Annotated in this window: 120 protein-coding genes and 2 tRNA genes (2 of these 122 only partly in view); 58 read left to right on the top strand and 64 right to left on the bottom strand. The window is 65.5% G+C overall.

What is annotated here, in order from left to right; all coding sequences use genetic code 11:
- Positions 1 to 454, top strand: the final stretch of a protein-coding gene (hisD, locus tag MU553_RS13670; RefSeq protein ID WP_247378562.1) for a histidinol dehydrogenase. 821 nt of this gene lie to the left of the window's left edge; 454 of the gene's 1,275 nt are visible here — the last part of the coding sequence; the start codon falls outside the window, past its left edge; its stop codon occupies positions 452 to 454.
- On the opposite strand, the gene MU553_RS13665 is transcribed toward hisD, so the two are convergent.
- Complete coding sequence (locus tag MU553_RS13665; RefSeq protein WP_247378561.1) at positions 455 to 1,642, bottom strand: DUF7344 domain-containing protein; 1,188 nt, start codon at positions 1,640 to 1,642, stop codon at positions 455 to 457.
- Between the two features lie 223 nt (positions 1,643 to 1,865).
- Between MU553_RS13665 and MU553_RS13660 the strand changes: the two genes are divergently transcribed.
- Positions 1,866 to 2,231, top strand: coding sequence for a HesB/IscA family protein (locus MU553_RS13660; RefSeq protein WP_247378560.1), 366 nt, complete (start codon positions 1,866 to 1,868; stop codon positions 2,229 to 2,231).
- A 13-nt stretch (positions 2,232 to 2,244) separates the two neighbouring features.
- Here the strand turns inward: MU553_RS13660 and MU553_RS13655 are convergent, their stop codons facing one another.
- The 4 genes from MU553_RS13655 to MU553_RS13640 are packed head-to-tail and all read right to left on the bottom strand — an operon-like array spanning position 2,245 to position 4,860.
- The gene (locus MU553_RS13655; protein WP_247378559.1) at positions 2,245 to 2,445 is read right to left on the bottom strand and encodes a dodecin; all 201 of its coding nucleotides are present in this window, start codon (positions 2,443 to 2,445) and stop codon (positions 2,245 to 2,247) included.
- 56 nt (positions 2,446 to 2,501) lie between these two features.
- A complete protein-coding gene (locus tag MU553_RS13650) occupies positions 2,502 to 3,170 on the bottom strand; it encodes a DUF2238 domain-containing protein (protein ID WP_247378558.1) in 669 nt (222 codons plus the stop codon).
- Positions 3,167 to 3,763: a hypothetical protein gene (locus MU553_RS13645; RefSeq protein WP_247378557.1), complete on the bottom strand. Its 597-nt coding sequence runs from the start codon at positions 3,761 to 3,763 to the stop codon at positions 3,167 to 3,169. The genes MU553_RS13650 and MU553_RS13645 overlap by 4 nt, the downstream gene beginning before the upstream one ends.
- A gap of 47 nt (positions 3,764 to 3,810) precedes the next feature.
- The gene (locus MU553_RS13640; protein WP_247378556.1) at positions 3,811 to 4,860 is read right to left on the bottom strand and encodes a metal-dependent hydrolase; all 1,050 of its coding nucleotides are present in this window, start codon (positions 4,858 to 4,860) and stop codon (positions 3,811 to 3,813) included.
- A gap of 112 nt (positions 4,861 to 4,972) precedes the next feature.
- Here MU553_RS13640 and MU553_RS13635 point away from each other — a divergent pair, with 112 nt between their 5' ends.
- Positions 4,973 to 6,157 carry a pyridoxal-phosphate-dependent aminotransferase family protein gene (locus MU553_RS13635; RefSeq protein ID WP_247378555.1) on the top strand — a complete coding sequence of 395 codons (1,185 nt, stop codon included), beginning with the start codon at positions 4,973 to 4,975 and terminating at the stop codon, positions 6,155 to 6,157.
- Here the strand turns inward: MU553_RS13635 and MU553_RS13630 are convergent.
- Both MU553_RS13630 and MU553_RS13625 read right to left on the bottom strand, forming a co-directional pair.
- Complete coding sequence (locus MU553_RS13630; RefSeq protein WP_247378554.1) at positions 6,146 to 6,460, bottom strand: DUF7116 family protein; 315 nt, start codon at positions 6,458 to 6,460, stop codon at positions 6,146 to 6,148. The genes MU553_RS13635 and MU553_RS13630 overlap by 12 nt on opposite strands.
- A gap of 83 nt (positions 6,461 to 6,543) precedes the next feature.
- Entirely contained in the window at positions 6,544 to 6,783 is a 240-nt protein-coding gene (locus MU553_RS13625; RefSeq protein WP_247378553.1) for a DUF5816 domain-containing protein, read from the bottom strand.
- A 119-nt stretch (positions 6,784 to 6,902) separates the two neighbouring features.
- Between MU553_RS13625 and MU553_RS13620 the strand changes: the two genes are divergently transcribed.
- Together MU553_RS13620 and MU553_RS13615 are read left to right on the top strand one after the other, a co-directional pair.
- Positions 6,903 to 8,288, top strand: a complete 1,386-nt coding sequence (locus MU553_RS13620) for a bifunctional metallophosphatase/5'-nucleotidase (RefSeq protein WP_247378552.1) — start codon at positions 6,903 to 6,905, stop codon at positions 8,286 to 8,288.
- 94 nt (positions 8,289 to 8,382) lie between these two features.
- Positions 8,383 to 8,787 carry a universal stress protein gene (locus tag MU553_RS13615; protein WP_247378551.1) on the top strand — a complete coding sequence of 135 codons (405 nt, stop codon included), beginning with the start codon at positions 8,383 to 8,385 and terminating at the stop codon, positions 8,785 to 8,787.
- Positions 8,788 to 8,805: 18 nt separating this feature from the next.
- Here MU553_RS13615 and MU553_RS13610 read toward each other — a convergent pair whose 3' ends face one another.
- Positions 8,806 to 9,840 (bottom strand): mechanosensitive ion channel family protein, encoded by a 1,035-nt coding sequence (locus MU553_RS13610; RefSeq protein ID WP_247378550.1) that lies wholly within the window; start codon positions 9,838 to 9,840, stop codon positions 8,806 to 8,808.
- A gap of 300 nt (positions 9,841 to 10,140) precedes the next feature.
- Here MU553_RS13610 and MU553_RS13605 point away from each other — a divergent pair, with 300 nt between their 5' ends.
- A complete protein-coding gene (locus tag MU553_RS13605; protein WP_247378549.1) occupies positions 10,141 to 10,497 on the top strand; it encodes a DUF8106 domain-containing protein in 357 nt (118 codons plus the stop codon).
- A gap of 13 nt (positions 10,498 to 10,510) precedes the next feature.
- On the opposite strand, the gene MU553_RS13600 is transcribed toward MU553_RS13605, so the two are convergent.
- Entirely contained in the window at positions 10,511 to 11,362 is an 852-nt protein-coding gene (locus tag MU553_RS13600; RefSeq protein WP_247378548.1) for an eIF2B alpha/beta/delta subunit family protein, read from the bottom strand.
- Between the two features lie 130 nt (positions 11,363 to 11,492).
- Here MU553_RS13600 and MU553_RS13595 point away from each other — a divergent pair, with 130 nt between their 5' ends.
- Positions 11,493 to 11,834 carry a DUF7969 family protein gene (locus tag MU553_RS13595; protein ID WP_247378547.1) on the top strand — a complete coding sequence of 114 codons (342 nt, stop codon included), beginning with the start codon at positions 11,493 to 11,495 and terminating at the stop codon, positions 11,832 to 11,834.
- Positions 11,835 to 11,910: 76 nt separating this feature from the next.
- On the opposite strand, the gene MU553_RS13590 is transcribed toward MU553_RS13595, so the two are convergent.
- Both MU553_RS13590 and MU553_RS13585 read right to left on the bottom strand, forming a co-directional pair.
- Positions 11,911 to 12,285 (bottom strand): hypothetical protein, encoded by a 375-nt coding sequence (locus MU553_RS13590; protein ID WP_247378546.1) that lies wholly within the window; start codon positions 12,283 to 12,285, stop codon positions 11,911 to 11,913.
- Between the two features lie 99 nt (positions 12,286 to 12,384).
- Positions 12,385 to 12,828 (bottom strand): hypothetical protein, encoded by a 444-nt coding sequence (locus tag MU553_RS13585; RefSeq protein ID WP_247378545.1) that lies wholly within the window; start codon positions 12,826 to 12,828, stop codon positions 12,385 to 12,387.
- Between the two features lie 224 nt (positions 12,829 to 13,052).
- Here MU553_RS13585 and MU553_RS13580 point away from each other — a divergent pair, with 224 nt between their 5' ends.
- Positions 13,053 to 13,205 carry a DUF1328 family protein gene (locus MU553_RS13580; RefSeq protein ID WP_345893379.1) on the top strand — a complete coding sequence of 51 codons (153 nt, stop codon included), beginning with the start codon at positions 13,053 to 13,055 and terminating at the stop codon, positions 13,203 to 13,205.
- A gap of 12 nt (positions 13,206 to 13,217) precedes the next feature.
- Here the strand turns inward: MU553_RS13580 and MU553_RS13575 are convergent, their stop codons facing one another.
- From MU553_RS13575 to MU553_RS13555, 5 genes are all read right to left on the bottom strand, one after another.
- Entirely contained in the window at positions 13,218 to 13,400 is a 183-nt protein-coding gene (locus tag MU553_RS13575; RefSeq protein ID WP_247378543.1) for a hypothetical protein, read from the bottom strand.
- Between the two features lie 104 nt (positions 13,401 to 13,504).
- The gene (locus MU553_RS13570) at positions 13,505 to 15,445 is read right to left on the bottom strand and encodes a PAS domain S-box protein (protein ID WP_247378542.1); all 1,941 of its coding nucleotides are present in this window, start codon (positions 15,443 to 15,445) and stop codon (positions 13,505 to 13,507) included.
- Between the two features lie 156 nt (positions 15,446 to 15,601).
- Entirely contained in the window at positions 15,602 to 17,065 is a 1,464-nt protein-coding gene (locus MU553_RS13565; RefSeq protein WP_247378541.1) for an RtcB family protein, read from the bottom strand.
- Positions 17,066 to 17,136: 71 nt separating this feature from the next.
- Entirely contained in the window at positions 17,137 to 17,547 is a 411-nt protein-coding gene (locus MU553_RS13560) for an archease (protein ID WP_247378540.1), read from the bottom strand.
- Positions 17,544 to 18,293 (bottom strand): DUF502 domain-containing protein, encoded by a 750-nt coding sequence (locus MU553_RS13555; protein WP_247378539.1) that lies wholly within the window; start codon positions 18,291 to 18,293, stop codon positions 17,544 to 17,546. Before MU553_RS13555 ends, MU553_RS13560 begins: the two co-directional genes overlap by 4 nt.
- A gap of 126 nt (positions 18,294 to 18,419) precedes the next feature.
- Between MU553_RS13555 and MU553_RS13550 the strand changes: the two genes are divergently transcribed.
- Together MU553_RS13550 and MU553_RS13545 are read left to right on the top strand one after the other, a co-directional pair.
- The gene (locus MU553_RS13550) at positions 18,420 to 18,908 is read left to right on the top strand and encodes a GNAT family N-acetyltransferase (RefSeq protein ID WP_247378538.1); all 489 of its coding nucleotides are present in this window, start codon (positions 18,420 to 18,422) and stop codon (positions 18,906 to 18,908) included.
- A 67-nt stretch (positions 18,909 to 18,975) separates the two neighbouring features.
- Complete coding sequence (locus MU553_RS13545; RefSeq protein WP_247378537.1) at positions 18,976 to 19,413, top strand: universal stress protein; 438 nt, start codon at positions 18,976 to 18,978, stop codon at positions 19,411 to 19,413.
- A gap of 15 nt (positions 19,414 to 19,428) precedes the next feature.
- On the opposite strand, the gene MU553_RS13540 is transcribed toward MU553_RS13545, so the two are convergent.
- Positions 19,429 to 21,075 (bottom strand): potassium channel family protein, encoded by a 1,647-nt coding sequence (locus MU553_RS13540; RefSeq protein ID WP_247378536.1) that lies wholly within the window; start codon positions 21,073 to 21,075, stop codon positions 19,429 to 19,431.
- Positions 21,076 to 21,222: 147 nt separating this feature from the next.
- On the opposite strand from MU553_RS13540, the gene MU553_RS13535 reads away from it, so the two are divergent.
- Positions 21,223 to 21,846 carry a universal stress protein gene (locus MU553_RS13535; protein WP_247378535.1) on the top strand — a complete coding sequence of 208 codons (624 nt, stop codon included), beginning with the start codon at positions 21,223 to 21,225 and terminating at the stop codon, positions 21,844 to 21,846.
- A gap of 163 nt (positions 21,847 to 22,009) precedes the next feature.
- Positions 22,010 to 22,540 (top strand): DoxX family membrane protein, encoded by a 531-nt coding sequence (locus MU553_RS13530; RefSeq protein ID WP_247378534.1) that lies wholly within the window; start codon positions 22,010 to 22,012, stop codon positions 22,538 to 22,540.
- A 98-nt stretch (positions 22,541 to 22,638) separates the two neighbouring features.
- Here the strand turns inward: MU553_RS13530 and MU553_RS13525 are convergent, their stop codons facing one another.
- A complete protein-coding gene (locus MU553_RS13525) occupies positions 22,639 to 24,519 on the bottom strand; it encodes a bacterio-opsin activator domain-containing protein (protein WP_247378533.1) in 1,881 nt (626 codons plus the stop codon).
- 305 nt (positions 24,520 to 24,824) lie between these two features.
- Here MU553_RS13525 and MU553_RS13520 point away from each other — a divergent pair, with 305 nt between their 5' ends.
- From MU553_RS13520 to MU553_RS13470, 11 genes are all read left to right on the top strand, one after another.
- Positions 24,825 to 25,859, top strand: a complete 1,035-nt coding sequence (locus MU553_RS13520) for a 4Fe-4S dicluster domain-containing protein (protein ID WP_247378532.1) — start codon at positions 24,825 to 24,827, stop codon at positions 25,857 to 25,859.
- A gap of 5 nt (positions 25,860 to 25,864) precedes the next feature.
- A complete protein-coding gene (gene nrfD / locus MU553_RS13515; RefSeq protein WP_247378531.1) occupies positions 25,865 to 27,139 on the top strand; it encodes an NrfD/PsrC family molybdoenzyme membrane anchor subunit in 1,275 nt (424 codons plus the stop codon).
- Positions 27,136 to 30,402 carry a molybdopterin-dependent oxidoreductase gene (locus MU553_RS13510; protein WP_247378530.1) on the top strand — a complete coding sequence of 1,089 codons (3,267 nt, stop codon included), beginning with the start codon at positions 27,136 to 27,138 and terminating at the stop codon, positions 30,400 to 30,402. The genes nrfD and MU553_RS13510 overlap by 4 nt, the downstream gene beginning before the upstream one ends.
- 6 nt (positions 30,403 to 30,408) lie before the next feature.
- Positions 30,409 to 31,098, top strand: coding sequence for a TorD/DmsD family molecular chaperone (locus MU553_RS13505; protein WP_247378529.1), 690 nt, complete (start codon positions 30,409 to 30,411; stop codon positions 31,096 to 31,098).
- 106 nt (positions 31,099 to 31,204) lie between these two features.
- Positions 31,205 to 32,383 (top strand): DNA primase small subunit PriS, encoded by a 1,179-nt coding sequence (gene priS, locus MU553_RS13500; RefSeq protein ID WP_247378528.1) that lies wholly within the window; start codon positions 31,205 to 31,207, stop codon positions 32,381 to 32,383.
- 13 nt (positions 32,384 to 32,396) lie between these two features.
- Complete coding sequence (locus tag MU553_RS13495; protein WP_247378527.1) at positions 32,397 to 33,428, top strand: DNA replication complex subunit Gins51; 1,032 nt, start codon at positions 32,397 to 32,399, stop codon at positions 33,426 to 33,428.
- Between the two features lie 49 nt (positions 33,429 to 33,477).
- Positions 33,478 to 34,284: an ABC transporter ATP-binding protein gene (locus tag MU553_RS13490; protein WP_247378526.1), complete on the top strand. Its 807-nt coding sequence runs from the start codon at positions 33,478 to 33,480 to the stop codon at positions 34,282 to 34,284.
- Between the two features lie 3 nt (positions 34,285 to 34,287).
- Complete coding sequence (locus MU553_RS13485) at positions 34,288 to 35,925, top strand: hypothetical protein (RefSeq protein ID WP_247378525.1); 1,638 nt, start codon at positions 34,288 to 34,290, stop codon at positions 35,923 to 35,925.
- Positions 35,926 to 35,971: 46 nt separating this feature from the next.
- Positions 35,972 to 36,733 carry an ABC transporter ATP-binding protein gene (locus tag MU553_RS13480; protein WP_345893371.1) on the top strand — a complete coding sequence of 254 codons (762 nt, stop codon included), beginning with the start codon at positions 35,972 to 35,974 and terminating at the stop codon, positions 36,731 to 36,733.
- Positions 36,733 to 37,968 carry an ABC transporter permease gene (locus MU553_RS13475; protein ID WP_247378524.1) on the top strand — a complete coding sequence of 412 codons (1,236 nt, stop codon included), beginning with the start codon at positions 36,733 to 36,735 and terminating at the stop codon, positions 37,966 to 37,968. The genes MU553_RS13480 and MU553_RS13475 overlap by 1 nt, the downstream gene beginning before the upstream one ends.
- A gap of 335 nt (positions 37,969 to 38,303) precedes the next feature.
- Positions 38,304 to 39,134 carry a hypothetical protein gene (locus MU553_RS13470; RefSeq protein ID WP_247378523.1) on the top strand — a complete coding sequence of 277 codons (831 nt, stop codon included), beginning with the start codon at positions 38,304 to 38,306 and terminating at the stop codon, positions 39,132 to 39,134.
- Between the two features lie 312 nt (positions 39,135 to 39,446).
- Here the strand turns inward: MU553_RS13470 and MU553_RS13465 are convergent, their stop codons facing one another.
- A complete protein-coding gene (locus MU553_RS13465; protein ID WP_247378522.1) occupies positions 39,447 to 41,723 on the bottom strand; it encodes a CDC48 family AAA ATPase in 2,277 nt (758 codons plus the stop codon).
- On the bottom strand, positions 41,720 to 41,974 hold the full coding sequence (locus MU553_RS13460; protein ID WP_247378521.1) for a DUF7127 family protein: 255 nt from the start codon (positions 41,972 to 41,974) through the stop codon (positions 41,720 to 41,722). The genes MU553_RS13465 and MU553_RS13460 overlap by 4 nt, the downstream gene beginning before the upstream one ends.
- 157 nt (positions 41,975 to 42,131) lie before the next feature.
- On the opposite strand from MU553_RS13460, the gene MU553_RS13455 reads away from it, so the two are divergent.
- Positions 42,132 to 42,905 carry an alpha/beta fold hydrolase gene (locus tag MU553_RS13455; RefSeq protein WP_247378520.1) on the top strand — a complete coding sequence of 258 codons (774 nt, stop codon included), beginning with the start codon at positions 42,132 to 42,134 and terminating at the stop codon, positions 42,903 to 42,905.
- A 57-nt stretch (positions 42,906 to 42,962) separates the two neighbouring features.
- Here the strand turns inward: MU553_RS13455 and panB are convergent, their stop codons facing one another.
- Positions 42,963 to 43,775, bottom strand: a complete 813-nt coding sequence (gene panB / locus MU553_RS13450) for a 3-methyl-2-oxobutanoate hydroxymethyltransferase (protein WP_247378519.1) — start codon at positions 43,773 to 43,775, stop codon at positions 42,963 to 42,965.
- A gap of 170 nt (positions 43,776 to 43,945) precedes the next feature.
- Here panB and MU553_RS13445 point away from each other — a divergent pair, with 170 nt between their 5' ends.
- The gene (locus MU553_RS13445; RefSeq protein ID WP_247379029.1) at positions 43,946 to 44,122 is read left to right on the top strand and encodes a DUF5822 domain-containing protein; all 177 of its coding nucleotides are present in this window, start codon (positions 43,946 to 43,948) and stop codon (positions 44,120 to 44,122) included.
- On the opposite strand, the gene MU553_RS13440 is transcribed toward MU553_RS13445, so the two are convergent.
- From MU553_RS13440 to MU553_RS13430, 3 genes are all read right to left on the bottom strand, one after another.
- Positions 44,123 to 44,668 (bottom strand): HAD family hydrolase, encoded by a 546-nt coding sequence (locus MU553_RS13440; RefSeq protein WP_247378518.1) that lies wholly within the window; start codon positions 44,666 to 44,668, stop codon positions 44,123 to 44,125.
- 215 nt (positions 44,669 to 44,883) lie between these two features.
- Positions 44,884 to 46,077 (bottom strand): alanyl-tRNA editing protein, encoded by a 1,194-nt coding sequence (locus MU553_RS13435; protein ID WP_247378517.1) that lies wholly within the window; start codon positions 46,075 to 46,077, stop codon positions 44,884 to 44,886.
- Between the two features lie 33 nt (positions 46,078 to 46,110).
- Positions 46,111 to 46,623 carry a helix-turn-helix domain-containing protein gene (locus tag MU553_RS13430; RefSeq protein ID WP_247378516.1) on the bottom strand — a complete coding sequence of 171 codons (513 nt, stop codon included), beginning with the start codon at positions 46,621 to 46,623 and terminating at the stop codon, positions 46,111 to 46,113.
- Between the two features lie 121 nt (positions 46,624 to 46,744).
- Between MU553_RS13430 and MU553_RS13425 the strand changes: the two genes are divergently transcribed.
- Together MU553_RS13425 and MU553_RS13420 are read left to right on the top strand one after the other, a co-directional pair.
- Positions 46,745 to 46,829 (top strand) — tRNA-Leu (locus tag MU553_RS13425).
- A 407-nt stretch (positions 46,830 to 47,236) separates the two neighbouring features.
- A complete protein-coding gene (locus MU553_RS13420; RefSeq protein ID WP_247378515.1) occupies positions 47,237 to 48,715 on the top strand; it encodes an HTTM domain-containing protein in 1,479 nt (492 codons plus the stop codon).
- Positions 48,716 to 48,736: 21 nt separating this feature from the next.
- Here the strand turns inward: MU553_RS13420 and MU553_RS13415 are convergent, their stop codons facing one another.
- Positions 48,737 to 49,372 (bottom strand): response regulator, encoded by a 636-nt coding sequence (locus MU553_RS13415; protein ID WP_247378514.1) that lies wholly within the window; start codon positions 49,370 to 49,372, stop codon positions 48,737 to 48,739.
- Positions 49,373 to 49,787: 415 nt separating this feature from the next.
- Here MU553_RS13415 and MU553_RS13410 point away from each other — a divergent pair, with 415 nt between their 5' ends.
- Genes MU553_RS13410 through MU553_RS13400 form a run of 3 tightly spaced genes read left to right on the top strand, consistent with a single transcriptional unit; the run spans position 49,788 to position 51,716 of the window.
- Positions 49,788 to 50,879, top strand: a complete 1,092-nt coding sequence (locus MU553_RS13410) for a S1C family serine protease (protein WP_247378513.1) — start codon at positions 49,788 to 49,790, stop codon at positions 50,877 to 50,879.
- A gap of 57 nt (positions 50,880 to 50,936) precedes the next feature.
- The gene (locus tag MU553_RS13405) at positions 50,937 to 51,497 is read left to right on the top strand and encodes a DUF420 domain-containing protein (protein WP_247378512.1); all 561 of its coding nucleotides are present in this window, start codon (positions 50,937 to 50,939) and stop codon (positions 51,495 to 51,497) included.
- Positions 51,498 to 51,545: 48 nt separating this feature from the next.
- Positions 51,546 to 51,716, top strand: a complete 171-nt coding sequence (locus tag MU553_RS13400) for a hypothetical protein (protein WP_247378511.1) — start codon at positions 51,546 to 51,548, stop codon at positions 51,714 to 51,716.
- A gap of 16 nt (positions 51,717 to 51,732) precedes the next feature.
- Here MU553_RS13400 and purF read toward each other — a convergent pair whose 3' ends face one another.
- From purF to MU553_RS13380, 4 genes are all read right to left on the bottom strand, one after another.
- Entirely contained in the window at positions 51,733 to 53,178 is a 1,446-nt protein-coding gene (purF, locus tag MU553_RS13395; protein WP_247378510.1) for an amidophosphoribosyltransferase, read from the bottom strand.
- Positions 53,179 to 53,352, bottom strand: a complete 174-nt coding sequence (locus MU553_RS13390) for a 50S ribosomal protein L37e (RefSeq protein ID WP_247378509.1) — start codon at positions 53,350 to 53,352, stop codon at positions 53,179 to 53,181.
- Positions 53,349 to 53,534 (bottom strand): LSM domain-containing protein, encoded by a 186-nt coding sequence (locus tag MU553_RS13385; RefSeq protein WP_247378508.1) that lies wholly within the window; start codon positions 53,532 to 53,534, stop codon positions 53,349 to 53,351. The genes MU553_RS13390 and MU553_RS13385 overlap by 4 nt, the downstream gene beginning before the upstream one ends.
- Before the next feature lie 117 nt (positions 53,535 to 53,651).
- The gene (locus MU553_RS13380; protein WP_247378507.1) at positions 53,652 to 54,713 is read right to left on the bottom strand and encodes a zinc-binding metallopeptidase family protein; all 1,062 of its coding nucleotides are present in this window, start codon (positions 54,711 to 54,713) and stop codon (positions 53,652 to 53,654) included.
- 106 nt (positions 54,714 to 54,819) lie between these two features.
- Here MU553_RS13380 and MU553_RS13375 point away from each other — a divergent pair, with 106 nt between their 5' ends.
- Both MU553_RS13375 and MU553_RS13370 read left to right on the top strand, forming a co-directional pair.
- On the top strand, positions 54,820 to 55,077 hold the full coding sequence (locus MU553_RS13375; protein WP_247378506.1) for a hypothetical protein: 258 nt from the start codon (positions 54,820 to 54,822) through the stop codon (positions 55,075 to 55,077).
- Positions 55,078 to 55,130: 53 nt separating this feature from the next.
- Complete coding sequence (locus tag MU553_RS13370) at positions 55,131 to 56,078, top strand: zinc-dependent metalloprotease (RefSeq protein ID WP_247378505.1); 948 nt, start codon at positions 55,131 to 55,133, stop codon at positions 56,076 to 56,078.
- 9 nt (positions 56,079 to 56,087) lie between these two features.
- On the opposite strand, the gene MU553_RS13365 is transcribed toward MU553_RS13370, so the two are convergent.
- The 8 genes from MU553_RS13365 to MU553_RS13330 form a co-directional block, all read right to left on the bottom strand.
- Positions 56,088 to 56,315: a hypothetical protein gene (locus MU553_RS13365; protein WP_247378504.1), complete on the bottom strand. Its 228-nt coding sequence runs from the start codon at positions 56,313 to 56,315 to the stop codon at positions 56,088 to 56,090.
- Positions 56,315 to 56,740: a nuclear transport factor 2 family protein gene (locus MU553_RS13360; protein ID WP_247378503.1), complete on the bottom strand. Its 426-nt coding sequence runs from the start codon at positions 56,738 to 56,740 to the stop codon at positions 56,315 to 56,317. Before MU553_RS13360 ends, MU553_RS13365 begins: the two co-directional genes overlap by 1 nt.
- A 67-nt stretch (positions 56,741 to 56,807) precedes the next feature.
- A complete protein-coding gene (locus MU553_RS13355; protein WP_247378502.1) occupies positions 56,808 to 57,350 on the bottom strand; it encodes a hypothetical protein in 543 nt (180 codons plus the stop codon).
- 84 nt (positions 57,351 to 57,434) lie between these two features.
- On the bottom strand, positions 57,435 to 58,334 hold the full coding sequence (locus MU553_RS13350; protein ID WP_247378501.1) for a DUF8159 domain-containing protein: 900 nt from the start codon (positions 58,332 to 58,334) through the stop codon (positions 57,435 to 57,437).
- Between the two features lie 64 nt (positions 58,335 to 58,398).
- Positions 58,399 to 59,103, bottom strand: a complete 705-nt coding sequence (locus MU553_RS13345) for a DUF7519 family protein (protein WP_247378500.1) — start codon at positions 59,101 to 59,103, stop codon at positions 58,399 to 58,401.
- Positions 59,103 to 60,374, bottom strand: a complete 1,272-nt coding sequence (locus tag MU553_RS13340; protein ID WP_247378499.1) for a DUF58 domain-containing protein — start codon at positions 60,372 to 60,374, stop codon at positions 59,103 to 59,105. Before MU553_RS13340 ends, MU553_RS13345 begins: the two co-directional genes overlap by 1 nt.
- Positions 60,371 to 60,970, bottom strand: coding sequence for a DUF7269 family protein (locus MU553_RS13335; RefSeq protein ID WP_247378498.1), 600 nt, complete (start codon positions 60,968 to 60,970; stop codon positions 60,371 to 60,373). The genes MU553_RS13340 and MU553_RS13335 overlap by 4 nt, the downstream gene beginning before the upstream one ends.
- The gene (locus tag MU553_RS13330; protein WP_247378497.1) at positions 60,967 to 61,854 is read right to left on the bottom strand and encodes a DUF4129 domain-containing protein; all 888 of its coding nucleotides are present in this window, start codon (positions 61,852 to 61,854) and stop codon (positions 60,967 to 60,969) included. The genes MU553_RS13335 and MU553_RS13330 overlap by 4 nt, the downstream gene beginning before the upstream one ends.
- 240 nt (positions 61,855 to 62,094) lie before the next feature.
- On the opposite strand from MU553_RS13330, the gene MU553_RS13325 reads away from it, so the two are divergent.
- The 3 genes from MU553_RS13325 to MU553_RS13315 are packed head-to-tail and all read left to right on the top strand — an operon-like array spanning position 62,095 to position 66,693.
- Positions 62,095 to 64,803, top strand: coding sequence for an AAA domain-containing protein (locus MU553_RS13325; protein ID WP_247378496.1), 2,709 nt, complete (start codon positions 62,095 to 62,097; stop codon positions 64,801 to 64,803).
- 47 nt (positions 64,804 to 64,850) lie between these two features.
- Positions 64,851 to 65,435, top strand: a complete 585-nt coding sequence (locus MU553_RS13320) for a hypothetical protein (RefSeq protein ID WP_247378495.1) — start codon at positions 64,851 to 64,853, stop codon at positions 65,433 to 65,435.
- A gap of 31 nt (positions 65,436 to 65,466) precedes the next feature.
- A complete protein-coding gene (locus MU553_RS13315; protein WP_247378494.1) occupies positions 65,467 to 66,693 on the top strand; it encodes a lactate racemase domain-containing protein in 1,227 nt (408 codons plus the stop codon).
- Between the two features lie 35 nt (positions 66,694 to 66,728).
- Here MU553_RS13315 and MU553_RS23615 read toward each other — a convergent pair whose 3' ends face one another.
- The 3 genes from MU553_RS23615 to MU553_RS13305 all read right to left on the bottom strand — a co-directional run bounded on the left by MU553_RS23615 (position 66,729) and on the right by MU553_RS13305 (position 71,183).
- Positions 66,729 to 66,863, bottom strand: coding sequence for a DUF7331 family protein (locus MU553_RS23615; protein ID WP_282594303.1), 135 nt, complete (start codon positions 66,861 to 66,863; stop codon positions 66,729 to 66,731).
- Positions 66,864 to 67,041: 178 nt separating this feature from the next.
- Positions 67,042 to 68,265 carry a DUF8073 domain-containing protein gene (locus MU553_RS13310; RefSeq protein ID WP_247378493.1) on the bottom strand — a complete coding sequence of 408 codons (1,224 nt, stop codon included), beginning with the start codon at positions 68,263 to 68,265 and terminating at the stop codon, positions 67,042 to 67,044.
- A gap of 179 nt (positions 68,266 to 68,444) precedes the next feature.
- Positions 68,445 to 71,183, bottom strand: coding sequence for an ATP-dependent helicase (locus MU553_RS13305; protein WP_247378492.1), 2,739 nt, complete (start codon positions 71,181 to 71,183; stop codon positions 68,445 to 68,447).
- 124 nt (positions 71,184 to 71,307) lie between these two features.
- Here MU553_RS13305 and MU553_RS13300 point away from each other — a divergent pair, with 124 nt between their 5' ends.
- Positions 71,308 to 72,090, top strand: coding sequence for an MBL fold metallo-hydrolase (locus MU553_RS13300; RefSeq protein WP_247378491.1), 783 nt, complete (start codon positions 71,308 to 71,310; stop codon positions 72,088 to 72,090).
- A 115-nt stretch (positions 72,091 to 72,205) separates the two neighbouring features.
- Positions 72,206 to 73,753 (top strand): globin-coupled sensor protein, encoded by a 1,548-nt coding sequence (locus MU553_RS13295; protein ID WP_247378490.1) that lies wholly within the window; start codon positions 72,206 to 72,208, stop codon positions 73,751 to 73,753.
- A gap of 21 nt (positions 73,754 to 73,774) precedes the next feature.
- Here MU553_RS13295 and MU553_RS13290 read toward each other — a convergent pair whose 3' ends face one another.
- On the bottom strand, positions 73,775 to 74,929 hold the full coding sequence (locus MU553_RS13290) for a sensor histidine kinase (protein ID WP_247378489.1): 1,155 nt from the start codon (positions 74,927 to 74,929) through the stop codon (positions 73,775 to 73,777).
- A 132-nt stretch (positions 74,930 to 75,061) separates the two neighbouring features.
- Positions 75,062 to 76,126, bottom strand: coding sequence for an mRNA surveillance protein pelota (locus tag MU553_RS13285; RefSeq protein WP_247378488.1), 1,065 nt, complete (start codon positions 76,124 to 76,126; stop codon positions 75,062 to 75,064).
- Between the two features lie 176 nt (positions 76,127 to 76,302).
- Between MU553_RS13285 and MU553_RS13280 the strand changes: the two genes are divergently transcribed.
- A complete protein-coding gene (locus MU553_RS13280) occupies positions 76,303 to 76,731 on the top strand; it encodes an arsenate-mycothiol transferase ArsC (protein WP_247378487.1) in 429 nt (142 codons plus the stop codon).
- A gap of 235 nt (positions 76,732 to 76,966) precedes the next feature.
- Here MU553_RS13280 and MU553_RS13275 read toward each other — a convergent pair.
- Positions 76,967 to 77,051 (bottom strand) — tRNA-Leu (locus MU553_RS13275).
- A 132-nt stretch (positions 77,052 to 77,183) separates the two neighbouring features.
- On the opposite strand from MU553_RS13275, the gene MU553_RS13270 reads away from it, so the two are divergent.
- Complete coding sequence (locus MU553_RS13270; RefSeq protein WP_247378486.1) at positions 77,184 to 78,542, top strand: DolP-mannose mannosyltransferase; 1,359 nt, start codon at positions 77,184 to 77,186, stop codon at positions 78,540 to 78,542.
- A 15-nt stretch (positions 78,543 to 78,557) separates the two neighbouring features.
- On the opposite strand, the gene MU553_RS13265 is transcribed toward MU553_RS13270, so the two are convergent.
- A complete protein-coding gene (locus MU553_RS13265; protein WP_247378485.1) occupies positions 78,558 to 79,076 on the bottom strand; it encodes an MOSC domain-containing protein in 519 nt (172 codons plus the stop codon).
- A gap of 85 nt (positions 79,077 to 79,161) precedes the next feature.
- Here MU553_RS13265 and MU553_RS13260 point away from each other — a divergent pair, with 85 nt between their 5' ends.
- Positions 79,162 to 79,470 (top strand): transcription initiation factor IIB family protein, encoded by a 309-nt coding sequence (locus MU553_RS13260; RefSeq protein ID WP_247378484.1) that lies wholly within the window; start codon positions 79,162 to 79,164, stop codon positions 79,468 to 79,470.
- Here the strand turns inward: MU553_RS13260 and MU553_RS13255 are convergent, their stop codons facing one another.
- The 5 genes from MU553_RS13255 to MU553_RS13235 form a co-directional block, all read right to left on the bottom strand.
- Positions 79,471 to 79,965, bottom strand: coding sequence for a phosphopantetheine adenylyltransferase (locus tag MU553_RS13255; protein WP_247378483.1), 495 nt, complete (start codon positions 79,963 to 79,965; stop codon positions 79,471 to 79,473).
- A 93-nt stretch (positions 79,966 to 80,058) separates the two neighbouring features.
- Positions 80,059 to 80,595 carry a winged helix-turn-helix domain-containing protein gene (locus MU553_RS13250; RefSeq protein WP_247378482.1) on the bottom strand — a complete coding sequence of 179 codons (537 nt, stop codon included), beginning with the start codon at positions 80,593 to 80,595 and terminating at the stop codon, positions 80,059 to 80,061.
- A 49-nt stretch (positions 80,596 to 80,644) separates the two neighbouring features.
- Entirely contained in the window at positions 80,645 to 81,727 is a 1,083-nt protein-coding gene (locus MU553_RS13245; protein WP_247378481.1) for a glutamate--cysteine ligase, read from the bottom strand.
- Positions 81,728 to 81,979: 252 nt separating this feature from the next.
- Positions 81,980 to 82,609 carry a fibrillarin-like rRNA/tRNA 2'-O-methyltransferase gene (locus MU553_RS13240; RefSeq protein WP_247378480.1) on the bottom strand — a complete coding sequence of 210 codons (630 nt, stop codon included), beginning with the start codon at positions 82,607 to 82,609 and terminating at the stop codon, positions 81,980 to 81,982.
- The gene (locus MU553_RS13235) at positions 82,602 to 83,441 is read right to left on the bottom strand and encodes an NOP5/NOP56 family protein (protein WP_247378479.1); all 840 of its coding nucleotides are present in this window, start codon (positions 83,439 to 83,441) and stop codon (positions 82,602 to 82,604) included. Before MU553_RS13235 ends, MU553_RS13240 begins: the two co-directional genes overlap by 8 nt.
- A 90-nt stretch (positions 83,442 to 83,531) precedes the next feature.
- Between MU553_RS13235 and MU553_RS13230 the strand changes: the two genes are divergently transcribed.
- The 6 genes from MU553_RS13230 to MU553_RS13205 all read left to right on the top strand — a co-directional run bounded on the left by MU553_RS13230 (position 83,532) and on the right by MU553_RS13205 (position 87,116).
- Positions 83,532 to 83,894 carry a hypothetical protein gene (locus tag MU553_RS13230; RefSeq protein ID WP_247378478.1) on the top strand — a complete coding sequence of 121 codons (363 nt, stop codon included), beginning with the start codon at positions 83,532 to 83,534 and terminating at the stop codon, positions 83,892 to 83,894.
- Between the two features lie 185 nt (positions 83,895 to 84,079).
- Positions 84,080 to 84,958, top strand: coding sequence for a DUF8054 domain-containing protein (locus MU553_RS13225; RefSeq protein ID WP_247378477.1), 879 nt, complete (start codon positions 84,080 to 84,082; stop codon positions 84,956 to 84,958).
- 82 nt (positions 84,959 to 85,040) lie between these two features.
- On the top strand, positions 85,041 to 85,940 hold the full coding sequence (locus MU553_RS13220) for a 3-hydroxyacyl-CoA dehydrogenase family protein (RefSeq protein WP_247378476.1): 900 nt from the start codon (positions 85,041 to 85,043) through the stop codon (positions 85,938 to 85,940).
- Positions 85,941 to 85,943: 3 nt separating this feature from the next.
- Positions 85,944 to 86,543 (top strand): DUF2391 domain-containing protein, encoded by a 600-nt coding sequence (locus tag MU553_RS13215; protein ID WP_247378475.1) that lies wholly within the window; start codon positions 85,944 to 85,946, stop codon positions 86,541 to 86,543.
- An 83-nt stretch (positions 86,544 to 86,626) separates the two neighbouring features.
- Positions 86,627 to 86,806, top strand: a complete 180-nt coding sequence (locus MU553_RS13210) for an HVO_2753 family zinc finger protein (protein WP_247378474.1) — start codon at positions 86,627 to 86,629, stop codon at positions 86,804 to 86,806.
- 43 nt (positions 86,807 to 86,849) lie between these two features.
- Positions 86,850 to 87,116 (top strand): elongation factor 1-beta, encoded by a 267-nt coding sequence (locus MU553_RS13205; RefSeq protein ID WP_247378473.1) that lies wholly within the window; start codon positions 86,850 to 86,852, stop codon positions 87,114 to 87,116.
- A 64-nt stretch (positions 87,117 to 87,180) separates the two neighbouring features.
- Here the strand turns inward: MU553_RS13205 and MU553_RS13200 are convergent, their stop codons facing one another.
- On the bottom strand, positions 87,181 to 87,318 hold the full coding sequence (locus MU553_RS13200) for a hypothetical protein (RefSeq protein WP_247378472.1): 138 nt from the start codon (positions 87,316 to 87,318) through the stop codon (positions 87,181 to 87,183).
- 247 nt (positions 87,319 to 87,565) lie between these two features.
- On the opposite strand from MU553_RS13200, the gene MU553_RS13195 reads away from it, so the two are divergent.
- The 8 genes from MU553_RS13195 to MU553_RS13160 are packed head-to-tail and all read left to right on the top strand — an operon-like array spanning position 87,566 to position 93,597.
- Positions 87,566 to 87,856: a 50S ribosomal protein L21e gene (locus MU553_RS13195; RefSeq protein WP_247378471.1), complete on the top strand. Its 291-nt coding sequence runs from the start codon at positions 87,566 to 87,568 to the stop codon at positions 87,854 to 87,856.
- Positions 87,853 to 88,209, top strand: a complete 357-nt coding sequence (locus MU553_RS13190) for an RNA polymerase Rpb4 family protein (RefSeq protein WP_247378470.1) — start codon at positions 87,853 to 87,855, stop codon at positions 88,207 to 88,209. Before MU553_RS13195 ends, MU553_RS13190 begins: the two co-directional genes overlap by 4 nt.
- Positions 88,210 to 88,265: 56 nt before the next feature.
- On the top strand, positions 88,266 to 88,862 hold the full coding sequence (locus tag MU553_RS13185) for a DUF655 domain-containing protein (protein WP_247378469.1): 597 nt from the start codon (positions 88,266 to 88,268) through the stop codon (positions 88,860 to 88,862).
- A gap of 34 nt (positions 88,863 to 88,896) precedes the next feature.
- A complete protein-coding gene (locus MU553_RS13180) occupies positions 88,897 to 89,769 on the top strand; it encodes a 16S ribosomal RNA methyltransferase A (RefSeq protein ID WP_247378468.1) in 873 nt (290 codons plus the stop codon).
- Positions 89,766 to 90,920 (top strand): mechanosensitive ion channel family protein, encoded by a 1,155-nt coding sequence (locus MU553_RS13175; protein ID WP_247378467.1) that lies wholly within the window; start codon positions 89,766 to 89,768, stop codon positions 90,918 to 90,920. Before MU553_RS13180 ends, MU553_RS13175 begins: the two co-directional genes overlap by 4 nt.
- On the top strand, positions 90,917 to 91,504 hold the full coding sequence (locus tag MU553_RS13170; protein WP_247378466.1) for a HemK2/MTQ2 family protein methyltransferase: 588 nt from the start codon (positions 90,917 to 90,919) through the stop codon (positions 91,502 to 91,504). Before MU553_RS13175 ends, MU553_RS13170 begins: the two co-directional genes overlap by 4 nt.
- 36 nt (positions 91,505 to 91,540) lie before the next feature.
- The gene (locus MU553_RS13165; protein WP_247378465.1) at positions 91,541 to 92,536 is read left to right on the top strand and encodes a 5-methyltetrahydropteroyltriglutamate--homocysteine methyltransferase; all 996 of its coding nucleotides are present in this window, start codon (positions 91,541 to 91,543) and stop codon (positions 92,534 to 92,536) included.
- On the top strand, positions 92,533 to 93,597 hold the full coding sequence (locus tag MU553_RS13160; RefSeq protein ID WP_247378464.1) for a methionine synthase: 1,065 nt from the start codon (positions 92,533 to 92,535) through the stop codon (positions 93,595 to 93,597). The genes MU553_RS13165 and MU553_RS13160 overlap by 4 nt, the downstream gene beginning before the upstream one ends.
- A 236-nt stretch (positions 93,598 to 93,833) precedes the next feature.
- On the opposite strand, the gene MU553_RS13155 is transcribed toward MU553_RS13160, so the two are convergent.
- The 5 genes from MU553_RS13155 to MU553_RS13135 all read right to left on the bottom strand — a co-directional run bounded on the left by MU553_RS13155 (position 93,834) and on the right by MU553_RS13135 (position 98,508).
- Complete coding sequence (locus MU553_RS13155; protein WP_247378463.1) at positions 93,834 to 94,370, bottom strand: type IV pilin domain-containing protein; 537 nt, start codon at positions 94,368 to 94,370, stop codon at positions 93,834 to 93,836.
- Between the two features lie 310 nt (positions 94,371 to 94,680).
- A complete protein-coding gene (locus MU553_RS13150) occupies positions 94,681 to 95,052 on the bottom strand; it encodes a hypothetical protein (protein ID WP_247378462.1) in 372 nt (123 codons plus the stop codon).
- A gap of 204 nt (positions 95,053 to 95,256) precedes the next feature.
- Positions 95,257 to 96,357 carry an ABC transporter permease gene (locus tag MU553_RS13145; RefSeq protein WP_247378461.1) on the bottom strand — a complete coding sequence of 367 codons (1,101 nt, stop codon included), beginning with the start codon at positions 96,355 to 96,357 and terminating at the stop codon, positions 95,257 to 95,259.
- A 26-nt stretch (positions 96,358 to 96,383) separates the two neighbouring features.
- Positions 96,384 to 97,046 (bottom strand): ABC transporter ATP-binding protein, encoded by a 663-nt coding sequence (locus MU553_RS13140; protein WP_247378460.1) that lies wholly within the window; start codon positions 97,044 to 97,046, stop codon positions 96,384 to 96,386.
- Complete coding sequence (locus MU553_RS13135; RefSeq protein WP_247378459.1) at positions 97,033 to 98,508, bottom strand: CARDB domain-containing protein; 1,476 nt, start codon at positions 98,506 to 98,508, stop codon at positions 97,033 to 97,035. Before MU553_RS13135 ends, MU553_RS13140 begins: the two co-directional genes overlap by 14 nt.
- Before the next feature lie 427 nt (positions 98,509 to 98,935).
- Between MU553_RS13135 and MU553_RS13130 the strand changes: the two genes are divergently transcribed.
- A complete protein-coding gene (locus tag MU553_RS13130) occupies positions 98,936 to 99,826 on the top strand; it encodes a universal stress protein (protein WP_247378458.1) in 891 nt (296 codons plus the stop codon).
- Between the two features lie 15 nt (positions 99,827 to 99,841).
- On the opposite strand, the gene MU553_RS13125 is transcribed toward MU553_RS13130, so the two are convergent.
- On the bottom strand, positions 99,842 to 100,588 hold the full coding sequence (locus tag MU553_RS13125; RefSeq protein WP_247378457.1) for a GNAT family N-acetyltransferase: 747 nt from the start codon (positions 100,586 to 100,588) through the stop codon (positions 99,842 to 99,844).
- A 135-nt stretch (positions 100,589 to 100,723) separates the two neighbouring features.
- On the bottom strand, positions 100,724 to 100,918 hold the full coding sequence (locus MU553_RS13120) for a hypothetical protein (protein WP_247379050.1): 195 nt from the start codon (positions 100,916 to 100,918) through the stop codon (positions 100,724 to 100,726).
- 122 nt (positions 100,919 to 101,040) lie between these two features.
- Here MU553_RS13120 and MU553_RS13115 point away from each other — a divergent pair, with 122 nt between their 5' ends.
- Both MU553_RS13115 and MU553_RS13110 read left to right on the top strand, forming a co-directional pair.
- Complete coding sequence (locus MU553_RS13115; protein WP_247378456.1) at positions 101,041 to 102,003, top strand: ribose 1,5-bisphosphate isomerase; 963 nt, start codon at positions 101,041 to 101,043, stop codon at positions 102,001 to 102,003.
- A gap of 48 nt (positions 102,004 to 102,051) precedes the next feature.
- A complete protein-coding gene (locus tag MU553_RS13110) occupies positions 102,052 to 102,945 on the top strand; it encodes an ATP-dependent ribose-1-phosphate kinase (protein WP_247378455.1) in 894 nt (297 codons plus the stop codon).
- A 12-nt stretch (positions 102,946 to 102,957) separates the two neighbouring features.
- Here the strand turns inward: MU553_RS13110 and rbcL are convergent, their stop codons facing one another.
- The 7 genes from rbcL to MU553_RS13075 all read right to left on the bottom strand — a co-directional run bounded on the left by rbcL (position 102,958) and on the right by MU553_RS13075 (position 107,697).
- On the bottom strand, positions 102,958 to 104,211 hold the full coding sequence (rbcL, locus tag MU553_RS13105) for a type III ribulose-bisphosphate carboxylase (RefSeq protein ID WP_247378454.1): 1,254 nt from the start codon (positions 104,209 to 104,211) through the stop codon (positions 102,958 to 102,960).
- Between the two features lie 42 nt (positions 104,212 to 104,253).
- The gene (locus tag MU553_RS13100) at positions 104,254 to 104,658 is read right to left on the bottom strand and encodes a hypothetical protein (protein WP_247378453.1); all 405 of its coding nucleotides are present in this window, start codon (positions 104,656 to 104,658) and stop codon (positions 104,254 to 104,256) included.
- Positions 104,659 to 104,862: 204 nt separating this feature from the next.
- Entirely contained in the window at positions 104,863 to 105,333 is a 471-nt protein-coding gene (gene ndk, locus MU553_RS13095; protein WP_247378452.1) for a nucleoside-diphosphate kinase, read from the bottom strand.
- Entirely contained in the window at positions 105,330 to 105,719 is a 390-nt protein-coding gene (locus MU553_RS13090) for a 50S ribosomal protein L24e (RefSeq protein WP_247378451.1), read from the bottom strand. The genes ndk and MU553_RS13090 overlap by 4 nt, the downstream gene beginning before the upstream one ends.
- Positions 105,719 to 105,949, bottom strand: a complete 231-nt coding sequence (locus MU553_RS13085; protein ID WP_247378450.1) for a 30S ribosomal protein S28e — start codon at positions 105,947 to 105,949, stop codon at positions 105,719 to 105,721. The genes MU553_RS13090 and MU553_RS13085 overlap by 1 nt, the downstream gene beginning before the upstream one ends.
- A 9-nt stretch (positions 105,950 to 105,958) precedes the next feature.
- Positions 105,959 to 106,321 (bottom strand): 50S ribosomal protein L7Ae, encoded by a 363-nt coding sequence (gene rpl7ae / locus MU553_RS13080; protein WP_247378449.1) that lies wholly within the window; start codon positions 106,319 to 106,321, stop codon positions 105,959 to 105,961.
- A 281-nt stretch (positions 106,322 to 106,602) separates the two neighbouring features.
- Entirely contained in the window at positions 106,603 to 107,697 is a 1,095-nt protein-coding gene (locus MU553_RS13075; RefSeq protein ID WP_282594302.1) for an NAD(P)H-dependent flavin oxidoreductase, read from the bottom strand.
- A 29-nt stretch (positions 107,698 to 107,726) separates the two neighbouring features.
- On the opposite strand from MU553_RS13075, the gene tmcA reads away from it, so the two are divergent.
- Positions 107,727 to 109,506, top strand: partial view of a tRNA(Met) cytidine acetyltransferase TmcA gene (gene tmcA / locus MU553_RS13070; protein WP_247378447.1) — the 5' portion only. It continues 455 nt past the right edge of the window; the window shows 1,780 of its 2,235 coding nt (coding positions 1–1,780); it begins with the start codon at positions 107,727 to 107,729; its stop codon lies beyond the right edge, outside the window.

Genomic DNA, 109,506 nt, shown 5'->3' with positions numbered 1-109,506 from the left:
CGACGAGATCGACGCTCAGGTCGGCGACCGCGACCGCGAGGAGACGATTCGGGGCGCGCTGGACAACGATGCCAGCGGCGTGTTCCTGGCGCGGTCGATGAGCGAGGCGGTCCTCTTCACCGAGGAGTACGCCGCAGAACACCTCGCGATCGTCGCGGACGACGACGAGGACCTGCTCGATCGCATCGACAGCGCGGGGAGCGTCTTCCTCGGCCCGTACTCGCCCGTCGCGGCCGGCGACTACGCGAGCGGCCCGAACCACGTCCTGCCGACGGGCGGCGGCGCGCGACGGTACGGCGGACTCTCGGTGGACACCTTCATGCGCTCGACGACGGTCCAGCGACTCGGCCGCGACGCGCTCTCGGACCTCTCGGAGACGATCACGACGCTGGCAGAGGCCGAGGGGCTGGAAGGACACGCAGAGAGCGTCCGCAAACGGTTCGACGGCGAGTGATTACAGCGGGAGTTGCGAGAGGACGTCGTCGCTCTGGCCGTCGAGGTGGTCGAGTCGGGCCCCGAGCGCTTCCCGCATGAGGATGACGAGCGGGTTCGCGTGGCCCTCGCCGGTCAGCGCGCGTTCCGTGTAGACGCCGTCGTCTCTTCGCTCACCGAGTGTGCCGAGCATCACCGCCTCTCGATCGACCATCACCAGTCGTCCGAGCGTCTCGTGCGTCGGTGGCAGGTTCAGCCAGTTCAGTTGCGGTTCCCAGATGGTCACGCTCGGCGCTTCCTCGCGAACGAGGTCGCGAACCGCCTTCGTCTGAGACCCCAGATAGACGTCGACGCCGCGGTCCAGTGCGTCGTGAAGCTTCTCGAGACAGCCCGGTTCGAGGAGCCCGTCCGTCGTCAGCATCAGGAACAGTTCGTCCTCGGCCCGGTCGAACAGCTGCTGACCGCGGCCGACGACGTTCTCGCGGCCGCGGATGGTCCAGACGTCTGCGCTCTCGGGAACTACCGTTTTTGCAGTCTCCGTGGTCTCCGCATCGAACTCGGGGACGACGTCAAGCAGTGTGAGCGCTGTCTCGTCGTCTACCGGCAGCCCCTCGTAAGACACGCGCTCGGTAGCGCGGTCGTAGCTCACGACGCCGTGCCCGTCGAGCTTGGGCAGGTGCGTGTGCGTGAGTGCGACGACTGCGTCGGTCTCGCTCAGATCACTGTTTCTCGTGACCGTCTCGACGAGAGTCTGTACGGTCGCCACGCCGTCGGTTCGGAGCGTCTCGATGAGCGTTCGCCGAACCTCTGAAGCCAGTGCCTCGAAGGTGACGTCTTTGGCGTCGTCGTCGGCAGGCAGGTCGAGCGCGGCCGAGACGAGGGTGTTTCCGGAGAGCGCTGACGTGTCGGACGGGACGACCAGCCCCTCGTCGTCGACGTCGACCAGTTCGTTCTCTCGGAGTTTCGGGAGGTGTTTGTGATGGAGGCTCGTCAGGACTGTCCGTCGCTGTTCGGTCGTCACTTCGTGGAGCGCGGTGTCACGTTCTCGGCTGGCGACGATCGTCGCGAGGTCCTGTTTGGTGACGCCACCTGTCTGTTCACGCAGCGTAGCCAGGACTTTCCGCGTGCGTCGATTCGCGAGCAGGTCGAACGCGTCCGTCGCCGGCAGCGGCCGTCGGGCGGGACCTTGGACGGAGATCAGGTCAGTCATGTAGTGGTTACTCGGAGAGATGGCCGCATCACGGTGATGCCAAAAGGATTAGGGTCGCCTATGGAACAGCTTCCCCCGGACCGCTCGATTCGCCGGTCGCTGCGGTTGCTGCTCCTGGTTACGGCTCTCCTAGTTACGTCGCGTGGGGGACACTGTTCGCTCCTAGCCGAGTGCGACTTCGTGGCTGAAAACAGTTAACAGGCTTCGGGAGCTATGCTGTCGTATGAGCGAACGCACTGCGCCCCCGGAGACCGACACCGAGATCGAGGTCACGGAGGCTGCTGCCGAGGAGGCCATCCGCCTGCTCGACAGCGAGGACATGGACACGGACGTCGCCGGACTGCGACTGTTCGTCCAGCAAGGCGGTTGTGCCGGCCTCTCGTACGGGATGCGATTCGACTACGAACCGGAGGACGACGACACCGTCTTCGAGCATCACGGACTTCGGGTCTTCGTCGATCCCGCGAGTATGGAGTACATCGGCGGGAGCCGCCTGGACTTCGAGGACGGCCTGCAGGGCGAGGGGTTCAACGTCGAGAACCCCAACGTCGTCTCGGAGTGTGGCTGCGGCGAGAGCTTCCGAACGTAACGAAACTCCCTGCTCACTCCGCGAGCTCGAAGGCGACCTCGACCTCGGCCTGGTACTCCCGGTCGGGCGCGTTGGCGATTTCGACTCCCAGCTCGTCGACTTCGACCCAGTAGACGTTGTCGAGCGTCGACTCCGCCCTGTCGAGCGCGTCGTCCACCGCGCCGTCGAAACTGTCTCCGCTCGTCCCGATCAGCGTGATTTTCTTGAACACCATCGCGTGTGGTACTACTTGGCATAGTGTGTTAAATCCCACACCTGCATAGCCAACGGTCAGTCTCCACGTGCCGACCGCCTGGTCTCGACGTACTCGGACACTGCGCCGACGACGTCGGTGAGGTAGGCAGTTCCCCAGGTCGCCACGATCACCGCGCCGATGGTGTTGAAAATGAGATCGAGCATCGTGTCTTCGAGTCCGTGTTGCGCGAGGATCGGCGGCCCGCCGGCGAGTCTGGCGAGTTCGCCCAGCGAGAACTCGATGACCTCCCAGAAGACGCCGAAAGCGATGACGAACAGCAGGATGAACACGAACATGAACTTCGGCGGGAGCTCCACGTCCTCGTCGTGCAAGTCGAACGAGCGCGCGGTGGCGTACCCGACGGCCGCGACCACGGACGCCGAGAGGGCGTGGGTCACGTGGTCCCACCCGGGAATGGTGCGGTAGAAGCTCCCGGTGCCGGGCAGGCCGATGACCCCGAGCGCGTGGAGGAACACGGCGCTGGTGATCCACAGGGTCAGCGCCGGGTCCATCGGCACCTCGTAGTCGCGTTCGAGCACCGGCGGGAGCTGTGTGACCAGAATGCCGACCCCGGTGTTGACGATGATCCCGACGTGTAACTCGTAGAGGCCGACGAAGAAGATCCCGATCAGCGACACTTCCATCAGCCAGGTCAGGCGTTGCTGCCAGACGACCGGGACGCCGAGATAGTCGCGGACCCTCACGGGAGCCTCACCTCCTCAGGAACCCGCCGTTCCGGCTGGGCGAAGCGGCGGAAATAGAACACGAACACGACGCCCGCGAGGACGCCGGCGATCGTCGAGGCGACGAACTCCAGCATCAGCGCGCGCTCGGACGTGAGGAAGCCGGTTCCCAACACGAGGTCCGCGCCCCAGCGCACCACGGCCCAGATGCCGGCGGTCGCCATCGTCGCGATGACGACGAACAGGACGGCGAACCCGTCGCTCATCTCGACGGGCGTGAACGCGTTCAGATCGACGGCGACCAGGAGCGCGAGTGCGGCGACGGAGAGGTACGTGGCGATTCGTCCCGTCACCAGCGTGGTCGCGAACAGTCGTCCGATCGTCGGGAGCGTCGCGAGCAAGACGACTTCCCACGGGGGCATCGTCCAGACGTTGCGCACGCTCAGCGCGGGAAAGACGGCGATGAGGACGACCGCTGCCGTGAACACCGTCCACAGCAGGTCGGTCGCGAGACTGCCGACGCTGGCGACGCCGACGAGACCCACCAGTAGCCAACTGAGGATCGCGTTGTTACGGTGGTCCCTGACGATCCGTCCCAACCCGGCAGTGCCCATGCCGGTCGCTTTCGACTACGGACTTGAAATGCTATCGCATGCGGCCGTCAGAGAAGGAGGTAGGTGATCGTGTATCCCGTCACGGCCAGGGTCACGGCCGCCAGTCCGGTGACGAACGCCGTCGGAACGTCCGCGACCGCCACCGGTCGGGCGCGGGGCAAGAGCGCGACGCGATCGCGGACCCGCTGTCCGGCGGTGCCGAGGTGGCTGCTTCCCGACTCGACGACCGCGCGGTCGACGCCCACGGAGCCGACGACGCCGACGGTCAGGATGCTGAAGACGAACGGTGCGGACGCGTCGAGGGTGGGCGCGGGGAGCAACAGTGCGGCGCCCGCGTACCCGAGGCCGACTGCCGCTCTGGGCGACACGTAGTCGCGGACCCGCTCGTCGTGGAGCGTCACGTAGGCGAACGCCGCCAGCCAGAACGTCGCGAGTTCGACGACGAACGCGCCCACGAGATTGATCGTCGGATCGGGATGGAGCGCGACGCGTGCGGGAACGAGCGTCGCGTCGAGCGGGTACAGGAACGCCGGCGGCGAGCCGGTGAACAGGTCCCCGAAGGGATGACTCAAGAGCCCGACCAGTGCCACGCCGAACGCCGGCAGTGGGGCGATGTCGCGCCGTGCGGCCACAGTGGTGATCGCGAGACCGACGACTGCGAAGACGGCCATGATCGTCCCGGCGAGGCCACCGGTGACCACCGTTGCAGACCCGACGATCCCACCGAGCAGCGCGAGCGCGGCCACGCCGATCGCAACCGCCTGCCCCGACAGGCGTCGATCGACGCTACCCCCGTCTCGGTGCAGGGCAGCCGTCCAGAGGCCGAAGGCGGTCGCAGCGACGACGCCGACGACGAGCGAGTGGGTGACGACCCGGTGGACGACGTTCCCGGTCTGCCAGAACGCCTCCGCGGCCGCGAACGCGCCACTGGCACCGCCGAGCAACCCCACGGGCGCGTACACCATGTCGACGTCCGGGAGGGTCGCGAACCCGCCAGCCAGGACGGCCAGTGAGAGCGTCTGATCGCGAGTCAGTCCCCCACGACGCCCGACCAGCGCGACCAGGGCGAACGCGAGGAGGCCGTGGCCGATAAACATCAACCAGTTTTCGAGATCCGGACGCATAAGCTATTCGTGGTATCCGTTGTCGCTCGCCGTGGGGGCTGTTGTCTCGAACCACTTTTGGTGATGGCCAGCGCCAAATTGACACATGGAACGACCGAGGGTAGGGGAGTTAGCGCCGCCGGACCGGCTGTTGATGGGACCTGGTCCAAGCGAGGTGCATCCGCGCGTGCTCCGGGCAATGAGCACGCCGCTCGTCGGACACCTCGATCCGTCGTTCATCGACGTCATGGACGACGTGCAGGACCTGCTGCGATACGCGTTCCAGACCGAGAACCAGTGGACGATTCCGGTGAGCGGGACCGGATCGGCGTCGATGGAGGCTGCCATCGGCAACCTCACCGAACCTGGTGACACCGTGCTGGTGCCAGGGAACGGCTACTTCGGCGAGCGCATGGCCGCGATGGTCACGCGCGCCGGCGGGGACCCGGTGTTCGTGGAAGCTCCGTGGGGGGAGCCGCTCGACCCGGTCGCCGTCGAGGACGCGTTCACCGAGTACCGGCCGGACCTGTTCGCGTTCGTCCACGCCGAGACGAGCACGGGGGCGAAACAGCCGAACGTGCCCGAACTGACCGCGATCGCTCACGATCACGACGCACTCGTGATCGCGGACACGGTCACGTCGCTGGGCGGGGTCGAGTTGCGCGTCGACGAGTGGGGCATCGACGTGGCGTACGCTGGCCCGCAGAAGTGCCTCTCCTGTCCCCCGGGAGCCAGTCCGCTCACGCTGAACGACCGCGCGATGGCGAAGATCTGCACGCGCGACACGCCCGTCCGCTCGTGGTATCTCGACCTGTCGCTCCTCCAGGAGTACTGGGGGGACGAGCGCGCCTATCACCACACGGCCCCGATTACGAACGTCTACGCGCTCAGAGAGGCCCTCAGGCTGGTCGCCGAGGAAGGGATCGAGAACCGGTGGGAGCGCCACCGGCGCATGGCCGGCGCGCTGAAAGCCGGCGTCGAAGCCATGGGACTGGAACTCAACCCCGAGGACGACTGGTGGCTGCCGAGTCTCAACGCCGTGCGCCTGCCCGAGGGCGTGGACGACGACGCCGTCATCGCCTTCCTGCTCGAGGAGTACGGAATCGAAGTCGCCGGCGGACTCGGTGATCTCGCGGGCGACGTGCTCAGAATCGGCTGCATGGGCCACAGCGCCCGCCCGGGAAACGTCCTGACGCTGGTCGCGGCGCTGGGTGACGCGCTCGAAGCCCAAAACGCCGCCGTCGAGACGAGTGCAGGACTCGACGCGACCAGAACGCTCCTAGGCAGGTAGCGGCTGCGGGGCGTGGTACACTTCGTACTCGCCGTTTTCGTCGGTTCCGATGACCGCCCACTCGTAGCTGGGATCAGTACTGGTGAGGTGTTCGTGTACCTCGTCTGCCCGTTCGTGCCAGGTAACGAAACACCGAAGGGAGCCCGACTGTGGCGTCTCGGCCGGCCTGTCGACTGGAGTGACCTGGACGACGCGCCACTTCCGCTGTGCCCGAAGCTCTGTCCCGTCTGATTCAACCACGTATCCCAGGTCGGTAAAAATGGTCTCTGCCTTCTCGGCTAGTGACGTGGTAACGGTCGCCATCTGGGAACAGTTACCACCCCACGGGTCTTAAGCCTATCCTCCTGACAGTGAGTCTGAAAGACGGCGGAGCGGTCGCGAGAGCGTCACTCGTGGGCCGCGTCCCACTCGTCGGCTTTGCGGAGGTTTCGACAGCCGTTGCACTCGATGCGGCCCATCGCGTCCATCGCGGTGTCGAACGACTCGCAGTTGCTACAGAAGTATCCCCACTTTTCGTCGCGGCTGCTCGACGTGTAGACGACGTAGAAGGGACCTTTCGAACCGCGCTCGACCGCCTCGTGGTCGACGTAGAGCGTCTCTCCGTCCTGGGTCGTCCGTGCTTGCATGGGCACAGGTAAGAGACGGCGTCCTAAAGCCTTGGCTGTCCACGTCGGGGCCTGTGCGTGGTATTCACAGCCACGAGCGTCCGAAGGGGATTTGACTGCCGAACTCGTAGTGACCTGTCATGCCTGCCCGTCTCCTCCACTACTCTGATCTCGAAAACGGCTACGACGACCCGACGCGACTCGGGCGTCTGGCCGGTCTCGTCGCCGACCGGCGCTCCCCCGACACGGTGGTCGTCGGCACCGGCGACAACACGGCGCCCGGCGTCCTCTCTATGGTCGAAGAGGGGCGACAGGCGCTGGATTTCTTCGAAGCCGTCGACCCTGCGGCCGACACCTTCGGCAACCACGACTTCGACTACGGGCTCGACGCCATCCGCGAGATCGTCGCGGACTCCCCACAGACGTGGGTGAGCGCCAACGTCGAACTGGACGGCGACACCTTCGGCGAATCCGTCGGCGTGGTCCCCTCTACCGTCGTGAACGCCGACGGGGCTGCGGTGGGACTGGTCGGCGTCACGGAACCGAAGACGGCGTCGATGTGTCCGGGAGCGACCGACCTGACCTTCACCGACCCTGTCGCAGCAGTCTCGCGCGAAGCGGAGTCGCTCCGCGCGCAGGGGGTCGACGCCGTCGTCGTCCTCTCGCACCTCGGCGGTGACGACGACGAACTGGCGCGCGAGACCGACGTGGACGCGATCCTCGGCGGGCACGTTCACTCCGAACGCGTCGAGCGCGTCGACGACACGATCCTCACCCGCCCCGGCGCCAACGGGCACACCCTGCTGGAGATCGACCTCGAGGCCGGCACCGTGGACCGCCACGCCGTCCAGGACGGTCCAGTGGACCAGTCCGTCAGGACGGCGCTCGCAGCGCGGCGCGACGCGACGGGCCTCGACGAGGTCGTCGGCCACGTTTCGGACCCGTTGATCCGCGACCGCGACCGGAAAGGTCGCGGCGAGTGTCGCATCGGTAACTTCATCGCGGACGCCTATCGCTGGGCCGCCGACGCGGACGTGGGGCTCCAGAACTCCGGTGGCATCCGGGAGGGAGACCCGCTGCTCGGAGAGGTGACCGTCGCGGACCTGGTCAGCGTCGTCCCGTTCGACGAACCGGTGACCGTCGCCGAACTGACTGGGTCGGAACTGCGGCAACTCTGCCGACAGGCGGACGGCTGGCAGTTCTCGGCCTTGCCGGATCGCTGGCACGCGCACGTGAGCGGCCTCTCGATCCGCGAAGACGACAGCGGCCAGATCACGGCCACGATCGACGGCGGACCGATCGCCGACGACGAGACCTACACCCTCGCGACCTCGGACTACCTGTTCCACACGGACCACGAGTTTCCGGTGCTCGACGGGCACCACCGGGTCGAGTCGCTGGACACACAGTACGAGATCCTGGCGGCGTACGCCCGTCAACGAGGAATCGACCCGGAGATCGAAGGCCGGATCGTCCGTGCTGCCCACGAGACGTCCGACCAGCGAGTCGGCGAACCGATCGATTGAGCCGATCTGTTGGGCTGTCGAACTGTGGAAATCGACCGCAAGCCGCTACCTGAAGGGAAAAACTTGACACGCCCCGGCAGCGTCACCACGACCGATGACACAGGTCGTCGTGCCAGTGCGGTACCCGCTCTCTCCCCACTCGAAAGCCACGCTCTCGCGGGCGCTCGACGTCGCCGACGAGCACGCTGCCGATCTGACGGTACTGCACGTGAATCTCTTTCACAGCAGTCAACGCGTCTCTCGGACGGAGCTGAAACGCGCCGTCGAATCGGAGTTCGGCCACATTCCTCACGCCCGATACGTCGTCAGGTCGGGGCTGCTCGTCGAGGAGACGATCCTCGAAGAGGTCGCCCAGCAGCAGGCCGACATCGTCGTCATCGGCGAGAAGCAGGCGAGTCGCTGGCGCCGGATGATCCGTCGTCTCGTCGACGACCCCGACATCGAGCAGTTCCTGCAGAACGAGATCGACGCCCAGATCATCACGGCGTCGGTGTCGTGACCGACTCGCTACGTCGGATCACTGTCCGTCTCCTTTCTGCCCGCCGTTCGTTCCCAACCGGTCCGTCGGAACGGTGGCGGTTTCGTCGCCCGTCCCGTCCATCCTGACGCCCATGTGACCGCTGGTTTCGTCGAAGACGTGGTGCTGGTGCGGATACGGGATCTCGACGTCCGCGTCGTCCAGTCGTTCCCAGACGTTCGTCTGCACCGCTGACTTGATCGCGGGCAGTTTGTACGGGTCCGTCACCCAGTACATTAAGCGAAGGTGGACGCCGTGGTCGCCGAACGTATCGATGTAACACTTCGGCGCGGCCGGATACCGCGCGCTGCCGATCCGGATGTCCGGGCCGCCTTCGATGACGCCGTCCACGTCGCGCGCGGCCTTCTCCATGAGCGTCCGGGCTTCGGCGAGGTCGCCCTCGTACGTGACGCCCATCTCGAGTTCGAGCCGCATTCGGGCGTCCTCTGCCGAGTAGTTGACGACGTCTCGGGACCTGATTTCGCCGTTCGGGATGACCAGGAACGTGTTCTGGAGGGTGAATATCTTCGTGTAGCGCAGCGTGATGTCGTCCACGAAGCCTCGCTGACCTGTATCGGTGATCTCGACCATGTCGCCGATCTCGTAGGGCTGGTCTGCCAGCAGGAACACGCCGCTGATGATGCTGCCGACGATGGGTGCGAGCACGACACCGAGCACAGCCGTGAACACCGTGACGGAGAGGGCGATATTGCCGAGGTTGAGCCCGTAAATGCGCATGATCGTCAACAGCGCGAAGAGGAACACCGAGCCGCGGATTCCGCGCAGCACGGTCCGAGTGATACTCGGCCGCCTGAACCGCCGGGCGACGCGCCTGCCGACCAGTTTGATGATGAACCGCGAGACTGCCCACGCGATCACCAGCACCAGCACGGTCGCGATCAGGTCGGCGGCCCACCCCGGCAACTGGAACGGGAGCCACTGGAAATTCGAGAGCGTATCGCTCGCGTCGCTGGACGGGACGTTCCCCGCCTGCAACGGGAGCGGTGCAACTTCGCTGACCTGCGGCTCCGTCATCACTTAACAGGTTCACTCGAGGCACGTCTAAATAGGTTGTGCAACCACCGCTTCACCCTGACCATCACCACCTACCTGGCGGTAAGTATCGCTTACCAACGGAACTCCGCTCGTAAATACTCCCCGGGATATCAGGCAGGACAAATAGTTTACAAACGCCGATCTCTGCGTGAGAATGTTTGTGTATGTGGTCACGTACTGCGATTATACTGCGGCTATGGGGTGTATACCCTCCGATATGTATACAATTTAAGCAAAACGCCGACAGGTCTTTTGCGCTCGGGTTCCTCCCTTCGAACGATGACTTCCCCCGATGGCCGCCAGGTCCGGTCCCCGCGAACGAGGGACGAGCATGCACCGCCCCCGAGAACGCGTAAGGCGGTCCTGTTCTGCCCGGACTGCGAGTACGAGGACCTCGTCGACGGGAACTGGGAGGAGCGCGACGACCGTACCGATCGCGTCAGAGAACTCGTCTGTCCGCAGTGTGACGCCGTGGTGACTGGTCGGCCACTCCCCGAGGACAGGGAGGCACCGCTCGACTACGACGATCCGGGTCGGGACGAGCAGTTCGACCCCTGGCGACGGCTCTGGGCGTCGACGCTCCGGTTCTGGGTCAAATTGCCGCCGAACGCGGACAGTCTCCGCCGCGCGAACTGACTGGAGTCACCCGTCAGTACTGTTGCTTGCCTTCGTCGGTGACGACCGAGTCGAGTAGTCGCGTCGGCGTCGCGTCGTAGGCCGGGTTCTCGACGGCGAATCCCTCTGCGGGTTCGCGCATCACTTCGCTCGGCGAGCGAATCTCGTTCTCGAAAGCGAACCCGCCCTCGATGATTTTCGCGCCCGAGCCGATGACCGTCATCGGGACGCCGACGTCGTCGGCCGTCGCTGCGATCGGGTAGGTGCCGATCCGGTTGTACAGCGTGTCCTCGACGATGCAACTCATGCCGGTGACGACGCGGTCACACTCCGGGAGGAAGTGACCTGCGGCGCTGTCGACCAGGAGGTGTGCGTCGATCCGATCGATGCCAGACAGCACGCGGGCCGTCTTCCGGCCGAGATATCGCGGCCGCGCCTCGGTGACGTACACGTCCAGATGCGTTCCCGACTGGGCAGCCCGTTCCAGCGCCTCCAGCACTGTCGAGGAGTAATCGTGGGTCAGCACCGTCATCCCGTCCTCGAACAGTTCCGCGCCGTGTTCGGCTGCCCGGCTCTTCCCGCGCTCGATGGTGTCGACGACCTCCGCGATGGTGTCGGCCAGGACGTCCTGTGCTGCGTCGACGGAGTCGACGTCGGCCTCGTCCACGGTGTCGACGATCTCCAGCATGGCGTTCTGGAGTGAGGCGTGGGACGGGTTCGCCCGTCGGAGAGCGCTGGCGTTGCGCTCTAGCGTCCGCTGGAACTCCTCGACTGTCGGGTAGTCGCCGTCGGTGAACTGCCGGAGCGCGTCGGCGGCTTTGACGGCCACGACCGACGAGGAGTGGGTCTGCATCTGCTCGATCTCCTCGACCGTCTCGTCTATCATACCCCCACGGTCGGTGCCTCACGGGAAGTACCTTCTGGACGCACAGACGGCTTCCGGCGGGCGTTGCCGGGTCCTGGGATGCCACAGTCTCCCACGGTGCACTGAAGCCGCTCGCATCCCTACGGTTCGCATGGTCGAAGTGACGTATCACTGCCCGTACTGCGGGGCCGTCACCGGCGTCGAGCGCGAGGGCTATCTCGACGACAAGTGCGTGACCCGCGAACCCCTGGCTGGCTGGGAGTACGCGCCCACGACCGGCGACGTGGAAGCGGCCGACGGCATCGAGTTCGTCTGTCTCGGCAACGCCGGTTCGGGGCAGGCAGTGGGAGCGGGCGGCGCGAACGATCCGGACCCGGAGCGCGACGGCTGTGGCCGAACGTTCTATCTGAGTTTTCTGAAGTACGAGGACGGAACCCCCGTCGATCACCGGACGCCGGACGTCGATCGCCCGCGGTTCGATTTCAGCCCCTGACGCCGCCACCGGCGGAGCGGATTGCGGATCGGGCGATACGGTTGGCTGACCGTCGATCGCTCAGCAGCCGGGGCGGTTACTGGTCCCGGGGACTCTGTTGCTGAGTCCGTTGTTCCTGCTCTTGCTGGCCCACTCGATTTGCTTCCTGGTGTGGCTGTCTCGCCTGCCCCGGTTGCTGTTGACCCTGGCCTCGCTGCTGTGGCGGGACTGTCTGTCGCGTCCCCATCGGCTGCTGTTGGACTCCCTGGGTGGACTGTCGCTGCATGGCCCGCTGCCGAGACTGTTCGATCTGGCCGATGAGCTCCTCCGTGAGGACGTACTGGAACTGGTTGTGTGGGAGGTATCCGATGGTTTTCTCGCGCTCCTGATCCTCGAAGAGGACGACGCCGCTGTCTACCACTTTCAGTCCGCCGATGTCGATCTGTGTACCGTCGTTCAGGACGACTCTCATTGCGTTCGTGCCTCCACACAGAGGTCTAAAGGCGTTATTTCGAGCGGGCTACGTGTCAGTCCATAGCCGTGACGGGCCCGGGTTCCCTGCCCGATCCGGTCAGCTCGGGAGTGAGTCACCCTGGGCTCGGATCGCACGGTCTGCGTACCAGAGTATCGAGAAGTCCTGGGGACTCGGAAGGGCACAGGCGAGCCACCCGATCACGGCTGCGGTCCCGACGAGATTCCCGCTCGCAACGGGGTCCGGAAGCACTCCGGCGAGCATGAGGACGACGGGAACGGACATGCAAAGCGGCATCATCGCGGCGATACGTAGCGACCACGGCGCACTGCCCTGACGGACTCCCAGCGGCCTGACGGACGCCAGCGCCCCGAACAGTCCGTGATAGGTCTCGCCGTCGGCAGTTGCCGGCAACCAGGAGAGTTCGTACGGGACGCCGAACGCCCGGAGCGCGAGCGCGTGTGACCCCTCGTGAACGACGGTCCCGAGAGCGACTGTCACGACCAGAGTGACGCCCGCTGCGACCAGTTCGACGGAACTCATACACCACCCGACATGCTTGGAGAGTCGCTTTGCTGTGTGCGTATCAATCCTCTGGTTCCTCGGGGCCGTTCCGGAACCCTGGATATGCAGGCCGTGGACTCTCCCCCGTCCGGGGCGGAGCGTGACGTGGTCATGTCCGCCAACAGGGCCACCGCACAGCTCGTCAGACGGGTTCGTCCCACTCCCGAAACGACTCCCCAGAACGGGGTGCGATAAGCATGGCGCTGCTCGAACTCGCCATCGGTTTCTTCATCCTGGCGCTCGTCGCTGGCGTCCTCGGCGCCGGCGGCGTCGCCGGCTTGTCGATGGACATCGCGAAGTGGCTCGTCGTCGCCTTCGTCGTCCTGGCGATCCTCTCGCTGGTGTGGCCCGGCTAGCCCCCAGGGCGCCTACCTGTTCGCACCGCCCCGTTTGCGGATCGACTCGATCCGTTCCCGCGGGTACCATCGCGTCTCTCCCGACTGCTCCACTTCGACCCACCCGGGATAGATCGTCACTGACACCTGCTGGAGTTGCTCCCCGTTCGTGAACGTCACCGCGACGTTGGACTGTTTCTTGAGAGACTTGGACATCTGAATCCCCACCGTTCCGTTCGACCCGGTCGGACGTAAATCAGCGGGCGAGCAGTCGGAATTGATCTCCCATTGGGGGCTGTCGGTTAGATGACACGTATCGTTCACTCTGCTCGCTGTAACTTCACTGCGAACACCGCACCTTCGGGAGGTCCGTCGCTCGACTGGGCGTTGCTGGCAGTCGCTGACTGGTTGGTTTCGCACTCCTGGGTCGTGCGGTCTTCGACCCACACGTCCCCACCGTAGGTATCGACGAGCGTGTGAACGAGATAGAGGCCGATGCCGGTCCCATCGCTCTCCAATCCTTTCTTCCCCTTCCCGAAGATCTCTGTTTTCCGGTCGTCGGGGACGCCCGGACCGTTGTCGGCGATGCGGACGACGACGGTGTCGTCGTCCGCTGTCACACGCACGGAAATCTCGGCAGTGGGAGCGTCGTTGTGCTGGACGGCGTTTTTCAGGATGTTTCGGAACACGGAGTCGAGCATCTCCGTTGCCCGGACGCGCACGGCTGGAATCGGGTCTGCGACGGTGATCGCCACGTCGTCGTACGTCGACCGGATCGTCTCGAGTTGGGATTCGAGCGCCGGACGCAACGGAACCGGCGAGGGTTCGGTCTCGGCCTGGAGCATCACCTCGGCGAGGTCGCGCGCCGTCTTCGTCAGGCCGACTGCGTTGCGTGCGCTCTCGAGCGCCGTCTCGACGTGCGACCGTCCTTCGTCGTCGACGAGGTCCCGCAGCAGTTCCACGTACGAGAGCACTAACTGTAGGTCGTTGCGGATGTCGTGGCGCACCACCTGGTTGAGGACTTCGAGATTGTCCCGCTGCGTTTTGAGTCGCCGTTCCAACTCCTTTTGCTCGGTAACGTCGCTGTTGATCGCGACGAATCGCTCGATCTCGCCGCCCTCGTCGAAGATCGGCGCGATCGTCTGGTCGACGACGAACTGCTCGCCGTCTTTCCGCTCGTTGACGATCTCGGCGTGCCAGATCTCGCCGTTCTTGATCGTCGTCCACAACTGCTCGTAGAACGACTCGTCGTGCTCTCCGGACTTGAGAATCCGGGGATTAGTTCCCAGTGCCTCGGTCTCGGTGTAGCCGGTTATCTCCTCGAACGCCGGATTGACGTACTCGATTCGACCGTCAGTGTCGGTGATGACGATGGAGTGACCGGCGTGCTCGACCGCCTCTTTGTATCCACGGAGGTCACGCTCGCGCTGGACGCGGTCGAGCGCCGCCGTCGCGTTCGCACACAGGGCGTCGACCAAGAGCCGATCCCGATCGGTGAAGTCGTCGGGTTCGGTCGAGGAGACGAGGACGACCCCGTGGCCATCCAGCGGAACGATGAGCTCACTCCGGAACGGCGTGTCAGAATTGTAGCGGTCCGAGGTGGCCCACAAATCGCTGAACTCTTGTGTGGTGTCGTCAGTAAACACGTCCCAGGCGAGGCTATCGGAGCCTAGCGTCGGCGGTTCGCCGATGTCGGTCTCGATGTCACCGCTCCAGGCGACTGGAACGAGCGCCTGCGAACTGGCCTCGTATAAGTGCACGCCGACTCGCGACATGCCGAGTATCTGCTCGCCGGTCGTCACGACCTGCTCGGCGATCTCCGTGTCAGTCGTACTCGTCATCAACGCTCGGATGGCGTACTGTAGCGCTTCCATCCGCCGCTCGTGGGATTTGCGCTCGGAGATGTCTTTTCCCACTGCCATCGCGGCGACGATCTCGCCGTCGGGCCCAGTGACGGGTGCAGTAGAGATACTGACGTCGACCAGGCTGTCGTCTTTCCGCTGGCGTTTCGTTTCGCGTCCCGTGACCTCGTTCCCTCCGAGTACGTCCTTGATCGTCGATTCGTACGCGTCCCGCTTCACTTCCGGGACGGCGGGGTTGGGCTCACCGAGCGCTTCCTCGGCCGTCCAGCCGAAGATCTCTTCGGCAGCAGGGTTCCAGTGTGTCACGGTCAGCGACCGATCGACGACGACTATCGCATCGGGCGACGCCGTGACGACTGTCTCCCAGTTCTTGAGAGTGTCCGTCTGATGCGATTTCATGCCGATTGATCACGTTCCTCAACGCGGTTCTTGTCAGAACTGAACGTGATCATGCTACTCCTCGATAGAGTGATCCCGTTGATATATCTATCTGTTACCTACTGGTGAGGTCCTCGAAAGGGCGCGAGTATTTGCGGGACGGTCTGCCGGTCTGATTTAGCCTTTGATGTTACAGACCGGATAGGTACGAGCGACCTTGTCCCCGATACCGAGCGCGTCCGAGACGCGGACGACCTCGTCGACGTCCTTGTAGACGCCGGGCGCTTCCTCGGCGACGGTCGCGCCGGAGTTGGCCTTGACGTAGATCTGGTTCTGCGCGCGCAATTCGTCGCGGACGTCCTCGCCCCAGAACTCGTTTTTCGCCTGCGTTCGGGACATGAGCCGTCCCGCGCCGTGAGCGGTCGAGCCGAACGTCTCCGACAGGGAGTTCTCGCCGCCCCGAAGGACGTAGCTCCCAGCCCCCATGCTGCCCGGGATGATGATGGGCTGACCCACGTCGTTGTACGCTTCTGGGACCTCCTCGCGGCCGGCCGGGAACGCTCGCGTCGCGCCCTTCCGGTGGACGAACAGTTCGCGTTCCTCGCCGTTTTCGACGGTATGAACCTCCTTTTTCGCGATGTTGTGGGCCACGTCGTACAGGAGGTGCATGTCCATCTCCTCCCAGGAGCGGTCGAAGACGCGCTCGAACACCTGGCGGGTTCGGTGCATGATGAGCTGGCGGTTGACCCACGCGAAGTTGATCGCCGCGCACATCGCCTCGTAGTAGTCCTCGGCGAGCTGTGAGCCGGCGGGAGCCGCGGCCAGTTCCTTGTCCGGGAGCTGGTTCAGCAGGCCCTGGTGAGCCTGCTCGATGTCCCGGAGGTAATCCGTACAGACCTGGTGTCCCAGGCCGCGCGAGCCGCAGTGGATGAGAACGACGATCTGGTCCTCCTCGAGGCCGAACGCGTCGGCCACGTCGTCGCGGTAGACGTCGGTGACCCGCTGGACTTCCAGGAAGTGGTTGCCGCTGCCGAGACTGCCGACCTGGTTTTTCCCGCGGTCCTTGGCTTTCTTCGAGATCTTGTCGGCGTTCGCCTCCGGTCGGTACCCCTCGTCTTCGCAGTGGGCCAGGTCGTCTTCGACGGCCCAGCCTGCGTCGAGCGCCCACTTCATCCCGCGCTCCAGAATCTCCTCGACGGTGTCCATCCCCGTCTCGACGACGCCGCCGCCACCGAGACCTGACGGAATGTTTTCGAAGAGGTTGTTCACCAGTTCCTCTTCCCGGCCCTGGAGGTCGCTGTACGTCAGATTCGTCCGCATCATCCGGACGCCACAATTTATATCATATCCGACAGCTCCGGGCGAGATACAGCCGTCTTCGGCGTCGATGCCGGCGACCCCACCGACGGGGAAGCCGTAGCCCTGGTGGCCGTCGGGCATGCAGATGGCGTGCTTACGGACGCCGGGCAGGTGTGCGGAGTTTTTCAGCTGCTGGAGGGTCTTGTCTTCCTCGATCTCTTCGAGGAGCGCTTCGCTGGCGAGTACGCGCGCCGGGGCGCGCATCCCGCCCTCCTGGGGAATCTCCCAGACGTAGTCCCGTACCTTCTCGAGGGTGATTCCGTCGGCATCGTAGGTGGTCATGGCTAGACCTGCGACAGGGACGGCGGAATATATTTCGACTGCATTCGCTCCGGTGACGTGTCTCCGGCCGATCAGACGTCGAAGACGACGTACGCCCGCCACCCCGATTCGGTCTCGGAGAGGTCCATCTCGGAGTACGTGACCGCTTTGATCTCCCTGGCGACGATTTCCGACAGCGGAACGCCCCGGGCAGTCGCCTCACAGACCCATTCGTCGCCGTCCCGGCTCACCGTCGCGTCGTTTGCCACGGGCAGGACGCTCCGGACGTCGCGTTCGTAGATGAGGTCGTCGAGGTAGTCGAACAGCAGCGCCTCCCGGTTCTCGGCGGTGACGGTCAGCGAGAACCGCTCTCCGGTGTCGGGAACGTCGTCACACATCGCGGCGGCCAGACCGTCGCCGACGGCGGCGAAGACGGCGTCGAGGTCGGAACCCGTCGCCTCGACGGCGACGTCGGCAGTGTGCTCGCGCAGATCGAAGCTCATTCTGTCGGGGATTCGTCGCCGGTCCCCTTCTCTGTGTTCTTCCTGTTCGTTGCGCTCGCGAGTTCGTCCGGCACCTCCTCGCCGTTGTCTTCGATGGCGACCCCGCTGGTGACGATGGCGCGAATCCCCTCGCTGACCGTCATGTCGACGTCGGTGACGCGGTCCTCGTCGACGCTGATGACGTGACCGCCCATCACGGGATTGGGGGCGAGCGGGAGGAACAGGGTCACCATCTCGTCGTGGCCAGTGGCGTCTTCGATCGTCTCCGGCGTGTCCGCCGTCAGGAAGGCGACGGTGTAGGACCCCTCGCTGGGAAACTCGACGAGTTTGACCTCCTGAAAGCTGTCCGTGTCGCTGTCCAGCAGGAGCTGACTCATCTCGTTGAAACTCGTGTAGAGGGAGCCGATGCCGGGGATACCGGCCATCATGCGGTCGAAGTTGTCCTCGATGGACCCTTCCTGTGGTTGGCGGTCAGCGACGAGTCCGACGACCAGGATGACGACCAGCAGCACCAGGAGGACGACGCCTTTGACGGCGAGTTCGGGCACGCCGGACGTGCTGAGGGTCGATTCGACCACGGCCACCAGGGGATTGAGCGTCCCCGAGACGAAGTCGACGGCGAACCCGAGAACGATCAGCGTCACGATGAGCGGGACTGTCACGGCGAGCCCTGTGACCATCGCACTCCGCGCTCGTTCCTTGAGGGCCTCCCCGTTCGAACCCGACTTGGTAGTGGCTCCCTGCATCGGTATAACTGTGCGGACGGGTCGGGAGCGAAAAGGGATTGTGGACGCCGCAGACCGCCCGGTTTCTCGTGGGTTGCTTACCGCCGCCGGTGGAATTATAGTCTCGTATCTGCTTAGTCAGCCGTAGTGAGCGCCAGTATCGAGAGCCGCGTCGTCGAGTCGGGTGCTGACGACTACGTCGACGAGGCGTGGGGCCTCAAAGAGCAGATCAGACGGGAGGAAGGCGTCCTCCGTCAGCGACGCGGCTTCTTCAAAGACGCCTATCGCCGCTCGACGGTCTACTGTTACGTCGAGAGCGGCCCGAAGGCCCCTGAGCGCCTCGTCGGCTTCGCAGCGGTCCGTCGGGACGGCTACATCCTCTTTCTCGCCGTCAGCCCCGACCACCGCGGCGAAGGGTTCGGCGAGCAACTCATCGCTCAGGTCGCGGACAACCACTCCTCGGTGACGTGTCACGCCCGAACGACCAACGAGCCGGCCATCGGCTTCTACAGACATCTCGGCTTCGAGGTCAAGCGCACCATCGAGAACTACTACGAAGACGGCGGCGACGCCTACTATCTCAAACTCGGCGCCAGCAGCGGCATCACCGAATGCCTGTCGCGGTTGCTGAGCTGAGGCGGTCGGCTCCCACTGGTCGGGAAGAGACACAGCACCTTTTGGTCGGTCGCTCGTCCAGTCGAGTATGTACGACACCATCCTGGTCCCCACCGACGGGAGCGACCTCGCCGACCGCGCGCTCGAACACGCGATCGCCGCGGCCAAACAGGCCGACGCGACCGTCCATCTGCTGTACGTCGTCGACATGCGCGTCGCGCAGTCCGCGCCGGGACTGGCGATCGACGAGATCCGCCAGACGCTCGGGGACGAAGGCGAGAAGGTGACGAACGCCCTCGAGCGGACGGTGGCCGACGCCGACCTCGACGTCGTCACGACCGTGCGAGAGGGCGTCCCCGACGACGAGATCCTGGCCTACGCCGACGAGGCGGACGCCGACCTCATCGTCATGGGCACACACGGCAAGAGTCAGCGCGAGCGGATTCTGGTCGGCAGCGTCACCGACAGAGTCAACCACGCGGCCGAGATTCCCGTGCTGACGGTTCCCGGGAAGGACCAGTCGTAGGGTCGCGCCCACGACTTATCGGGCGCCAGACGTGAACTCCGCCTCGAACCGACTGACGTGCTCGTCGGTGCCGGCGACGATGACGCCGTCGCCCTCCACGAACGTGAACGCCGCCGGATCGAACTCGGTGATCACGTCGTCTTCGCGCTCGACTGCGACGACGGTACAGCCGGTCTGTCCCCTGACGTCGGCTTCCTGGAGCGTCCGGCCGGCCAGAGCACCGGCGGCGAAGCGGACCACCTCTATCTGTTTGTCGTAGGCGAGCACCTCCTCGTCCTCGAAGATCGTCGACGCCATCATGCGGCCGCTGATGGTCGCCAGCGACTGGACGTAGTCGGCCCCGGCGCGGTACAGCTTCTCGACGTCCGCTTGCTCGTTGGCGCGGACGACGATCTCGATGTCCGGGTTCAGGTCGCGTGCAATCAGCGTCGCGAAGATCGATTCGGTGTCGTCGCCGAGCGCCACGAGCAGCGCTGATGCGTGCTCGATCCCGGCCTCCCGGAGCACGTCCGGCTCGCGTGCGTCCCCGATCACGTCCACGTTCGATTTCGATTCCCTGTCGAGGACGGTCAGCTGCGAGTTCGTCTCGGAGAGCGCGTCGTACGCGGCCGTCCCGGACTCCCCGTAGCCGGCGATGACGACTTGCTGTGGGGAGAACTGGCGAACCGTCGAGGCGGTGGCCTCCCGAAGTTCCTCGATCCGTTCGGGTTTGCCGGCGACAAGCAGCGTCGTCTCCGCGTCGAGTTCGGCCGTGCGGTCGACCGGACTCTCGAAGGTCCCGCCGAACCAGGCGCCGATGACGTTCACCCCGTAGCGTTCGTGGATTCGCGCGTCCGCGAACTCCTCGTCGCAGAGATCGCTCCCGCGCTGGACGCTCAACTCGGCCAACTCGAAGTCGTCTCCGATTTCGATGCCTTCCTCGACGGCCGTCGTCACGGCCGTGGGGATCTGTCGCGCCAGACTCTCACCGAGGAGTTGCCGCGGCGAGAGCACGTCGTCCGCGCCGGCGACGCTGTGGTACTGCGCCAGCGATCCGTCCTCGACGAGCGTCACCACCCGGACGTCCGGGTTGGCCTCCCGCGCCGAGAGGACGATGCTGGCGGTCGTGTCGTCGGCCGCGTCCGCTACGACCGCTTTGGCCCGACCGATGCCGGCGCTGTCGAGGACGGTCGTCGATTCGGGATCGCCGTACACGACGTTGCGGTCCTGGTCGCGCAGGTCGTGTGCCGTCTCCTCGTCCGGTTCGACGAGCACGTACTCCTGGCTGCGTGAGTCCAGTTCAGCGATGAACGCCTCGGTCCGCGCCGTGGAGGTGCAGATGATGACGTGATCGGTGACGTCCGGCGCGGCTCGTGGCAAGCGCGGCGTCAGCGCCCGGCGGAGCCAGGGAACGGCGAACACGTCGACCGCAGTGAGAATCAGTCCGATGCCAGCCAACTGCATGACGATGACGAGGACGTTCATCTGGAGACTCTGCCAGGGTGCGTCCTCGCCGTAGCCGGTGGTCGTGAACGTCTGCATCACGACTTCCAGTGACCGATACACCGGCTGCGTCTGGTCTTCCCAGGTCGCCATTCCGACGTTGTACAGCGCCGTGAACACCACCGTCGTGACCGCGACCAGCCCGAGATAGAACGCCGTCCGCTGTGTCCGCCTGCGCATGTCTCACCTGGCACCCGCCACGTAGTTTAACCCGCTGTCTCCATCGCGACTCGAATCGCGCGGGTCCGTCCCGTGCGTCGCTTTTTGATTCTCACGTGTTGGGAGAGAATAAACCCCTTTTTGTATGAGCGACTTCACTCTCCGACCATGTACGAGCGAATCCTGATTCCGACCGACGGCAGCACTGGTACCGCACACGTCGCGATGCAGGCGATCGACCTCGCAGAGCAGTACGGCAGCACCCTGCACGTCCTCAACGTCGTCGACACGGACGTCGGGTCGATGCTCTCGGACATCCAGGAGACGGCAGAGGAACTCGAACAGCAGGGCCAGCGGGCGGTCGAACGCGTCGAGACGATGGCGGAGATCCACGGCGTCGACGCCGAGACGGACGTCGTCCAGGGCGACCCGGCGGATCAGATCCTGGAGTACGCCGACGAGATCGACGCCGACGCGATCGTCGCCGGGACCCACGGCCGGTCGGGCGTCAAGCGCCAACTCATCGGCAGCGTCGCCGAGCGTCTGGTCCGCCACGCTAACTGCCCGGTGATGACGATCCGCCTCCCCGAGGACGACGTCACCGTCGAGGACGACGAGCACGCGCGGAAACTGGCCCAGGAGGCCATCGAAGGCGAGAACTACGACGCCACGATCACCGGCGTCGATCATCAGGTGAGCGTCTGGGTCATCGACGCCGACACTGAAGACGGTTCGCTCGTCGTCTACCTCGACCCCGTCACCCAGCGGACCAGCATCGTCGAACGGAACTAACCGGGCTCTCGGTGGACGTTCGCCATTTTGGAATTTTTGCACAATACTGGATTGCGTTGCCTAATTCTCCACGTTAAGTTCGATTTGGTTCCAGGATTGTGGAAATGTGCGTGCTTATTTATATAGTCTTCACTCGAAGTCACACGTGTAGAGGTGACCGAACATGTCCACACGTAAATTAGAGGCCGACCTGTTAGGCCGTGAAACGAACTTCGAGTACTCCGAGCACTGGATCGGGTACGCGCTGCTGGGACTCCGGCTCGTCATGGGCTGGACGTTCTTCTACGCAGGCATCACGAAAGTGCTCGATCCGGAGTGGTCCGCCGCTGGAATGCTGCTGCACGGGATTCCAGAGGGGAACCCCTTCGTCAGCGTGTGGACCACCATGGCAAACGAGTGGCTCTGGCTGATCGACCCGCTCAACGCGTGGGGCCTGACGCTGGTCGGGCTGTGCCTGCTGCTCGGCGGACTCGTCCGGTGGGCCGCCATCTGGGGCGCCGTGATGATGGTGTTCTACTGGGCGGCGGCCCTGCCGCTCGCACACGGCATCGTCATCGACGACCACATCGTGTACGCGATGTTGCTGTTCGGCCTCGGCGCGTTCGGTGCCGGCCGGATCCTCGGTGTGGACGCGTACCTCGAAGCGACCGACCTCGTCGAGCGGTTCCCGAAGCTCCGGCTGTTCCTGGGCTGATACCCCGGAACACCGAGCATCGGTGATTCCCTTCCTCGCCGTCACCGACACCCGCAGAGCGGCGCCTCCGTCAGCGGACCGATCGGAGGCTCGGATACTCAGACCGTTGGTTCGCCCACGGTCGTCGCGTCGTTCGTCTCGAACAACCCGTCGAAGACTTTTCGCTCTGCGGTCCGGAGGTGCTGGAGGAACGTCGACTGAGAGATGTCCATCATCTCGGCGACGTCGTCGCCGCTGCTCTCCCGGGGCCAGGCGAAAAAGCCCGCGTCGTGTGCCGTCCGCAACGCCTCCTGCTGGCGGTCGGTGAGGCCATCGGGGAGCGGACCCGCCTCGTCGTCGCTCGCGGTCTGTGGCTGTTCGCGCTCACGTCTGGCGACCAGTTCGATGCCGGGACGGCCGTCCCGGAGTGCGTCGAGGAGCGTCCGCGGTTCGCCGTCGCTCGGGAGGTCGACGCAGAGTCGTCCCTCGCCCGGGGTGACCGAAAACGAGCGCACAGCCGTGCCGTACTCTGCGACCGCCGAGACGACGGCCGTCTCGTCGACGACGAAGCGGACGATACAGCCGTCGTCGTGGTCGCGAATCACCTGGGCAGTTGTCACGTGCTCGGCGGTCTCGACGTACGCCGTCACGTCGGCCGCGCTGGCACCGGTGACGCTGAAGTACTCCACCTGCTCGCCGGCGTCGGTCGTGATTCGCTTGAGTTCGAGTTCGCAGTCCAGGGCGGCTGCCAGACGAACGAGCGGATCGTCGGTTTCGGTGACGCGGAACTCCAGTTCCGTCACGTCGTCGGTGACGAGCGCGCGTTTGCTCTGGACGGCGTTGAGCGCGTAACCGATCGTCTCGCCGAGTTCGGCCAGGACCTCGCCCTCGATGGCTGCGAAGGCGTCGCGGTCCGCGGCGTGCACGACGAGCGTGCCGTAGGTGACGCCCCGGTGGGTGAGCGGGATCGCGGCGACGGCGTTCGTCCCGCACTGCCGACAGCGTTCGTGCCACCCGTCGGCCGTCTCGTCGACCGCCGCGAGGATCGCCGTCGAGTCGTGACTCGCGCGGTCGACCGGCGTCATCCCGTCGGCGTCGTTGAACGCTTCGACGACCGACTCGATCTCCGCGGAGCTGACGCCCGCCTGCGTCCGGACGCCCAGGCTCCCGTTGACCAGGTTGACCGAACTGAGCCACGCGAACGAGAACGGCGGCCGCGCGAAACACTCACAGACCGCCGCTTCGATCTCCTCGCGCGTCGTGGCTTCGACGAGCCGCTGGTTGACGTCCCTGAGGATCTCGTTCGTGTTGTTCAACAGCGTGAGCTGTTCGTTCTGCTCTTCGATGCGCAACTGCCGTTCCTTTCGCTCGGTCACGTCGGTGTCGACGGCGACGAACCGCTCGACCTCGCCCTGGTCGTCCGTGATCGGCGCGATGGTCATGTCGACCCAGCACCGATCGCCGCTTTTCCGCTCGTTGATGATCTCGCCGTCCCAGACGTTGCCCGAGGTGATCTCGCCCCACATCCGCTCGTAGAACGCCTCGTCGTGTTCGCCCGACTTCCAGAGCCGTGGATTCGCCCCGATCACTTCGTCGGGCTCGTAACCGGTCACCTGCTCGATCGCGGGATTGGCGTAGGTGATCGTGCCGTCCGGGTCGGTCAGGAAAATCGCGTGGCCGGCGTGCTCGACGGCCTTCCGAAAGCTCCGTAACTGCTCGTTAACGTCTCGGAGCGACGATTTGATTCGCGCTTCCTCGTCGATGAACTGGCTGAGATAGTACACTGTCAACAGCGCGAGGACGCTGACGACGAGTCCCGGCACTTCCGAGAGCCCGGTGCTCGTCACCGTCAGGCCCGTCCACAACTGCCGCGTGGCCATCAGCGCGAGCATGGCCGTCAGGAACAGGAATCGCCGGTCTCGACTCCGTGATAGCAACAGGACCGAGTATCCGACCCCGACGAGCCGTATCAAGACGGACAGGGCCAGCACGCCGTTCACGGCGGGACACCTCCCTGGAGTGTCGCCGCGTCGTGGAGTGTAAACGAGAGGAACATGTTCTTGTCTTGGTCGATCTCCTTTAAAAACCTGAACACGGATTCCAAGAGATTGGGAGTCCCGTGCGAGCGGTCCGATTTCCGGCGGCCAAACTATATTGGCATCGGGCCCTGGGGGATAATCCCGGCGGATTCGCGGCCCAAAGAGTATGGGTAGTACCCTCTCCGGTGAGGGGTCTGTACGTTTAGGTGTATGATGTCGAGACCGTCACCGGCACGCCACGTGTCACGAACCCCGAGGTGGTCGCGATGAGTAGCCAGGATGCGATGCCGGGCGTTCCGGACACCCCCGGCCGTGCGCAACTCGATTCCATGGTCGACGACGAGCGCGCGGACCCGCGTGCGGAACTCGACGAGACTGACTTCTCGACGGAGCTCGGCGTCGCGATGGCCGAGGACGCCAAGGCAGTCTCGCGCGGCGAGCTCTCCAGCGAGGCGTACTGGAAACGATACGACGGCCTCGCCGCCGAGGAGTTCGGCGACGACTACCGCGACACGCCGAACCCGGCCGTCGACCACGGGATGGACCAGACGATCGACGAGGGGACGGCAGAGTCTCTCGCCTGTTCGGTCGGCTCGATGAGTACCGTCGCCGAGGCGCTCGACGACACGCAGGCGTCGGCATCGTCCTCGAAGAGCGGCGATGCCGACGATCCCCGCTGGGGGATGGTCATCGACCTCCAGAAGTGCGTCGGCTGTGACTCCTGTTCGGTCGCCTGCAAGGCCGAAAACCGGACGCCGCCGGGCGTCTCGTACAACGTCGTCATGGAGGAAGAACACGGGGAGTTCCCGAACGTCCAGCGGACGAACCTGCCCCGTCCCTGCATGCAGTGTGAGAACCCGCCCTGCGTGCAGGTCTGTCCGGTCAGCGCGACGTACAAGATGGAAAACGGCGTCGTGAACATCGACTACGACCGGTGTATCGGCTGTCGATACTGCATGATCTCGTGCCCGTACGGCGCGCGGTACTTCGACTTCGGCGAGAACTACGACGACGAGGTCGACGGCTCCGGCGAGGTCACGAGTCCCGAGTACGGCGTCGACCGCGGCGAGCGCGAACGCAAGAAGTCGCCGGTCGGCAACGTCCGGAAGTGCAACTTCTGTCATCACCGGCTCAATCGCGGCGAGGAGCCGTCCTGCGTCGAGACCTGCGTCGGCGACGCCCGCAACATGGGCGACCTGAACGACCCGGACAGCGAAGTGGCAGAGATGGCGTCCTCCTCGCGCGCGATGCAGCTCAAAGAGGAGGAAGGCACCGATCCGAACGTGTACTACCTGGAGTGATCCCAATGGCAACCGAATCATCATCACGGTTCGAGTTCGACCCCGGGTTCAACGACAGTCGCCTGCGGGTCGCGTGGTACGCCCTGCTCGCCGTCCTGCTGCTGGTCGGCGCGTACGCGATGTGGCTGCGGATCAAACAGGGCATGCAGAGTACCAACCTCACGAGCATCACCCCGTGGGGCGCGTGGGTGGCCTTCTACATCTACTTCGTGGGCCTCTCGGCGGGCGCGTTCCTCGTGAGCACGCTCGCGAACGTCTTCGAGATGACCGGCATGCACAAGGTCGACCGCGACGCCCTGTTCGCCGCGATCATCAGCATGGTGGTCGCGCTCCTGTTCGTCTGGACCGACCTCGGCCGGATGGACCGGATGTGGCACCCGTTCGCCTGGCGCCAGCTCACCTCGCCGCTGATGTGGGAGGTCCACGCCTACGTCGCCTACATCACGGTCCTGTGCCTGGAGCTGTACTTCTCGATGCGGATCGACCTCGCGCGGGTCGCCAAGAACGGGTCGGGCCTGCGTGCGATGGTCTCCCGGCTGCTCTCGTTCGGTCGGCTCGACACCAGCGAGGAGTCCGCGGCCCGGGACCAGACCTGGCTCAAGCGGTTCGGGATGCTCGGCATCCCGCTGGCCATCTTCATGGTCCACGGCGGGACCGGCGTGTTGTTCGCCGTCTCGAAGGCCCGTCCCTACTGGAACAGCGGGCTGTTCCCGGTGATCTTCATCATCTCCGCGGTGGTCAGCGGGACGGCGCTCGTCATGGCGCTGTACGTCCTGCGGACCAAGCTGTTCACCGACCGGGACCTCGACCTGGACCTGCTGGAGCGGCTGGCGAAGCTGCTGGCGGCGTTCATCGTGACGGACTTCGCGCTCACGGCCATCGACGCGCTCATCGCGCTGAACAGCCTCCACCCCACGGAGGTCGAGACCTGGCTGACGGTGCTGTTCGGCCCGATGGCGTGGTCGTTCTGGGGTATCATGGTCGGCCTGGGCTGGGTGGTGCCGCTGGTGCTCGTGTCCCGCAGCGAGTGGCGGCGCACGCCCTGGCTGATGGTGCTGGCCGGACTGAGCGTCGTTCTCGGGATCATCGGCGTCCGGTTCAACATCGTCGTCCCGCCGCTGATCCTGCCCGTGATGCACCAGCTCCCGCACGGATCGTACTTCCCGAGCGCCGTGGAGTGGCTCACCAGCATCGGCATGATGGCCGTCGGACTGCTGCTCTACACGCTCGGTGCAGAACTGCTGCCGCTGACTCCCCTCGAATCAGGTGATCACCAATGAGTACTGACAACGTTGACAGCGCGACTGACGAGGCGTCCGACGAGGCGTCGGCGACCCGCCGCGAGTTCGTCAAGGCCGTCGGCGGCGTCACCGCCGTCGCCAGCGCCGGCGGTGCCGCGTCCGAACTCAGCCTGGACGCGCTCTGGCGCGACGAGCCGCACTACGTCGGCACCGACTACGGCGAGTACGACGCCAGCGACGTGATCCACACCACCTGCGGACAGTGCAACACGTTCTGTCCGATCAAGGTGCGCATCGCCGACGAGAGCACCGAGAGCGCCCAGTACAGCTCGCTCGTCCGCAAGCTCGCCGGGAACCCCTACTCGTTCCTGAACACGCAGCCGTTCGCGCAGGTGCCATACGGGAGCGATCCCGAACAGGTCGCGACGGGCGACCTGGAGGGGACCGGCGACGTGGACTCGTCGCGCTGGTCGCTCTCCGGCGGCCGGATGTGCCTGAAAGGACAGGCCGGCATTCAGACCGCCTTCGACTCCTACCGCGTCCGCAAGCCCCTCAAGCGGGCCGGCCCGCGTGGGAGCGGCCAGTGGAAGACCGTCTCCTGGGAGCAGGCCATCGACGAGATCGTCAACGGCGCCGACGACCTCGGCCACCCCGGTCTCAAGAACATGTGGGGGTACGCGCCCCAGGACCAGGTGATGAGCGACTGGGAGGCCGTCCAGAACGGGGAGATGGAGAAGGCCGCCTTCGACGACAAGTACGACGACGTCCTCATCGACACGGATCACCCAGACCTGGGACCGAAGGCGAACCAGGTCGTCGACGTGGGCGGGTTCCGGCGGAACTTCATCAGGACGCGCCTCTGGAAGCAGGGACTGGGTTCGGTCAACAGCTTCCACCACGCCGGCACCTGCGGGTTCTCCAGCGTGATGGGGAACGTCCGCTCGTACGCGGGCGGCCCGAAGAAACGCCAGTACCCCGACGTCGAGAACTGCAAGTACCTCCTCGTCTGGGGGACCAACCCGATGGTCGCCAACAAGGGGCCGACCTGGCTCGCGCCGAAACTCACCAACGCGATCCAGGACGGCATGCGGATGGACGTCGTCGACCCGCGCCTCTCGAAGACCGCCGAGAAGGCCGAGAAGTGGGTCCCGGTCGATCCCGGCTCGGACGCCGCGCTCGCGCTCGGGATGGCCCGCTGGATCATCGAGCACGAACGGTACGACCGCGAGTACCTCACTAACCCGAGCCAGTCCGCCGCCGAAACCGACGACGAACCGACGTGGAACGACGCCACGCACCTCGTGCTCGTCGACGAGGAGAAACAGCCCAAGGCCCGCGCCGGCGACCTCGGGCTGTCGGGCGACGGCTTCGTCGTCGTGGACGCGACGACCGGGCAACTGACGCCGGCCAGCGAGGCGAGCGCCGGTACTCTCAACGTCGACATGACGGTCGACGGTACGCGGGTCCGCTCGGTGTGGTCGCTCTACCGCGAGCGCGTCTTCGAGCACACCCTCGAAGAGTACGCCGACATGGCCGGCCTCGATCCCGAGGACATCGCGGACGTCGCAGACGAGTTCACCAGCCACGGCAAGCGGGCGGCCATCATGGCCTACCGCGGCCCCGCGAAACACGCGAACGGGTTCCACAACCAGCGCGCGATCGCGACGCTCCAGCACCTCATCGGGAACTACGACTGGAAGGGCGGCCAGATCACGCCCTACGCGGGCTACGATTCGATGAGCGGCCGGTACAACCTCGGGAACGTCCCCGACGGCTACAGTCCGTGGGGCATCCCGCTGCTCCGCGGCGGCGTCAACTACGAGGACACGTCGCTGTTCGAGCGCGACGACGGCTATCCCGCCAAGCGGCCGTGGTTCCCCGTCGCACCGCCCCAGGCAACTCAGGAACTGTACGGTAGCGCCGCCGACGAGTATCCCTACGGCGTGAACGCGCTGTTCATCCGTCCGTACTCGAACAACCACGTGATGGCCGTCGCCGGCGGCGACCAGATCCCGCCCATCCTCGACGACACGGACACCATTCCGCTGATCGTCGCTTCCGACACCGTCCTCGGGGAGACGAGCGAGCACGCCGACTACGTCCTGCCCGAACCCACCTACCTCGAACGATGGGAGAACTTCGGGACCTACCCGAACAAGCGGCTGGCCGACGAGAAGATCAGCCAGCCCGCGGTGAAAGTGGTCCCGAACGCCAGACCGTTCGAGGACGTCCTCATCGACATGTGGAAGGAGATGGACCTGCCCGGCGTCGGCGAGAACGCCATCGTCGACAACCAGGGCAACTCCTGGCCGCTCCACCAGGCCGAGGACTTCTACCTCAAGCTCGTGGCGAACATCGCCTACGCCCGTGATCCGGTCCAGCCGGCCGACGACGAAGAGCTGGCGGTGTTCAAGCAGGCCCACGAGAAGGGGCTGGGCAACCACTTCGACCTCGGCCGCTGGAAGCAGGCCGTCCGGAACGACGAGTGGCGCCGCGTCGTGACGGTGCTCAATCGCGGCGGACGCTTCGAGGAGCCGGTCGACGACTACGAGTCGGCCTTCGAAGAGCACGGCTACGACTACGACTACGCCGACCGCTACGGCGACCGCTCGAACGCCTACGACGGCGACCACATGCAGTACAAGTTCGGCGGTCGCACCGACTTCTACAGCGAGGTCGTCCCGAACGGCAAACACTCCTACACGGGCGAGCGGTTCGACCCGCTGCCGAAGGTCGAGGACGTGGTCCACTACAACGGCGACGTGCAGGTTCCGATCGTCAGCGACGGGTCGCCCGACCGGCCGCTCAAACTCATCAACTGGAAGCCCCGAACCCAGGGAATGCACCGGACGACGAACTCCCCGTGGCTGCGCGAGACGCGGCCGGAGAACCCGGTCTGGATCAACTCCGCGGACGCCGACGAGCGCGGCATCGAGAACGGCGACGACATCACCATCGACGCCGGCCGCAAAACCGTCGAAGCGACCGCGATGGTGACCGACGGTATCCGGCCCGGCGTCGTCGGCGCGATGTGGGGCTGGGGCCGCTCCGGCGACGGCGCGACCGACTACTCCGTCGACGGCGAGACCAAGTCGGCCGTCGAAGCCGACGGGCACACGCCTTACGAGTTCGACACGCCGATGGAGGACGAAGCGGGCCTCGCCGGCAGCCGCGACGCCGGCTTCGCCATCAACCACGTCCAGCCGCTCGACAGCGAACTTGGTGACACCGGCTTGAGCGACCCCATCGGTGGCAGCAACGCCCAGTACGACGCTTACGTCGACATCCAGAAACGGACGTGATCCATGATGGCAAACGCATCCACCGTCGAGCCGGTCGCACTGCTCCAGGCCCGCGCCCACGTCTACGACCTGCTGTCGGCGGCGTTCGACGGGGACGTGGCGGTTTTAGCGAAGGCCATGGAGGACGACGTGTTCGCCCGCCTGGCGGACACCTTGCCGACGGAGATAGACACCGACGCGCTGACGGCAGCGACGGTCGACACCGAGGCGCTCGCGTACGGCTACGACAACCTGTTCGAGGTGCCCGGGCCGAACTTCGTCCCGCCGTTCGCGTCCGCACACCGTTCCGACCCGAGCGAGCAGTTCGAGTCGGACTCCCCGTACCACGAGGAGGGCGCTGCCGGAGAACTCCTCGGCGACCCCGCCGCGGAGATCGCCGAGCTGTACGCGCGGGTCGACTTCCACCCGGAGCGCGGCGAGGGGATTCCCGATCACCTCGCCGCCGAACTCGAGTTCATGTACGCACTCGTGACTCAGGAAGCCCACCTGCGGGCAGACGGCGACGACCACGACGAGGAGGTCGCGGCGCTCCGCGATCTCCAGCGGAACGCGCTGACTCAGCTCGGGTGGCTGGACGACCTCGACGAGGCGGTCGGCGACCGCGATACGGTCGAAGGCGTGTTCGCCGCCCTCGTCCGGTTCACCCGCGTGTTCTGCGCGTGGGACGCGCGAGACGGCGTCGAATTCGACTGCTGAACGGCGGCGCCCGGTTTCCTCGCTCGCATCTCGCGAAACTTACGTATCGACTCACCGAACAGGAACGCAAGTGCTATTGTCTGGGGGTTGCCATCCCAGTGGTAGCATGGAGGAGCGAACACGGGCGTATCTTCGCGGGCGGTTCGGTGACTACTATCGCCGAACGGAGCTGACCCCGCCGCCGGACGCCAACGAGCGCGAATGGGGGTACATCCCCTGGACGCAGAGTCCGGGGACGACGATGGTCCGACACAAGTCACTGCTCGACCTGGGCGACCTGTCGTCGTTCCTCGAACGCGAGCGCCCGCGCCACGTCTACTTCTCGGCCGGCCGCTACGACGCGCCCGGCGCGAGTTCCATGAGCGAGAAGGGCTGGCGCTCCTCGGATCTGGTCTTCGACCTCGACGCCGACCACCTGCCCTCGGTCACGCTGGGCGAGGACTCCTACGGCGAGATGTTGGCCAAATGCAAGGACGCGCTGGGTCGGCTGCTCGACTTCCTCGAACGGGATTTCGGCTTCGACGACATGACAATCGTCTTCTCGGGCGGTCGCGGGTATCACGTCCACGTCCGCGACGCCGGGATCCAGCACCTCGAACGCGACGCGCGACGCGAGATCGTCGACTACGTCCGCGGGATCGGCCTGGAGTTCGACGCGCTCGTCGACGAAGAAGCGGTCGGCGGCGAGGTCGGCCGGAAGAGTCCCGCACACAACGAGTATCTCCCGACCGACGGCGGCTGGGGAGCGCGGATACACGAGCGGCTGCTCGCCGAGTTCGAGGAGATCCGCGACCTCGAGGAATCTGACGCAGTCGAGCAACTCCAGCAGTACGACGGCGTCGGCGAGAAGAAAGCGCGCGCCGCCTGGAACATCGCGCGCAATCGGTTCGTCGAGATCGAACGCGGAAACCTCTCTGCGCATCCGGTCGTCAAGAGTTTCGCCGAGCGGTACCTGTCCGACGTCATCGCCGAGGACAGCGCCCCCATCGACGAACCGGTGTCGACGGACACCAATCGTCTGATCCGGATGCCCGGCACCATCCACGGCGGGAGCGGCCTGGCGGTTCGCCGCATCGACCGCGACGCGCTGTCAGCGTTCGATCCCCTGACCGACGCCGTCCCTGAGACGTTCCAGAACCACGACATCACGGTGGAAGTGACGGAGGGCGGGGACGTCGAGCTCGGGGGCGATAGTTTTACACTTCCGGAGGGAGAGCATACCGTCCCAGAGCACGTGGGCGTGTTCCTGATGGCACGGGGCCGCGCCGAGAAGGGACAAGAGTGACACGGAGAACCGCATGAACCTGGACGAGCTGCAATCGATTCGAGACCGCGAGCGCCAGAGCGACAGCCTCCAGCAGCTGCGCGACACCTTCTACGCGGACGCGGGCGAGTTCGTCCAGCAACTGCGCGACGAGCGGGAACAGGCCGCCGCGCGCGCAGACGATCCGTTCGACGCGCCCGAGGTCAACCGCCTCACCGACGACATCAAAACGGCCGAGCAGACGGTCGAGGCGATCTACGAGCGCCGCGTCGGCAAACTCGTCAAGATGGCCTCCTTCGCCGCCGCGGACATGCCCACGGAAGACGAGGGACTCACCGCCGAAGAGCGAGAGCTGTTCGATCAGCTCGTCGCCGCGATCGAACAGAACCGCAACCAGGTGTTCGCGATCCTCGACGGTGAGGACGCCGAGTCCCAGACGGACGTCGACCCGATGGACGCGATCGGGACCGACCCGACGCCGGACGCTGGCGAGTCTGCGCCGTCCGACGGGGTCGACGCCGCAGATCTGATGAGCGGGACCGACGCTTCGCCGGCAGCGACTGAGGCCGACCCGTCGACACCGGCCTCAGACTCCCCGTCAGAACCACGGGGCAGTGACCAGCGGTCGCCGACGGCAGCCGACGCTCCGGGATCGGACGCGGGGGGTGACCGCCCGACGCCCGAGGCCGAGGCTGAGGCTGAGGCTGTGACCGACGCTGGCCAGTCGGAGTCGACGGCCGAGGCGCCGTCGCAGGTCCCGCCAGACGAGCCGCCGGGACAGCCCACCGAGCCGGAGGTCCGCGCCAATGACGCGGACGAGAGCGGGACAGCGGCCGGCACACCGGCACAGACGGATTCGAGTGCCGACGAACCGGACGCCGAGCGTCGGTCGGACGGCGGGGCACCCACGATCGATCGGACGACTGTCCGCATCACGCGAGACGTCGGCGAGATATTCGGCGTCGACGAGCGCGAGTACGACCTGTCGTCGGAGGACGTCGTGACGCTGCCGGCGACGAACGCCGAACCGCTGGTCGAGCGCGACGCCGCCGAGCGACTCGAATAACGCCCGGGAACAATTGATTGATACTGCTGGCCGCGGTTGTCGGGAGCAAATGCCCGCTGCCATCGAGACCGACTCGCTGACGAAGTCCTACGGAGACACGACCGCTCTGGCGGGGCTCGACGTCTCGATTCCGCGGGGCGAGGTCTACGGCTTCCTCGGCCCCAACGGCGCGGGCAAGACGACCACGATGCGGATTCTGACCACGCTCACCACGCCCAGCGGCGGCGACGCCTGGGTGATGGGCGAGCACGTGACCGATCGCGACGCGGTCGTCGAACACGTCGGCTACCTCCCCGAAACGCCGCCCGTCTACGACGAACTGACCGCTCGCGAACAGCTCACCTACCTCGCGGACCTTCGAGACCTCGACGCCGCCCAGCGAGACCGCATCGACCCGCTGCTGGAACGCTTCGGCCTGGCCGACGCCGCGAACGACCCCATCAGGACGTACTCGAAGGGGATGCGGCAGAAGGCGGCGCTGGCGGGGACCGTCCTGCAGGACCCGGACGTGATCTTTCTCGACGAGCCGACGAGCGGGCTGGACCCGCGGGCTGCTCGGACGGTTCGTGACCTCGTCGCCGACCTCGCCGACGAGGGTCGGACGGTCTTTCTCTCGACGCACATCCTCCCGGTCGTCGAGGAACTGGCGGACACGGTGGGGATGCTCGCGAACGGGCGTCTCGTCGCGGAGGGCGCGCCAGCGGACCTCAAACGCCGCGCCGAGGCCAGTGCGGAAGCCGGCCTGACCGGAAGCGATTCGGCTTCCGACCCCACGGAACGAACGCTCGAAGACGTCTTCCTGTCGGTCACCGAAGACCACGCCTGGCACGGAAAGTCGGCCGAATCGGAGGGCTGACGGATGGCCGGAGGGCTCGGGACCGACGTTCGGCACGCCGTCCGAATCGCCGAGGTCGAGGTCCGTCGGTCGGTCCGATCGATTCTGGCCAGTCGTCGGCAACTGCTCGGACTCACGCTCATGCTGCTGGCGTTCACACCGGCAGGCTACGTTATGCTCACCGGGAGCTACGCGGCCGGTGTGCGGTTCGCCGACGGAACGGCCCTCCCGGTCGTCACCTACGCCCGCGCCCAGGTGACGGCCTGGCTCGGGTCGATGACGCTCCTGTTCGGGCTGCGGATGCTCGAACGCGCCGGAGACGTCGATCACGCGGACTTGCTGTTGACGACGGTGCGGCCGCGGGCCGTCGTCACGGGCCTGTTCCTCGCCGAGTACGTGCGCGTCCTGGCCGTCGTCCTGACGCCGCTGCTCCTGTTCGTCACTGCCTTCGCCGTCGGGGCGGAGGCGCTGGGTCTCGTTCCCGTCGTGGCGGTCGGCATGGTGCCGATCCTGGCGGCCGCGCTCACAGGCGGATTCGCGGTGGCGTACGTCGCCAGACTCGGCTTTCGACGACTCGGCAGGGGCGACGTGTCCAAGCGTGGCCTGGGGCTGATCGTCATGGTCGGCATCGTCTTCGGTATCAACTTCTACGTGCCCGAGGACCCGTCCCGACTGCTCTCTCTGCTGGCTCCCCTGAGCGCGGTGCCGGTCGGCCCGTACGCCGACCTGTTGCTCGTCACTGCGCCGTTTTCCGTGTCGGTCGGCGTCGAATCCCTCGTCGCCGCAGTGCTCATCCTGGGGGCAACGCCGGTCTTGCTGGGGGCGACCTGGCGACTCGCACCTGTCGTCTGGTTCGGAGACGCACCGGCAACGAATCAGTCCGACGAGGGGGACGAGTCGACGAGGTTCGATCGGTCGGGCGCGCCGGCAGTGCTCGACGCTCGGCGAACCACGCGACTGGTCTGGTGGCAGTGGCTGCGGGGGCTTCGAGCCCCCTCGCAGTTCGTCCACATGCTGTATTTCCTGTTCATGGGTTTTCCGGTGTTGCAGTTGACAGTCGAACACCCGCGGTCGCCCGTGCTGCCGATGTTCGTCGCCGTCATCGGCGCGTTCCTGGCCGGCGGCTCGTTCGGACTGAACCCGCTCGGCATCGAAGGGTCGATGCTCCCGGCCATCGTCACGACGCCGTCGCCGGGACGCGCGATCGTTCGGGCGCGCATCCTTGCTGGAACGCTGGCCTGGCTCCCGGTCACGCTCCTGCTGATCGTTGGTTTCGGCGCGTTCAGTCGACTCCAGGGCATCGACGTGCTGTTCGTCGCAGCGATCGCCGTCGCGCTGACCTGGCTCAGCTGCACCCTGGCGCTGGCACTCGGTGCCGCTGCGCCGCGGTTCGAGAACGTCCGGGCGTTCGGCGGCGTCGAGGCCCCGACGCCGACGACCGTCGCACTGCTCGGGCACTCGTTTCTGACCGTCGTCTTCGCTGCGCTCGGGTTCGCAGCTGTGTTCGTCCCCGACGTGTACGACCGACCACCGTTGACGGGGACGACCGAACTGCTCGCGCAACTCGGCGGGCTCGCGTTCTGGGCGGTGAGCGCCACGCTGATCGGGGGGATCTGCTATCGCTACGCGGTCAGGCGCGTGAACACGTTCACCTACGAGTGACCGCCGGCCGCGGTACGTTGATTGGGGTCGACGGCAATGAAGGCGTATGGACGGGATGGCGGGGAGCGAATCCACGTCGGGGACCGCTGTTCAGCTGACCGACGTCAGTCGGACCTACCAGCGCGGCGAGCCGGTGCACGCGCTCGCCGACGTCTCGCTCACGCTGGCTCACGGCTCGTACGCGGCCGTGATGGGTCCGAGCGGGTCGGGGAAGAGTACCCTGCTCAACTGCATCGGCTGTCTGGACACGCCCGATACCGGGACGATCCGGATCAACGACCGCGAGGTGACGACGCTCAGCGACCGCGCTCGGGCACGCGTCCGGGGGCAGGAGGTCGGCTTCGTCTTCCAGACGTTCAACCTCATGCCGCGGCTGACCGCCCTGGAGAACGTCGCCCTCCCGCTGGTGTTCCAGGACGTCGACCGGGACTCCCGTCTCTCGCGGGCCCGTGAACTGCTCACCAGCGTCGGGTTGGCCGACCGGACCGACCACCTGCCGTCGGAACTCAGCGGTGGCCAGCGCCAGCGGGTCGCCATCGCTCGCGCACTCGCGACCGATCCGGCGATCCTGTTGGCCGACGAGCCGACGGGCAACATCGACACCGAGACGGGAGCGACGATCATGGGCATGTTCGACGACCTGCGTGACGCGGGCCACACGATCCTGTTGGTGACCCACGAGCGGGACGTCGCCGAACACGCCGAGCGGATCGTCCACCTCAGAGACGGCGGCATCGAGCGGATCGAGGAACTCGACGGACGGGAGCCATCCAACGGTGAACCAGGGGACCGAACGGAGGGTGCCTGATGGACGTCGGCGAGAGCCTCCGGATGAGCGTGCGGACGATTCGCGGCCACAAACTCCGAAGCGTGCTGACGACGCTCGGCATCGTCATCGGGATCGCTGCCGTCATCACGTTCGTCACGCTCGGCGTCAGTCTCAAGGCCGAGATCGTGGGCGAGTTCAGCGAATCGGGTGCCAACAGCATCTTCCTGCTCCCCGCGCCGAGCGGCGAGGGCGGCGGCTTCGGCTTCGGTGCGCAGGCGGTGTTCACGGAGCACGATCTCGCCCAGCTCAGGGCCGCCGAGGGCGTCCGTGCGGTGGTTCCGGTTGGCTCGATCCCCGTGTCGGCCGTCGGCCGCGATAACGAGTCCGTCGCGACGAGCGACATGACTGCCACCTCGCCGGCGCAGTTCGACGGCGCGGAGTTCGCGGCGGGCGGACCGTTCACCGAGCGCCGTCCCGGACTCGTCGTCAACCGCGAGGCCGCTCGGCAGTTCCCCGGGAACCTGTCGGTCGGCGACGAGGTGACGGTGACTCACCGGAACGGGTCGCAGTTCGACATCGCTGTCGTCGGGATTCTGGCGAACGACACGTCCGTGTCCGGGTTCGGCGGCTTCGGCTCGGGACCGTCCTTCTACCTCCCGACGGAGTACTACGATCAGGTCGTCGAGAGTCCCTCGACCGGCGAGTCACAGCGCGTGTACCCCCAGGTGACGGTCGTCGCCGAGAACCCCGGTGAGATCGCGACCGTGAAAGACCGCGTCCAGCGCTCGCTCGCGTCCTCGGACGCCGCCCAGCTCGTGCCGCAGGGCTACGAGATCAGTGCCCGGACGAACGAAGACATCGTCGAGCGCATCGGAAACGTCGTCGACCGGCTCACCCAGTTCGTCACCGGCATCGCCGTCATCTCCCTGCTTGTCGGGGCCATCGGCATCGCGAACATCATGTTGGTCTCCGTCCGCGAGCGCACCAGAGAGATCGGCATCATGAAAGCCGTCGGGGCGACCAACCGGGACGTCCTCCAGTTGTTCCTGGTCGAAGCCACGCTGCTGGGTTTACTGGGCGCGCTCGTCGGCACGCCGCTGGGCGTCCTCGGCGGGTACATCGTCACGCAGTACGCTGACCTGCCGCTGACGCTCGCCTACCAGTGGTTCGCGCTCGCGATCGGCATCGGCGTCCTCGTGGGAATCGTCGCCGGCCTCTACCCGGCCTGGAGCGCCGCCAGGGTCGACCCGATCGACGCGCTTCGCTACGAATAGTACCTTTTTTCTCGTCGGGTTTCCTCGGGCGCTCTTCGAGCACCCTGCGGGAACCACTCCTCGAAAAAATCTACGCTAAAAAAGGCTGCCGGCTCACTTCGTTCGCCGGCAGTGAACCGTGCGCCTCCGGCGCACGGATGCCTTCCGCGACCGTTGTTCAGTGTGTGCCAGTATCGTGCTGCTGATTATATCAAACGCAACACATCAACGCAGTATCGTGCTGCATACAGCGCGCTTAGTCAGCACGACGGATTCCAGCCAGAATGAAGAGAAAGGGTATAGCACAGCACGTTATGACCCAGTAAATATACGACAATCAATCTGCAATACAGATTATGGGGATAGCACACACGGACAAGACTCCCCTCTCCAAGGGCGAGATACGGAGACTTCTTATTGCTGCTGTTGGCACCCCGCTTGCCTATCTCTTGTACCAATTCATGCTCAGAAGTGTGCAGGGCTATACCCAACTCGTTACGCTCCCGCAACTCACACCGACCCTGTTTCTGGGATTTCTTGTGCTTGGTGTTACCGGGGCTCTCGCTCTGCTCACGTGGAATCTGGGCTTTCGGATTGCACCGATCGCTGCATTCGGCGCAGTGTTGAGCGTCCCATGGCTCTATTTTGGACCACCGATCAATCTGGGGTATTCCACGCTTCCGTTCGGTACATTGTCGCTGGTGATTGGTGTTGAGGGCACGATTCGTTTCCGAGAGCGAACTCCAGAGATAGTCACGGACAAGACCGGGTGGATCGCAGTCGGGGCAGGCCTGCTTCACTTTGCCCTTGGCTTCGGGCTACAGGTGGCCACACGACAGTTGTTCTGGCTCGATAATTCGTTCCCGAGTGTGCTTCTAATGGGGTTCATCTACGTCGTTTCTGGAATCGCGCTGGTTGTAGCCGGTGCGCTCCCTGTTATTCTGTGGCGTCGCTATCGATTGGTGACGCCAGCGGTGGCTACAGTAAGTTGGTTCACGTGGGGCCTCTATGGTATCTGGGTTCGTTGGAACGCCCTTCCGTTGAGTGAATTCACCGGGATCGGATGGGGAAACTTCACGCCACATCCGGATTATCTGTTGAAATGGACCGGATTGATGATTGTATTGCTGGCAGGAGTTGGTGCCGAGTTAGTGCTGCGAGAAATCAGTCGGTTTGTCCGGAATTAGACCGATCGCGAGTTTTGCCCCCACAGTGAGCGACTGATTCAGGGATCACGGACAAAACAAGCGAGTGACCAGTGCTGAACTCACCCTCTATATCCAGCATACATTACCTGACAGATATCATGTAGATGCTGGATTACTGTGGTACAGCGTCCATCTTTGACTATCACGCCAGCATCCGCGCGCCTCCGGCGCGCGGTTCACTGCCGGCGAACGAAGTGAGCCGGCAGCCTTTTTTAGCGTAGATTTTTTCGAGGAGTGGTTCCCGCAGGGTGCTCGAAGAGCGCCCGAGGAAACCCGACGAGAAAAAAGGTACTATTGGAACGTCCGGCCGATGGTCTCTTCTTCCTGCTCGACGCCAGCGCCGCGGCGGTCGAACCGTTCTTCGATCTCGTCGTAGCGTTCCCGGGTCTCTTCGGTGACGCTCGGGCCGACCTCGTCGAGCGCGTTCTCGAAGTGCTCCATGGTCACGCGGACGTTGCCCACGCTCTCGCCGACTTCCTCCGGCGAGACGCTGTTGATGAACTCACGCGATGCGGCCATGGAGGCCTCGCGGGCCAGCGCCTCGACGTCGGCGCCGACGAAGCCGTCGGTCTCGCGGGCCAGTTTGTCCAGGTCCACGTCGTCGGCCAGCGGCTTGTCACGCGTGTGGACCTCGAGGATGGCGCGGCGCGCCTCCTCGTCGGGCACCGGCACGTGGACGTGGCGGTCCAGGCGACCGGGGCGCAGCAGCGCCGAGTCGATGAGGTCCGGGCGGTTCGAGGTCGCGATGACCACGACGTCCTCCAGCGACTCGATGCCGTCGAGTTCAGTCAGCAGCTGGCTGACGACTCGCTCGCCGACGCCGGAGTCGGTTGCGTTGCGGCCGCGTTCGCCCGCGATGGAGTCGATCTCGTCGAAGAACACCACGGTGGGTGCGTTCGAGCGAGCCTTCTCGAACACCTCGCGGACGCCCTTCTCGCTTTCGCCGACGTACTTGTTCAGCAGCTCCGGCCCCTTCACGGAGATGAAGTTGCTCTGGGCCTCGTTAGCGACGGCCTTCGCGAGCAGGGTCTTCCCCGTGCCCGGCGGGCCGTACATGAGGACGCCCTTGGGCGACTCCATGTCCATGGTCTCGAACACCTCGGGGTACTCCAGGGGCCACTGGATGGTCTCCCGGAGGCGTTCCTTGGTGTCCTCGAGGCCGCCGACGTCGTTCCAGGTGATGTCGGGCACCTCGACGAACACTTCGCGGAGCGCGGAGGGTTCGATGCCCTTCAGCGCGTCCTTGAAGTCGCCCTCCGAGACCTGCAGTCGCTCCAGTACCTCGGCGTCGATCTCGTCGGATTCGAGGTCGAGTTCCGGACGGATGCGCCGGAGCGCGTTCATCGCCGACTCCTTGGCCAGCGATTCCAGGTCTGCGCCGACGAACCCGTGGGTGTTTTCGGCGTACTCTTCGAGGTCGATGTCGTCGGAGATGGGCATCCCGCGGGTGTGGACCTGCAGGATCTCCTTGCGGCCCTCCTTGTCCGGGACGCCGATCTCGATCTCGCGGTCGAAGCGGCCACCACGGCGGAGTGCCGGGTCGATGGCGTCGACGCGGTTGGTCGCCCCGATGACGACGACTTCGTTGCGCGACTCCAGGCCGTCCATCAGGCTGAGGAGTTGCGCGACGACGCGGCGTTCGACGTCGCCGGAGGTCTCACCGCGTTTTGGCGCGATGGAGTCGATCTCGTCGATGAAGACGATCGCCGGCGCGTTTTCCTCGGCCTCCTCGAACACTTCGCGGAGTTGCTCCTCGGATTCCCCGTAGTACTTCGACATGATCTCGGGACCCGAGATGTTCGTGAAGTACGCGTCGATCTCGTTGGCGACGGCCTTGGCCATCAGGGTCTTCCCCGTGCCCGGCGGGCCGTGCAGGAGGACGCCCTTCGGCGGCTCGATGCCGAGCTGCTGGAACAGCTCGGGGTGGCGCATCGGCAACTCGATCATCTCGCGAACCTGTTCGAGCTCGTCGTCGAGTCCGCCGATGTCCTCGTAGGTCACGCTCGGCGTCTCGCGCCCGCCGCCGGCACCGGCCTCGCCGGTGATCTGCTCGGCGGGTTTCTCGCTGACCTCGATGTCGGTCGAGTCGGTCACGACGACCGTCCCGCCGGGGTTTGTCTCGGCGATCTTCAGCGGAATCTGCTGGCCGGACATCGACGAGAGCGGGCCGAGCCCCAGCGAGAACGGGACGGTCTGCCCCTGCGTGACGGCCTGCCCGGAGAGCTTGTTCCGGATGTGGGGGCCGACGTTCCCGCGAACGCGGAGGTTCTGCGGGAGAGCGACGGTCACCGACTTCGCCGGCTGGACGTCGGCGTCCTCGACGGTGACGGTGTCGTCGATCCCGACGTCGGCCTCCTGGCGCAGCTGGCCGTCGATCCGGATGACGTCGCGGCCCTCGTCTTCGGGGTAGCCGGGCCAGACCCGCGCCACGGCCTTTCCCCCGTTCTTGCCGTCGATGACGATGTAATCGCCGTTCTCCAGGCCCATCTCGGACATGGCGGCCCGGTCGACGGCGGCGAGCCCGCGACCCGCGTCCTTCTGTTTGAGTGGCTTGACGGTGAGTTTCATGCCTTCACCTCGACAGTGAGCACGCCGTTTTTCATAAACACTTGCGCGCTTTCGTCGTCGTCCTCGCTCACGGGGAGCTCGAACTCGTACTGCTCGTCGTCGTCGGTCACGATGATGACCGTGTCACCGACCACGTCGACGCTGGCCTCGCGACCGACGCCCACGTCGGCAGCGAACACCGCCGATCCGTCGTCATACTGCATCCGGCTCACCGGCCCTTCCGACTCGATGAACTGCTCTCTTCCATTCATACTAACTCCAAGTTAGCACCTCTACTATTTAAATCTTGTGCCGACAAACCACCAGACGGCGTCGGGGGGCGAAACTAGCGGCTGAAATGCAGTTCGAGCGCACGTCGATGGAAACTTCGTCGTGAGGGTTTATCAGCGTCAGGGTGCAATCGGTCGTATGCAGACGGTCAGCCACGACGGTCGGGAGACGGCGTATCGGCGGACTGATTTCGGCCACGACGCCCCGCCCGTGCTGTTCGTCCACGGGAGCGGTGGGACGCACGAGGTCTGGACTGGCCAGTACGGTCGTCGCGAGAACGAGTATCCCGCCGTCGCACTGGACCTGAGCGGCCACGGCGACTCCGCGGACGTCGACACCGCGCCCGGCTACGAGACGCTCGACGCCTACGTGGCCGACGTGCGCGCGGTCGTGCGCGAGACCGGCGCCGAGTTACTCGTCGGCAATTCGCTGGGCGGCGCCGTCGTCCTCCAGACAGTCCTCGAATCCGACGTCGACCCTGCCGGAATCGTGCTCGCGGGGACCGGGGCGAAGCTCACCGTCCACCCCGACGTCAGGGAGTGGCTGGCCGAGGACTTCGAGCGAGCGATCGAGTTCCTCCACGGCGACGACATGCTCTTTCACGACCCGGACCCCGCTCACGTCGAACGCTCAAAGACGTCAATGCGCGACGTCGGCCGCGCCGTCACGGAACGCGACTTCCGCTCCTGCCACGAGTTCGACGTCCGGGATCGCCTCGACGAGGTCGACGTGCCCGCGCTGGCGCTGGTCGGCGAGTACGATTCGCTCACGCCCGTCGAGTATCACGAGTATCTCGCTGAGAACATTCCCGACGCGGACTTCGTCGAAATCGCCAACGCGGCCCATCTCGCGATGGTCGAACAGCCAGAAGCGTTCACCGGCGCGATCAGCATGTTCTGCCAGCGACTCTGAAACGGCCAGTCGGCTGCCAGGAACGCCCACCATTTCGGTCTGGCTCGCTGGTCTGACTCAGTACAGTTCGTCCAGATCGTCCTCGTAGTGGCTGTGCTCTTCGGCGGGGAAATCGCCGGATTCGACGGCGTCGTTGTATTTTTCGACGGCGCCTGCCATCTCGCTGCGCACGTCGCCGAACTGTTCAGAGAACGGCGGCTCCCAGTCGCTTAGCCCCACGACGTCGTTGATGACGAGCACCTGGCCGTCACACCCGGGGCCGGCGCCGATGCCGATGGTCGGGATGTCGAGCGCGTCGGTCACCTTTTCTGCGAGGTTCGCGGGGACGTGTTCCAGTACGAGCGAGAACGCGCCGGCCTCCTCGTGTCTGTTCGCAAGGTCGATGATTCGGCGGGCCGCCTCCGGCGTCGTTCCCTGACGGGTGTACCCGCCAAGTTCGTTGACTTTCTGGGGCGTGAGCCCGAGGTGGGCCATGACCGGGATGCCGAGTTCGGTCAGTCGCTCGGTGAGTTCGACGGTTCGCTTGCTGCTCTCGATTTTGACTGCATCCGCGCCCTCCTCTTTGAGCATCCGGCCGCAGTGCTCGATGCTCTCGCTCTGGTCCACGCCGAACGAGAGAAACGGCATGTCGGCGACGACGAGCGCGTCTTCGGTTCCGCGGACCACCGCACCGGTACGACTCGCGATCTCGTCGACGGTCACGGGCAGCGTCGACTCGTAGCCCATGTCTGCGTTGCCCACGCTGTCGCCGACAAGGATCACGTCCGTCCCGGCGGCGTCGACGATGCTCGCGGTCACGGCGTCGTACGCCGTCAACATCGTGATCGACTGCTCGCCGGCCATCTCGCGTATCTCTGTGACAGAGGGCATACCCAACCTCTCGCGCCCCTGGGTCGTAAACGTGTCCGATTATCGATTCCAAGCGACGGGTGGCAACCAATAGACGCTTATTCGGGCCGGTCCCAGGCGCAAGCGTGCCAACGCGCGTCGACGATCCCGCCGAGCCAACCGACCCCGACACCGTCGACTACGGTTGGGTCATGCAAGTGACGTTCGTCGTGACCATCATCGTCGGCGCGCCGATCGTCGCCGTGCTCTCGGCGGGCGTGCAGCTCCCGACCTGGGAAGCGCGCGTCAGTTTCGCCGTCCGAGTCGGCGCGATCGTCTGGCTCTGCACTGCCGTCGCCGTCTTCGCCTACGCGCGCCGCTCGAACTGATCAGAACTGTGCCTGCCACTTCGACTGGTAAATGAAGGCCGTGCCAGCGTTCTCCGCGGTGTGGTAATCCCGGCGCGAGTCACCGATGAAAAGAGTCCGTTCCGGCGCAGCGCCCAGCGCGTCGATCGTCGCCAGCAGCGGTTCCGGATCGGGTTTCTCCGTGTCGACCGAGTCCCGGCCGACGATCTGGCCGACGGCGCTGTCGAGTCCGTAGGTCTCCAGGGCGATCCGACACGCGGCTTCACTGTTCAGCGAGCAGACCCCGACCGGGCGTTCGTGCGGCAACGCCTCGGCGAGCGGCAGTTTTTCCGCGGTGCGTGCGCCCTCGCGTTCGAACTCGGTGATCGTCTCCTCGACCTTCCGTCGATAGCCCGTCTCCTCGGACAGTTCGAGCATCGTCCAGAGGTCGGCACCGTCGACGTCGACGCCGCGCGCTCGCAACACGGCCGCCACGTTCTGCGTCACCTCGTCCCAGTCCACGTCGAGCGACACGAGCGTCCCGTCTAAGTCGTAGACGTACGCGTCGTACTCGTCCTGCCTTGTCACGAACTGCGGTACGACCGGCCGATAGATATGTGCTTCGGGGTCGGTAGCGGTCGTCCACGACGATTCTCACTGACCCTGCTTGGGTGCCGTTCCTGCCTAGCATTCAAGTACGAAACCGAGACCATCTGCGCACGTGCGCTGACCGTCACCGCAGGTCGGTTTGCAGTCGTGCGACACGCCGGCCTGCGGAGCCGCCCGTGTCGCCTGTTCGCCACCTACTCTGCGGTCTCTCGGAGAAACGTCACGATTTCGTCGGCCGGTGCTCCCAGGCCGCCACCCTGGGCGACCGTCGGCCCGCCGCCGCCGCCACCGCCGAAATCCGCCGTGACGTCGTCGACCACGTCACCCGCATCGACCTCGCCGGCCGTCGCGACCGCGAGGTACTGCCCGTCCTCGCTGACCAGCGCGACGACGTCCGCTCCGTCGCCCACGGCGTCTTGTGCCCGGTCGGCGAGTCCGTTCGCATCGAGGCCCGGAACTGCACCGACCACCCACCTGCGCCCCGCTTTCTCGACGGCGTCCTCTTGGAGCGCGGCGAGTCTCGTTTCCACCAGTTCGTCGCGGAGCGCGTCGAGCTCCGCGCGCGTCTCTTCGCGGTCGGCCTGAAGGCGCTCGACCGCGTCCGGGAGGTCGGCCACGCTGGTGTCGAGTTTCCGTGCGCTCGCCAGTGCGGCTTCGTGGTCGTCGGCGCGCCGCTCGATCGCTGCCGGACCGACCGCGAACTCCACTCGCGTCAACCCTTCCCCGGGATTGGACCTGTCGAGCACGGCGACCGGTCCGATCTCGCTGGTATTCTCGACGTGTGTACCGCCGCAGGCGGCGACGTCCCAGTCTTCGATCGTGACGACGCGAACCGAATCGCTCTCGAGTCCCTCTTCGGTCTTCGTGTTGAACGCGATCTCGTCGTCGGCCAGGGCCGTCTCGCGGTCGCGCTCCTCCCAGGTGACCTGTCGGCTGTCCCAGACGACGCGGTTGACGAGCCGTTCGAGTTCGACCAGCGTCGCGTCGTCGACGTCCGTGGTCGTGGTGAGGTCGACGCGCACGCGATCTTCGGTGATGCCGAACCCGCCGTACCCCAGGTCGTCGAGTAACCGTCTCCCAGCCCCGTAGAGGGCGTGACTCGCCGTGTGCGCTCGCATGCAGTAGGTGCGGAACTCGTCGTCGACGACTCCGTCGACGGCGTCACCGACCGAGAAGTCGGGTTCGCGTGCCAGTTCGTGGAGTACTTCCCCGTCACGTGACTGCACGGCGACGACGTCGATGCCGTCGAGCGTCCCGCGATCTGCGGGTTGGCCGCCGCCCTCGGGATAGAAGTAGGTCGTATCGAGGACGACGTGGGTACTGTCGAGTCGATCGACTGTCGCGGAGAATTGTCGGATGTAGGGTTCGTCTGGGCCGCGTGAGTGCATACTGCTGCCCGACGACTGGGGGTGGTAAAAAGCTCAGGCCGACTCGGAGAGTTCGACGTCGAGTCGGTCTTCGAGTTTCGCGACGACGGAGCCGCCGACGCCAGCCTGGGTCGCGCGGCCCTGCTCGACTGCCAGCAGGTCGGCTTCGTCGATGTCGAGTTCCTCGGCCAGCTCGGCGAGTTGGAGGCCGGCGTCCTGGCGCGCCTCCGTGAGCTGTTTCCCGTAGCCGGAGACGAGATACGGGAGCTGATCGTCCTCGTAGTTGGTGCCGTCCTCCTCCCAGTGTTTGGAGTCGGCTTTCCGAGCGTCGTCGATGCGGGCCGCGTTCTGTGCGGCGCGCCGCTTGCGGTCCTGGTCGCTCCGCTCGCCGTCGTCGCTCCCGGAGCCGCCCCTGCTATCGGTCTCGCCGTGTTGCGCACACTCGGCGCAGACCTCCAGGGTGGCACCGGCGACGTTGGCCGTGCGGAGGTCGTCGTCCTCCGCGCCACAGAGTTCGCAGTTCCCACCGGCACTACCGCCCGCCCCGCCGGTCGAATATTTGGCCATGTCCCCGGTAGTAGCTTCCCCGTATTTGAAAGGTCCGTTTCCGACAGCCGTCTCGTCGATGGCAAACGAAAGCCCTTTTAACTAACCGCGGATACGAATGCAATGCAGACAGACGCAGCGTGCGTGGGTAGCCAAGCCAGGCCAACGGCGCAGCGTTGAGGGCGCTGTCCCGTAGGGGTCCGCCGGTTCAAATCCGGTCCCACGCACTGCAAAGTGCAGGTGAGGTCCTACAGGACATCACCCACGCAAAATCTTACTGACGAACCAAACTAGGTAGCGACAGCGCGGGCGCTGTCCCGTAGGGGTCCGCCGGTGAGCAATCGGCGCTGCCGATTGCGAGCCCTGGAAGACGCGCGCAACGTAGTGAGCACGTCTTCCTCTGGTTCAAATCCGGTCCCACGCACTGCAAAGTGCAGGTGAGGTCCTACAGGACATCACCCACGCAAAATCTTACTGACGAACCAAACTACGTAGCGACAGCGCGGGCGCCGTCCCGTCGGGGTCCGCCGGTGAGTCGCGCTCACTCGACGCGGCCGACCGCGCTCCGTCGAGCACAAGACGTTTAGCCGAACCTGTTGCAGATACCGATACGACGGAGCGTTACCTGTTTCAAATGGGCTCAGCATCGGCAGTCTCGGGTCGCGGTCGTGAGTGGCTCGCGCGTCGGTTCGCGATCGACGTGCGGGCGCTCGCCGCGTTTCGCATCCTGCTCGGCGCGATCCTGCTCAGTGACCTCGCGCTCCGCGCCCGCAACCTGCGGTGGTTCTACACGGACGCCGGCGTCCTCCCGCGGTCCGTTCTCCGCGCGACGTTTCCCGGCTATCAGTACGTTTCGGTGCACGCGCTCTCGGGCGCGTTCTGGGTGCAGGTCCTCCTGTTTCTGCTGGCCGGCGTCGCTGCGCTCGCGCTGCTCGCGGGGTTTCAGACGCGGATCGCGACGGTGATCTCGCTGCTGTTCCTGCTGTCGCTGCAGGCGCGCAACCCTCTCGTTCTCAACGCCGGTGACGTCCTCCTGCGCCGGCTGCTCTTCTGGAGCGTGTTTCTCCCGCTGGGAGCCGAGTGGTCGCTCGACCGGTCGCAGACGGCGTCACGCGAGCGCGTCGTCTCCGTCGCGTCGGCCGCGTTGCTCCTGCAGGTCGTGACGCTCTACGCGGTCAACGCCGCCCTCAAGCTTCGCGCGTCGCCGTGGCGCGACGGGACGGCGGTCAGATACGCGTTCAGCCTGGAGCAGTTCCTCGTCCTGTTCGGTGACGTGCTGGCCGACTTCCCCGTCGTGTTGATGGCCGCCACCTGGGGTTGGCTCGCACTGCTGGCGTGTTCCGTCCTACTCGTCGCGTTGACCGGCCGGTCCAGAGCGGCGTTCGTCGGCCTGTTCGTCGCGGCCCATCTGGGGATGTTGCTGACGTTGAAACTCGGGCTGTTCCCGGTGATCTGTCTCGCCGCCCTCCTCCCGTTTCTCCCGACGGCGATCTGGGACGCCGTCGAGCGACGAGCGCCAGCGCTCTCGATGGACCGGCTGCGTCGACGCGAGACGACCCCGCTCGAACGGCGGCTTCCCGACGCCCTTCCCTCGCTGGGGAGGCAGCTCGGAATGGGAATCGTCGCGGTCCTCCTGGCGGGGATGCTCGCGTTCAACGCGGTCTCCGTCGCCCACGTCGACGCGGCTGGCGTCGACGCCAGCACGATCGCGGAGCACCAACACTGGTCGATGTTCGCACCCTCGCCGCCCAAAACCGACGGGTGGTTCGTCGTTCCCGGCACACTCACAAACGGGAGCCGCGTCGACGTGCTTACCCAGTCACCCGTCCGCTGGGCGAAGCCGCCCGACGTCTCCCGTCGATACCCCACGGCGAGATGGCGGAAGTATCTCGCCAGAGTCGAGTCGGGCGAAGCGAACCGCCGGGCATTCGCCCGTTCTCTGTGCCGACGCTGGCAGCGACAGCACGCGCGTCCACTCGACGCTGTCTCGGTGTATTACGTCGCACAACCGACCAGACTCACCGGACCAGAACCCACGCGGACGCGACGACTACTGACCTACGAGTGCGAAAACGAAACGGCAGCGACGTCGGGCGGCGCTACTGAATTTTAGAGGAGAATTCGGGCGCTACGTTCACCGTTCGCCGTCGGCGTCCCCGTTCGGGCCGGGGATGTCGTGACTGTCGTCTGACCCGGCCATCTCTTCGCTGACTCTGACGCGGCCGGACACCTCGGCGAAGTCCTCTTCCAGTTCGGACAGGTCGACGCCCACCTGTTCGCGCCGGTCCGCGAGTCGCTCCTCGATCTGGGTGTACTCCTCGCTGGCTTCGAGTTCTGCGCTGGATTTCTCCTCTTCCAGCGTCGTCTTCTTCGAGACGAGTGCCAGGAACCGGCGGAAATCGTCGTCGTATGTGGCCCGTTCCAGCATCTCTTCGACGACGTCGTTGAGTTCGTTGCGCTCGATGGGCTTGACCAGATACTCGTCGAAGCCCATGTCGATGATGTCGAAGTCCGGATCGACCGCAGTGAGCATGACGACCCGACAGTCCAACTGTCGTGCCTGAATCTCCTCCAGAACGGCGTCCCCAGACACTTCCGGCATCCGCCGATCGAGTAACACCACGTCGACGTCCGGGCCCAGTTCGTCGAGCGCTTCTTTGCCGTTGTATGCGGTCCGAACAGAGTACTCGTCGGAGAGGAACGCCGTATACGTGTTCGCGATTGCCCTGTTGTCGTCCACGACGAGTACAACCGGCGATTCACTGCTCATGTGTCCACCACGACTAATTGCGTCTCACCCGACGGCGCCACCACTGTATCGCGGACCATTCTTACACGCACCTTTGACCGTAAGTCAAGAAATAGATTGTGGGAACTACATAACATGAAATCCGTTCGTGACCACTTCGAATCTCTCGACTCGTCTCCCCTGGTTTTCCAGCCACGTGCCCGTTCTCGCCGTCCTTGTTTTCAAAATAGAAAATTACGGAGATATATTTATTACGCAGTTCCCGCAACGGACACATGCTGGCACAGCGGTGCCACATTGACTCCCCATACCCACCCCAACTTCCCCACCCACCCCCCATCTCTCCTACTTTCGCTCACGTCGGTGAGCCGCTGGTCTCGCCTCGACGATGTATCGAACCGTGGGGGTTTATTCAGCCCCGTCCCAACCGGGCGCCATGGAAGACACGCGGTTGTCGCGCCGGCGCTTTCTCGCCGCTGCTGGAGTGACCGCCGGACTCGCCGGCTGTAACGCACCCTCTTCTGACAGTTCGAACTCGGGTGCCAGTCCCAACCAACAATCAGAGCTGATCAACTCGACGCCGCAGTCGCAATCGGTCTACACCGACGTATACCGCCGGACCATCGACTCTGTGGTCCGCATCCGCGTGTACACCGAGAGCGGCCGCACGGGACAGGGCTCGGGGTTCGTCTACGACGACAGCCACATCGTGACGAACCAGCACGTCGTCGACGGTGCCGCGTCGGTCGAAGTGCGGTTCACCGACGGCTCCTGGCGCACGGCGACAGTCGTCGGTACCGACGTCTACAGCGACCTCGCGGTCCTCTCGATCGCGAACGTGCCCGAGATCGCGACGCCACTGACGCTCATCGAGGGAGAAGTCGCCACCGGCCAGGAAGTCGTTGCCATCGGGAACCCCTTCGGCCTCTCGGGCTCGGTGTCGGCCGGCATCGTCAGCGGCGTCGACCGGACGCTTCCGGCCGCGAACAACTTCACGATCCCCGACGCCATCCAGACCGACGCCGCGGTCAATCCCGGGAACAGCGGCGGGCCGCTTGTAACACTGGACGGCAAGGTCGCTGGCGTTATCAACTCCGGCGGCGCGGACAACATCGGGTTCGCCATCTCCGCGGCGCTGATGCGACGGGTCGTCCCGGCGCTCATCGAGACCGGCGCCTACGAGCACTCTTACATGGGCGTGCGGCTCATGAACGTCACACCGCGCGTCGCCGAGACCAACGATCTCGACACCGCCCAGGGCGTCTACATGGACGAGGTCGTCGACGACGGACCGGCGGACGGCGTGCTCCAGGGGTCGACCGACCAGCGCGTCGTCGACGGCGTACGCGTCCCCGTCGGCGGCGACGTCGTCGTGAGCCTGGGTGGGGAGTCCATCCTGTCACAGCAGGCGCTCTCGACGTATCTCGCGCTCGCGACCAGCCCCGGCGACACCATCCCCGTCGGCGTCATCCGCGACGGGACCGAAACGACCGTGGACCTCACGCTGGGGACTCGCCCCGCTCCCTGACCGCTGCTCTCGGCGCGGAGAGTAAGGTCCATGCACGTGGGGTCCGTTCGCTCCGGTATGCAACTACAGGCGCGGGACCGCGTTCCCGAGTTGACCGGATTGCTGACTGTCGTGTCGCTCGCGCTGGTGTTCGGTGCTGTGCTCGGCGCGATCCCCACGCGGCACCTCCCGCAGGCGCCCGACTGGTTCCTCGCGGCGATCCCACACGTGAACGCCGTCGTCAGCGTCTTCGCCATCGGGACGATTTTCGTGGGCTGGCGTGCGATCCGCGCGGGGAACGTCACGCGTCACCGGAACGCGATGATCGCTTCGCTCGTCCTGTTCGTCGTGTTCCTCGTCCTGTATCTCTACAGGGTCGCGCTGGAAGGACCGACCTCGTTTCCGGGACCTGCGGTGCTCGAGCAGTTCGTCTACTTCCCGATCCTCGCGATTCACGTCCTGCTCGCCATCGTCTGCATCCCGCTCCTGTACTACGTCCTCCTCCTGGCGCTGACGCGTCCGGTGGACGACGTCGGCGCGACGCGCCACCCGACGATCGGACGCGTCGCCGCCTCCCTGTGGCTCGTCTCCTTCTTCCTCGGAACCGTCGTTTACGCGCTCCTCTACGTGGTGTTCTGACACCACCGCCACTCAGTGTGAGGAAGCTGGACCACCTCGGTCGAATCGATGACCGACCGGTCCGGTTCCGACCGCAACCCGCTCGCCCCGTACTCCCCCTGTGACCTCCCGCCCGGCGTCGGTGGCGATACCGATCCGCGTCTCGGCACCTCCGTCCTGCTCGCAGTGATGGTACGCGTGGTGCTCGCGGTGCTGGTGCCCCTGCTCGGCGTGTTGTGACGAAAAAACGGACCGCTCAGTCGTCGGCTGTCGTGGGCGCGTCGATCGACGGCCGCTCGACGTCCCGATCTTTCTCCTCGCCCTGGATGTCGTAAGGGTACTCGCCGGTGACGCAGCCGAGACAGAGGTCGGCGCGCGATTTCGACAGCGACTCCGCGATCGCGTCGATGGAGAGATACGAGAGCGAGTCCGCACCGATTTCGTCGCGGATGTCCTCGACGGAGCGGTCGGCCGCGATGAGTTCCTCGCGGGAGGCCATGTCGATCCCCATGTAACAGGGGGCGATGATCGGCGGTGCGCCGATGCGGACGTGGACTTCCTCGGCGCCAGCGTCTCGCAAGAGCTGCACGAGCTGGTTCGAGGTGGTCCCGCGGACGATGGAGTCGTCGATGAGCGTCACGGTCTTGCCCTCGACCGTCGATTTGATCGGGTTGAGCTTCAGGCGGACCGCGCGCTCGCGTTCGTCCTGGGTGGGCATGATGAACGTCCGGCCGACGTACCGGTTTTTCATCAGGCCTTCCGCGAACTCGACGCCATCGGCGTCGGAGTCTTCGTTTGCAGCTTCGGCGTACCCCGACGCGAACGCGCGTCCGGAGTCCGGAACCGGCATCACGACGTCCGAGTCGATGCCGTTTTCCTCCCAGAGCTGCCGGCCGAGTTCGCGCCGCACCTCGTAGACGAGTTCGTCGTCGATGACCGAGTCAGGCCGCGCGAAGTAGACGTGCTCGAAGAAGCAGTGCGCGGTGTTCTCGTTCTCGACGAGCTGGTACGTGTCGTACCCGGTGCCGTCGGCGTGGAGGACGACGAGCTCGCCGGGTTTCACGTCCCGGATGAGCTCCCCGTCGAGCGTGTCGATGGCCGCGCTCTCGGACGCGAGGACGTAGCCGTCCTCGAGCTCGCCGATACAGAGCGGGCGGTTGCCCTGCGGGTCGCGCACGCCCATCACCGTGTCGTCGTGCATGATGGTCAGCGAGTACGACCCGTGGATGCGAGCCATCGTGTGCTTGACCGCTCGGACCAGGTCCTCTTCGAGGAGGTTGCGCGCGAGGTCGTGCGCGATGACTTCCGTGTCACCGTCGGACGTAAACGCGTGCCCGAGGCCGGCCAGTTGATCGCGGATCTCGCCGGCGTTGACCAGGTTCCCGTTGTGGCTCAGACCGAGCGAGCCGCTCTTGAAGGAAACCGAGAACGGCTGGGCGCAACTGCAGTCGAGACTGCCGGCGGTCGGGTACCGGACGTGGCCGATCCCCTGCGATCCGTTCAGCGCCTGCAGGTCGCCCTGTTCGAAGGCGTCACCGACGAGTCCCATCTCCACGTGGGAGTGTTGCTGGAACCCGTCGTGCGTGACGATCCCTGCCGACTCCTGGCCGCGGTGCTGGAGGGCGTAGAGAGAGTAGTACAGCGGGCGGGCGGCGCTCCGGTCCTCCAACGAGATCCCGACAACGCCGCACTTCTCGTGCATTTATTCGCCGGCCTTCTCCTGCCAGGCGTAGTCTCGGCGTTTCGCAGATTTGCCGAACCCGCAGGATGAACAGACCTTCTTTCGGGAGTGGTATGATTTCTCGCCACAGCGGCGGCACTTCACGTGTGTCGTCTTGTTCTTTTTCCCCTGGCTCGGGGTTCCTGCACCAGTCATGGGTTAATCGAGACGACGTTATCGCCGCGTATAATCGTTGTGTCTTCGTCCGCCTCGATGACCAGGTTCATGTGCTGGTCGTACCCCGTGAGCTCTCCTTCGAACATTTCGCCGCCTTTCAGTTGTACTGTGACGATCTCCCCGAGGGAGTCCTCCAGTATATCCAGTGGTCGTCCGCTCATAGGGCAACGGGGTGCCGACGTACCCATAAACGTACCGCTCCATCATCCACGTCGCGTCCGCCCCCGAGAACGGTGTTTGGGGCCGCTGTTCGTTGAATTTCCCACGCCGCCCGTTGATTAAACGCTGGTCCGGTACGGGGTAAACTCGCCTGCCCGCTCGACGAAGGCTCCTGCGAGATCGATCGTCGCCGTCAGATCGTCGGCGTCGACGACCTCCGTGGGCGTGTGCATGTACCGGGTCGGAATGCCGACGTTCACCGAGGGAATCCCGCCGCGCTGGACGAACAGCGAGTTCGCGTCCGTCAGCGTGGTGTTGCTCCCGGCTTCGAGCTGCACGTCGATCTCCTCGTCGCTGGCGACCGTCCGCAACGCGTCGACCAGCACCGGATGGTCCGGCTGGCCCCGCCTGACCGACGGGCCGCCGCCCAGGTCTACGTCGATCTTCTTCTTCCCCGGGAGGGCCGGCGTGTCCGTCGCGTGGGTCACGTCCACCACGACTGCTGCGTCCGGTTCCAGGTCGAACCCGACCATCTGCGCCCCGTTGCCGCCGACCTCCTCCTGGACCGTGCTGACCGCGTACACCGTCGCGTCCACGTCGGCCTCGACGGCCCGCCGAAGCGTCTCTGCGGCGGTCCAGACGCCCACGCGGTTGTCCATGGCTCGCCCGGTGAGCCGCGAGCCGTGGAGGTCCTCGACCGTCGAGGACACGGTGATCGGGTCGCCCACGTCCACCAGTTCGGTCGCCTCGTCGCGGTCTTCCGCGCCGACGTCGACGTACTGCTCGGTGATGTCGGCGACCTCGTCCTCGTCTTTCTTCCGGAGGTGGATTGCAGTCTGGCCGATGACGCCCTGGACCGGCCCGTCGCTGGCGTGGACCGTGACGTGCTGGCCGCGCGAGACGGTCTTGTCGGTGCCGCCGACCCGGGAGAGGTGGAGGAACCCGTCGTCGTCGATTCGGCGCACGACGAAGCCGATCTCGTCTGCGTGGCCGGTGACCGCGATCTCCGGCCCGCCGCTCCCCTCGTGGACCGCGACCGCGTTCCCGTAGGCGTCGGTCCGGACCTCGTCGGCGAACGCCTCGACGTAGTCGACCCAGACGCGCTGGCCGGCGGCCTCGAACCCCGTGGGTGACGGCGTTTCCAGCAACTCGAACAGGAACTCGCGCTGTCGATCGTCCATACCGCCCATGGCGTGGGCACGATTATCAACCCGACGCCTTCGGGGCCGAAACCGACAGACTGCCGACGCGCCCAAACGATAAGAACGGGCGCGTGGATGTACTGCTATGGTCGACGTGACCCTGGTCGAACTCCACCTCGAGGACGCATCGTTCACCGCCAAGGCCCCCTTCAGTAGCGGGCGGGGTGAGGACCGGGAGAGCCACGAGAACACCACCGAGGTGCCGATCGGCGAGGGTGAGGGCGGCGGCCCGAGCAAACTCATGCTGGCGGTCATGGGTCTCGGCGTGGTCGGGGCGCTGGGGTGGTGGCTCAGGCGCGGACGAATGCCCGAACTCGACGAGGAGATCGAAGTCGCTCCCTGACCACAAACTGCGGGAGGGGGAAGACATTTCACCACCGGGACCCAGGATCGCCCATGGGTCTATTTCGTAGTGTGCAGGCTGTAACAGGAGCGTCGGGGGACGGTCCGGTCGACTGGGACGCCGTCGGCGAGGCGGCCAAAGCCTCGACCGATCCCGGTTCGCTCGCGCTCGCTGACGGCGTCCGCGAGGGGTACGCCGCCGACGTTCGGGACGCCAGAGCGCGCGTCCGCGAGGTCGCTGCCGTCGAGTTCGACGTCCCCGACACCGTCGAGATTCAGAACCGACACCACTGGATCGACGCCAACATCGACACCTTCAGGCGAGTGATGGACCCCCTCGGCGAACAGGTCGGCATGCTGCCGGGCATCGCCAGGGTCGCCAACACCGCCTCGATGTCTGTCGCGCTCTCTTTCCTCGCGGAGAACGTCCTCGGCCAGTACGATCCGCTCTTGCTTGCCGAGGGGACCGACGACCACGCGCTGTATTTCGTCCATCCCAACATCGGGCGGGTTTCGACCATGCTCGACGTCTCTGAACCCCGTTTCCGTCGCTGGATCGCCTTCCACGAGGTCGCTCACGCCGCCGAGTTCGGCGCCGCTCCGTGGCTCTCGGACAAACTCGAAGCCGATCTCGAAACCGCGATCTCGGAACTCGCCGACGGCCACATCGACCGCGAGTCGCTGACGGCGCTCGACACGACCATGACCTCCGTCGAGGGGTACGCCGAACTCATCATGGATCGGGCGTTCGACGACGAGTACGCCGACCTCCGGGAGAAACTCGACGAGCGCCGCCGCGGGCGCGGCCCGATCGCGAAACTGATCCGCCGGCTGCTCGGCCTCGGCATGAAACGCCGCCAGTACGAGCGCGGCAAGCACTTCTTCGAGACGGTCGCGGACGAACGCGGCATCGAAGGCGCCAGCAAGGTCTGGGAACGCGAAGCGTACCTCCCGACTGAAGAGGAACTGGACAATCCCGCCGTCTGGCTCGACCGCGTGTAGCTACCTCTTCTATCGTCGGCCGCGACGTTGCGTGAGGCCGGACGTGTCCGGGAACACGTACCAGATGACCAGGCCACCGAACACCAGACCGCCAGCGACGGCGGCGAGGAACATCGTCGGCGACGGGTCTCCCTGGAGGGACACGAGCCCCGCCGAAAGCCCCACGAGCGCGGTAAAGAACAGTTTGACTTTCTTGGTCGCCGAGTCGCGTTCTTCGTCGGAGATCGGTCCGACCATCAGATCGACCCCGCGGTGCTGACGTGCATACCGACGAACTGCCAGTCGACCGCCTCGCGATTCGTTGCGTCGGCGACGGGCGCGCCGTCCTCGTCGCGGGCTTCGAGCGTCCCGCTCCAGCGGGTTTCGAACTCGAAGCGGATCTGCCTGTTCGTGTCCGTCCACGCCATGGACACGTCGTCGCTGAACCAGGCGTGACACGACCGCTCGGTGACGCGGAGATCGCGACTGTCGACGGTCCAGTCGGTCGTCGTTTCCGTCTGCTCGCGGAGGCCGGTCGCGATCTCGTGGGCGCCCACCAGGCGCTCGGAGATCCCGAACTTGACGATCTCGTCGTCGGTTTCTCCGTCCGCAAAAAAGGGCGCGAGCGAGTCGCCGGTGCGGAGGGCGTCGTAGTACTCGCGGATGGTTGCCGCGGCGTTCATATGGGGCCAGAGCCGCCGATGGGACTTACCGCTGTGGATTCTCGGTGCCCGTGACGGGCCGTCGGGGTCACTGGAAGCCGCGGTCGACGCTCTCGTCGATGACGTCGTCGAGTTCCTTGTCGAGGAGTTCTTCGGCCTCCTCGAACGTGGTCGAGAGATCCTCGATCGTGTCGGGCCGGTCGTAGAGGTCGATGTCGGCCGGGCCGAACGCGGGGCTGTCCAGCGTCTCCATTACGTCGTCGAACAGCGCGTCCGGCGTCGTCGGCGCGTCGGCGTGGGCCTGGAGCACTTCCGAGAGCTCGTTCACCGTGTCCTCCGCGTCGTCTTCTTCGATCGGTCGCTGGACGCCGAACCGGCCCGCGTCCTTCTCGGGAAACAGCGGATCCAGCTCGTCGTCGATCTTGCGGGCGACCTGCGCGCCGACGCCGTTCACCTCGAACGGGTTCTTCGCGTACGTCTTGAGCTGGAAGACGCCGGCGCTGGGATGGCCGACGTAGAGGTCCTCACCGATCCCGTTCGCCCGGTCGCCGCCGACAGCTCGCCAGCCGCTCGGCTCGGCGTTGCTCTCGACGACCTCTTCGAGGATGTCCTGCCAGTCTCTGACGCGCATGCTGCCCGCAAGTTGGTGCTACCGACCGAAGAACGTATCGGAACCGGACGTGTCGCGGTCGGCGTTTCCGGCCCCGACCGCCGCTCACTGCGCCGGTTCGAGGGCGCCGTTCTCACGATAGACGCGATCCAGCACCCCTCCTGGCACGCTACCCCCGTCGGTGTCGACGGCCGCGTCGGCCTCGACGCGATACCAGCCGTACAGGTCTCCGTCAGTGCCGCGAATCGTCACCTCGAGCACCGACGCGTTCCACCCGCCGTTCGCCTGCTGTCCGTAGGTCTCCGTGAGCGTCGCCAGCGTGGCTGCCAGCGCGTCGTCGCTCGTCTCGGTTTCGAGCGTCAGGAAGGCCGTCTCCCCTCGCTCGTCGAAGTCGGCCACTGTCGCGTCCGCGTCGGTAGCAAGAGCGTCTCGGAACGAAACCCGCATCGCGTCCGTCCCAGTCTCGCCGCCCTCGTCGGTTCGGTTCGCCGTCGCGTTCCGGATTCGAGCGGCCAGGTCGGTGGCCTCGATCGCGCCCGTGGCGGTCTGGCGGCCCCAGTAGGCCGGCATCCGGAAGCTCGTGACTGGAGTGCCGTTTTCGTCGACGGCGACTGCCGCCATGGCGCTGGCGTTCCACGTCTCAGCCGACGACCAGGTGTCGTTCACCGCGCTCCCGTAGGCGAGGCCGAGGAAGAACGCTGCCTGCTCCCGCCGTTCGGACCCGTTTACCGCCTCGTATCGCACGTGGACGCTCCCGTTGCGCGTCTGGACGGATTCGACGCCCAGGTTGCGGCCGCGGATGACGTCCAGGAACGACCGCGGCTGGTCCGTCTCGTTGACTGACGGACCGAACGGTGTCGCCGTGTCCGTCGCCGTGATCGCGTCCGTCTCGACGCGGTCGTCCACCGGCGGGTCCGTGTACGTCGGCGTCCCACTGTCCCCACTGCAGCCTGCGAGCACGCACAGCAGTGCGAGGCCACAGGCTGCGACCGTTGACGATTGCATGCCGGGAGGTTGCCAGCGAACCGCTAAAAACTGTTGGCTCGATGTCGGTTACGCTGCGACGAAGTCACTTGTACAGGACGACAAGGAAGGCGAGTGCGGCCCCGAGGAAGACGACGAGTCCTTCCAGCGGGAGGCCGGTGACGCCGAGGCGCCAGATCAGCTCCGTGAGCGCGACGAAGACGGCGCCGGTCAGCACCGTCGCACCGATGTGAGTGAGTTCCACGCTACTGGTCGCTGCTTGTTGGCCGACCTGATCGCCCAGCGTGATGGCGTGTCTCGCCGCGTCCCACGAGGCGACGACGCCCGCCGTCGCGAGCAACAGCGCGAGCCGTCCGCTGTCGTAGGCGACGCCGCTGTTCAGCACGGCGATGAACACGAGGCCGGCTCCGGCGGTGGCGAGCGCGGTCTCCCAGCCACGTCGGAGCGGCAAGAGCGCGACCGCGAGGACTGCCACGCCGGCCAGTCCCGGATACAGCTCCGCTGCGGCGATGCTGTCGAGGTCTGTGGTGAAGACGAACGCGAGGCCGGCGACGACCAGGCCGAGCCCGCAGACGCTAATCAGGGCGGTTGCGACCCGGTCGTTCCAGTTCCCGTGCGTCGCGAATCCCACCACCAGCAATCCGAAGACCGTCACTGCGATCGGCAACGCGTGGGCCGTGCCGGCGACGAGGAGGACGCTGCCGGCCGCGATGAGGACGGCGACCGCGCTGGCGAGCGTCGTCGGCCGGTGAACCATCGCCGAACTCGATGGGGGTTCTGCCTGCGACATCACGACCACCGTTGTTTTGCGCCCATGAGCGCGCGGGCCAGCGACGTGTCGGTGTCCCAGTCCACGATCGAGACGCCGCCGCGGCGGAGGGCGTAGAGCCGGTTTCGACGCTCGACCGTCGCGATCCGATCGCCGGGCGATTCGCCGGTCGTCACGTCCGGACTCACGACGGTGACGGGACGGCCAGCGCCGGCCAGTTCCATGGCCACGTCCACGACGAAGCCGTCTGCGAGTGGGCTCACGAACACGATCTGGGTCTCGCGGTCCAGGCGTTTCCGGAGTTCCCTGATCTGGTTCATTGCACGGTCGTCGTCGGGTTCCGGGTCGTCCGGTGGCTGGGGTGAGAGCGTCGGGTGCGTCAAGAGCAGTTGACGAGCCCGATGTTCGTGGTCGGTGCCGCGGTCCGGCGGGAGCCAACAGAACTCCCTGCCGATCGCTGCCAGCCCCGCTCGTTCGTCGACGTCCCAGACTGCGTCCAGCAGCTCCTGTGCGGCTGCGACCCCGTGAGAGACCGCGTGCGGGCCTCCGTCGTGACCCCGGTACGAACTCGCTCGCGCGTCGATACAGACGACGACGTTGACCGCTCGTTCCTGGCGATACTCGACGGTCGCGAGCGTCCCGGTTCTGGCGTAGTGTTTCCAGTCGATGCGGCTGGGGTTGTCACCGGCTCGATACTCCCTGGTGCGTGCGAACTCGATGCCGTCCCCGTTGCCGGTGGTCAGGATCCGGCCGGGGAGCTGTTCCTGGCTCTCGGTCACCGGCGGGTCGGGGAGGTTCCGACGGCACTCGATCTCCTGGGTCTCCGCTTCGACGGTCGTCTCGACTTCTGTGCGGCCGCTCACGTCCCGGGCGATCGCGGTCGCCGCCCGGAACTGATGGGTGCCGTGTTCCGCAATGACGTCGTAGGAGAACGTCGTCGAGGCGCCCGGCGCGAGCACGGCTGCGTGTCGCGCACTCCCGTCCGTGACGGACAGCAATGCCGGTACGCCGTCGACCAGTCGCAGGTCGGTCAGTCGCTCGTCGCCCTCGTTGGTCACGGTGACGGTGACGGTCACGTCCTCACCTGGCGAGGGACTCGCCTCGCTCACCCGCCGTTCGAGCGCCAACTCGACGGGCGGTGACTGGAGCAGTCTGGGATAGATCGCGTATCCCACGCCCAGACAGGCCACGAGCAGGATGTACGGGCGCTTCAGGAGGAGGCCGATCGACCCCGCGACGAGGGCGACGGCGACCACGCCTCGCCAGTGGTTCGTCCGCCGAACGGTCGTCATCGGTCACCTCCCTGCTCGTCGCGTTCGAGAATGGCCGTCACGGCCCGAGCGGTCCGGTCCTGGAACCGGGACCCGCGCGGGAGCGCGTCGCGGAGCCGCTGTGCGAGCGGCGCCGGCCCCTCGTCGGCCAGGAAGGCGGCTGCGGCCTGGTCGTCCGTCCATTCGCCCGCGGAGACGGCGGCCCTGGCGGCAGCGGACGAGCAGCCGTCGACTCGTCGCACCGTTTCGATCGCCGTCTGGCGCAGGCGATCCCGAACCGTCGCTCGCGACCGCCCGGTGACGTGTTCGTACGGATGGAGTCCCTGTTCGACGACGTGGTCGATCTGGGCGCCCAGCGGGACCCCGGTCGGCACCGATTCGGCGGTCGGCGGCGTCGCCTGCTCGAAGCCGTACAGCGACCGCGCCAGGATCACCAGCAGGGCGAGAAACAGCGCGACCAGCCCGAACCCGGCGATCACCAGGTAGTCGTGACCGAGCTGGTCGACGAGCCAGTCGACCGAGACGAGGTTCGCGATCCCCCGGACGAGCAGCATGGCGATGCCGAGCACGAACAGGAGCCCACCGACGAGCAACGGGCCGCGACGGTGCGCGGTCATACTCCCCCCTCCGACGGATCGAGTTGGAGTCGCTGGCAGACCTGCGAGACGCGCTGCCGGCGGTCGTCCGTCACCGGTCGTTGCCCGTATCTCACTTCCTCGAACGTGCGGGTGAGTTTCCGGACGGCGTCCGGGTCCATCCCGGCGTTAGCCGCCGCGCTGGCGCACTCTTCGGTCGTTCGCGCCCGTCGGTCCTCGACGTCCAGGCTCCGCATCATCGCGTCCCACGCGTCGAAGACGACGTTCGCGTCCGACGGGGGACTCGGCTCCCACCTGGGCTCGGTGGCAGCGGTCTCGCTGTCAGTGTCCGACGAGAAGAACAGTCCGAACAGGCGGTCGCGGTAGCGGTAGGCGAGTGCGAGCAGCAACCCCACCACCAGGAGACCGACGACGAGCGGGAGGACGCTCGCGGAATTCGACTCGGTTTCCGTGGCCGAACTCGACGACGAGGAGTCGCCGGAACCACCGCCCGACCCGCCTCCGGCGATCGTCTGTGACCCGTTCCCTTTGACGAGCGTCTTTCCGTCCTCGTTTTGTCCCCGCTGGTCGCCCGGGGCGCCTTCGTTACCGGACGACGGTTTCACCCCGCGGTTCTCGGGCTGGTTCGCTCGGTTGTTCTCCTGGCCCGTCCCGCTCCCGTTGTCGTCAGACCCTCCGTTCTGGGCGTCGGGGTCGTCGGGGAGGTTCGGGTCTCGTTTCTTCGTCTCGATCTCTTGCTGGAAATCAGAAACGTCGCTGCTTTCGATGGGGAGGTACTGGTAGTTGAGATCGACAGCCTCGGATGGGTCGGACGACAGCGTCGAAGAGAGCGTCGTCGCTGCAACACCCACGGCGAAGAAACAGGCCATCGCGACCGCGATCGAGGTGAGTTGGTGGCGATTCATAGCAGTGGGGTACTCGTGACACCGGATACACCCCTGGAACGTGCATTGTTATCCACAGCATACACAGCTTTCCGGCCCGTTGGGCGGTGATTGGGCCATTTTGTCGCTGTGACATTGGCATCCGGATTCCCCGGAGGCTGTGTGTCTCCTTCGGAGAAAGCCGTCTCTATTCGGGCCGATCGATGGCAGCTTCCGACCGGGAGGGGAGCGTTTTTGTCCGTCGGACTGCTGCCTCCCTGCGTGCAGCTCCGCGGTCCAGTCGTCGCCGTCGACGAGCCCCGAACAGTCCAGACCAGCAACGGCCAGAGCGACCTCGCCGAGGTGACAGTTCGCCCCGACGACGGCCGGGCCGACCCCGTCACCGTCACGCTCTGGGGAAAGTGGACCGAAACCGCCGACGTCCTCGCTCCGGGGATGGAACTCCTGGTGATCGACGCCCAGGAGAAGGAGTTCAAAGGCGAGATCCAGTACTCGACGGGCCGCGATTCGATGGTCGTCGTCGAACCGGACTTCCTGGTCGACGTGACCGACATTCGGTCGTGGGTGCAGTGCCCGCGCATGTACTATCTGAACAAGCTCGCCGGCCTGCCGCTGGCCTACCCCGTCGTCAAAGGGACCATCGTCCACGAGGTGTTCGGCGATCTCCTCCGCGGACGGGACCTCGACGAGTCCGTCGACGAGCGCGTCGCCGAAGCGGGGCTGGAACTTGGCCTGCTGGACCGCGACGCGGCGAGCGTCGCCGAGGAGGTCCGTCAGAACGCCAGCGCGATCGAGGGCTGGCTGAACCAGGGGACGCTCACTGAGGAGGACCAGTGGCGAAGCGAGCAGACGCTGGTCAGCGAGACCTACGGGCTCAAGGGCCGCGCCGACGCCGTCCGTCGCGGGTCCCCGGTCGAACTCAAGACCGGCAAGAACACCAACCGAGAGCCGCGATTCCAGGACAAGGTGCAGGCGGCCTGCTACGCGCTGATGCTGGGCGAAGGCGAGGCCCACGCCACAGAGCAGGCGACCCACGCGAGCGCGGCGCCGGACACGGGGACGCTCCTCTACACCAAGAACGCGGCCGTCGAGCGGACCGAGGAGACCGGCGACCTCTCGCCGGCGAAGGACTTCTCGATCGGCCCCGGCTTCCTCAAGTACGTCGTCCGGACCCGCAACGAGATCGCCGCGATGGAGGCCGACATGAGCGTCCCGACCGGGTACGAGGCCGACGCGAAGTGCGAGTACTGCTTCGAGCAGGACACCTGCATGGCGGTATCGGGCCGGCTCGAACAGGAGTCGAAAGCCGGGCAGGTCGGCCGGGCGATCCCCGACGAGGAACAGGACTACTTCAAGCGGTTCTACCGCGCCATCGAGACCGAGCGCCGCGCGGTCCACCGCGAGTACGCCAAACTCTGGCGACAGAACGCCGACGAGCGCGCCGAGGACGACCGGGCGCTCATCGGGCTGGAACCGCTCGACGAGCGCGAACTCGACGGCGGTCGCTGGGAGCTCCGCGCTGCCGGCACGGGCGCGGTCTCGAAGATTCGCGAGGGCGACGTGGTGCTCGCCAGCGACGGCCACCCGATCCGCGGGAAGGCGGAACTCGCCCGGGTCAAGCAACTCGGCGAGGAGATCGTCGTCACGACCGACGAACCGCTGGACCTCCGCCGGCTCGACGTGTACCCCTCCGAGATCGGCGTCGATCGGATGCTCACGGCGCTCCACGACGCCCTGCTGAAACAGCCGGCCGAACAGAAAGACGTCCTCTTCGACCGTCGCGACCCCGAGTTCCGCGCGGACGACACCACGTACATCGATAACAACGAGGCCCAGAACGAGGCGGTGTCCCTGGCGGTCCGCGCCGAGGACTTCGCGCTCGTCCACGGACCGCCAGGGACGGGCAAGACGTACACGCTGGCGCGGACGGTCCGTGCGCTCGTCGAGCAGGGCGAGCGCGTGCTGCTGACTGCGTTCACCAACAGAGCAGTCGACAACGCGCTCGAAGCCCTCCGCGAGCAGGGGTTCGACGACTTCCTCCGGGTCGGGACCGAAACCGGCGTCCACCAGGACATGCAGGAGTTCCGGCTGAAAGAGCGCGGGGACCCGTCCGCGATTTCGACCGAGCTCCGCGAGGCGTCCGTCGTGGCGGCGACGACGGCGTCCTGCGGCTCGACGGTGATGCGGGAACAGGAGTTCGACGTCGCGATCGTCGACGAGGCCGGACAGATCACCGAACCCGGTGCGCTGGCGGCCATCAATCTCGCCGAGCGGTTCGTTCTCGTCGGGGACCACCAGCAACTCCCGCCGGTGGTCCAGGCCGAAGACGAGATGGACGGCGACGACACGGCCGACCTCGGATCGTCGCTGTTCGAGCGCCTCATCGAGGCCCATCCCGAAGCCTCGGTGATGCTGGACCGCCAGTATCGGATGGCCCAGCGCATCCAGGCGTTCGCCTCGCGGGAGTTCTACGACGGGCAGTTGCGGCCAGCGACGGGCGAGGTCGCCGCTCAGCGGCTCACCGACCTCCCTGGAGTGTCCCTGGACGCCCTCCCGGCACACCTTCAGGACTCGGTCGCGTTCGTCGATCCGGACGGCCGAGCGCGCGGGAACACCAACCCCGATGAGGCCGACGCCGTGGTCGAGACGATCGAGTCGTTCCGGGCGGCTGGCGTCGAAGCGGACGAGATCGGCGTCATCGCACCCTACCGCGCCCAGGTCGCTGAGATCAACAAGCGCGCACCCGACGGCGTGACCGTCGACACGGTGGACCGATTCCAGGGCTCCTCGAAAGAGGTCATCGTCGTCTCCTTCGTCGCGACGGGGTCCCTCGACGGCCCGATCTTCGAGGACTACCGGCGCATCAACGTCGCGCTCACCAGGGCCAAGAAGTCGCTCGTTTTGGTCGGAGACGCCGACGCCCTCTCGACCGATTCGGTCTACGGACGGATGGTCGAGTGGGCGCGGTAATCGTGGGTTCGTGGGAATTATCATCCCTGCGAGAGAAGCGCGACCGAATGGTCCCAATCGCCTCCCCCTCCAGACGCGTCGGTATCGCGGTGCTCGTGATCGCGCTCTTTCTCGTCGGCGTCACGCACCCGTCGGTGAACGACCTCCCCGGGTTCTCCGATCACACGGGACCGACGGAGATCCACATCGCTGAGTTCGATCGACTCGACTCTGGCTGTGCGGCTAACGTCAGTAGCTACCGAGGTGGGTCCTGGAACGGAAGCGACTACAGCAAGGTCGCGTTCGTCCGAACCGACGACCCCAACGCGAACCTCTCGGCGTGGGTCGAGCGGACCTCGCCGGCTGGCGTCGATTTGAGCACGTTCCGCGTCCACGTCGAGTCAGACTCCGACAGTGCGAGGAACGACTCGTGCGAGACGGGCGTCCTCTACGGGCTCTCGGTGAACACCAGCGGTGGGTCGCCCGCAGGGATCCTTGCCGACGCCCACGGACACCGGATTCTCTGGATGCACAACGGGGAGTACGCCGGCTGTTCCGCCAGTTACACGAGTCCGCTCGACGCAGAGTGTTCTCGGTTCAGGGAATTGCCCCAGCGCACCTGGGCGAACGCGACTGACGAAGTGGACCGTTAGCTACTCCCTCTGGCCCCTCACACAGCCACGTATGAGTTTCACGCTCCCGCTCGGGGACGGGACCATCGACATTTCGCTCCCTGACTGTGACGTGACGATCGCGGAGCCACGGGGAGGTGAGGCCGTGGACGTTCGTGCGGCCGCCGAAGACGCGGTCGCGGACCCTCACGGGCCGTCCCTGGCACAGATCGCCGATCCCGACGACCTCGTGACCATCGTCGTCACCGACGTGACGCGCGCGACGCCCGACGACGTCCTCCTGGACGTGCTGCTATCGGAACTCGAACGCACCGGCGTCCCGCGCGAGCAGGTCACCGTCCTGCTCGGACTCGGGCTCCATCGGCCGATGACCGACGTGGAAATCGAAACCGCGCTCGGTGAGCACGCGGACCTGGCGCGGAATCACGACCCCGAAGAGACGGTTACGGTCGGAACAGTCGACGACTGCCCGATCGAGGTTCACGAGCGCGTCGCGGACGCGGACCTGGTGCTCTCGACCGGCATGGTCGAACCACATCAGTACGCAGGGTTCTCGGGGGGAGCGAAGACGGTCGTGATCGGGGCAGGCGGGCCGTCGCTCATCCGGCACACCCACGGACCGGACATGCTGGCCGAACCGGGTGTGCGTCTCGGTCGCGTCGAGGACAACCCCTTCCGCGAGACGGTCGACCGCGCCGGCGACCTCGCGGGACTGGACTTCTGTCTCAACGTAACCCACGGGCCGGCGGGAATTCTCGCTGCTAGCGCGGGCGAGCCCCGTTCGGTCGTCAACGACCTCGCAGCGACTGGTAAGGAGGCCCTATCGGTCGCAGTACGCGACGAATACGACGCCGTGGTCGCGGGGGTCGGCGCGCCGAAAGACGCCAACCTCTATCAGACGACGCGGGCGGCGACCTACGTCATTTTGGGTGACCGTACCCCCCTTCGCGACGGCGGAAAGGTGGTGATTCCGGCCGCGCTGCCGGAGGGTGCGGGCGACGGGAGCGGAGAGCAGCGGTTCTACGAGTGGTTGAGTGAGGCAGAGAGTCCGGATCGGCTCTACGAGAAAATGCGAGCGGGGTACGAACCCGGAGCACAGCGGGCGTTCGTCGTCGCGCGGGCGCTGCGCGAGTACGACGTGTTCGTCACCGACAGCGACCATTCCGACGTGGTCGAGGAGTGTTTGCTGTCCGCGGCACCGGCGGTCGGCGACGCGATCGATCCAGGGAGTGACGTCCTCGTCGTGCCCGACGCGCTGAACACACTCCTTACCGGGTAAGAGAAGGCAGTTTCTGGTTCCCGTGGGGTGCGCTTCTAAACCTGTTCGTCGAGCGGCACCGCACAGTCCGCGTGGAGCCACGCCGCTTCGTTTTCGGAGTCGTAGATCACGACGGTTCCATCGGGGGCCTCCTCGACGAGGTACCGGCCCGAATCCTGTTGTCCTTGCATCGATAGAGGGTAGAAGACCCTGCCTATAAGAGTTTAATCGGGGATTTCGCAACACATCGGTGCGGTGAGAATGGAATAACCAGGCCCAAACTGCCAGACGGTACCGGGGCGGTCCGGACGATACGCCGGACTCCGTGAGTAGGTTGACGATTCGTCCGCAAAGAAGCGGTGTCGGGGCTCAGGCAGACGTGCCGTTGCCGCGGATGTTGTGTCGAATCCGGCTGTCGATCTCCGCCTTCAGTTCTTCGCGCTCGTGTTTCGTGGCGACGCGACCGTGGACCAGCTCTAGGAGATCGAGGGAGCCGAGCAGGTCGCGCGCCTCCTCTCGAGTAAGCCCGAACTGTTGCTGGATGTGGTACAGCGTGTCGGCCGTTCGAACTGCCTCCTTGAGTTCTGCAAAGGTGACGTCGGCCGGGGCAGTCACTTGCTCCGGAAGGGTCTCTGCGAGCGGTGCGCTCTCGGGAATCGTCGGCTCGTCGTCTGTCTCGGCTTCGTCGGCGGACTGATCGTCGTCGCTGGCTTCAGTGTCTTCGTCGTCTGAGTCTCGTTTCTCGACGGCGTTTTCGGGGGGCTGCTCGTCGGATTCCCGGTCGTCAGCATCCTCAACAGCGGCGTGTGTAGTTTGTGACGCCCGGGCTGATTCCGAATCGGTCGTCGATTCGGGTTCAGCGGCCGCTTCGACGTCGTCCTCGCCATCGGCAGCGTGCTCGTTCGCTTCCCCGTCACCGGAGGGGTCGTGGATTCCGTGCTGGATCATGTGCCGCCGGATTGTCTGGGCGGACACGTCCACGTCGAGCGCTTCACGCATCGCCGGGAACGAGTCGTGTGCCTCGTACACCTCTTCGAGCGCTTCCGGGTCCCTGTACGCTGGGGTCGCCGTCGACGAGTCGTCACCGCTCTGTTCGCGCAGGTGGATCTTCGTGCGGTGTATCTTCATCCCGGGTTCGCTTTCGAACGTCGCGTCGCAGCCCGGTTCCGGACAGACCACCGCGCCGTCGTCGGACTGCTCTGTCGCGGGTTCGACCTCGACAGCCCGTGACTGGGCGTCGTCTCCCGCACGTTCGTCCTCCGCCTTCCCCGACGGTGAGCGCTGGCTGTCGGACGAGTGCTGTGTCGCGCCCGACGTTGGCTCTGGCGGGTTCGTTTCGGTAGCCTCGGACACGATGCCCGAAATCGCTGCCTGATCGTCCTGTTCTCGGTCCGCGGACGCACGCTCGCTCCCCTCCGCGTGCTCACCGCCGACGCCCTCTAAGGCGATGGCTAGGTCGAGCGTAACGTGTACTTTCCCGTCCGAAACCACAGGTCTATCTGTCGGCATCGCCGCGTCCCGAACCTCGACGTCTTCCGCCTCGACCCCGTCGACGACCGCTGCGATCCGACGGAGTGCGTTACTTACTGACATATTTACCACCTTCGTTAAGCGCAGTATAACTGATTGCCGAATATGAACTTCACGGCTGTTTTGAGCCGTTTATCGGTGTCTCGCGTTTTATTCGTTGCCCGCTACTCACAGAAAAACGAATTGCGGGTCGCTGGTAGCGTGAAACTTCGTCGATTGTCGAATACAGAATATGTCGACTGTTAGAGTCGCGGTTCGGTCGGATCGACGTCGTCGATCTCGGTCAGGACGCGTTCGTGGAACTCCTGGAGGACCTGGCTCTCGTCTTCGGCGAGGACGACGTCGGAGGCCATGAGCGTCGCCAGGCCGAACGAGCGGGGCGTCGGCGAGTCGACCCGCTGTGAGACGACCGAGAGGTCGCCGTTCTGAACCGCAGTCAGGACGGCCTCGATCCCGCTGACGTTGAGTTTGTCCTCGATGATCTCCCGATAGGTCTCCTCGATCACCGCGAAGTTCGGCAAGTCCTGGGCGAAGCCGAGAAGCATCTCGCTCGACACCTGCTGTTGGCTGGCGGACTTCTCGTAGCCCTTGTAGCGTTTGAGGATCATCAGCGCCCGCGTGGCGTTGATCCGGAAGTACCGCTTGAGCAGATCGGTGTCGTCGAGGCTAGCTCGGAGATCCTCGCGGACCGACGCCGGATCGATGTCACGGACGATGCCGGTCAGGTCGACTTTTCGGTTGAGCGGCATCGAGAGCGTGAAGCCGTGATCCGCGACCGCGACGGTGACGTTCGCGTTCGCGGCCTGCGCGACGCGGTAGGCCAGCAGTCGCGAGAACCCGTCGTTGAACCGGCGGCCGTAGTTCGAGTGCACGTAGTAGCGTCGTTCGTACTCGTCGCGGTCCATCTCCACTTCGATGACGAGTCGCGCGTCCGTACTGACGCTCTCCTGACCGGCGTACCTGACCTGTTCGTCGAACATCCTGGCGATGGCCCGGACGCTGTCGTCGTCCAGCGGGAACTCCCGCAGCCACATCCTGACCTCCGGTGGTCCGCCGTGTTCCAGCCGCTCCAACAACTCCTGTTGGAACGTGAGGATCTCTTTGCCGAGGTCGTACGAGAGCGGCAGCCGCTCCGAGAACCACGAGGGGACCGTCGGCCGAGCGCTCGTCCGGTTCACGTACACCTTCGAGCCGCGTCGGTAGGCGTACTCGAAGTGGTTCCCCCCGAGCACGAACACGTCGCCCGACTCCAGCGTATCGAGATACTCCTCGTCGAGGTTGCCGACCCACTGGTCGTCCGACTTGGTGAACACGTCGCACGTAAACGAGTCCGGAATCGTCCCGATGTTCGTCATGTAGATGACGCGTGCCAACCGCCCGCGCTTGCCGATGAGGTCTTCTCCGACGGGGAACTCCTCGTAGTGGTGCTCGCCGTCCGGAGGGTCGTTGGTGTCCCGCCAGACCTTCGCGTACACGTGTTTGTCCTCCATCCCGTCGTAGTCGGCCGTGAGATACGCCATGAGCTGCTCGAACTCGTCGTCGGAGTAGGTCCGGTACGGGTACGCACGCCGGAGGATGGCCTTGATCTCCCGTTCGGGCCGGACTTCGTTGATGGCCATTCCGTAGACGTGCTGAGCAGCCACGTCCTGGGCGTTCTCGGGCACGAACACGCGGTCGACGAACCCCTCCTCGGCCTTCTTGCACATCACCGCGCACTCGACGAGTTCGTCTCGGTCGAGCGCGACGATGCGACCGGTGACCGTCTCGCCCAGTTGGTGTCCCGCCCGCCCGACCCGCTGGAGCAGCGACGCGACGGACTTCGGCGACCCGACCTGGACCACGAGGTCGATGTGGGGCATGTCGATTCCCAGTTCCAGGCTCGTCGAGGTCGTCACCACGTCGACGTCTCCGGATTTCAGCGCTTCCTCGATGCGCTGGCGCTCGTCCTTCGAGAGGCTGCCGTGGTGACAGCCGGAGTTCGTCTCGTCGTACTCGTCGTATTTCTCGCGGAGGTTGTGGAGGACGCGTTCCGCGCCCGAACGCGTGTTGGTGAACACCAGCGTGTTCGTGTGTGACTGGATCTGTTCGTGGAGTTGCCGGTAGAACCGGTCTGTGACCACGTCCTGGGGCGTGTTGATGAGGTCGTCCGTCGGACAGGTGAGTTCGACGTCGAACTCGCGGACGAACCGCGTGTCCACGAGCTCGAACTCCCTGGAGGGCCCACCGGGCTCTGCCTGCCCGACCAGGAACTCCCCCATCGTCTCCAGGGGTTCGACCGTGGCCGAACAGCCGATCCGGGTCGGTGAATCGTCGGTCATCGCTTCGAGTCGCTCCAGCGAGACCGAGAGGTGCGTCCCGCGCTTGTTCTCGGCGAGGCTGTGGATCTCGTCGACGATGATCCACTCGACCGTCTCGAGTTTCTGCTTGAACTTCGGCGAGTTGAGGAGGATCGCGAGCGTCTCCGGCGTCGTGTTGAGGATGTGCGGCGTCTCGTCTAGCATCCGCTGGCGCTCGCTGTCGCTGGTATCACCGTGGCGGATGGCGTGTCTGATCTCGACATCCTCGTCACGTGCTGCGAGTTTGTCGCTGATACCCTCCAGCGGCACCTCCAAATTCCGGTGGATGTCGTTGGCCAGGGATTTGAGCGGCGAGATGTACAGACAGTAAACGCTGTTGTCCAGGCCCTCGGCCCGGTCGCGACGGAACAGTTCGTTGATGATGCCGCAGAAACCCGCCTGGGTCTTTCCAGAGCCCGTGGGCGCACAGATGAGTGCGTTCGTCCCGCGGTGAATGAGCGGGATCGCCTCTTTCTGGGGCGGCGTGAAGTAGCCGCCGTTCTGGGGCACGTAGTCGCCGAACTGCTCGACCCACCACTCCTGGACCGGTGGCTCTAACAGCTCCAGCACGTCGGCGTCGTCGATGTCGACCGCCGCGGCGTCGTAGCCTACCGACTGCTCGGCCAGCAGCTCGCGTCCTCCCATCCACGGGCCCGTACGGGCGGCGTGGTAAAGTCCGTTGGGAACGCACGGTGAAAGTGAAACTGGACGCCAGCACGCGTGCGACCGACGAAGCCAGTTTGAAGTTCGCGGCCGTCTGCCTCCCTGTATGCGACTCACCTTTCTCGGAACCGGGACCGCCATGCCGACCGGGGAGCGGTTCCAGACCGGACTGCTCGTCGAGGATGGCTCGGACCGACTCCTCGTCGACTGCGGGAGCGGCGTCCTCCACGCGCTCCAGCGCACTGACGTGGGCTACGAGGGCGTCGGCACCGTTCTGTTGACGCATCACCACCTCGACCACGTCTCGGACCTCATGGTCCTCATCAAGGCTCGATGGCTGGCTGGCGAGGACTCGCTCACGATCGCCGGTCCGCCCGGGACGCCCGAACTGGTCGAAGACCTGCTCGACGTGCACGACTACATGCGCGACCGCATCGACCTCGATCTCCGAACCGTCGATCCCGAGGCCGGCCAGTTCGAGATCGCCGGGTTCACGGCCGAGGCGACGGAGACTCGACACTCTGTCCAGTGTTTCGCCTATCGGCTCACGCCTGTCGCCGGAGGCGGTGATCCCGAGTCGAGCCCGCCGACGCTCGGGTTCTCTGGTGACACCGAAGCGTTCGCGGATCTCGTCGAGTTCTTCGACGAAACGGCTGTCCTCGTGCACGACTGCTCGTTCCCCGACGAGGTCGACGTTTCGAACCATCCGACGCCGTCGACGCTCGGACAGGCATTCGCAGACGCTGACGCCGACGTTGGCCGAGTGTATCTCACCCACCTCTACCCACACACGGACGGCAAACACGAGGAAATGCTCGATTCACTGTCCGAGCACTACGACGGCGACGCCCGGTTCGCACGAGACGGGCTGACGCTGGACATCGAATGAACTACTAGCTAGTCAATAGCAGTTTCCGTTTGTGCATGTTTGTCACAATACAGCTATCAAGGTTGATAACAGGGCCGACGATATTAAAAAAGGAGGGTGTTTCTGGTTTGATACTATGGCCAAGCAGGAGTTCCGACAGCGGACCGAAACAAACGGAGAGGTGTCAGTAACAGATGAGATCAGACGTGGGGTAAATGGCAGCGCGCTGGCAGGCGATATCGGCCTCGACGCCGAGGAGATCGAGTGGCGCAAGGCGTTCACCGGATTCGACGAGGAGACGGCCGCGCAACTGGAATCGATGTCGGGGTTGTTCGACGGCATCGCCGAGGACCTTGTCGACGAGTTCTACGATCACCTGACCGACTTCGAGCGCACGGTCGACATTTTCAACAGTTCGAGCAAGGGGATCGAGCAACTCAAACAGACCCAGCGGGAGTATCTCACGGAACTCGGCAGCGGTGAGTACGGCGAGCAGTACTTCGAGAAGCGCGCTCGAATCGGCAAACTCCACGACCTCCTCGACCTCGGTCCGCGGGTCTATCTCGGCGCCTATTCTATCTACTATCGCGGGTTGATGGACGCGATCGCCGAGGACGCCGTCGAGTCGGCCGTCTCGGAGTACAGCGACGACGCGACCGACGAGGACATCGTCGAGGAAGCCGTCGAGGACGCCGTCGGCCAGGTGCGAGACCAGATGCTCGCCGCCACGAAACTCCTGAACCTCGACCAGCAGGTCGCGATGGACACGTACATCGACTCGTACAACAAGCAGGCAGAAGCCGAGGCCCAGCGACGCAAGGAGGTGTCCCGCCAGGTCGAATCCGCAGTTCAGGAGCCGATCCAGGAACTCGACACGACCGCCAACCAGGTGGCGACCGAGACCCAGCGTATCGACGGGCTCACGACTGACCAGTCCGAGAACATGGAGACCATCGCGAACGAGGTCGCGGACATGAGCGCGACCATCGAGGAGCTGGCCTCGACTGCCGACGAGGTCGAATCGACCAGCAAGGAGGCGGAACAACTCGCCGAAACCGGGCAGGAGTCGGCAGACGAGGCGATCGACGTCATGGAGACCGTCCGAGAGTCGGCCGCAACCGTCGCCGAGGACGTCGATCAGCTCCAGGACCGCGTCGACGAGATCGACGACATCGTCGACGTCATCGACGACATCGCCGAGCAGACGAACATCCTCGCGTTGAACGCCTCTATCGAAGCAGCCAGGGCCGGCCAGGAGGGTGAGGGCTTCGCCGTGGTCGCAAACGAGGTGAAGTCACTCGCCGAGCAGTCACAGACGCAGGCGAGCGAAATCGAACAGATGGTCGATCAGATCCAGGCCGACACCGACGAAACCGTCGAGAGCCTGGCCGAAACGAACGACCGCGTCGAGCAGGGAATCGGTCGCGTCCGGGATGCGATGGCCGACTTCGAGGAGATCACGCAGGCGGTCACTGAAACCACGCAGGGAATCCGGGAGGTCGCCGACGCCACCGACGAGCAGGCTGCGAGCGCCGAGGAGATCGCCAGTATGCTCGACGACGCCGTCGATAAAGCTCGCGAGGTCTCGGATGCCGTCGACGAGATCGCTGCAGCGACTGAACAACAATCGGAGAGCATGCGAAACATCGACGAGTCCGTGACGAGACTGACTGCGGACGACTAAATCTCGGGCGTACCTGGCGACTCAGACGCGTTCGAGCGTGATGTGGAAGTCGGCGCCGCCGTGGTCCCCGTTTGTGACCATGATGTCGCCACCGTACGATTCGGTGAGTGCCTTGACGAATCCGAGTCCGAACCCGGTGCCGTCGCTCTCCGGGCCTTTGGCACCCATCTCGAACAGTCTGTCGGCGATACTGTCGGGAATGCCGGACCCGTCGTCGGCGATGCTGACGATCACCTGTTCTCCGCTGGCCTCGAGCACGCCGACTCGGACGTGCACTTCGCCGTCGTTGTGGACCGCCGCGTTCGTGATGACGTTCGTGAACACCGAATCGAGGAGGTCACCGCCGTACACGCGGTAGTCGAACGCCTCGGGATCGTACTCGATCGTCAGCGTCTCGTACTGATTTCGCGCGTCTTCGACGACGTCCGTCATGGTCGCTTCCAGCGAGCGAGGCGTCGGCTCGTCCTGTTGTTCGAGGGTGTTGACGAGGTCACCGACCCGCTGAATGAGGTCCGCCGAACTCCGGGCCGTTCGGTTGATGCGCTCGGCGTAGTCTCGGGCCTCGCCGTCGACCTGACTGGCGACTTCCTCCGCGAAGGCCGCGACGACCTGGAGGTCGTTCCCCAGGTCGTGACGCAACAGGCGGTCGTACATCTCGACCATCTCCTTGCGCTTTTCTAAGTCCTGTCGCGCGCGTTCGAGACGCTCTCGTGACCGGATGTTACTGATCGCCGTCGCTGCGTGCGAGGCCAGTATCTCCAGCGGTCGAACCACTGCGTCGCCGAACCCGGTGTCCTCTACGCTTCGAGTCACGATGATCGCGACCACGTCGTCCACGATCGTCGCCGGAACTGCGAGCGTCGATCCGACTGTCGCTTCGCCCTCCCCGGCCTCCTCTCCCGTGACGACGACTGTCTCCCGGCTCTCGTAAGCCTCGTAGGCCACCTCGCCCGGTGCGTCTCCCTGTGAGACCTCGGGATAGGTGCTGTGGACCACTCGCAGGTCCCCGTCACGAGCCTCGATGAACGTCGTGTACGGGAACTCGAAGAGCAACGACATCGCCTCCAGACTCAGTGACACGACCTCTTCGACGGACTCGCAGTTGTTCAGCGCCTGTCCGTACTTGTTGAGGTCTGCCACCTGCCGTGCGAAATCTGGTTGCTCTTCGAAAGACATCGGAAATCTGCTAACTATGGACACATCGGGATACCGGGTGAAAACGGTTCCGGCGAGCACAATTGCAGAAACCCTCCACAGCGGGTTGATATTTCCACCACCTGGCTCGCGGGCACGTCGCACTCCTGTGTTTCACTCGAGTCGGTACCGGAGTATCGCAGCGACCTCGCCGAGGTTCGCCAGTTGCAAGCCGGGGTCGAACTCGCTCGAAAACACTGTCACGTCGCCGCCCTGTTGCTCGGTCTGCTCGATGATCTCGTCGACGTCGACGTCCCAGTCTCCCTCACCGCGTTCGCGCCGGAGCGCCTCGTCGAGCACCAGCAGCGTATCGATCGCGCCGAACTCCGCGGCCTTCGCGACCTGTTCAGGGCCGTACGCGGCTTTCTCGCCCTTGCCGATCTCGGTCATCAGCTCGTCGATCAGATCCGCCTCCTCGGCGATCCGGGTCTCGGCCTGCACTTCCTCGACCGCGCCGCGTTTCAGTACCTCGTGGACGCCCCTGTCCCCGACGCCGCTGGTGTCGACGGTCGTGATCTTCTCGTGCAGGTCCGGTGCCTCGTCCTGAATGTACTTCAGGCAATCCTGTTTGGTGAACCCCGGGCCTGCGAGGATGATCGCTTCCACGTCCATCCTGGCGAGCACGTCTGTCAACTCCGAGAACAGCTCCTCGCGGGGTTGTGCGTACTCCCCTTTCCCGGTCGTTGACGTGATGCTCGCCCGCTCTTCGGTGCCGTACTGGGCGACGGTGTGGACGTGCGCCTGTCCCTCTTCGACGGTGGCGATGGCGACGTCGACGTTGTCGGCTGCTTCGACGGCTTCCTGCAAGCGTTCGAGCTGGTCGGACTTCCAGCGTTTCTCGACTTCTAGTTCGTCGCGCTCTTCGACGTTGAGCGTGTGGTGGTGGCCGAGTTGATCCTCCCGAGAGCAGTCGACGATCTCCCCACCGACGCGGAGTCGGTTGGCGAAGCGCGCGAACTCCACGTCGTCCACTTCGATCGTGACGTACATGTGTTCGCGTTCGCCACCCGTGTCCCGCATCTGGTCGTCGTTGCGCTGGATGCGGCGCGTGGTGTCCCCCGAGACGTGGTCACCGGGTTCGAGAATGTACGTGAGATGCCAGAGGTCGTCGAGGGTTTCGGGTACCAGCGTGATCTTCTCCTTGCCCCCTTCGACCTGCACCCGGTCGGCGATGCGCATGTCCCGTCGTCGGACCCTGTCCGGTAAGTGCCCTCCGATATCGGCCACGCGCTCGACGATCCGACGACGGGTCCGTGCACTGTTCGCACGCCCCGCCTTCCGACCTATCGACGGCTACGTTCGCGTATATAGACGCGGACCGGAATCTCCTTGCTTCGCCTCCACTCTCCGTGCGTATGAAAGTCGCATTCGTGTGTGTCCAGAACGCCGGCCGGAGCCAGATGGCGACGGCGTTCGCCCGCCGGGAACGCCAGCGACGCGGCGTCGAAGACGCCATCGACGTCCTCACCGGCGGTACGCAACCTGCCGATCACGTCCACGACGAAGTCGTCGAGGTCATGCAAGAGCTGGACGTCGATCTCTCCGATCGAACGCCCCGAGACGTCACGCCTGAGGAACTGCAAGCCGCCGATATCGTGATCACCATGGGTTGTTCTGCACAAGACGTCTGTCCCGCGACCTGGAACGGAGACAACCGCGACTGGGACCTGGACGATCCCCACGGACAGCCGGTCGAAACAGTCCGTGAGATCCGCGACGAGATCCGCACCCGCGTCCGTGCTCTGTTCGACGAACTCGACGCGGACCAGTCGAAAGAAAACTAACGTGTCGATCGCCGTTCGGACAGAACGTGCGCGGGACCGGATTTGAACCACGCGAACGGCTCACTACCGTTCGCCGTTCTCTACTTCAAATCCGCTGGCGATTGTGCTGCTCACGGATCGTTCGCAGCAACAATGCGCGGGACCGGATTTGAACCGGGTGAAACCTCACTTCGTTCGGTTTCCAGGGTTCAAATCCTCTCACTCATTTGCGGCTCACGAATTGTTCGCCGCAAAATGCGCGGGACCGGATTTGAACCGGCGGACCCCTACGGGACAGCGTCCTAAGCGCTGCGCCTTTGGCCTAGCTCGGCAACCCGCGCGCATCCCCCACTTTCCCCTTCCCCTTTATAAAAGTCACGAGGGACACCGGCTGCTCGGATGCCACCACGGCGCACGCTTCTCACACCTGTTTGCGAACTATCTTATATCGCCAATCGAAATCTTCGCCGAGTATGGAGGAGTTCTACGGGAAGGTCCCGCGCACCCGCCGGGGGTGGTACGACTGGATCGATACCAACTGGTTCCTGGTGTTGCTCGGCGGTGCGACCGTTTTCCTGACGCTCGCGACGATCTACCAGTTTTCCCAACACCCGTTCTACGTCAACAAGGACTCGGCACTGTTCCAACACGCCGGCTGGTACATCGGTCAGGGGGCGGAGCTGTACGTCGACATCTGGGACCTCAAACCGCCCCTGATCTACGCCGTCACGACGGTGCTCGCCGTTCTCTCGTTCGGGAACATGGAACTGCTCCATCTCCTGAGCGTCGCCGTCGCCGTCGCAACGATCGTCGGCGGGGTCACGCTGGTCGGCGTCATCACCCACCGGCTGACGAACGACGGGTTCGCGAGCGTCGTCGCCGGCGCGTCGACGTTCGTCGTCACGTCGACGTACATGTTCCCGTTCGCCGGCATTCGACCGAAGTACTTCGCTTTCCTCTGTGGCGCCACAGCGCTCCTCATGGCCATCGACGACCGACCGTTTCTCAGCGGCGTCGCGGCCGCCATGGGTGCCGGCTTCTGGCAAATGGGCGGCCTCCTCGCCTTTCTCGTCGTCGGAATGGCCCTCCAGCGCAGTGGCTGGCGGGCGGCTGGACGAACCGTCGCCGGCGGCGTCACCGTGGCGACGCTGACTGTCCTCCCGTTCGTCCTCACCGGCAACGCGATTCCGCTGTTCGTGGAAGTCGTCCTGGCACCGATCTACGGCGTCATCCGCTACACGATTCCCGGGCGACTCCTCCGGACCGTGATCGAGCTCGGCCCCGGCGTCGCCCTCATCCCACTGGGGGTCTACGGGTGGGGTCGGGCAGCCGTGGCAGATTACGATGAATACTGGTGGGTGGCCGTCGGCGGCGGGCTGTACCTGCTCCAGGTCTTCCTCGAGTTTCAGGGCGCTATCGAGATGATTCTCGTACTCATGTTCCTCGCACTGGGCGTCGGCGTCCTCGTTGCAGAGACGTCGACCCCGTCGCGGCAGTCGCTCGTGGCTGTCTGTATCCTCCTGCTCGTCGCGACGAGTTTTCACTGGAACGAGGCAGCGACCACGCCGTTCAAGGACGCCGTCGAGGAGGAGTACGAGGACTGGGACGTCGCGAACTACGAGTCGCTCCCGGAAGATCCCGACGGCTGGCCGTCCATGCAGACCATCTACTGGGAGAAACGGCAACCCGAATACTGCCACTACCGACTGGGGCACAAACAGAAGTACTTCGAACAGGAGACCGGTGGCACGCTCGTCAAGGAAACCTGTGGTCAGTGGCCCTACGACGAGCCGGCGGGAGAGTGGTTCCTCGGCGGGCTGTCGCCGGTCTGATCCCCGCGCCCGTTTTCAGTCCTGTCGCTCCCGGATCGCCTCGGCGAGGGCGTCCGGGTCGGTACCCGCGCGCTCGATGGCTTCTATCTCGTCGCCCACCGCGATCACCCCCGATTCGACCACGCGTGCACAGATTCCGCCGCGTCCCTCTGTCAGCGACCGCGCGACCCCCTCCTCGGCTGCGACTTCTTCGACGTGTGCACAGGGCGGACGCGGTCGCGTCCCCTCGAACAGCGCGTCCCCGATCCGGAACCGCACGTCCAGTAGCTCGTGGACGTCTACGCTACGCGTGACGACGTTCCGGCGGTGACGGCCGTCCCGGAGGTCGATCCCGGCGTCCTCTTTGATCGTCTCGATGGCCTCAGCCTCGATGAGCGTCACCTCGCACTCGTCGAACCCGGAGTAGTAGCCAGTGCCGCGCGCGTAGCGGTCTCCGTCGAGTCCGCGCGCCTCGATGGCCTCGATGCGTTCGACTGCCTCCATCGGTGCCGAGCCTTCGTCCGTGATCCAGAGTCCCTGTACGCTGCCGGGCATGCCCGCCTCTAGCCTCGCGGCGTCGATAAGGGTTCCCGAGCGATCCCGGGGAGCGTTTAAATCGGCGGGCGTGCTATCAGGTCGTGTGTATCGCGCCAGCGACGAGGTAGAGAACGAACAGTGGCTCGCCGACATCAACGAGGTTGCCGACCGCCTCGACCTCGCCGAGGAAGCACGGTCACGGGCCGCTGACCTCTTTCTCTCGACGGTGCCAGAGACTGACCGCTCGAAGCGCGCGTCACTGGCGGCCAGCGTCTACGTCGGAGCGCTGATCGCCGGAGACCGCCGCTCGCAGGGCGACGTGGCCGACGCTGCGGGCGTCTCTCGGCTCTCGGTGCAACAGCGATGGAAAGACCTCATCGAACAAGCGGGTCTCGACGCACCCGATTGGTAACTACGTCTCGGGGTGTTTCGGGCGTCCCTCGCGGTCGGGCGTCAGATTTCCGTGTTCGTCGATTTCGCCTTTGACGATGCGGGTGCTCGAGATGATCTCGTCGTCTTCGGCGTACACGTGGTCGACGACTTCGATCTCCAGCGGGTCGTGGCCGCGTTCGCGACGGATTTCGTTGATGCGACGGCCACCGGTTTCCGTCTCGGGGGAGACGATGAGCGCGTCGAACTGTTCCTCGGTGGCGATACCGGTCGGCTCAGTCAGCTTCCGGATCTCGTACTCGCGGTCGTGTGGCGCCGAGTACTCGGTGAGTTCGGCGTCGAGATCGCGCTTCCGTTCCTCGTAGGGGCGGACGTAGCGGTCTTCGTTTCGAGTCTTCGGCGCGAGTTCGTCGCTCGTGAGTCCGACCGTGACGTTCCCCAGTTCGAACGCACGCTCGAACAACGCACGGTGTCCGTCGTGCACGGGATCGAACGTCCCGCCCAGCGCGACCTTCATATCTCCGGGCATTGTCCCCTCATGGCTTAGTGGCTTCGGATTGGTCGACTGACTGGTGGGCGATCCGTCCGTCGCGTATCCCAACTGTGACGATCACGCTTGATCGGCCGATTCCTCGTCCACTGTGATCGTTACTGGTTCCGACGTAGCGTCGGCCGTCTCACCCTCGTCGGTGTCTTCACACAGGTGCTCGTCCAGATTGAACACGGTGTTCAGTTCCGACTGCACGTCGCCGACGATGGTCGTCACGAGTTCGCTCGGTGGCATGGCAGTGTACTCGTAGGGATTGTTGCCAGCGCCGCCACTCTCGCGCTTGCGGCGTTCGACCTTCGATTCCTCGTGGAGCTCCGCCAGCGCTTCGCGGACCGTGCTCGGGTACAGTCCCGTACCGTCGGCGATCTCGTCGCTCGTGCTGTGTGGGTTCTGGCGGAGGAACACGTAGATGCGCGCCCGCGTCTCCGTGTCGAGTATCCACGCGAGCAGATCGACGATGCCGTCGTCGAACCGTTCGACTGCCCTGTCTGCCTCTTCTTCGAGACGGTCACGTACCCCCTCGGCGTCCGTCTCACTGGAAACGTCTCCCCCCGCTGTCGGTTCGTCTGGTTCTGTTGGCCCGTCGTCTGTAGACATGAGTCCTCTCTATGACGACAGAACGCAACAGCCGGGTAAAAATCCTTGGCTACAGCCGGAGGCTCTCGCACAGCGCGTCCATACCCTCCTCGTCGCGGAGTCGACGCTGCTTCTGTGCGCCGCTTTCGGCCTCGTAGAGCCGCTTGATTCCGTCGACGCCCAGCCGGTCGCACTCGGTGTCGACGAGCTGTCCTAGCGGAACCGACTCGGTGAGGTCCCGCGAGAGCAGTTCCGCGTCGTGGCCGTGACGCAGTGCACGCCACTTGTGTTCGTCGAGGGGTTCGCGTCGGTGTTTCCGGCCGGTTTCGCCGTCCTCGTAACGTTCGGCCAGGTCCGTGACGAGCGCGTGCGTGTATTCGACGAACGCCATCACGCGGTCGGGGTCGGCCTGGCCGTCGGGCGTGCGCACTTCGACGGTGCCCAGTTCCGAATGTGGGCGCACGTCGTACCAGAGTTCGCCGCGGTCGTCGATCGACCCAGTTTCGATCATCATGCGCTCGAACTCGTCGAACTCGTCGTAGGAGTCGAACGCCGTCGGGACGCCGGTGTTGGGGAGCGCCTCGAAAATTTTCGCACGGGCGGACTGGAGGCCGGTGTCGAATCCGTTCCAGTACGGCGAGTTCGCCGACAGCGCCAGCATGATCGGCAGGTACCACCGGAGTTCGTTCGCGATCCAGACGGCCTTGTCCGCGTCGTCGACGCCGACGTGGATGTGCAATCCAGCGGTCGTGTTGCGATGTTGTGGATACTGAATGCGGTCGAGTTGCGCGCGATAGCGGGGTTTCTCGGCGTGCTCGAGTTCCCGCCACTTCGCCGCGGGGTGGAGCCCTGCCGCGGCGATGCCGTAGCCGTGGGTTTCGGCGTGGTCGACCAGGGCATTCCGAACGGCGTTCAGTTGTTCGCGCGCGCTCGTCAGATCACCGGCGTCGATGGTCGGCGTCTGCGTCTCGATGACGCACTTGAACAGTTCGTGGTCCAGGCGGCCCTCGAGAATCTCGGGCGGCTCCGTTTCGTAGACGAGTTCGTCAGTTCCCGACGTCGGTCGGCCCGCGTCGTCGACGACGTAAAACTCCTCCTCGATGCCCAGCGTGCCCATTCGGGTGAAGTTCTCGGCCGAACCCCTCTCGTCCATCGGAACGTGGTTGGACTGTCCTCGGCTAAAACGTTCTGCATGAGACGCGAGATGCGAGACGCGACCGAAGGGAGCGTCTCGAAACGTGCGAGCGGGGAGGAACGACCCGTGAGCAAGCGGCGGGAAAGACCGAAGTGAGCGTCTCGGTACGTGCGAACTGGGAGGAACGACCCGTGAGCGGCGAGAGACGAGCGAAGCGAGTCTCTCGGAGATGCCGAACGGGGAGGAACGACCCGTGAGCAGCGAGATCCGTTACCGCGGTCGGGCGACGACGCCGAGGTGGTCGGCGTGGTACGGCTCCAGTCGCTCACGTTCGAGAATCTCGTACTCGCTTTCGAGGTCGGCGACGACCGCGTCGAACACGTCCTCGGGGTCGGCGGTCACGTCCTCGCTCCGGGCCTTGACGGCTGCGAGCAGTCGCCCGTCGTCGGCGAGGAACTGGCGGTTCGCGAGGGCCACGTCAGCCTGTCCGCGGGTGGCGACGTCCTGCACGATGACGTCGACCGGTTCGACGACGTGGGCGTAGGTCTCGGGCTTGCGAGCGTCTTTCAGCAGCGGGAACAGTCGGTCGCGACTCTCCGCAGCGTCCAGCAGGTCGCGGATCGGCCGGGCTGCGAACTCGACGGCGTACGTCGGACCGGCGAAGTCCGCGACGTGGCTCACCGTCGTCCCGGCGGCCGCGCCCAGGTACAGAACCGTCTCTCCGCCGACGAGTCCGGTGTCCATCCCGAGTTCGAGCATCGCACCGAGTTTCGACCGGTGGGCGTCCCAGCGCCGCCACCCGTCCTGGGTGGGTTCGCCGTACACCGGTTCGCCTCGCGTCGCCAGCCCGTCTTCGCCGTCGATTGCGCGTCGCTCGACGCCTGCCGGGAGATCACTCATCGTCCTCACCTCGGGCCTGGATGGTTTCGATTCGGTCGTCGAGTTCGGCCTGCAGGTCCGGCCGCCGGTCGCCGCTGTAGTGGTCGATCCGCGCGGCGATGCTGAGTTTCCCGGCGAGTGCCCGCGCCGCAGAGCCGCGCTCCTCGCGTCGGGTTCCGCGGACCGCGTCGTGCGTGTAGATGATCCCGTGTTTGGGCGACGGCGCGGTGCCGCGGAGGTGGGCGAACAGCGCGTCCTCGGCGCCGAGCACCTGGACCGTGCCGCTGGGTTTCTTCGCCAGGGATTCGAGCCCGCCAGCGAGCGAGATGAGGCGCGCGGCGAGCACTGGGCCCGCGAGCATCGAGAGGTTCGGCGCGACGTCCGGCGCCGTCGTCTCGACGTAGGCCTGGAGGTCGTCGGCTTCGTCGGCCAGCCCGACGACGCGGCGCGCGAGCGAGACGACCTGGCGATCCGCAGCAGCGTCGGGCTCCTGAGCGGCGAGTTCGCGGGCGTACGAGACGCCGGCCCCAGCGTCCTCGTCTAAGCTGCCGGCCCATTCGCTGAGCCGTTCGGCGAGTTCGTTCGCCTGTTCGCGGCAGTCGTCCATCGCGCGGACGGCGTGGACGAGTTGGCGGTCGGCCGCGCGTTCGCGCTCACCGGCGGCTTCGCGGGCGGCGGCTATCGTCACCTCGTGGAGCCGGTCGTAGTATTCGTCTTGGTCACCGGCGTAATCGTCCTCGACGGCGACGGCCGGCCAGTCGGCCGGCGCGTCGGCGCGTCCCTCGCGAATGCGGGCGACGGCGCCCGCGCGGTCCTCGGGGTCGAGTCCCGCGAACCATCCCTCGTCAGTCATGTCCGCCGGTAGCGCCCCCACGTCGGTAAAGCTTCGCGATTGCCAACGGAACCATCACGTACTTGGGTCGCTCCGTCGTTTTTGTAGGGTATGACGAGTGCCGACCTCGATGCGGTCGACCCGTTTCACCGGTTCGTGTTACTTGCTATCATCGACCTCAGGAACCGGGAGGACACGCCGGTTCACTCGTTCGACGTGACGGGGGTCTGTGAAGACCTCATCGACGAGTACGAGGCGCTCGAAACGATGATTCCAGGTGGGGTGACTCGACAGCGCGTCATCAAGGCGCTGACGACACTCGAAGAGGCCGACCTGCTCGGGAAAGAACGGAAAGAGTCCCCGACCGGCAAAGGCCGGCCGGCCTACTCGCTGGCCATCGACGAACCGGCCATCCTCGATCGACTCGGCGACGACGAACGGTTCGAACCTGCCGTCGAAGGCATCCGGTACTGAACCCCCGGAAGGACCGCGACCGTCGTCCGCGTTCGCCCGACTGCTTACTCCGACGTCACGGACCTGACCGCTGGGTCGGATTGCGCTCTTTCCCCGTCACCGCTCGGTCTGCTCGCCGCTTCGTCCGCCTGGCAAACTGTTACGCTGACCTAATGTTGATGTGCCTCCTGATGGTACGCTTCCCCATGTCACCTTGGCCGCGCCCGACGATCGTCGCTCGGTTTCGAAACCCCGAGTACACTGGTGAGAACCGATGTCTCCCCTGTACAGCGACGAACCTCGTCATCGCGGTCGTCGTGAGCGCGCTCCTCGGATACGTCACGCTCGAGGTCGATGCAGGGCGCGGTGTCGCGTGGGGAGTAACTGGCGGTAGTTTCCTCGTGAGCGTGGCGGCCATCTCCCTCCGGGGCTATCTCGTCCCGGGAACGCCGGCGCTGACCAAGCGCTACTTTCCGGCGTTGGTCCTCGACCTGTTCGGGAAGGGCGAAGCCGAGGGAGTGGCCGCCGAGCCGGTGGACGCGTCCGTCGACGTCGAGGCAGTGCTGTTGGACACACACGCCATCGAGCCCAGGCCACACGGCGATCTCGGACTGACAGACGAATTCGAGACGGCGCTGTTCGAGCAGATCGAGACGGAACGGGCAAACGACACCGGGCGGGAGGCACTCGGTGCGATCGTCGGCGTCGACGCCGAGACGCTCGAGTTCGAGAGTTTCGGTGACGGGGCCTTCGTCGCCGTCAGCGGCAGTGGTCAGGTCGGGCGCTGGGAGTCACGCGCCGCGTTCCTGGCCGACGCTGCCGCCGGCCGACTCCTTCCCGACCGCTACGACGGCTGGGAGGACGCGGACCCGGCCGCTCGGGGCGCGATACTCGGTGGCCTTCGTCTCTTCCTCGAACGCTGTCCGGCCTGTGACGGCTCGGTCCGGTTCGGCCAGGAGGTCGTCGAGTCGTGCTGTCGCACCCACGATGTCGTCGCGGTGACCTGTGAGGACTGCGATGCACGCCTCTTCGAGGTCGAAGTGACGGAAGGGATGCTCGCTGACGAGCCGGAACCGGCGGTTTGAGGTCGCCTGTGGCCGCAATCGCACGATTCCATCAGTGGAAATCGCGGTAACGTTTAACCGCCAGCCCCTCCCGTGTGAGGGCATGCACGTCGCCGTAGTCGGAGCCGGGACGATGGGAACCGGCATCGCCCACGTCTGTGCGGCCGCTGGCCACGAGGTGAGCGTTCGCGACCTCGAACCGAACCTCGTGATGGACGCCATCGACACGATCAGCACGCGCCTCGGAACGAGCGCCGACCGTGGCGAACTCTCCCAGCGCGAGGTCGACGAGGCACTCGACGCCCTCGACGGCACGACCGGTCTGTCGTCGGCCGTTGCCGGTGCCGACCTCGTCATCGAAGCCATCCCCGAGGACCTCGATGCCAAGCGCGAGGTGTTCGCCGACGTGGAAGATCACGTCGGCGAGGACGCCGTCATCGCGACGACCACGTCGTCGTTGTCGGTCAGCGCCATCGCCGCGGGGCTGAAGGATCCCGAACGTGCCGTCGGGCTCCACTTTTTCGAGCCGCCCAACGGGATGGCGCTCGTCGAGGTCGCCCTCGCCGACCAGACCAGCGACGAAACTGCCGCGTTCGCCGAGGAGTTCGTCGATGAACTCGGCAAGACGCCGGTCGTCGTCACGGACACGGCGGGCTTTGCGTCGTCGCGACTCGAACTGGCGCTGGCCGTCGAAGCGATGCGGCTGGTCGAGCAGGACGTCGCGAGCGTCTCCGACGTCGACGCGGCGATGGAACTCGGCCACGACCACCCGGTTGGCCCCCTCGAACTCACCGACCGGGTCGGCCTCGACGTCAGGCTCGACGTCCTCGAACACCTCCACGACGAACTCGGCGATCGGTTCGAACCGCCGGCGATCCTCCGGGAGAAAGTCGAGAACGGCAACACAGGGAAGAAAGTCGGTCGCGGCTTCTACGTCTGGGAAGGCGGCGACCCGACCGACGTGGCCGACGACGAGGACTACGACATCGAGGACGTCATCTGACGGATGTCCGGGAACCAGGGGGCGTCCGAAATTGACGCGGACGGCCGTCGTGATGCCCCCGACGACACGCCGACGCTGGGGGACCTGCTCGACGAACTCGACGCGCTCCACGACACCGTCGACAGTCCTGCGGAACGGGATCGCGTCGAAGAGCTCATCGAGACGGTTCACGACGTCGAAGAGCCGGCCGTGTTCGGCCGCCTCGTCGTCGGGTTCGACCGTGCGGACGCAGCAGAGGCTCTGCTCGGGTCGGTGTTGTTCGGCATCCCGATGGTCGTCGAGGGCGGCACGCTCGAAGTGGGGGCGTTCGTCGCGACCCATCCGCTTTCGCTCGTCGGCACGCTCGTGGTGGCACTGGGGCTGACGATCGGGATCCTCTACGTGGCCGAGTTCCAGGACGTCCGCGTGTACAAGCCGCTGTTCGGCGTGCTCCCGCGGCGACTCGTCGGCGTGGTCACGATCGCATTCCTGACTGCACTGGGACTGATGACGATCTGGGGTCGCGTCGACTGGGCCGAGCCCTGGCTCGCAATCAGCCAGATCTCGGTCGCGTTCGTCCCGATGGTCATCGGCGCCGCGCTCGGGGACATCCTACCTGGATAGCACGGCTGACGCCGCGGACTCCCCGTCGCGTGGGTGCGGAGCATTCATTAAGGGTTATATGTCGCGGTATCTTCCCCCCTGGTATGAGTGAAGGTCAGCAAAAGCGTAAACAGAAGTGTATCTCCTGCGGGATTAACATCTCGGGGACCAACGCTGCAGCGTTCAAGTGCCCGGACTGTGGCCAGCAGATCTACCGCTGTGCGAAGTGCCGCAAGCAGAGCAACCTCTACAAGTGCCCCGACTGCGGGTTCACCGGTCCCTAACTGAAATCGCAACCCCAATCAACTCTCATCCACATCAGCACCCATGGGAAAAGTCGCAGCCAAGATCAAGGTAATGCCGCAGAGCCCGGACGTGGACCTCGACGCGCTTCAGGAGCGCCTCGAACAGTCCCTGCCCGAAGGAGCCAAAATCAACGGATTCGAGCGTGACGACGTCGCGTTCGGTCTCGTTGCTCTCTTCCCGACCGTCGTCGTCCCCGACGGCGAAGGCGGCACCGAGGCCGTCGAGGAAGGGTTCGAGAACACCGACGGCGTCGAGAGCGTCTCCGTCGATTCGGTCGGCCGCCTGTAAGCAGCCGACACCTTTCTGCTGTCATCCACGACCGTCGACCTGCGGGTGCGGTCGTCGCCGTCCGTTACTGGTGTACGATAGCCGTCGCGAGTGGGATCGTCGCGATGAGCGATCCTGCCGCCAGGAAGCCTGACACTAGCAGCATCGCGAGGTTCATCGTCGAGAGCACCCCCACCGCGATGACCTTTTCACCGGGGGTCATCATCGTCGTAGCAGTCCGTACTCGGCCACAAGATATAAACCACCCCGAGCGTTTTCAGCGTGAGAAAAACAGCCCGCGTTCGCGAGACGAACGGTAGTGGCCGTACGGTCGACGGGCCAGTTGCCCGCATTTGTCGGCACCGTCGGTGTGGCGAACTGCGAAGTGGTCGCTCGGGAAGTTCGATGTGGCCGGTGGCCGGTCGGGAACGCACGTTTTATAAGCCCGTCCCGACAACCGATGCGCACGAATGCCCAACTCGCACGGACCGTTCAAGAAGACGCGTCACAAGCTGAAGAACAAACCCCGCGAGCGAGGGACGTCGCCGCCTCAGCGATCGGTCGAGCAGTTCGACGACGGTCAGAAGGTGCACCTCCGCATCGACCCGAGCATCAACGAAGGTCGGTTCCACCCGCGGTTTAACGGCCACACCGGCACGGTCATCGGGACCCAGGGCCAGGCGTACAAGGTCGAGATCGACGACCAGGGCAAGGACAAGACGATCATCACTCGCCCTGCTCACCTCAAGGCCCAGGAATGACGATCTTCAAGGAGAAGCTCGGGGAGGAGTATCTCACCCTCGCCGAAACGAAGGACATCCTCGCCGATCTCGAGCGCGAGCGAGCGGCCGACGAGGACCGGGAGATGCGCTACGAACTCGCCCGGGCCATCGAACACGTCAACCGCTTTGCGACGCTCACGCCGGAGGAGTCCCAGGAGTTCGTCGACGAACTGCTCGAACTGGAGAAAGTCGACGAACCGACCGCCTACAAGATCGCGAACACCCTCCCGCAGGATCGCGACGAACTGCGAGCGATCTACGCACAGGAACGGTTCTCCCTGTCGGGCGACGAACTCGACGCCGTTCTCGACGTCGTCGCGAAGTACGCCTAATCGCAACCCGGCACTCGGCTGGGGCTTTTATGTAGCCCGTCGTCGTATGAAAATCCATGAGCAACTCCGAGAGCGGCGAGCCTGATTCACAAACTGGGGACGTGACAGGTGTCGTCCTGGACTTCTTGCCACACGGCCGTGCCGAGGACGACCGGCCGCAGTACGAAAAGCCGCCGCTCGCGTTCGTTCTCACCGAAGACGAGTTCCGCCTCCTCGAACTGGAACTCGAGGACGATCCGGACGTGCAGATCGGCGACCGCATCGACGTGGGGCGCGGCGCCGACACGCCCATCGTCAGTCGTCGCGACGTCGAGTACGACGACCTGCCGAGTGGTGCTCGCTCGGAGATCGATTACGTCGTCGAGGAGATCGTCGCCCGCAACGAAGAGCGGTTCACCGACTTCTACAACGACGCCCAGCCCATCACTCTTCGGCTCCACCAGCTAAATCTCCTGCCGGGGATCGGCAAGAAACTGCGCAACAACATCCTCGACGAACGCGACCAGCGACCGTTCCAGAGCTTCTCAGACCTGGAATCACGAGTCAGCGGGCTCCACAACCCACAGGAGGTCCTCGTCGAGCGCATCCTCGAAGAACTTCGCGAGGACGATCTGAAGTACCGGACGTTCGTTCGCGAGGACGAGCAAGACTGACAGCCTTTTGTTCGCGGAGGGGAATCCTCCCGGTATGACTGGCGGCTCGCAGGACGACGAGACAGGACGCGAGCGACGCGACCCGGACGCGCTCATCGCTCGCGCCGGCGTGCGCGGCGACCCCGATCAGGACCAGCACTTCCTGGTCGACGACCGCGTGCTCGACCGGTTGCCAAGCTACGCCACCGACGCCGGGTTCGACACCGGTCACGTGCTCGAAATCGGGGCCGGGACCGGCGCGCTCACTGACCGGCTGCTCGCCGTCGCGGACGAAGTCACCGCCGTCGAACGCGACCCGACCCTCGCGGCCTTCCTCCGCGAGGAGTTCGCTGACGACGTCGACGCTGGTCGACTCACCGTGATCGAAGGCGACGCCCTCGACGTCGAGCTGCCCGAGTTCACGTGCTCGGTGTCGAACCTTCCGTACGGGGCGTCGAGCGAGATCATCTTCCAGCTGTTGCCCCACGAGCGACCGCTCCTGGTCATGGTCCAGAAGGAGTTCGGCGAACGAATGGCTGCCGAGGCCGGGACCGACGACTACGGGCGGCTCTCGGTGACGGCGGGTCACTACGCCGACGTCGAGGTCGTCGAGCCGGTTCCGAAGGAAGCGTTCTCCCCGCCGCCGGCCGTCCAGAGCGCGCTCGTCCGGGCGACGCCGCGCGATCCCGAGTACACGGTGCCGGACGACGAGTTCTTCCTCGAGTTCGTGACGGCGGTGTTCACGCAGCGGCGCAAGACGATGCGGAACGCAGTTCGCAACACGGCGCACATTTCGGGCCTGGACGATCCCGACGCCGTGGTGGACGCTGCCGACGAGGAACTCATGGGAATGCGAGCCGGCAACGTGACGCCCGCGCAGTTCGCCGCCCTGGCGGAGTTGGCGTGGGAGGTCGGCGAGCCGACATGACTCTCCTGCGGTCGGTCGCCGCTCCACTCCTCCAGGCGGGGTGGGTTCAGTCTCTCGCCTCGACGGGAGACGAGCAGCTCCTGGCCAGTCTGGTCGTCGTGGCGGGGTTCGTCCTCGTGTTGTTCCTGATTCGAGCGCTGGGACCCCGGCTGAAAGAGCGCTATCCGGCAGACGACGTCGAAGCGGTCCAGGCGGTCCTGGTGACCCTCGCGGCCGCTGCGACGAGTTGGTTCCTCGTCGTCGTCTGGCGGATCGTCGACGAGGTGTTCGCCAGTCTGGCCGTCATCCGCGTCGGCCCACGTCAGGGAGCGCTCGCGTTGGTGGGCGTTCTCACACTCATCATCGCCTACACGCTGACTCGCGTCACCAGGGGCGTCCTCGAAGACCGCGGCGGTGACGTCATCACGGCCCATCGGCGAGAGGTCATCCATCACTTCCTGCAACTCGCCATCTACATCGTGGCGTCGACGTTCGTTCTCTCGCTGGCCGGCGTCAATCCGGCGAACCTGCTGGTCGGTGCCGGGGCCATCGGTCTCGTCGTCGGTCTGGCCGCCCGCCAGACGCTCGGCGCGATCCTCGCCGGCATCGTCTTGCTGTTTGCCCGCCCGCTCGAGGTGGGCGACTGGGTCGTCGTCGACGACAACGAGGGGATCGTCGTCGACGTGACGCTGTTCAATACAGAGCTGCGGACCTGGGACGACGAACACGTCATGATTCCCAACGACGAGGTCGCTTCGAGTTCTATCGTCAACCGCTCGCGTTCGGGCCGGCTGCGCGTGTCCTTCAAGATCGGGGTCGATTACGAGGCAGACGTCACTCGGGCGGCCGCTGTCGCAGAGGGAGCGATGAACGAGTGCGACGTCTCCCCGCTGCTCTCGAAACCGTCGCCCAGCGTCGTCGGCCGGGGGTTCGGTGACTCGGCCGTCCTCCTTGAATGTCGGTTCTGGATCTCGGACCCGAGCGCACGGCGGAAGTGGCGCACACAGACTGCCGTTATCCGGGCCGTCAAGGAGGCGTTCGACGAAGAAGGCATCAAGATCCCGTATCCGCAGCGCGAACTCACGGCCCGCGATGAGGGCGACGGGTTCAGACTCGCCGGCGACCGTCAGCCGACGGCACCGGCCGCGAACACGGACGGTGACCAGCAGTGACGGACCTGGCAGAGCGCAGAGAGCCCGACCTCGTGTATCAACCGGCCGAAGACTCTCGGTTGCTCGGCGACGCGACGCGCGAGTTCGTCGACGAGGGCGACGTGGTGCTCGACGTCGGGACTGGCTCCGGCTGGGTCGCAAGCGTTGCCGCCGAGGAAGGTGCGGATGTCGTCGGCGTGGACCTGAACCCGCACGCGTGCCGCGAGGCTCGCGACCGCGGCGTCCAGACCGTCCGCGGGGATCTCGTCGAACCGTTCCGAAACGACGCGTTCGACGCAGTGCTGTTCAACCCGCCGTACCTCCCGACCGATCCCGACGACGAAGGCGACGACTGGCTGGAAAAAGCGCTCTCGGGCGGCGAGACGGGCCGGGCCGTCGTGGACCCGTTTCTCGACACCGTCGGACGCGTCCTCAAGCCCGAAGGCGAAGTCCTCCTCCTCGTGTCCTCACTGACCGGGCTCGACGAAGTGACCGAGCGTGCTGCCGAGAACGGGCTCGCTACTGCGGAGGTCGCCAGCGAGAAGTTCCCGTTCGAGCGCCTGATCGTCCTCCGGGTGATAACCGACAATCATCAAACCGATTAGCAAATATTAAACGCCGTCATTTCGTATCCGTTCGTAATGCCTGAGGTAGTCACGACGACACCGGGTTTGTTCCCGTTGCCCGACTGGGCGAAAGACGAGCTATCGGAGTTGAAAGGCCATCAGAAGGCCGATCTGATTAGCGGTGACGAGGGGTCCGAGATTCAGGACGCCTACGAGCGCGGTCGCGCGGAAGTCGTCGACCGCCAGCAGGAGGCCGGCCTCGACCGGATCGTCGAGGGTCAACTCCGCTGGGACGACATGATCGCACACCCGCTCGCCGTCCACGACAACGTGGACACGAGAGGGATCGTCCGCTACTACGACAACAACAACTTCTACCGTGAGCCGGTCGTCACCGGTGACCTCACTGCTGCCGGTGACGTGGCGGCGGAACTCGAGGCGGCGAGCGAACAGGTCGATTCGGGGCTCCAGGCCGTGCTTCCGGGGCCGTACTCGCTCGCGGACCTGGCGACCGACGAGCACTACGGCGACGACGCGGCGTTCCTCGAGGGCGTCACCGAGTTCCTCGCGGGCGAGATCGCCGAGTTCCCCGAGGTCGAGACGCTGTTCCTCCTCGAACCGTCGCTGGTCGAGAACGCTCCCGGGGACGGCGCAGACGAGCGCGCCAGTGAAGCGATCGACGCCGTCGCGAGTGAGGCCGACGCCGACGTCGTGGCGCACACGTACTGGGGCGCGCTCGACGAGAAGGTCTACGCGCACCTGATGGACGCCGACGTGGACGCCATCGGCTTCGACTTCGTGGCCGACCACGAGGCGAACCTCTACAACATCAACGAGTACGGCACGAAAGACGACGTCGCCCTGGGGCTCGTCGACGGCCAGAACACGCTGGTCGAAGACCCCGAGACCATCGCGGAGCGCATCGAGTGGGTCGCAGACCAGACCCAGTCCACGGACTTCGAGACCGTGTACGCGACGATCAACACGGAGACGTTCTATCTACCGGTCAACAAGTTCGAGGCCAAGCTCGACGCCCTTGCTGCGGTCAACAAGACGGAGGTGGAAGCATGACGGACACGCGCGAACAGTTCCGACCCGAGAATCACCCGAACGATCACTTCCTGCTGACGACCGTCGTCGGGTCGTACCCGAAGCCGAAGTGGCTGAACCGCGCCCACGAACTCTTCGAGGACGAAGAGCACAGCTTTGACGACGACGATCTCGAAGAAGCGCTCGACGACGCCGCTCGGCTCATCACTGACGAACACGAGCGCTCCGGGCTGGACGTCGTGGTCGACGGTGAGATGCGACGCAACGAGATGGTCGAGTACTTCGCCCACCTCATCGAGGGCTACGAGTTCAACGGCCGCGTCAAAGTCTGGGGCCACAATTACTACGACAAGCCGTCCGTCGTCGACGACGTCGAATACGATCAGGAGTGGCTCGTCGACGAGTTCGAGTTCACCGACAGCGCGTCGGCCCGACCGGTGAAGGTGCCGATCACGGGGCCGTACACGCTCGCGAACTGGTCGTTCAACGAAGTGTACGACGACACCGAGGAACTGGCCTACGACCTGGCCGATCTGGTCAACGAGGAGATCGACCGCCTCGTGGACGCCGGTGCGAAGTACATCCAGATCGACGAGCCGGCACTGGCGACGACGCCGGACGACCACGCCATCGTCGGCGCGTGCCTCGACCGCATCGTCGACGACATTCCCGAGGACGTGCGCGTCGGACTGCACGTCTGCTACGGTGACTACTCGCGTATCTACCCCGAGATGCTCGACTACCCCGTCGACGAGTTCGACCTCGAACTCTGCAACGGCAACTACGAGCAACTCGACGTGTTCAAGGAAGAAGAGTTCACCGCGGACCTCGCGCTGGGGGTCCTCGACGTCCACGTCGCGGACGTGGAACCGGTCGAACAGATCAAGGAGAACATCAAGAAAGGCCTGGAGATCGTCCCACCGGAGCAACTGACGGTCTCCCCGGACTGCGGTCTGAAACTCCTGCCGCGCGAGGCGGCCTACAAGAAGATGGAGAACATGGTCCAGGCCGCTCGCGAGATCGAGGAAGAACTCGACGCCGGCGAGATCGACGTCGGTCACGCCGCACCCGCGGACGACTAACTGACCGCGCTCCGTTTTTTGGATCCCTTCGTTTCGAGCGACGAGGACGACGATTCAGATTGGGGTGGTGCTCAATCAGGGCGCCGTCCACCGCCTGTTTCGGTTTCACCACGGGCAACGTGTGCTCTATCGAGTGGCTGCCCGTTGCGGGACACAGCCTAGTTACTGGCGCAGAGACTCTACCGGAGAGCTGCCGCTACCGGGGTTGGTGCACAAAAAACGAAACGAGCGCGGTATTACGACGTCTTGGGGCCGGTGTCGGAGGCGAGCGTCGCGGAGTTGTCGCCTTCCGAGGACTCGTAGACCAGGCGGATGTCGTAGTCGTTGTTGACCCAGACCTTCATGTAGTCGCCGGAGACGACGGCACTGTCGCCGCCCTTCTCACTACTCGTCGTAGCTGCTCCGTTACTCGTTGCCGTGCTCCACTTCGTGTCAGCGCTCTCTACAACACTTGCTGCTGGGAAGATATCACCAGAACCAGTACCTAGACTTTTACCTGATGAATTAATGCTCTGTCCGCGCACGACCAGTTCGCTTGCCTTGATTGTGGCACCACCATCGTGCGTTACGGTAAGGTTCCCATACGAGTCGTCTTCCCAGGAGTTATAATCCCACGAGAACTTCGCCTGTGGCGTCTTGTTCGTCGACCCCCCGAGCCCGAGCACGAAGGAGGCAATGACTGCGGCCAGGATGACCGTGATCGCGACCATCAGGATGACCCCGATGACCGGACTGACTGCGTCGTCGTCGTGAAGCAGTTCGCGTACCTGCATGACGACCTCAACTTGTGAGGATTTGGATATAAAGGTGTCAGAGTGTTTATTTCAGTTCTGTGACTGTGTTCGGCCCTTTCGGCACCAGAACAGTGTTTTCACGCTGTGTAAATACCCGTATTGTAGCGGTTCTGTCTTGCGATTTTGTGGCGGTAGCCAGTATCATCTTCGATATTCCGAAGATGGGTGTGCGAAGTTACAAATTGGTGTGGTCGAAGGCGACTTGCGAGTCCATTGCGTCAGTCACTAACCTGGAACATCAGCCCTATCAATATATTCAGGACGTCTCACCTGCCTCGTCGATAGCTGCTCACGAGTCCATCCGGGAATCTCCGCTGTCGGTGAGTTCGATTCGGATCGGTTCCGCGTGATCGTCGGTCGTCGGTTCGATGCCGAGCAACTGGACTGCGATTGCGTACTGCACGTTCCGCTGCAGCGTCGTCGCGGCTTCGGCACTGTCGACGCCACTCAGCAGGTCGTCGGCCACGGCGCGTGACGAGTCTGCTGTCGACGCTTCGACGGCTGCGATCGCCTCGTCGAGAGCGTTCGCCACTGCGTCGGCGGCTTGCGGGGACAGCGGAACGAGTTGCTCGTTTGCCTCGGTGAAGATGCGAACGGTATCTCGCGTGAGGTCGATGTTGAACTCCGTGAGGGCGGCGCCGGTCCGGAGCGACGCGGCCATCCCCCGAGCTGCCGTCCTGTTTACAGCCAGTCCGAAATCGGCGGCTCGGACCCAGGCGTCGACGACGGAGCGCGGGGTATCACGGGAACGATCCGACTCGGCCGGAGTGGGTGGAGGGCCTTCCGTCATCGTACGTCGAGGTTCGCCGCTCGGCCGTGTATCGGTTTCGGCCGTCAGGCGTGACCAGAAACCGACCGAAGGCCGTTAGCCCCGGAGCGCTTCGACGGGATGTTCGTTGGCTGCCTTCCAGGCCGGATAGAGGCCGCTGAGTACGCTCGTTCCGACGCCGAACCCGAACGCTAACGCGAGGTACTGCAGATTCGACGCGTCGAGCACGATCGACGGGTCCTGAATCGCCACGTTCGCGACCAATGCGCCGATGCCGACGCTGAGTACCGTGCCGACGACGCCGCCGAACACGCCCAGCAGCGCCGCTTCGGTCAGCATGATCTTCAACACGTCGCGCTTCTGGAACCCGACGGCCCGGAGCACGCCGATCTCTTCGCGTCGCTCGACCGTGCTCATCAACATGACGTTCAGGATGCTGACGCCCGCGACCAGCAGGGAGATCGACCCGACGCCGAGCAGGAACACGTTGAGGAAGCCGAAGAAGCTGTTGATCTGCTCGGTGTAACTCGACATCTCGAACACGGAGACGGTCCGTTCGCGCTGGTTGAGCTGTCCCTTGATCGACATCGCCGTAGCGTTCGCGTCCTGTCCGCTCGCCGCCTCGACGATAACCTGGCTGTAGTTCCGGTTCGAGTGATCGAACGGCAGGATGATCGCGTCGTTCGGATCGACCGGACTGTACGAGCTCTGTTCTTCGAGGACGGCTCTGACGCGGTACGTCGACCCGTTGACGGCGATCGTGTTCCCGGGTTCGAGGTCGAACTGCTCGGCAGTTTCCGAGCCGACGAGGGCACCGCTCCGCAGCGGGTCCGGGACGCGCCCCATATTGGCGCTGTAGGGGGCCCCTGGTTTCGCCATCCGGTAGACCGACATGTGTGATTCCTGGCGACCGAAGCTGACGGAGTGTTGCTGACGACGCAGGGGAACGACCGTCGCCCCCGTCGCAACCCGTTCGATCTCCCTGACTTCGCGGTCGGTGAGCGGCTCGTACTCACCGGAGTCACTGCTCGGATACACGACGAGCTGGTCGCCGATGCTCCCGAGGTCCTGGGTCGCCTGCTGACGGAGCGACGCGCCCAACATCCCGAGCGAGGCGATCGCGACGACGCCGATGACGATCCCCAGGGCTGCGAGGACCGACCGGACCTTCGTCCGCGTGAGATTTCGGCTCGCCATCTTCACCGCCGGGAGCAACCGACCGATCACGTCGTCATCACCCCGTCGACGAGTTCGACCGTCCGATCGACGTAGTCGTTGACCTGCTCGTCGTGGGTGACCGCGATGACGGCGACGCCGTCCTCGGTGACGCGGGTGAACTCTTCGAGTATCTGCTCCCCAGTCTCCCTGTCGAGATTGCCAGTCGGCTCGTCCGCCAGGACGACGCGCGGGTCGTTGATGAGCGACCTGGCGATCGCGACCCGCTGTTTCTGCCCGCCGGAGAGTTCGGTTGGGCGGTGGTCCATCCGGTCGCTCAACCCGACGCGTTCGAGGAGGTCACGTGCCGTCTCCTCGATCCCCGACTCGCGGTCGAACATCCGGGGGACCGTGACGTTCTCGACGGCCGTCAGCGTCGGTAACAGGTAGAACTGCTGGAAGACGAATCCGATGGTGCGGTGTCGCTCGTGGGTGCGCCGCCGATCCGTGAGGTCGGTGACGTCCTCGTCGTCCAGGAGAACGCGTCCCTCCGAGGGAACGTCCAGCAGGCCGAGGATGTTCAACAGCGTGGACTTGCCGCTACCGCTCGGGCCCATGATCGAGACGAACTCTCCGGGTTCGATGGCGAAGTCGATCCCTTTCAGAGCCGTCAGCGTCCCGGCGCCGCTCTCGTAGCGCTTGACGACGCCCTGTGTCTCAAGTACCGGCACGACCCGCCCTCCACGACCGGAACACCACGGCACCGATGACGAGCACGACGAGACCACCGATCGCCGGCACGAGCAAGCCACCAGACGACGATTTGACCGGCTGTGCCGTCCTGTTGCCGACGCTGCCGGCCGTCGACACGGAAACCGTTCGATTGTAGCTGGTGCCTTTCGCTCGATAGGAGACCGTCAGTGGGATCGCGGAGACGTTCCCCGTCGTGCGCGCGTAGACGTCGAAGGAGACGAAATCGCTCTCGGGAACGCTCCCGACGAAGTACTCGCGACTTGGCGGTGCGGGCGAGACCGTCTCCGTGTCTGCGACTCGCACGATGACGCCGTCTGCCACCGTTGCGCCGACGTTGCTGGCACTCCCGGTCACGCGAAGCCGACCGTTCTCGCGAATCACGTTCACGCCCGTCAGTTCGATCCGCCCGGGAACCGATTTGATCCGCACCGCGTCCCTCGCCTGCCGGTGCTGATCGCCGACGTCGTAATTTGCGGCCATCGTCACGTCTGCAGTCGAGCCGGTGATCGTCGCGTTCACGCGTCGCGTCACCGACTCGCCGTCCGATACCTCCGAGATGAGCTTCGAGGGAACGGTCGCGTTCGCCGACTCGCCGCTGATGGTCACGTTCTCGATCGGGACGTTCCCTCGATTGAGCACGTCCACTTCGATCGTCGAGGTCCCCCGTTCGGGCGTCGTCGCTTCGACGAGGACGTTGTCGCGGAGCCGTTCGACGTCGACCGTGATCGTCTCTTCGACGACGCGTTCAGCACTGCCGTCGACCCGGTATCGCATCGTCGCCGTCAGCGGGTAGCTCCCCGCCGACTCGGCCTCGAACTCGAAGGATTCGGTCGTCGATTCGCCGCTCTCCATCGACGGGACGACGAACCGATCGTCGGCGAGCTGGAGACGCTCGCTCGTGAGGCGGACGTTGACGTTCTGTGCCGTGGTCGAGAGGCCGTTGGCGACCGTGATCGTCCCGGTCCCTTCGGTGCCGGCCGCCGTCTCGTTGGCCTCCATGTCCAGTTGCGGATGATGATCCTCGACGGAGACGGTGACTGGGTACCGCACGTGGACGCTGTTGCCGTCGGGTTTCTCCCCGATAACGTGTATGCGAAGCTGTTTCGTTCCGGGGGTCTCGAACGTCGTCGTCAACGGGACCGACAGCGACGAGTCGGGGGCGACGTTCCCGGCGTCGGTGAGTCGGACCAGTTCGGTCCCACCGGCACTCCGGACTGTGATCACGTTGACCTCGACCACGTCGCTGCTGTCTCGGAGGTTCTGAATCGTCGGTTCGATGGTAACCGACTCCCCCGGCGCTGGATTCTCCGGAGACGTCGTCACGTTCGAGACCGCGACGTACGTCGACGCGGCGGTCGTGTTCTGTGCGCTTGCCGTCCCAAGCGGGACGGCGGTAACCGTCAACCCTGCAACGAGCAGGAGGGCGAGTACTCTGTGCATTGGTAGCGGGATGGAAGGGTGTCAGCCGATCCACCGAGCGTCGTCGCTGCCGGTCGCGGCACCGGCGGGTCGTTGGCCCGCTCGATGACTCTGGCGGGACTCGTGAGGGGTATCAGGGCTGACATGGTTTGGATGGGACACGTCACGAGCGGGCCCTGACGACGCGCTGTCTGTAGCAGTCGCTCGACTCACGGACCCCCGATCTGTGTCGACCTCTGTACTCGCGTCGACGACCGTCTGCGTCAATAATCTTCCAGACCAGTTACTGAACCAGCAGTTGTGGGGTAGTTTTATGTATCTGAACCGATCTTCTAACCGGCCGATCGGGGTCGGCAGCCAGGTTTCGTCAGTCGACGGTGGGATTTCCAGGCAGTGAGGACGGGTATTCCGATTTAAACGGGTGGAACACGAACTACGTCCCAAGACGATGTACGATACTATTCTCGTTCCGACTGATGGCAGCGAACACGCGGTCCAGGCGGCCGAACACGGGCTGGCGCTCGCACGCCTGTTCGACGCGACCGTCCACGTCCTCACCGTCGTCGACGTGGACGGCGCAACCGGGCCGTTCGACGAAGCGGACGCAGACGAGGACCTGGTTACCCATCTCGAAGCAGCGGGTGAGGACGCGATCGAATCGGTCGAAGCAGTCGCGACCGATGCCGACCGCCTCCAGACCGACGTCGTCACGGGAGAACCGGCAGAATCGATCCTCGAATACACGGCGTCACACGACGTCGATCTCGTCGCCATGGGAACGCACGGCCGCACGGGGTTGGATCGGTACGTCACGGGGAGCGTGACGGAGCACGTCGTTCGGCACGCCGACGTCCCAGTGCTTTCAGTCCGGGCTGGCTCGCATGCTGCACCCGGAGAGTACGACAACGTCCTGATTCCGACCGACGGGAGCGAATACGCCTCCGTGGCTATCGATCACGGACTCGCGATCGCAGAACGAGCCGACGCTCGCGTTCACGCCGTCAACGTCGTCGATCTCGGTGATCTCGCCGCGAGTCCGAGCCTCACTACGCCGACCGAACTCGCGTCACGGTTCGAATCGGCAGGCGAGGACGCCACGGAGGTAATCGCCGGGCGCGCCCGAGCCGCCGGCCTCGACGTGTCCACCGAGGTCCGCGAGGGCGTCCCCGCGAAGGACCTCATGCAGTACGCCGACGGCAACGACGTCGACCTGATCGCGATGGGGACGCACGGACGGACCGGCCTCAGCCGGTATCTGCTGGGGAGCACGACCGAGCGAATCATTCGGCACGCCGATATGCCCGTGCTCGCCGTCAATGCCCAACCGGCGGACGACTGAGGCCGAACGTCCTTCTCAGATGTGGGCCGCGTCCCACCGCGTCGCTTTGCGCTGGTTGTCACACTCGTTGCACACGATGCGCCCCATCGGGTCCATGGCCGTGTCGAACGAGGCGCAGTTCGCGCAGAACCAGCCGTATCGCGACTCGCAGTCCCGCGACGTGTAGGCCGCGTAGAACGGTCCCTTGCTCCCGCGAGCCCGTTCGCTGTAATCGACGTACAGCGTCTTCCCGTCTGCGGTCGTCTCCGGCTGGACGACGTTTTCGGCCGGCTCGATGTCGCTGTAGACGTTCTCGGTGTACGTTTCGCCGGCGATTTCGACCGATCGCGTGTCGACCAGTTCGAATCCGCGCTCGGTGTAGAACGCGTTGCCGGCGTCGTGGGAAGCGAGGACGAGCCCCTCGTGATGCTCGGCGCCCTCGTCGCTGAGCTCCGAAACCGTCTCCTCGAACAACCGTTCGGCGACGCCCTGGCCGCGATACGCCGGATCGACGTGCAGCCACTGGATTTCGCCGACCGTCGTGCGGTGGTCGACGAGTTCGCTCTGGGCGAACCCGGCGAGGTCGTCCTCGACCTCGGCGACCAGCAGGAGGACGTCGAGGTCGTGACACAGGCTCTCGACGGCGTCGTCGCCGTACCACCCGTCGACGGCCGCGTCTCTCGTCTCCTCGTCGATGATGTCGCCGTACGATTCGGTCAGTGAACGCCGGACGATTCGCCTGACGTCGCCCGCGTCCGCCGCCGTCGCTTCGCGGATCTCCATACGACACGGTCTCTCTCGACAGTTAAATACCGGTCGGCGAACTCTCGGTGACTGGGAATCCCGACCCGTGCCCGCCGACCTGAGACAGTCGTCGCCCGGGCTGAGACCGTGGGAGTCGGTGTGCTCGTCCCGTCTTCAGAGTCCCCAGAAGGCAACGATGCCGACGGTCGTCACGACCGCGAGGAGTAACTGTATGAGGCGACCAACGCGGACGAAGTCGCGGAACTCGTACTGACCGGGGCCGTAGACGAACAGGTTGGTCTGGTAGCCGACCGGCGACATGAGCGCCGTACTGGCCGCGAACAGGAAGACGATGTCCGGTGGAGCCAACGAGCACGGGGCCGGCCGTCAGCGTAGCCATTCGTTCCTCCGGGATCGGGCGATAGCTAAACTGTCCTTCACGGAGCATCGAGCCCCGCCGCTTTTGTCGCGGGACCGACTACCACAGCGGCATGGGCAGTCAGGACGTACATCAGGAGGTCGACGCGGTCGCCGAGGACATCGCGACGATGGAGACGCGGGGGGCGGCGACGATCGCACGTGCCGTCGTCGACGCCCTGGCGACGCAGGCGGAAGCCAGCGACGCGGAGTCGCCGGCAGCGTTCGTGGCCGAGATGCGCGCGGCCGCGCAGACACTCCACGACACGCGTCCGACCGCCGTCAGTCTCCCGAACGCGCTCCGGTTCGTCTTCCGGCAGATGGACGGCGAGTCGGTCGAACAGTTGCGGGCCTCGGCCGTCGCCGCCGCCGACCGCTTCCGCTCACAACTGGAACGTGCACAGGACGACCTGGGCCGGATCGGCGCGAACCGACTCCGCGACGGCGACACCGTTATGACCCACTGTCACTCGACGGACGCGCTGGCCTGCGTCGAAGCCGCAGTCGAGCAGGGCAAAGAGCTGTCGGCCATCGTCAAGGAGACGCGGCCGCGCAACCAGGGACACATCACCGCCGCCGCGCTCCGCGAGATGGACGTGCCGGTGACGCTCGTCGTCGACAGCGCCGCCCGCCGGTATCTCGACGAGGCCGACCACGTGCTGGTCGGTGCAGACTCGATCGCTGCCGACGGCTCCGTCATCAACAAGATCGGGACGAGCGGGCTCGCCGTGCTGGCCCGCGAGCGTGGTGTCCCCATCATGACCGCCGCGCAGACGATCAAGCTCCATCCGGCCACGCTGACCGGCCACACAGTGGAAATCGAGATGCGCGACGAGAGCGAAGTCATCAGCGAGCAGGACCGTTCGGACGTCGGCGAGCTGGAGGTGTTGAACCCGGCGTTCGACGTGACGCCACCCCGCTACATGGACGCCATCGTCACCGAGCGCGGCCAGTTCCCACCGGAGAGCATCGTGACGTTGATGCGCGATATGTTCGGTGAGGGAACTGATGACCCCTGGGAGACCGACGATTTCTGACGGCGTGGGGGCGAACTATTTACCTCCGTCTCCCGAATTGAACCAGTTGTGGCTCGTGTCATCTGTGCCGGCCACGTCAACTGGGACGTGACCCTCCGCGTGGACCACCTCCCGGCCGCCGACGGCGAAGCGTCCATCACGGAGCAACAGCAGTCGGGCGGCGGGAGCGCCTCGAACGTCGCCTGCGCGCTGGCCGCGCTGGACGTCCCGACGGCGCTGCTCGGGAGCGTCGGGACCGACGAGAACGGTCATCTCGCGAGACGAGCGCTCTCCGAGGCCGGCGTCGACTGCGCGCCGCTGGTGACCGTCGAGGGCGAGACGGCCGTCAAGTACCTCGTCGTCGACACTGACGGCGAACTCATGGTGCTCGGCAACGACGGCGCGAACGAGTCCTTCGACGCGACCGACCTCTCCGACGACGCGCTCGCCGCCGCTGACCACCTCCACCTCACGAGTCAGGACCCCGAGACCGCAGCGTCGCTCGCAGCACGCGCCAGCGAGGCCGGCCTCTCCGTCAGCTTCGATCCCGGCCGACGAATCCACGCTCGCAATTACGCCGAGACCCTGTCGCTCGCCGATCTCGTCTTCCTGAACAAACGCGAAGCGACGACGGCTATCGAGGAGCACTTCGGACCGATCGAAGACCTCGCCAGGGTGATCGCGATCAAACACGGCGGCGACGGCGCGGAAGTGCTGACGCCCGACGGCGAGTACGCCAATCACGACGGCTTCCCGGTCGACGCCGTCGACACGACTGGTGCCGGTGACGCCTTCGCCGGCGGCTTCATCGCGTCGATGCTGGACGACGAGACGCCGACACGCCCTGATTACGAGCGCGCGCTGGCTGTCGCGAACGCCTGTGGCGCACTTGCTGCCAGTGAGTGCGGGGCGCGCACCGATCTCTCCTGGGAGCGCGTCGAGTCGACGCTTGCAGACCGATAGCGCTGGACCGGGTTATCGCGGCGTCTCCGTGCCCCACTTCTCGAGCGCGGTCGCCAGTTCGGGCACCGCCTTGGCCTTCTCGTGGATGTCCTGACCGGCAGTGGCCGCGTCGACGGCTGCCCGGAGCGCTTTCGCGCCGGCGTGCGTTCCGTCGGGGTGCCCGTGAACGCCGCCACCGGCCTGGACGCCGATGTTGGTCCCGACGCGGTCGACGAGTTCCGGGACCAGGCCGGGGTGCAACCCACCGGAGGCCATCGGGAGCACGTCGTTCATCCCGTAGAGATCGCTGTAGAGCCACTCGTTGATGCCTACGGTGTCTTCGTTTTCGAGCTTTCCAAGGTCTGCGGTGCCGGTGTGGAGTTGATCGACGCCACAGAGCCGACCGATCTGTGCCAGGACGCGCATGGACACGCCGTGGGTGGGGATACGGTCGAAGGCCGCGTGCATGGCGCGGTGGGCGTGGATCGCGAGCCCGTGCTTCTCACAGCGCTCGCGGACGCGCTGGACGGCCGCCCAGCCGGTCGTGATGACGTCGACCATCACGTACTCGCAGCCGTGTTCCGCGGCCATGTCGACCCGTTCGAGCATCCGTCGGGTGTCGGCCGTCACGTTCACGAGGTAGGATTTGGTCTCACCCGTCTCCTCCTCGGCGCGGTCGCGGGCGGCCAGACTCTCCGTGAGGCGGTCGGCGAAGGGATTGAACTCCTGGTCGGTGAGGTTCTCGTCGTCTTTGAGCAGGTCGAGGCCGCCGGTCCAGGCCTCCTCGCCGACGGTGACGTGCTGCTCGGTCGAGAGGCCGACCTTCGGCTTGGGGACCGTCGCCGTGATCGGCCGGTCGCCGGCATCGAAGATGTCCTGGCGGACGTTCGTTCCGAACTGGGGACCGGGGAACGACGTGGCCAGCGGCTCGGGCCAGTCGCAGTCGAGCAGGCGAATCCGCTCGACCGCTTTCATCCCCATGATGTTCCCCGCGATGCAGGAGAGCACCTGCGCCATGTTGCCGTGTTCGAACAGTTCGTCCGGGTACGCGACGGTGATCCGGCCGCGCTCCTCGTCGATAGCACAGGCCGTCGCCGACAGGTCGGTGATCGAGCCTTCGACCTGGAGCTCCGCCCAGGTGCCGTTCGAACTCTCGGAGGCGACGCGGCTGGCGGCCGCTTCCATGTCCATGTCCGTTGCCGGCTCGATGGCGAACTCACAGACGAGTTCGTCGGCGGCGGGGTCGTACGCCAGGTCGAGAAAGTCCTCGTAGGTGATGCCGGGCATACCCTCTCCTTGGTGGGCGCGTCGTATAAAACTCGGAGGCGATTACAGGACGGCCCCGACGACCTGGAAGAGGAGGACGTACGCCAGCAACACGGGCGTGAGGTAAATCAGGCCGACGATGACGAACCCGAGTCTGTCGTGGCGGAACTGCCAGACGTGCCCCGCGATCGCGGTGAGGACCGCGAGGATTCCAGCGATCGTCCAGTGAGGGGCGAACTGCATCGTCCCGGTGAGCGTGAACACCGCCACGAGCGCTGCCGCTCCGGTGTAGACGTACTTGAACGCGTGCTCGCGCCGGGAGATCGAGCCGGCGAGCGCGGCGACGAGTGGGAGGCCCACCACCGCAGCGACGAGCGACGAGAACAGCGTCTCCGCGCCGAGCGGCACTTGCAACACGATCTTTCCGCGGTCGTCGTCGCGGAACCGACGCCCTGGCCGCCAGGTCATACCTCTGCTCCCCATTCGATTTGCATATACCTTCCGACCCGTCGCTCGGGAAGGACGACGGGGAGCACGCGGCGATGTCGGACCCAGCCGAGGCTGCAGTCGTGGTGCTGGACGACGAAAAAATGAAAATCGCAGGTTCGTGAGTACGGGTCCGCGTTCGGACGACGCCGCGCGCGACACGAACAGCGGTCGCGCGTCGGCGGCTTACGCGTCCTCGTAGACCCAGGGTTCGTCGGAGCGCTCGTAGTCGACGAGTTCCTCTTCGTCGAAGAACAGGTCGATCTCGCGCTCGTTGGCACCGGGGTCCTCGTGGTCGGAGCCGTGGATGATGTTCTGGCCGAGGTCCAGACCGAAGTCACCGCGGATGGTGCCCGGCTGGGCCTCTTTGGGGTCGGTCGCGCCCATCATCTGGCGGACCTGCCGCGTCGCGTCGGCACCTTCCCAGACCATCGCCATGACGGGTCCGGACGTGATGAACGCGACGAGTTCGTCGAAGAACGGCTTGTCCTGATGTTCCGCGTAGTGCTGGTTGGCGAGTTCCTCGTCGATCTGCATGAACTTCGCGCCGGCCAGCTTCAGACCGCGTTCTTCCAGGCGGCTGATGATCGTCCCGACGAGGCCGCGCTGAACGGCGTCGGGCTTAGCCATGACGAACGTCCGCTCGTCGTTGCTCACGCCTCAGCCTCCTCTTCGTCCTCGTCCTCGGCGTCACCCTCGTCGGCGTCCGCTTCCTCGGCCTCGTCGTCGGCCTCCGCAGCGTCCGCTTCGTCCTCGGTGGCCTCCTCGGCCTCTTCGAGGTCGGGTGCGGCTTCGGATTCGTCCGCTTCCTCGGTCTCTTCCGGTTCCGATTCGGCTGGCTCCTCGCTCTCGACGGTCTGGCCACCGGCGGCCTGGCCGGACTCGGTCCACTCGACGTCGCGCGGTTCGCGACCGAGGTCCGCGTTCTTCTCGCACTTCGAGGAGCAGTAATCGACGGTCGATCCGTCGTTGAGGACGAGCAGCGTGCCCGTTCCGGGCTCGATGTCGTCCCCGCAGTAGTCACACTCGCGCGTTCGTGGCATTATTGTCCTCCGATCTGGTCTGCCTCACGGGCAGTCTCGCGGAGCTGCAGCACGTCGCCCTCGCGGACTGGCCCGAGGACGTTCCGCGTGATGATACGCCCCTGATTCTCGCCTTCGCGGATTCGACACTTGACCTGCATGGCCTCGCCATGCATCCCGGTCGTGCCGACGACTTCGATGACCTCCGCGGGCGTCGAACCGCCGTCGCCTTCAGATTCCTCTGCACTCATCTAAACCACCTACTGGAGGTCCTCGAGTTTCTCGGCGATGTCGTCGACGTCGCCGCTCGCCTCGCCCGCATCGACGATGGCTGCAGCGGCGCTGCCGACTTCAAGACCGGCGGCGTGACCGACGTCAGTCTGGGACTCGACGAAGAGGTACGGAACCTCTTTCTCGTCGGCCAGCTCGGGGAGGTGCATCACGATCTCCTCCGGCTGAACGTCCTCCGCGACGAAAACGAGATCTGCGTTCCCGCGTTCGACTGCTTTGGTCGTCTCGTTCGTTCCTTTCTTTACACTACCCGTGTCTCGTGCTACCTCGAGTGTCTCGAGGGCGTCCTCAGCGAGATCCGCTGGGACATCGAAATCAACGTATACTGGCATTGGTTGTTCACCTCCCGCGCGTGGGCTCGCGCTCCCCCGCCTGGAGGGCCGGCTGTAACCCGGTCTCGGTTGCCGCCGACAGGAGTCGGCTGCATCCGGTGCTGAGTTACAGCCGGCCCGATGTAGTCCTAAGAGGCTAGGAGCATCATCAACCCCGCGCAGGCTGTATCCGTCATTGAACCATGCCCTGCTAAAAGCGCTTTCGATGCCGAAAAGGGCGTGTCAGAACTCCGCACATGCCTGGGGACCATCGGGTCGCGAGTGGTCCCCACTGTCTCCGCCTATCCACTCGTTCGCTCGCCCAGCGTGTGGGCTGCCTCACGGGCTTCGTCGACGAGCGTCGACACGATCTCATCAGCGGGGAGCACGTCAGTCGCCAGTCCCGCGCTCTGACCCGCGTACATCGGGAGCGCCTCGACGTTCCCCTCCATGTCCGGAAGCGGCGGATCGTCGCCGTAGCGCTCGACGGGATTGCCAGCCGCGTCGCTCGCGACCGTCTCGTCCTCGCCGGGCCGATCCCCTGCCGGTGGTTTCCCGGCCGCGATCCAGTCCTCGACCGTACTGTTGCGTAGCGTCCTGTGGTCGGTCCCGGGCCACCCCTTGTCGAACAGCTGTGAGTGAACGGTGGCTTCGGACGGGGCCTGGCCGACGCTGCGCTTGTACTCCTGGTGGGCGGCCGCTTCCTCGGCGGCGACGAAGCGCGTGCCCAGCCAGGCGCCGTCCGCGCCGAGTGCGAGCGCTGCGGCTACGCCGCGTCCGTCGGCGATACCGCCCGCTGCGACGACCGGAACGTCGTCCTCGGCCGCTGCGTCTGCGATCTGCGGGACCAGCGGCATCGTCGCGACGTCGCTCTGGACGTGCCCGCCGGCTTCCCACCCCTGGGCGACCAGTACGTCGACGCCTGCGTCGATCGCCGTCTCGGCTTCGGCGACGGACCCGACGGTCTGCATCACGAGCCTGCCGGCGTCGTGGACCCGGTCGACGTACGCCGAGCCGTCGCCGAACGCGAACGACACGATTTCGACGCCCGCGTCGAGACACGCGTCCAGGTGGTCCGCCGTCGGCCGCTGACGTGCTTCCGGGTCCAACACGAGATTGACGCCGAAAGGGGCGTCAGTGGCTGCCTGGGTTTCCTCGATGACTGTCCGCGTCTCGTCGAGATCTCGCCAGGTGACCGCGAGCATCCCGAGGCCGCCGGCGTCGGAGACGGCGGCGGCGAGTTCGGGACAGGAGACGCTCCCGATCGGTGCCTGGACGATCGGATAGTCGATACCGACCGCCGCACAAAGTGGCGTGTGGAGGGTGGGCATAGCTGGCTGCACGCGGCTCACGGGCAAAAAACGCGGGGAGATGCCGCCTCTGAGCGACCGGCACATCCAAAGGGCCGGACGGCCACTGGCCGAGTATGTTGGAGGAGGTCGTCGCTGCGCTCCGCAGCGAGGCGCAGGCGACGAACGAACGTCGGCTGCTGGTGCTCACCGGTTCACCGGCTACCACTCGTGGAGCCGTCGCCGACGCGATCGACGCTGCCGACGTCCCGGTGGCCGAGTCCACCGTCGTCGGCCCGGAGCGGATTCTTCCCTGTGAGCGCCTCTCAGTGAGCCAGTCCAGCGACCTCCTGGGTCGAACGCAGGCGGCTATCGTGCTCGACCTCCACGGCGCTTGCCGACCGAACGCGCTCGGCCGGGCCGTCGGCGCCGTCGACGGCGGCGGTCTCCTGGTCTTGCTCGCGCCGCCGCTCGACGAGTGGCCGCGACACCGCGACGAGTTCGACGAGACGCTGGCGGTCCCACCGGCGACGATCGAGGACGTGGCCGGCAACTTCCGCTCGCGACTCGTCGAGACGCTCCGCGTCCACCCTGGGATCGCGGTCGTCGACGCCGACGAGCGGACGGTCGTCCGCGACGGGCTGACGAACCCGGCCCCGCGCTGGCGACCGGACAGTGGGGCGATCTCACGGCCGGCAGCGACTCATTTCCCAGAGGACGTGTTCGACGCGTGCGTGACCGACGACCAGGTCGCGGCCGTGCAGGCGTTCGAGCGACTTCGCGACGACGGACATGCGCTCGTCGTGGAGGCCGACCGCGGCCGCGGCAAATCGAGCGCTGCAGGGCTGGCCGCGGCAGCGCTGGCACTCGACGGCCGCGACGTGCTCGTGACGGCGCCCCAGTACCGCAACGCGGCAGAGGTATTCGCCCGTGCACGCGAACGATTCGAGGCCGAGGGGATCGACGTGCCAGACGAGGCTGCCCCTCGTGACCTCAGAACCGACGATGGGCGAGTCCGATTCCTGCGAGCGACGGACGCGGTCACTCTCCCGGACGATCCCGACGTCGTCGTCGTCGACGAGGCGGCCGCGCTACCCGTCCGGGTTCTCGAATCGTTCCTCGCCGCGCCGGCCGTCGCGTTCACGACGACCATCCACGGCTACGAAGGGGCGGGTCGCGGATTCTCGGTCCGGTTCCGGGACAGGCTCGACGAGAGCGACCACGAGGTGACCGAGATCACGCTCGACGAGCCGATCAGATACGCCGGCGGCGACCCCGTCGAAGTCTGGGCGTTCCGCGCACTCCTGCTCGATGCCCGCCCGGCGGTCGCACAGGTCGTCGAATCCGCGACTCCCGACGCCGTCGAGTACGCCGACCTCACCACTGCCGACCTCCTGGCAGACGAGCAACTGCTCGGGGAGGTGTTCGGGTTGCTCGTCCTGGCCCACTACCGGACCGAACCCGACGACCTCGCACGACTCCTCGACGCCCCGAACGTCACTGTCCGGGCACTCCTGTTCGACGGACACGTCGTCTCGGTCGCGCTCCTGGCGCGAGAGGGCGACCTGTCTGCCGAGACGCGCGCGGAGATGTACGACGGCGGTCGCATTCGCGGGAACATGCTGCCGGACGTGCTCACCACGCAACTCCGCGACGAGTCCGCTGGCAGTCCCGTGGGGCTGCGCGTCCTCCGGATCGCCACGCATCACGCCGTCCGCTCGCGCGGGCTCGGGTCGGCCCTGCTCGGCGCGGTTCGCGAGGAGTTCGCCGACGACGTGGACTGGCTGGGCGTCGGCTACGGCGCGACACCGTCGCTCGTCCGGTTCTGGGCGGCGAACGGCTACACGCCGGTCCACCTCTCGACGACCCGCAACGACACCAGCGGCGAGTACTCCGCACTCATGCTCGACCCGACGA

The sequence above is a fragment of the Halorientalis brevis genome, assembly GCF_023077655.1.
The sequence above is the reverse complement of the archived record's forward strand: the minus strand, read 5'-3'. Positions and strand labels throughout refer to the sequence as shown.

Coding starts and splice junctions, on each gene's coding strand:
- MU553_RS13665 (WP_247378561.1), bottom strand. CDS start 1,642: ATGACTGACCTGATCTCCGTCCAAGGTCCCGCCCGACGGCCGCTGCCG.
- MU553_RS13660 (WP_247378560.1), top strand. CDS start 1,866: ATGAGCGAACGCACTGCGCCCCCGGAGACCGACACCGAGATCGAGGTC.
- MU553_RS13655 (WP_247378559.1), bottom strand. CDS start 2,445: ATGGTGTTCAAGAAAATCACGCTGATCGGGACGAGCGGAGACAGTTTC.
- MU553_RS13645 (WP_247378557.1), bottom strand. CDS start 3,763: ATGGGCACTGCCGGGTTGGGACGGATCGTCAGGGACCACCGTAACAAC.
- MU553_RS13640 (WP_247378556.1), bottom strand. CDS start 4,860: ATGTTTATCGGCCACGGCCTCCTCGCGTTCGCCCTGGTCGCGCTGGTC.
- MU553_RS13635 (WP_247378555.1), top strand. CDS start 4,973: ATGGAACGACCGAGGGTAGGGGAGTTAGCGCCGCCGGACCGGCTGTTG.
- MU553_RS13630 (WP_247378554.1), bottom strand. CDS start 6,460: ATGGCGACCGTTACCACGTCACTAGCCGAGAAGGCAGAGACCATTTTT.
- MU553_RS13625 (WP_247378553.1), bottom strand. CDS start 6,783: ATGCAAGCACGGACGACCCAGGACGGAGAGACGCTCTACGTCGACCAC.
- MU553_RS13620 (WP_247378552.1), top strand. CDS start 6,903: ATGCCTGCCCGTCTCCTCCACTACTCTGATCTCGAAAACGGCTACGAC.
- MU553_RS13615 (WP_247378551.1), top strand. CDS start 8,383: ATGACACAGGTCGTCGTGCCAGTGCGGTACCCGCTCTCTCCCCACTCG.
- MU553_RS13610 (WP_247378550.1), bottom strand. CDS start 9,840: ATGACGGAGCCGCAGGTCAGCGAAGTTGCACCGCTCCCGTTGCAGGCG.
- MU553_RS13605 (WP_247378549.1), top strand. CDS start 10,141: ATGACTTCCCCCGATGGCCGCCAGGTCCGGTCCCCGCGAACGAGGGAC.
- MU553_RS13600 (WP_247378548.1), bottom strand. CDS start 11,362: ATGATAGACGAGACGGTCGAGGAGATCGAGCAGATGCAGACCCACTCC.
- MU553_RS13595 (WP_247378547.1), top strand. CDS start 11,493: ATGGTCGAAGTGACGTATCACTGCCCGTACTGCGGGGCCGTCACCGGC.
- MU553_RS13590 (WP_247378546.1), bottom strand. CDS start 12,285: ATGAGAGTCGTCCTGAACGACGGTACACAGATCGACATCGGCGGACTG.
- MU553_RS13585 (WP_247378545.1), bottom strand. CDS start 12,828: ATGAGTTCCGTCGAACTGGTCGCAGCGGGCGTCACTCTGGTCGTGACA.
- MU553_RS13575 (WP_247378543.1), bottom strand. CDS start 13,400: ATGTCCAAGTCTCTCAAGAAACAGTCCAACGTCGCGGTGACGTTCACG.
- MU553_RS13570 (WP_247378542.1), bottom strand. CDS start 15,445: ATGAAATCGCATCAGACGGACACTCTCAAGAACTGGGAGACAGTCGTC.
- MU553_RS13565 (WP_247378541.1), bottom strand. CDS start 17,065: ATGACCACCTACGATGCCGACGGAATCACCCTCGAGAAGGTACGGGAC.
- MU553_RS13560 (WP_247378540.1), bottom strand. CDS start 17,547: ATGAGCTTCGATCTGCGCGAGCACACTGCCGACGTCGCCGTCGAGGCG.
- MU553_RS13555 (WP_247378539.1), bottom strand. CDS start 18,293: ATGCAGGGAGCCACTACCAAGTCGGGTTCGAACGGGGAGGCCCTCAAG.
- MU553_RS13545 (WP_247378537.1), top strand. CDS start 18,976: ATGTACGACACCATCCTGGTCCCCACCGACGGGAGCGACCTCGCCGAC.
- MU553_RS13540 (WP_247378536.1), bottom strand. CDS start 21,075: ATGCGCAGGCGGACACAGCGGACGGCGTTCTATCTCGGGCTGGTCGCG.
- MU553_RS13535 (WP_247378535.1), top strand. CDS start 21,223: ATGTACGAGCGAATCCTGATTCCGACCGACGGCAGCACTGGTACCGCA.
- MU553_RS13530 (WP_247378534.1), top strand. CDS start 22,010: ATGTCCACACGTAAATTAGAGGCCGACCTGTTAGGCCGTGAAACGAAC.
- MU553_RS13520 (WP_247378532.1), top strand. CDS start 24,825: ATGAGTAGCCAGGATGCGATGCCGGGCGTTCCGGACACCCCCGGCCGT.
- nrfD (WP_247378531.1), top strand. CDS start 25,865: ATGGCAACCGAATCATCATCACGGTTCGAGTTCGACCCCGGGTTCAAC.
- MU553_RS13510 (WP_247378530.1), top strand. CDS start 27,136: ATGAGTACTGACAACGTTGACAGCGCGACTGACGAGGCGTCCGACGAG.
- MU553_RS13505 (WP_247378529.1), top strand. CDS start 30,409: ATGGCAAACGCATCCACCGTCGAGCCGGTCGCACTGCTCCAGGCCCGC.
- priS (WP_247378528.1), top strand. CDS start 31,205: ATGGAGGAGCGAACACGGGCGTATCTTCGCGGGCGGTTCGGTGACTAC.
- MU553_RS13495 (WP_247378527.1), top strand. CDS start 32,397: ATGAACCTGGACGAGCTGCAATCGATTCGAGACCGCGAGCGCCAGAGC.
- MU553_RS13490 (WP_247378526.1), top strand. CDS start 33,478: ATGCCCGCTGCCATCGAGACCGACTCGCTGACGAAGTCCTACGGAGAC.
- MU553_RS13485 (WP_247378525.1), top strand. CDS start 34,288: ATGGCCGGAGGGCTCGGGACCGACGTTCGGCACGCCGTCCGAATCGCC.
- MU553_RS13480 (WP_345893371.1), top strand. CDS start 35,972: ATGGACGGGATGGCGGGGAGCGAATCCACGTCGGGGACCGCTGTTCAG.
- MU553_RS13475 (WP_247378524.1), top strand. CDS start 36,733: ATGGACGTCGGCGAGAGCCTCCGGATGAGCGTGCGGACGATTCGCGGC.
- MU553_RS13470 (WP_247378523.1), top strand. CDS start 38,304: ATGGGGATAGCACACACGGACAAGACTCCCCTCTCCAAGGGCGAGATA.
- MU553_RS13465 (WP_247378522.1), bottom strand. CDS start 41,723: ATGAAACTCACCGTCAAGCCACTCAAACAGAAGGACGCGGGTCGCGGG.
- MU553_RS13460 (WP_247378521.1), bottom strand. CDS start 41,974: ATGAATGGAAGAGAGCAGTTCATCGAGTCGGAAGGGCCGGTGAGCCGG.
- MU553_RS13455 (WP_247378520.1), top strand. CDS start 42,132: ATGCAGACGGTCAGCCACGACGGTCGGGAGACGGCGTATCGGCGGACT.
- panB (WP_247378519.1), bottom strand. CDS start 43,775: ATGCCCTCTGTCACAGAGATACGCGAGATGGCCGGCGAGCAGTCGATC.
- MU553_RS13445 (WP_247379029.1), top strand. CDS start 43,946: ATGCAAGTGACGTTCGTCGTGACCATCATCGTCGGCGCGCCGATCGTC.
- MU553_RS13435 (WP_247378517.1), bottom strand. CDS start 46,077: ATGCACTCACGCGGCCCAGACGAACCCTACATCCGACAATTCTCCGCG.
- MU553_RS13430 (WP_247378516.1), bottom strand. CDS start 46,623: ATGGCCAAATATTCGACCGGCGGGGCGGGCGGTAGTGCCGGTGGGAAC.
- MU553_RS13420 (WP_247378515.1), top strand. CDS start 47,237: ATGGGCTCAGCATCGGCAGTCTCGGGTCGCGGTCGTGAGTGGCTCGCG.
- MU553_RS13415 (WP_247378514.1), bottom strand. CDS start 49,372: ATGAGCAGTGAATCGCCGGTTGTACTCGTCGTGGACGACAACAGGGCA.
- MU553_RS13410 (WP_247378513.1), top strand. CDS start 49,788: ATGGAAGACACGCGGTTGTCGCGCCGGCGCTTTCTCGCCGCTGCTGGA.
- MU553_RS13405 (WP_247378512.1), top strand. CDS start 50,937: ATGCAACTACAGGCGCGGGACCGCGTTCCCGAGTTGACCGGATTGCTG.
- MU553_RS13400 (WP_247378511.1), top strand. CDS start 51,546: ATGACCGACCGGTCCGGTTCCGACCGCAACCCGCTCGCCCCGTACTCC.
- purF (WP_247378510.1), bottom strand. CDS start 53,178: ATGCACGAGAAGTGCGGCGTTGTCGGGATCTCGTTGGAGGACCGGAGC.
- MU553_RS13390 (WP_247378509.1), bottom strand. CDS start 53,352: ATGACTGGTGCAGGAACCCCGAGCCAGGGGAAAAAGAACAAGACGACA.
- MU553_RS13385 (WP_247378508.1), bottom strand. CDS start 53,534: ATGAGCGGACGACCACTGGATATACTGGAGGACTCCCTCGGGGAGATC.
- MU553_RS13380 (WP_247378507.1), bottom strand. CDS start 54,713: ATGGACGATCGACAGCGCGAGTTCCTGTTCGAGTTGCTGGAAACGCCG.
- MU553_RS13375 (WP_247378506.1), top strand. CDS start 54,820: ATGGTCGACGTGACCCTGGTCGAACTCCACCTCGAGGACGCATCGTTC.
- MU553_RS13370 (WP_247378505.1), top strand. CDS start 55,131: ATGGGTCTATTTCGTAGTGTGCAGGCTGTAACAGGAGCGTCGGGGGAC.
- MU553_RS13365 (WP_247378504.1), bottom strand. CDS start 56,315: ATGGTCGGACCGATCTCCGACGAAGAACGCGACTCGGCGACCAAGAAA.
- MU553_RS13360 (WP_247378503.1), bottom strand. CDS start 56,740: ATGAACGCCGCGGCAACCATCCGCGAGTACTACGACGCCCTCCGCACC.
- MU553_RS13355 (WP_247378502.1), bottom strand. CDS start 57,350: ATGCGCGTCAGAGACTGGCAGGACATCCTCGAAGAGGTCGTCGAGAGC.
- MU553_RS13350 (WP_247378501.1), bottom strand. CDS start 58,334: ATGCAATCGTCAACGGTCGCAGCCTGTGGCCTCGCACTGCTGTGCGTG.
- MU553_RS13345 (WP_247378500.1), bottom strand. CDS start 59,103: ATGTCGCAGGCAGAACCCCCATCGAGTTCGGCGATGGTTCACCGGCCG.
- MU553_RS13340 (WP_247378499.1), bottom strand. CDS start 60,374: ATGACGACCGTTCGGCGGACGAACCACTGGCGAGGCGTGGTCGCCGTC.
- MU553_RS13335 (WP_247378498.1), bottom strand. CDS start 60,970: ATGACCGCGCACCGTCGCGGCCCGTTGCTCGTCGGTGGGCTCCTGTTC.
- MU553_RS13330 (WP_247378497.1), bottom strand. CDS start 61,854: ATGAATCGCCACCAACTCACCTCGATCGCGGTCGCGATGGCCTGTTTC.
- MU553_RS13320 (WP_247378495.1), top strand. CDS start 64,851: ATGGTCCCAATCGCCTCCCCCTCCAGACGCGTCGGTATCGCGGTGCTC.
- MU553_RS13315 (WP_247378494.1), top strand. CDS start 65,467: ATGAGTTTCACGCTCCCGCTCGGGGACGGGACCATCGACATTTCGCTC.
- MU553_RS23615 (WP_282594303.1), bottom strand. CDS start 66,863: ATGCAAGGACAACAGGATTCGGGCCGGTACCTCGTCGAGGAGGCCCCC.
- MU553_RS13310 (WP_247378493.1), bottom strand. CDS start 68,265: ATGTCAGTAAGTAACGCACTCCGTCGGATCGCAGCGGTCGTCGACGGG.
- MU553_RS13305 (WP_247378492.1), bottom strand. CDS start 71,183: ATGGGAGGACGCGAGCTGCTGGCCGAGCAGTCGGTAGGCTACGACGCC.
- MU553_RS13300 (WP_247378491.1), top strand. CDS start 71,308: ATGCGACTCACCTTTCTCGGAACCGGGACCGCCATGCCGACCGGGGAG.
- MU553_RS13295 (WP_247378490.1), top strand. CDS start 72,206: ATGGCCAAGCAGGAGTTCCGACAGCGGACCGAAACAAACGGAGAGGTG.
- MU553_RS13290 (WP_247378489.1), bottom strand. CDS start 74,929: ATGTCTTTCGAAGAGCAACCAGATTTCGCACGGCAGGTGGCAGACCTC.
- MU553_RS13285 (WP_247378488.1), bottom strand. CDS start 76,126: ATGCGCATCGCCGACCGGGTGCAGGTCGAAGGGGGCAAGGAGAAGATC.
- MU553_RS13280 (WP_247378487.1), top strand. CDS start 76,303: ATGAAAGTCGCATTCGTGTGTGTCCAGAACGCCGGCCGGAGCCAGATG.
- MU553_RS13270 (WP_247378486.1), top strand. CDS start 77,184: ATGGAGGAGTTCTACGGGAAGGTCCCGCGCACCCGCCGGGGGTGGTAC.
- MU553_RS13265 (WP_247378485.1), bottom strand. CDS start 79,076: ATGCCCGGCAGCGTACAGGGACTCTGGATCACGGACGAAGGCTCGGCA.
- MU553_RS13255 (WP_247378483.1), bottom strand. CDS start 79,965: ATGAAGGTCGCGCTGGGCGGGACGTTCGATCCCGTGCACGACGGACAC.
- MU553_RS13250 (WP_247378482.1), bottom strand. CDS start 80,595: ATGTCTACAGACGACGGGCCAACAGAACCAGACGAACCGACAGCGGGG.
- MU553_RS13245 (WP_247378481.1), bottom strand. CDS start 81,727: ATGGACGAGAGGGGTTCGGCCGAGAACTTCACCCGAATGGGCACGCTG.
- MU553_RS13240 (WP_247378480.1), bottom strand. CDS start 82,609: ATGAGTGATCTCCCGGCAGGCGTCGAGCGACGCGCAATCGACGGCGAA.
- MU553_RS13235 (WP_247378479.1), bottom strand. CDS start 83,441: ATGACTGACGAGGGATGGTTCGCGGGACTCGACCCCGAGGACCGCGCG.
- MU553_RS13230 (WP_247378478.1), top strand. CDS start 83,532: ATGACGAGTGCCGACCTCGATGCGGTCGACCCGTTTCACCGGTTCGTG.
- MU553_RS13225 (WP_247378477.1), top strand. CDS start 84,080: ATGTCACCTTGGCCGCGCCCGACGATCGTCGCTCGGTTTCGAAACCCC.
- MU553_RS13220 (WP_247378476.1), top strand. CDS start 85,041: ATGCACGTCGCCGTAGTCGGAGCCGGGACGATGGGAACCGGCATCGCC.
- MU553_RS13215 (WP_247378475.1), top strand. CDS start 85,944: ATGTCCGGGAACCAGGGGGCGTCCGAAATTGACGCGGACGGCCGTCGT.
- MU553_RS13210 (WP_247378474.1), top strand. CDS start 86,627: ATGAGTGAAGGTCAGCAAAAGCGTAAACAGAAGTGTATCTCCTGCGGG.
- MU553_RS13205 (WP_247378473.1), top strand. CDS start 86,850: ATGGGAAAAGTCGCAGCCAAGATCAAGGTAATGCCGCAGAGCCCGGAC.
- MU553_RS13200 (WP_247378472.1), bottom strand. CDS start 87,318: ATGACCCCCGGTGAAAAGGTCATCGCGGTGGGGGTGCTCTCGACGATG.
- MU553_RS13195 (WP_247378471.1), top strand. CDS start 87,566: ATGCCCAACTCGCACGGACCGTTCAAGAAGACGCGTCACAAGCTGAAG.
- MU553_RS13190 (WP_247378470.1), top strand. CDS start 87,853: ATGACGATCTTCAAGGAGAAGCTCGGGGAGGAGTATCTCACCCTCGCC.
- MU553_RS13185 (WP_247378469.1), top strand. CDS start 88,266: ATGAGCAACTCCGAGAGCGGCGAGCCTGATTCACAAACTGGGGACGTG.
- MU553_RS13180 (WP_247378468.1), top strand. CDS start 88,897: ATGACTGGCGGCTCGCAGGACGACGAGACAGGACGCGAGCGACGCGAC.
- MU553_RS13175 (WP_247378467.1), top strand. CDS start 89,766: ATGACTCTCCTGCGGTCGGTCGCCGCTCCACTCCTCCAGGCGGGGTGG.
- MU553_RS13165 (WP_247378465.1), top strand. CDS start 91,541: ATGCCTGAGGTAGTCACGACGACACCGGGTTTGTTCCCGTTGCCCGAC.
- MU553_RS13160 (WP_247378464.1), top strand. CDS start 92,533: ATGACGGACACGCGCGAACAGTTCCGACCCGAGAATCACCCGAACGAT.
- MU553_RS13155 (WP_247378463.1), bottom strand. CDS start 94,370: ATGCAGGTACGCGAACTGCTTCACGACGACGACGCAGTCAGTCCGGTC.
- MU553_RS13150 (WP_247378462.1), bottom strand. CDS start 95,052: ATGGCCGCGTCGCTCCGGACCGGCGCCGCCCTCACGGAGTTCAACATC.
- MU553_RS13145 (WP_247378461.1), bottom strand. CDS start 96,357: ATGGCGAGCCGAAATCTCACGCGGACGAAGGTCCGGTCGGTCCTCGCA.
- MU553_RS13135 (WP_247378459.1), bottom strand. CDS start 98,508: ATGCACAGAGTACTCGCCCTCCTGCTCGTTGCAGGGTTGACGGTTACC.
- MU553_RS13130 (WP_247378458.1), top strand. CDS start 98,936: ATGTACGATACTATTCTCGTTCCGACTGATGGCAGCGAACACGCGGTC.
- MU553_RS13125 (WP_247378457.1), bottom strand. CDS start 100,588: ATGGAGATCCGCGAAGCGACGGCGGCGGACGCGGGCGACGTCAGGCGA.
- MU553_RS13115 (WP_247378456.1), top strand. CDS start 101,041: ATGGGCAGTCAGGACGTACATCAGGAGGTCGACGCGGTCGCCGAGGAC.
- rbcL (WP_247378454.1), bottom strand. CDS start 104,211: ATGCCCGGCATCACCTACGAGGACTTTCTCGACCTGGCGTACGACCCC.
- MU553_RS13100 (WP_247378453.1), bottom strand. CDS start 104,658: ATGACCTGGCGGCCAGGGCGTCGGTTCCGCGACGACGACCGCGGAAAG.
- MU553_RS13090 (WP_247378451.1), bottom strand. CDS start 105,719: ATGCCACGAACGCGCGAGTGTGACTACTGCGGGGACGACATCGAGCCC.
- MU553_RS13085 (WP_247378450.1), bottom strand. CDS start 105,949: ATGAGTGCAGAGGAATCTGAAGGCGACGGCGGTTCGACGCCCGCGGAG.
- rpl7ae (WP_247378449.1), bottom strand. CDS start 106,321: ATGCCAGTATACGTTGATTTCGATGTCCCAGCGGATCTCGCTGAGGAC.
- MU553_RS13075 (WP_282594302.1), bottom strand. CDS start 107,697: ATGTGCCGGTCGCTCAGAGGCGGCATCTCCCCGCGTTTTTTGCCCGTG.